Origin of the sequence: Nostoc sp. (assembly GCF_036917535.1) — a bacterium.
In the GTDB taxonomy this organism is placed as follows: Bacteria; Cyanobacteriota; Cyanobacteriia; order Cyanobacteriales; family Nostocaceae; genus Nostoc.
Window position 1 is genome coordinate 57,672 of the sequence record NZ_JBALDA010000050.1, and the last position, 108,183, is coordinate 165,854.

The following is a 108,183-nucleotide window of genomic DNA, read 5'->3' on the forward strand; positions in this document are numbered from 1 at the left end:
TGACGATTTCTAATTATGCTCAAAAGTCCTCTACGATATCCTGGTGGTAAGTCGAAAGGAATAAATCAAATAGTTGAATATTTGCCAGAAAGCTTTTCGGAATTTCGAGAACCTTTTGTGGGTGGTGGTTCTGTATTCATTTATTTAAGACAAAAATTTCCTGATATCAAAATTTGGATTAACGATTTAAACCGCGAACTATTCTTATTCTGGAAGTTTGCCCAATCTGATCTAGCTCAGTTAGTTAAAGAAGTTCGACATATTAAACTTAAATATGCAGATGGCAAATTACTCTTTGCAGAATTGACTAAGGTAGATATCAATAATTTATCTGATTTACAAAGAGCCGTTCGCTTTTTCGTTCTTAACAGAATTACTTTTTCTGGAACTGTAGAATCAGGTGGTTTTTCGCAAGAAGCTTTTTATAAGCGCTTTACTGATTCTTCAATAGAGCGATTAGAAAAGTTAGAAGATATTCTATCAAACAATGTCCAAATTACTAATTTGGATTACAGCCACTTATTAAAATCAGAAGGAAAAGATGTATTTTTATTTTTAGATCCACCATATTTTAGTGCTACGAAATCAAAACTATATGGTAAAGATGGTCACTTACACACTTCTTTTGAACATCAGAGATTTGCTGAAGTTTTACAACAATGTCATCATCGCTGGCTAATTACCTACGACAACTCAACGCAAATTATAGAAAACTTTCAATGGGCTAATATTTCAGAGTGGGAATTACAGTACGGTATGAATAACTATAAACAAAGTGATGCAGCTAAAGGAAAAGAGCTATTCATTACTAACTATGAAGTTCAACGGAATTTAGACAAAATCGCATCTTCTATTGTATCTTCCAAAACAATAGCAGGACGCTTATCATCCATCCGTTGAAGATAGGAATACAGGCGATGCCGGACATCTCTGGAACCATATACCATTGGCAGGCGTATAATCGTTCCGGGTAAGTTGGATGCCATTACTACCCGCTCCACCAGAATCTTTTCATAATCAATTGGCACAGCGATCAGTCTAGAGGGCATTTCCTGGTATGGATAAAGTTGTTGGCGCAGGGACGCATCTTCCGTAAGTGGTACAGGCACAACATCAGATTCCTTGCCCCAAAGTACATCGTATGCACGATACACATCCATACTGCTGATAACAACAACACGCTGGGTAATACCCTCAAATGTGTTCGTTAGAGTTAGTGCATCTTGTTCGTTATAGACAATCATATCTACCACAACTTGAGGCGAAAGTTGCCTAAACTTGCTTTTCATCTCCAAAAGATGGGAGCGATGCCTGCGGCGGTAAACTACGCCCAAAATTTCATGCACATCTGGTTGTAAGTTAATTGTAGTTTTTCCCCGATGAAATACGCTCACTTCATGACCCATAGCAATCAGTTGACGGACTACAGAAGGGCCAATAAAATTTGTACCACCAACAATGAGTATTTTCATTTTGGTTTCCATTACTGTTTGTCGATATTAGAGTGATTTGCACATTAAATAGATGCAGATGTTTTTAAGATGATACTGTCAATTAAACCGTAAGCTTTTGCTTCTTCAGCACTCATGAAAAAATCACGTTCAGAATCCAGTTGAATCTGCTCTAACGATTTTCCAGTATTGGCAGCGAGTATTGTGTTAATTAATTGGCGGAAATACAAAATTTCTTTGGCTGCAATTTCAATATCAGATGCTTTTCCTTGAGCGCCTCCTAATGGTTGATGAATCATAATTCGAGCATTTGGTAGAGCATATCTTTTACCCTTAGTTCCAGCAGCAAGCAAGAATGACCCCATTGAGGCAGCAACACCGATACATACAGTACATACTTCTGAACGAATTTGATTTATGGCATCGTAAATAGCCATTCCTGCTGTCACTGAACCTCCAGGACTGTTAATATACAATGTGATATCTTGCTCTGGATCTTCAGCATCAAGAAATAGCATTTGGGCAACAATGAGGTTAGCTGTCTCGTCTGTAACTTCATTTCGCAAAAAGATAATTCGCTCTGCAAGTAAGCGTGAGTAAATGTCTAATGCTAGCTCCCCTCTTTCTGACTGTTGAATAATCATTGGGATGCTGATTTGAGTCTGAGAATTCATGTTTTATATCTCCAAAAAAGAACAAATTTTAATTAAACAACTATGCTTTGAATAAACTGGTAGGCTAATTTTTTGATAGAATTATGGTTTTTATAACTCCTCAAATCTTCCCATTTCACCAAGACGAACTGTAATGATTTCAACGGACGTAATTGCTTTGTGGGGTCCATTCTGGGTATAAGCAGGCGTAAACCAAAATGTTCCTGCTTTGCATTCACGTCCAGCAGTTTCAATAGTTCCATTTAGAACATAAACATATTCATCACAAGGATGATAGTGAACTGGAATCACTGTGCCAGCAATCATTTTTAGTCTATGAATTGAACCTTTTGGCACTGGTTCAGCTAATGGCAATAATTTTGTACCTGGAACAGGCTGTAACTCAAACCATGTTTCAGCTTCTGTGTCAACAAAAGTCTGCTTATTCATATTGAATTTTCCAAAAGCTCAATTTAATTTAGCTTGGCTAATACTCGTCTGCTCTGAATTTAAATGTAGATATTGACGTGCAATATGTACATTTCCATTTTAATTTGTGCAGAGTGTAGTTAAGATTTGCGGTAGTTTTTCATGTAAACTGTAGTTCCATCCACCATTAAGAAAATAACTAAAAACGATACTATCTAATGCCTCATATCTACCAACTGGTATTGATGAAAATACAGTGCTGCGATTATTTGGTATTACTGTCTGCATCCCTGCCTTAGACTCATGGATAAATTTACCTTGCCACGGTTGAGAAAGTTCCATTGGTTCATTCAGCTTGATGGCTTTTTGAATCAAGCCTTTATGTTCAAGTAGAAGTTTCGTACCCCCAATTACGGGTTGGATTGTCCAGGTAACAACTGAAGGCTGGCACATCATACTGTCTTGCCAAGTGAATGCCAGTCGTCTTGGCTCATCGAGTTCAATTACTTGACAGTCTATTTCTCCCTCTAACCCTGGCAGTGTCGAATGCACAAATCGGAATTTGTGTCCCAAACGCGGCTCAAAGTCGTTTTCCATTAGCCATACTGCCAATGCCTCACGGTTAGTGAGTACCTGCCAAACCCGTTGGGGAGGATAGGGATAGAACACTTCCATATTCAAGTTTCGGAGCATCAATTTTCCTCCAAATAATTGCCAAGGGCATCGAGTTTTTCTTGCCAAAACTGCTCGTAATCAGCAATCCATTCAGATATCTGTTTCAATGGCTCCGGGTTTAGCCGATAGAAACGCTGTCGCCCTGCTTTCCGCATTTGTACTAAGCCTGCTTCACAAAGAATCTGTAAGTGCTGAGAAATCGCTGGCAAACTCATGGCAAATGGCTGGGCTAGTTCTTTGACTGGTTGCTCACCATTACGTAATAGATCCAGTAGCGCCCTGCGTGTGGGATCTGCGATCGCCACAAAAACATCCGCACTGGCAGCAGGTCTACTCATTCCTATTAACCATATACTTAAGCATTTGCTTAACTATTTATATAATACATAAGTAATTGCTTAAATGTCAACTCATAAGAACAGCAAAAAGTTGGGCTTTTAGTTTCCCAAGCTTGGCTGCTACTTTCTCATTTTTCGGTAGGATGGCTCCCATACCTACAAAAACCCTAGCTATGGCAACTTCTCCAAACCCTGCTCAAGAATCCTCTGTTAGCTGGTATATCCTGCTGCAACAATTAATAGATGGCCAATCTTTATCCCGTACTCAAGCTGCTGAATTGATGCAAGGTTGGCTCAGTGAAGCGGTTCCCCCAGAGTTATCAGGAGCTATATTAACAGCGCTAAACTTTAGAGGCATTTCTGCCGACGAGTTAACCGGCATGGCTGAAGTATTACAATCTCAATGTTCACCACTCAGCACTCACCCCGGGCTAAACGCCCCGCTACCGCTAACAGCAATCAGCACTGTAATAGATACCTGTGGCACTGGTGGAGATGGGTCATCAACCTTTAATATTTCTACAGCGGTTGCATTTGTTGCCGCTGCATCTGGTGTACCCGTTGCTAAACATGGCAATCGTTCCGCATCAAGTCTCACGGGAAGTGCAGATGTATTGGAAGCCTTGGGTGTAAACTTAAGTGCTTCTAATGAAAAGGTGCAAGCTGCACTACAAGAAGTCGGAATCACCTTCTTGTTTGCCGCTGGTTGGCATCCAGCACTCAAGGCGGTTGCGTCATTACGGCGGACTTTGAAAGTGCGAACAATTTTTAATTTGCTCGGGCCGTTAGTAAATCCCTTGCGTCCAACTGGGCAGGTAGTGGGCTTATTTACTCCTAAGCTTTTGGCAACTGTTGCCGAAGCTTTACAGAATTTGGGTAAGGAAAAGGCGATTGTACTGCACGGGCGAGAAAAACTTGATGAGGCGGGGCTGGGAGATGAAACTGACTTAGCGGTGTTATCAGATGGAGAAGTGCAGTTAACTACCATTAATCCCCTAAATTTGGATTTAACGCCTGCTTCCATAGGTATGCTTCGGGGTGGAGATGTCCAAGAGAATGCGGTGATTCTCAAGGCGGTACTTCAAGGTAAAGGAACTCAGGCACAACAGGACGCTGTAGCTTTGAATGCGTCGTTGGCACTGCAAGTAGCGGGTACGATCGCATTCCTCGATCACGCCCAAGGTATTAAAATCGCTAAGGATATCTTACAAAGCGGGGCAGCTTGGACGAAGTTGGAGCAGTTAGTTGAGTTTCTGGGGAATTGATTTGCAATCACAATTGCGGGCGAAATTCTATGACATTACGCTTAATGGTGACATCGTAGTTGCCAAAAAAGTCATGTCCTAGAAGTCCAGTTTCTAGTTCCCCACCTGCGATCGCTACTGGTATTTTTTTCACTATTACCCCACCAACTGCCATCGAATTAACATAGCCCACAGGAAATTCTACAGCTCTAGAACTTGCAGTGTTTGCCTTAGCTTTCCCGACTGTGACGATTCCCAAAGCATCAGCCATCCCTTGGGTGATGACAGTCCCACTCGCTCCCGTATCAACAATCATCTCAAATTGTTGCTGACCATTAAAGGTGACTTCCACAATCGGCGTACCACCAATTCGCCTTTTTATCGGGGCTGTAAATACTGCTTCATCGGGAATCACCACTGCTGATGATGGCAAACCTGGCTCTGGTGATAACGGTTTTGTTTCTCGTGGAGGTAAGGTGAACTTTGGTATAGTTTCTCTGTGGGGAACAACAACTACTACTTTCTGAGGTACTTTAACTGCAACAGGGCGAGGATTAGCTTGCTGTTGGGCATATTTAACTTGGCGGCGATATTCCGTAATTTTGGTTTGAGCGATCGCAAATTCTGGGCTTTGCCGCCGTACTCTTTGCATCAGCGCGATCGCCTCCTGGTACTGACTCGCCACCAATTTCCAATCATCTGGAGATTGAGCCGATTGGCTGATACTCCAAGCGCCAACAGCTTTGTCTCGTCCCATCTCAAAAAGACTTGGTTCACTTTCAAATGGATCTACTAGCGATGGTTGTGCTTCTGGGGTAGCTGCTGGTCTTACTGGTTCAACACTAGGCTTGACTGGTGCTAGATCCCCAATTGACGTAGGTTGCTCATCGCCACCAGTAGCGGTGTTCAGTTTGTCTTCACTACAGGCAACGCACAAAACCGCTAGAGTAGTTGATACAAAAATTAGGTTTGCACGGGATAAAAAAGACTGAAGCATAATTAATTTTAACTGCCCAAGCTTTGCCAAATCCACTCCCGCTACTTTAATTCCCTTTTAATTTTAATTAACTATCTTTAAAACTCCTAATTGCTCAACTTATGGGATAATAAACAATCGCAGTATTGGAGAATAGGGAATAGAGAATAAGAAAAAGTATGCCCACTGCCCACTGCCCAATGCCCACTGCCCAATCTACTATGCGCTTGACTGACTCAATACCAGCTTTACTTGTCCTAGCAGATGGAACCACTTATCGCGGTTGGTCTTTCGGTGCGGCGGAAACCGCGATCGGAGAAGTGGTGTTCAACACTGGCATGACAGGCTATCAAGAAGTCTTGACTGACCCTAGTTACCGCGGTCAGATAGTGATTTTTACTTATCCTGAATTGGGGAATACTGGCGTCAATCTGGAAGACGAAGAATCAGATGGCCCCCAAGTGCGGGGTGCGATCGCTCGGAATATTTGTCACCGTCCAAGTAACTGGCGATCAACACAATCTTTACCTGACTACCTCAAACAAAACCAAATACCAGGAATTTACGGCATTGATACCCGTGCCCTCACCCGCAAAATTCGGATGTTCGGAGCGATGAACGGTGGCATTTCTACAACTATTCTCGATGAAGTGGAATTGTTAGAACAGGTACAGGCAGCCCCCAACATGGCAGGATTGAATCTGGTTCGTGAAGTCACCACCTCAACGGCTTATGAATGGTCTGATCCCACAATTCCAGCTTGGGAATTCAACTCTGAAACTGCGGAAAATCTTGGGGCAGCCTTTACCGTTGTTGCCCTTGACTTTGGTGTAAAACGTAATATCTTACGTCGCTTAGTAAGTTATGGTTGCCGGGTAATTGTTGTACCCGCTGATACACCACCAGAGGAAATTCTCAAATACAATCCAGATGGTGTGTTTCTTTCTAATGGGCCTGGCGACCCTGCTGCTGTCACTGAAGGGATTGCAACTGCCAAAGCACTCCTGTTAAGTGAAAAACCCATCTTTGGTATTTGTATGGGACACCAAATTTTAGGTCATGCACTAGGGGCAGAAACCTATAAACTCAAATTTGGTCATCGTGGTTTGAATCAGCCTGCGGGTTTACAACAACGAGTAGAAATTACCAGCCAAAACCATAGTTTTGCTATTGACCCAGATTCTTTACCTACGGCAGTTGTGGAAATCAGCCACCTAAACTTAAACGATCGCACCGTTGCCGGGGTACGTCACAAATCTCTACCTGTGTTCTCCGTACAGTATCACCCAGAAGCCAGTCCTGGCCCCCACGATGCTGATTACTTGTTTGAACAGTTTGTTCAAGCCATGCAAACAGCACGTCAACCCCTTCCCTACGGGACGCTACGCGAACGGGGAATTCAAAATTAAAAATTCAAAATTCAAAATGAAAGATTTATTTTTGAACTATGCATTTTTAATTTGGAATTGGAACAAAAAGCAAGAGTCAAGTTGTCGCATCTGAGATTAAATAAAAATAGCAAAATGCAAATGGGGGATCGGAGACTAAGGACTGGGGAAAAGTTTTCCAATAATCATTACCCAGTAGCCAATCTCCAATCCCTTATTCCAGAAGATTGTAGACAATTTGCTCAAAAACCATCTATACTTGAGCGTTCACTTTAACTCATGAGGAGGGAATTATTGCTGAGCCACTGAATCTAACCGTTAGCCTGAGGGGCACTCGTGAAGTCCGGGATAACTGTCAGCTATTCCGCCTCACAGGTTTGTTAGATGCTTTTTCTGAGCCGACATTTCGCAAGACACTTGGCAGCAAGATAGAGGAGGGTCCTAAGCACATTATTTTGGATCTCTCACAAATTGACTTTGTTGATAGCTCTGGCTTGGGTGCTCTGGTGCAGCTAGCCAAGCAGGCTCAAACTGCCGATGGCACTTTGCAAATTGTCACGAATGCCCGCGTAACTCAAACGGTCAAGCTTGTTCGCCTAGAGAAGTTTCTCTCCCTGCAAAAATCAGTTGAAGACGCTCTAGAAAACGTCAAGTAGTCTTGATTGCTCGATCTGAGAGTTAAATTTAGCTATCCAGATTCAATAATCGGATAGCTTAATTTTTAAAACTTCTGGCAGAAAACCTCTCTCCTTGTGGGAGAGGCATAAAGCCAGTTAAGCTATTATATTTAAAGTTGAGTAATAACTAAAGATATAGACACCCAATTTTTGGGTATGCAATCGTTGGCTAGAATATTTGATAAATAATCAAGTCTAAGATATTTGATAAGAAATACAAAGCCATCAGATTTGTTTATATATAGACTTGACTCGATGCTGTATAGTTAAAAGTTGTAGTTTACTCCGTAAGCATGGCAATGCTACCAAGTAAAAGGGTGAATTTGATGCTACAATTTTACCCGTTCTTGGGCACAGATCACAAGAAGTAGGCGAAATTTGGTTTATAGATGTTGACATCAGGATGATTTAAAATGCCAACTCTCAATCAAAAAGATGAAATTAGGAAGTAATTTTGATAGTATTGGTTATGCTAAGTATACTATCATGGCATACTTCAGAAAAATCAGTCTTTGCGAAGAATGCTTGCCAAATGTAGCCCGTCAAGGAATGATTTATTTGTGAAGTCACAGGAGGAAGAGCTATTAGATGGACAAGATAAAACTCCCAAACAGAGTTTATCTTGGACTCAAGCACTTTTGGCAACCACAGAGCCATTCCAACAGATTTCCCTCTCACAAGTGCAACAAATTTCTCCTAGTGCTTTAGCATATTTGGGGGATGCAATTTATGAGTTGTATGTTAGAATGTTCTATCTGCTGCCATTACAGCGGTCAGGAATTTACCATCGTCTGGTAGTGCAGCAGGTAAGAGCAGAAACACAAGCGCTACATTTGCGATCGCTAATTCCTCATCTCAGGGATACCGAATTAGAAATTGTCCGACGGGGTAGAAACGCCGCAACAGGACGCCCTAAGCGACTTAATCCCGAAATTTATCAACAGGCAACTAGTCTAGAAACTTTAATAGGCTACTTATATATCACCGATTACCAACGTCTAACGGAACTGTTGCAAATACTTCATCTAGAAAAAGAGTGAAAACTCAATTTCGCAGTAGCTACAACACTAGATTAAATTCAAAAAATTGAGGTAATCGGAACGATCAACCATACGCTATATCCATAACTCAAATGCAGGATAAACCCAGAAAAGTCAAGACTTCTAGCGAACCAAATCGGGGACAACCCGTAAAAATTAAAGGTAAGCGTGTTATTAATAATCCAACTCGTAAACCGAGAAAAATAGATAGCAACCCCATCTCTGTTGCTAATCCGACTCGCAATCCCAAAAAAGTAGATGGCAACACTATCTCTGTTGTTAACTCGAATCGCAATCCCAGAAAAATAGATAGCGACCCCATTTCTGGGAACTCCCGACAACGAAATAGCAACTTCTCTAAGGCGTCTTCTGTATCTACACAAGCGATAGAAGAAGATAGCGATCTCATCTACGGTCGTCATCCAGTATTGAGTGCATTGCAAAATCAGCGCAATCTTAACCGTCTCTGGATTACTACCCGTCTGCGGTACGATCCTAGCTTTCACCATTTTCTCTTGCAAGCAAAGGAAAATGGCACAGTTATTGATGAGGTTGAACCCAAGCGTTTAGACCATCTGACTAATGGGGCTAATCACCAAGGTGTGGCAGCACAAATTGCTCCCTACGCTTACATCGAATTGCCCGATCTAATTGAGCAGTGCAAATCTGTAACCGATGCTGTAATTGTTGTGGCTGACGGAATTACCGATCCCCACAACTTAGGAGCAATTATCCGCACTGCCGAAGCAATAGGCGCTCAAGGATTGGTAATTCCTCAAAGAAGGGCATCTGGGATCACTTCCACTGTGATGAAAGTGGCAGCAGGGGCTTTAGAAAATTTTGCTGTAGCTAGAGTTGTCAACCTCAGCCGCTCCTTAGAAGAATTAAAGGAAGCTGGCTTTTGGATTTACGGTACTGCTGCAAGTGGTAGCGAACCTTTGCATACAGTCAATTTCACTGGCCCAATCGTTTTAGTAATCGGCTCAGAAGGTGAAGGTCTGAGTATGTTAACTCAACGCTCCTGTGATTTTTTAGTATCGATTCCTCTACAAGGTAGGACTCCCAGCCTGAATGCTTCTGTAGCAGCGGGTATGGCGCTTTATGAAATTTATCGCCAGCGATCGCTAAATACGCTGCACTTAGATAAATTACAAAAAATCTCTTTGAAAAAATATCAGTAACAGAGTATAAAGAAATGTAACAGATAATAAGGCAGCATATCGTTTAACACCCTACAGACGTTTATAAATCGGCGAAAACCATGAAAACCATTTGGCATAACCTCAAGGAAGTGTTAATTAACACATTCGACTACATCGGCTTGGCTTGGTGGGTAGAGATTGTGACGCAGAATCCTCGTTGCACGTATTACTTCGGGCCATTTCTAAATTCTTCTGATGCAACATCAGCCAGCAAAGGATACATAGAAGATTTAGAACTCGAAGGAGCGCAGGGAATTATTGTGAATGTCAAGCGTTGCAAACCTAATACCTTAACAATTGCTGACGACTTGGGGGAAAGATTTGACCGCAAAGTACAGCCTGCCTTTGGCGGTCAAATTTAAGTTAGGCCAGAGAATGAATAGGATGCGGGGATGTGGGGAGGTAAAGAGACACAGATAATTCTTTTACAGCGTTACTGAATCTTTTTCGCTCACCGCATCTTCCCTTTCCGTCTCTTCTTCGTCAATAGTCAAAATTTTTTTAACCATTTGAACTATTGACAATCTGTAATTAGTAATTAAACATCTGGTGTAAAAGATGTAGAGAGGCAAAATTGGACTTCGTCCCGCTGCACTAACGCGTCTTTACAAAGATTCTGAATAACGTATATTTAATTTTACCAGACGTCTATTAACCCAAGTTGCTAGTTATGCAAGAGTGCGCTCGCAGCCTCACTAGCTTTCATAATCTTGATCAACTTTAGGTGCAACCAGTTTTTGAATTTCTTGAAGACGCTGGTTTAGTTTTTCCAATTTTGGTAACATAAAATTTTATAAAAGATGAAGAAACATTGGTATTGGTACCGCCCAGCTCAAGTGGCTCATTTCTTGCCATCTTACTTCAGAAACAGTGGAGCCATCTTTAAAAACATAAGGGTTGCCTAATAATGGATACTTAGGCATACCGTTGATACCTACGACTTCACCTTGAATATCAAGTAATGGTCCGCCACTCATACCGCGTTTAACATTGTTGGTATAGCCAATTTGATAACCCCCAATCAAAGGTTGTTTGAGTAAGTCGGAAATTTTACCAGTAGTAAACTCGAATTTACCCGACTTAGACAAATTAATGTCAAAGGGAAACCCTGCGGCAAAAATCCTATTACCTACTTCTAATCTTGATGTTTGCTTTAGAACTGCCACTGGATAAACAATAGAAGGGCTATAGAATTGAATCAACCCTAAGTCATCGTTAGAGCCAATTGAAGGCAGTAAACTAGTTGAATAAATACTACCATCAGCAACCTGAATACGATGCTGTTTTCCTCGAGATAGGACGTGTTCATTAGTCAGTACTAGATAAACTTTTCCTTTGCGTTGGATAATAACTCCTGAACCCCAAGAGTCATTTGAAATCACTTTGACTGTAATGGACTTAGCGTACTGTTGTAACTGCTTTACAATTAACTCTTCATGTGTTTTTCTGGTGGAAGTTATTTGAGCGAAAACACTTGAATTAACTGCTTCTATGGCTAGCAAGCCAGCCATAGAAGCAAAAAGAATTAGTAAACGTAAATTCATGCCTGGCTATAATTCCTAATTAACTTGCCTGATTTTTAATTAAATACTTTTCTTGAAGAAGAATTCAGAAGTCAGAATCAAGACGCTCGGTCGCCCTTGGGAGAAGACTCGTTAACGCTGCGCTATCAATGGGGGATTCAGACCCGCCACTGTCTTGTTGACCACCAAATTTTCAATTTGGTGGGGGTCTTAAACCCGTCTATTTAGACGCTCACGGACTCGCTAAGGCTGCGCTATCCGCTTTTTCGGTCAGGATTCACATGCTTAATTCTGACAACTGAGGCCTTTATTCTGTTTCGATAAAAAGGATCAATTAGAGCAAAAAAACGAGCCATTACAGTTATCCTGAGATGCTGGTTTTTCTACCTGTATGGGTTGGCTCTGTCTAGTTTTGGAGACGTTGCTCAAATATTCATCTACATCAATGTAAACTGGCTTACCTCTAGTAAGCCTGATCTTCCGGACTCTAGTTGAAACATTAAAGAGTTCTACAAGAACTTTCTGAGGCTCGTCTTTAGGCTCAAAGGTGAGTAACAAACCATCTGATATACAATTACCACCTTGGCTTTGGGCAACGCACATCACGTTTTGATGATTCATTTTGCCAGTTGTAATGAACCTGAGATTACCTGCATCTGAATGTTTTTGGAATCTTGCTGTTACTTCTTGGCAGCGTCGTTCAGGCGTATAACCTGAATTACTAAAAACTTGAGATTGCCAGCCGATCAACTCAACAGTTTCTGTTGGAGTGCGTGCATAAGTAATAGGAATACCTTGTTTTATCTCACAAATATATTGTACCTTGCTTGGAGGTTTGGGTTTGGCTAGACTGACAATAGGTAGAGCGATTGTAGCAGCAAATGTTATCAAAAACGGTAAAAAAAAATTAGTTTTCATAGCATCAGAAAAAAAATCAAGTAAAGAAATAGATTTTATTTATGTTTGTTGCATTCAATTGTTCTGACAGTTAGAACCTTGACCAAAAATAGAGTTGGAAGATTGACAATTATCAATTGTTGCAGGTTTTGGAGTATGTGAAACTTGAGGTTTTAACTTTCTCTTTCTAATTACTGGTTGATAATTACTAGATGAGGTTTTTGAATTTGAATTATTTAGTTTGCGGATTACTGGGGTAACTCTAGGTGCTATTGGTTTACTTCTTACAACTGTAGTATTAGAAGAATAAGATGTTTTGGTATTGTTTGCTTCGAGCTTAGATTTTGCTTCTTGAATAATTGCTTCTTTTTTTTCTCGCCAATATTGAGTAGCAGCAATCTTGCTTGCTGAAGTGATGGCATCAGTAAATCTATTTTGAGTTAATGCACTTTGTGCAAGATTAAAAAGTTCTTTATTAAAATTAAATTCCTGTTGCCATTTAGCAATCAACTCTTGAGTTTTTTTAAAATTAGAGCTTTTTTGTGGAATCTCTCTAGCCGTAAGAATTGCATTATTCACATCTCCTAACTGCTCATACTTTTGGGTCGCTTGCGTGAGAAGTTTCTGAGACCATTCATTAATGAGATTTTGAGCATCTTCAAAAAAAGGTTGATTGACCGGAATTTTATCAGCCTGTTTAATTGCTTGAGGAAAGTTAGACTGTGCTGCCAGAGCCTTAGCTTGAAAAATTTGGCATTCATTTAAGTTACTTATAAGCTCAGTTTTTGCTCGTAAATACGGTGATGAATTATTACTAGCAAGACTAAGGTTAGCGCCTTTTTCTATACATTTTTCATATTCTTTTGATTGCTTTAAAGATTTAATCTCTTGCACGCTTGCTAAGAAATTTTGATTTTTATGCCAATCAAAAGCAAAAATACCAAATATACTGACAAAAGTAGCAATGCCTAATGTAACTCCTATTGGAGATTTAATCACAGCGATCGCTGCGCTAACGCTAAGGGCGAACGCTTTAGCAAAACCTGCCGATTGAGGACTGTTGGGAGAAACAGGTAGATTTAAAGTTGACGCTGTTGATAACTGAGGATTATTTTCTGCTGTGTTTAATGATTGTTGCCTAAACTGAGATAATGGTACAGTGGGAGGGCAACTGCCTGACTCTGTATGGGAGTATTGAGGGTAAAAGCCTGGCTGTGTTGTTGCGTATCCAAATTGAATCATTAAGGTTTCAAGTGCAGCCAGTACCTCTTTAGCAGACTCATAACGCTCTTGAAAGTGGTAGCATACCATCTTACTGACAATACCAGCTAACTCAGGGCTGACCTGAGCGTAGCTGTACCAGTCAACTTCACCTCTAGCATCCTCTCTTAATTGTTGATGGTTTAGTCCTGTTAATGCTTGGATAGCTATAATTCCGAGAGCGTAAATGTCACTGCTGAAACGAGGTTTACCTCTTAACTGCTCAGGTGGCATATAGCCTAAAGTGCCTACAACAACAGAGGTACTCATCTGGCTTTGTGCTGTAGCCAGTTGCATATTTATTTGCTTAACTACACCAAAATCAACCAGAACTAGTTTATTATCCTGTTGGCGGCGAATAATGTTATTAGGTTTAACATCCCGATGGATAACGCCATTGCCGTGAACAAAGTCTAGAATCTCTAAGATTTCTCGCAGTAGTTGGACTACTTGGCTTTCACTCCAATGATAACCAGGTAACAACTCTGTATTGAGCAAGTTGCCATCAATCAGTTCTTGAACTAAATAAAACTCTTGGTTTTCCTCAAAATAAGCTAGAAGCCGAGGAATATGGGGGTGATGACCAAGTTGTTCTAACGCTTCTGCTTCTTTTGCAAATAGATGTCTAGCTGCTTCTAAAAAGGCAGGGTCGCTATTAGCTGGCTTTAGATGCTTAACAACGCAAGTAGGATTACCTGGTCTGTGCATATCTTGAGCTACATAAGTTTGTCCAAATCCCCCCGCACTCAGGACTTTTAGTACTTGATAATGCCCGGCTAGTAGCTGACCTAACATAGGTTTAACTTATAAAGAAAATAGTATTAGCATCATTTGTAGCGATTATCATTTAAGTGAAATACACTTTGGCTTCAAGATAGAGGAAAAAAAGATTTGAATCATTAATTTTATTCTATGGAGTGTATTTTATTCGTGGCAGAACAGTTATAAATTATTAATCAGCTTCACCAATCAAAGTGAAGCCAGCCCAATCTGTAGGATCTGAGGATTGTTGCATTGTTTTGAGCATTGCTTGGCGTAGTGCTTGGGCTTTGTCAGCTTGACCCTGAAAATTGCGGTAAAACTCTAGCATCAGCGTTGTTGTAGTATCATCTGGTACTTCCCACAAGGAGACGATCGCACTAGCAGCCCCAGCAGAAAGCAAAGACCGAGATAACCCAATCACTCCATCTCCTGTAATTTCACCTCTACCTGTTTGACAAGCACTTAATACTACTAGTTCGGCATTAAGTTGCAAGTTTAGGATTTCGCTAGGGGTAAGAAAGCCGTTATCATTACCAGATGGAGCTAAGGCGATCGCACCAGGAACACCCAATTGCTTCACTTCATCGAGTAGACCGTGGGTCGCTAAATGAATCACCCTGGCTCTAGGCATCTCCTTAATGATATCTAGCTTAGTGGCGCGATCGCCAGTAATCGCTTTAGTCTGGAAAAGACTAGCAATTTTGTTGGCTTCTTCTTCTGAACCAGGTAGCGGTGACAACTCATGCGGCGGATCTCCCACTTTCATTTTGGGCATTGTGGGATTGCCTACGACTAAGATATCTTTTGCTAATCCTTGGCTGCGTTGTCTTTGCTGATTAGTCAGATCCAACACTTGGATAGCAGGGACAGAAACGATCGTGTGTTGTTCAATTAAGTACTTACCATCGTTGTCTTGCAAGGCTGTGAAAGGAACTAACAAAAGAAAATCTTGAGGAACAAAAACAATACGAGCATTAGGGTCTTTAGGTAGTTCGTCAGCAATTGGTTGGATCAGGAGTTTATGCAGTTGCTTTAAGCCTTTAGAAACTGCTGCCGGATTTGCAGAATTACTTGTTGCTGGATCAATGGCATCACGAGTGTTAGTTGCTATTTTTTGGAGCGAGGTCTTTTGCTGCCATAATGACTTGAGATTAACTCGTCGCAAGGCTACATCACCCGTAGGTTTAACCACCCAGATTAAGAGTTCTAATTCTGGGGCTTTTAGTTTGCCTTGGTGCAAGAAATCATCGGGAACAATCGAATATTCAACTAGTGTGGCTTTTTGCTGTTTGGCGATTTGTTTGATTTGAGCAATTGTTAGGGGCGCGATTTGAGAGGCTGAATTAGGTCTAAGTTTTGTCTCCATTAAATCTACAAAAGCCCGGGCGCGTCCTTGCTCAGAAGCTACTAATGAAGCTTCAGGTTTGTTCTGCGCTACTAGAATTTGTTGGAGTAAGTTGTATGTTGCAAGTTGTGTATCAAAAATTGATACTTTGCCTTGATCGTCTAATTCTTGTCTGAGTGAGTCTAAAACTTTGACTGCAAGGCGGAGTTTGTTTTCGGCCTCAACCAAATTGCCAGATACAAATAAAGTATGTCCGAAATTATTTAAAGCTAACGCCTCTGCTCGGCGATCGCTTATTTCTTGGGCAATTTTTAAGCTCTGCTGTTGGTATTCAATTGCTTTGGGATAGTCGCTTAAGCTTTCGTATGCCAGTCCCAGGCTGCTCAAAGCTGTCTGCTCGATACTGCGATTTTTGATTTCCCGCGCCAAGGTTAAACTTTGTTGGTAGGCTTCAAGTGCTTTACTATTGTTGTTTTGAGATTGGTAAGCAGATCCGAGATTGTTAAGCGTACTTGCTTCACTTTCTCGGTCTTTGGTTTCTCGTGCGATCGCTAAACTTTGCAGATATGACTCAACAGCCTGGGGATATTTGCCCAATTCAGCATAGACCATTCCTAAACTGCCTAAAGCAACACCTTCTCCGAGTCGGTCTTTGGTTTCTCGTGCAATAGTTAAACTCTGCTGCTGAGACTTAATCGCTTGATCATACTCACCTATTGCTAAATAAGCATTACCTAAGTTGCCTAAAAGCTGCCCTTCAGATTGGCGGTCTTTAAGTTCTTGAAAAATGGTCAAAGCTTGCTGTTGGTAATTAATAGCTTTGCTATATTCGCCTGTATTTCTATAAGCAAGCCCCAGATTTCCTAACGTCTGTGCCTCTCCTCGACGGTCTTTAAACTCTCGATAAACTATCAGTGCTTGTTGCCAAGATTGGATGGCGGGTACAAATTGATTAAGTTGATACTGTTTCAGTCCTTGTTGCAGAAATTCATCTGCTTTGGTTTTAGCAGTTACTTGAGATTGTGCGATCGCTTGTGAAGTCACAAATGGTACTGTTGCTAAAACAGGCATTAAGACGCTAGCGAAGATAGAAATGAGTTTAAGGATCAACTGATAGTTTATTTTTACCATGCTATTTATTATTAAAACATAGCTGTTTTAGCAATCCTATCTGATTTTTGAAAATTCGCTGTTTTCAGATCCCCGACTTCGTAAAAGTTGTTGGGGATCTAATTTTTCACGAATTATTTAGGACTGTTATATGATGCAGTAAATTCCCATCAAGATTGAAGACTTCATTCAAACTGTTTTCCTCTTCTTTGTCTCCAGCATTGAGATTTGAGCCTGTTAATTCTCCTTTTCCATCATTGCTAAGTGTTAACTTCGTAGCATGACCACTGTATTTGAGAAGAGCAACCAGCGATTTGTCTAAAGACAAGACACCAAAAGTTCGGATTTCTGATTGAGCTTCGTTTTTACTACTACCAGTGTTATTGATGACTGTAGTTATTGGGGTATCTGAAGTTACTGGTTTTCCTGGATCTACTGAAGTTACTGGTTTTCCTAGATCTACTGAAGTTACTGGTTTTCCTGGATCTACTGAAGTTACTGGTTTTCCTGGATCTACTGAAGTTACTGTAGTTACTTTGCCGAATGTCCTAGATGTAACAGCTACTACTACACTAGAATCGTTTCCTGTTTGTGTGGTAATAGCTCCAGCAGTACCACTAACGCCCTCTTTCAAGGAACCATTTTCTTTGCCAGTTCCCACTAAAAAAGTTTCACTTCCAACCTCAATATTGATCCGACTTCCTTTGCCGTCATTTGTACCTTCAATATACGGTGGTTGATTTTTAGTCTTAATAGTGAGTGTAAGCGTATTTTCATACTTTTCATTATTATACTTAGCATCATAATTAGCTGGAGTAACGGCAAATATACTGGCGAATATACTAGGGTAAAGGCCATCATTACGAGGTTTAAAATCGTTCACATCCCCAACACTCAACCCCTCTACGATAAGTCCACTACCCCCTCCAATTGCTCTGAAAAGTCCACCAGATGTGATCGAAATATCACCAGAAAAGACAATATTAGAGGAATCAAAAAAACGTCCCGAAGAAATGGTATCAACTTCTATGTTGCCTGCTACAGCAGATAAAACTACCTTTCCAAAAGTAGAAATACCGCCTGTTTTAATATTGCCCCTACTAGAAGTTAATTTAACATTAGAGTCACTCTGTATATCTTGTACTGTAATGTTCTCTGGAGCAAATAAAGTTACAGTACCAGACCTCGCTAGGTCATTATCAACGTCTTTTATGTTCCCTAATGTAATGTCTCTTCGAGAGTCGATAACCACAGCACCGCCATTTTCTGATGATATATCACCGGTATCATCTGAGATATTGCTAGTAGTTGTATTAAGGTCTCCATTTACCTGAATTACTCCGCCTGGTAATGAGTTATTGGCTTTGTACTGATTCGTTAGCAAAACTAAACCATTGGGATCAGTTATCTTGACGCTACCAATTTCTATATCTGCACTTGTTGCATTAGCGCTTGTTACAGGAGTATTAGGCTGGGGAAGAATATCTGGAATAGAATTAGGTGTAGAGCCTGGGCTTCCGAATGCAGTTGTTCCCGCTCGTATGTCTAAGGTTTGTTGTTTAGCACCATTAACTGATATAGTTGTCTTACCATCAGACAGAATCACATCCTCTGCAAGAGAGTTTGATACATCTTTATCATTAATAGTGATAGTACCTGGAATCTTTACGCTACCTCCAGCTAAGATATGCAACGAGGCTCCTGTGTAACTATTGAAGCTAACATCTCCAGCCGCTTTAATAATCGGATCGTAAGGACTAAACAAATTTCCTAGATTTCCATCTAACTGTTCAATCCGAAAGCTGCCACCTGTTGTGTAGTGGGCATCTCCCCCTACTGTGTTAGCAGAGCGCAAAACCATGTTCTTGCCAGAAAATAAACCGCTTGCAGGATGGTTCAAGGCAAAAATATCAACTCCCTGGTTGCCTTGGATTAACAAATCCCCTCCTGCCTGAGCAATGAAGGGTTTTTCTGAACCGTCACGCACTTGCACGGTGTCTTGCGCTAGCAGATTTAAATTCCCTGTCGTACTTAGTTGGCTCTTTACCAAGGTCAGATTATGATTGGCAGCCAGTGTTGCAGTTTGAGCAGTTACTTCTTTTGCTACTACATCTCCATTTTCTACAACTAGGCCAGAACCAGTAAGTGCAACTGTTCCATCATTGTTAACTGTAATTCCTGTAGCATTCCCCCCACTGCCACCAGTCAATAATTGCGGTAAAGACAAAACTGGTAATGTCCAGTTGTTTGGTTGATTACCATTTGTTATTGTTGGTTGTACATCAAGAGACAGCAGATTTCCCGCTTGACTAATCCGCACGACACTCTTACCTGGAACCGCCGCTACAGTAATTTGACCATCTGGTGCTGAGAGTTTGCCGGTACTCGCCACCGTACCACCCAACAACGTCAAGTTTTGTCCTTCCCCAACACTTAAGTTACCAGCGTTAATAATTGCCCCTGGCTTATCCATAGTGAAAGCAAAAGCACTAGGACTTCCTACCAATTCTGCATAGTTATTGTTACCAACTGCATTGAACCAATTAGAACCAAACCCAATGCCGTTAGCTGTTGTTACCGTCAGGGCAGCAGGCAAATTCAGGCTGGCGTTCGGCCCAAAAATAATCCCTGCCGGGTTCATTAAGAATAAGTTCGATTTTCCACCTGTAACCTGAATTAGACCATTAATTACAGAAGGATCACCACCATTCACTCGTGTGAGAATGTTAAGGATTTCCGGTCTAGAAATAAAGTTGGCAATCTGATCTTGGCTAAGACCAAACTTGGTCAAACTATGGAACAGATTTGCTCCATCTTTAGAAGTCTGTCCGCCAGTGATATTGAATTGCTTGCCATCAGGAGTCACAACGGTATTTGTGCCGTCTGCTGCTGGAGTTATTGATTGTGCCTGTACTTGTCCGACTCCAATAACTCCCAGCAGAGGAAGTGTTGTTAACCATATGCCAATTCTGTTCACTACAAATTTCCTTGATTTATATCTGGTTTTTATCAAATAGCTTTAGTAAATCTGTAAGAGTCTAGGTTTGCGGCAAAGCTCGATATACACTGAGACTTACTGTCATACTTTATTCCAAGTGTTACTTAGATTATTATCTCTATCTTTACACATTTTTTTAAAAATTACAGTTTTACTATAATTTCATCTATCATAAGATAGATATTTATTTTTTAAAGTCGAAAACTGTGTATTAATAAATTGATTGTATACGGATAAATTTTATCTTATGCTGTGCTGTAAAAAATACATATTTGCTATCTCGACATTAACAAGTTTTTGTATTATAAAAGACACATATACTTGCTGGCAAAAATCTATCTAACGACAAATGTGATAGGTAAAATAGTCTAAATTTAACTTTTATGTCAAGAATATGTAACATAATCTCCTCCGATAGCTTTCGGTAAGCACTGAGTTTGCATAACCAAAGTTATCAAATATAGTAATGTATTTACTGGATATAAGTAGTAACGAAATGTAACTCAACATAAATGAGTATGAAGTTTATCTTGTACAGGTGAGTAGGAAAGATTAAATTTAACAGAGAACATCTTATTAGAGTGTTAATTGTTACTTATACACAATATATAACTAAAATTTTTTTAGGAAAAACTATGAGCAAAAACTCTATGCGTTGGAGTGTGAAATATGTGTTGTCTTGGTGCAGGTTGACAATTTCAAGTGCAATTGTACTTGCTTGGTTATTACCAACTTACGCTGCTTCCAAGAGTTCAACTGCCATACCAAGTATTAAGCCAACCGCAGATACAGTAGAGAAAGTGGCTCAAAACCAGCCTGCGCCAACAGTAAATCCAAGACCTGATCCTAACCGCGATCGCTTTCCGCAACCCTTACCAGATCCAACACCACTACCCGAACAAAAAGAGCCAATTCTGACTCCCCCAACTCCACAAACGCAACCATCTCAACCAAATGTGCTTATTTTTGTTCGTAAAGTTGAAGTGGTTGGTAGCACTATCTTTACTGCAAAAGAAATCAATCCGATTGTGCAACCTTTAGAAGGACGCTCTGTCAATCTAGAAGAACTACAGAAGGCAGCCGATGCGATTACTAAACTGTACTTGAACAAAGGCTACATTACCTCAAGAGCAGTTTTAGTCAACCAGGTGATTACTGATGGAGTCGTTCAAATCCGAGTTATTGAAGGTCGTTTAGAGAAAATTCAGATTGAGGGAACCAGGCGGTTGAATCGTAACTATATAAGTAGCCGCGTGCGTTTAGGAATAGGAAAACCCCTGAATACAAATAAGTTAGAAGAACAACTAAGGCTACTCCGGATCGATCCTCTATTTAACAATATAGATGCTAGTTTAAGCGCTGGTTCTAAGTTAGGTGAAAGTATTCTCACCGTGAGGGTAGAAGAGGCAAAGTCCTTTGAAAGTATTTTTAGTGTAGATAACTACTCTCCACCCAGTATTGCTCCAGAAAGGGCTGGAGTCTTTCTACGCTACCGCAATTTAACCGGGATTGGAGATGAAATTACCGCCTCATACAACTTTGGCGTGAACTTTGATGATTTTGATCGGGCTGCGTCCAACATATATGATTTCACCTATCGTGTACCGCTCAATCCAATGAATGGGACTGTGCAATTTCGTGCTGCACCAAATAACAATAAGCTGGTCAATCCTGCTCCAACAGAACCTTTTGCTGATGTTAAAGGTAGTTTGGATTTTTATGAAATCAGTTATCGTCAACCGTTAGTGCGATCGCTAAAAGAAGAGTTTGCGCTTTCTACAGCAATTGCCTTTCAAGGGAACAGTGGATCTTTTACCTTTGATGGGATTGGCGTAAGTACTGAACCTAGTCGTACCCGTGTTCTTAAGTTTGGTCAAGATTATACTCGTCGTGACACTCAAGGAGCTTGGGCGATACAATCTCAATTTAGTTTTGGCTTAGATATCTTCGATGCTACAGTCAGTTCTGAACCAAATCAGGATGGAAGCTTTTTTAGTTGGTTAGGTCAGGTACAACGGGTTCAACAATTGGGCAATGACAATTTATTGATAGTGCAAGCCGATATACAGCTGACACCAGATGATCTACCGTCATTCTATGAATTTTTTATTGGTGGTGGTCAATCCCTTCGAGGCTACCGTCAAAATGCTCGTTCTGGAGATAATGGATATCGCTTATCAGTAGAAGGTCGAATTCCTATATTACGTAATGGAGAAAGAGTCCCTATTTTGCAACTTACCCCTTTTGTTGATTTAGGACAAGTCTGGAATAAAAGAGATAATATTGACCATCCATTTTTGGCTAGTGCAGGTTTAGGATTGTTATGGCAACCAATGCGAAACTTTAACATCCGAGTTGATTATGGCATTCCCTTTGTAGATATAGAAAACCCAAGCGGTAGTCTTCAGGACGATGGTTTATACTTCAGTCTCACTTACAGTCCTTAATTGTCTTTACAGCGCTTTTCAAGTAATTAAACTACACTACTCCCTACCCTCCTTCTCAGTTTTGGTCTAAATACCTAAAAATTGCTGTAATACGGCACTAGTTGCAACGATGTTTTTCGATGTGCGCGATCGCTTGAATCGACCGTTACCAAACACCTGGAATTTCATAAGCTGCAACTTAGGTTATTACGTTATAGATAGGGATTAGACCCACTTGTAACGGCACGACCCTTTGCGATCGCTTCCTCTAACTCTCAATTTAATTACGAATTGGTAATTATTGTTGACTACCAATTACCTGCGGATGTTCTTCCAACCAATGGTCAATGTCATTCAGCACCTGCTGGGGAACTTCCCACGGGAAAAGATGGGCAGTGTTGGGATAACACTGCCACTTACAATTTGGGAGATGTCGAGCAGTTTCTAAGCTGGAATCAACTGTGATGTGGCGGTCTTGTTCGCCAGCAAGTACTAAACTAGGACATTGTATTTGTTGCAAATCTAGAAGCCGATTGTATCCTGATTGAATTGCACTATACAGAGCGCGAGTAGCAGCAGGGGAGGTTTGCAAATAAGCTGGTACTGCTTCCTTGGCGATGTAATTGTAAGTGATAAATGTATGTTGTTGGATTAGGTAGCGGAAAAGCGATCGCTTACCAAAAGTTTCAATATTCCATTGCCAACTCGGTTTTATATAGTTCAATAGAGCAGCAATGCCAGTATATAAATTATCCTGCCAAGTGATAGGAGGATGACTGCCACGGGGTTTTGCGGCTGTCGCCACCAAAATCAGCCCAGTAATGCGCTCTGGCAAACGTAATGCCATCTCCATTGCTAGAATGCCCCCAAGTGACCAGCCCAATAGTAGGCACTTTTCAATCTGCAAACGGTCTAGCAGCGCTTCTAAATCAGTCAAATGGTCATTCATGTCAAAATTGCCGTTGTAGCGACTTTTGCCGTATCCGCGTAAATCGGGGGCAAAAGTTTGGTAGCGTTTTGATAAATGATTGGTAAAGACAGAAAGACTACGACCAGTACCAGGATGACCATGTAAACCTAAAATTGGAAATCCTTGACCTTGGATGTAAACATTGAGACGTGCAGCAGTTGTGGTGTGGCGATCGCTCATTATTTGTCGTTCTCCTGTCTACCGAACAATTGTTCTAAAATGTGTTGACTTTCAGTTCTCAAGCCTCAAAAGGAGCCAGCCACACCTATAAAATTTTAGAACCATTTACTGCTGTTGAGGTAACCAGTCCACCCGCTCAAGTTCACGGGCGAGACGAAAACTAATTTGTTTGCAGTTATCTGAAATTTTGCGTTCGCCGAAATAACAAATGTGTTCGCCGAAATAACAAATGTGTTCGCCGAAATAGCAAATGCGTTCGCCGAAATAGCAAATGCGTTCGCCGAAATAGCAAATGCGTTCGCCGAAATAGCAAATGCGTTCGCCGAAATAACAAATGTGTTCGCCGAAATAACAAATGTGTTCGCCGAAATAACAAATGCGATCACCGAAATAACAAATGCGTTGGTGTAGCCCGCCGCAGGCATCGCCTTTCACTAATTTCTCAATCAATAAACCTCATGCTCTGCGGAATATATGCTATAATTAATTGCCAGCATTTCCTACTACATTGATCGCCGCCTCCAAGGCGATCGCCACATGAGTCCAATGAGTCCCCCCCTGGCAATAAACGACATACGGCTCACGCATTGGCCCATCTGCTGATAATTCCAAAGTACTCCCTTCAATAAATGTCCCCCCAGCCATCACCACCTGGCTCTCATACCCCGGCATATCATCTGGAACAGGGTCTAAATAGGAACCGATCGGAGAATGCTGTTGTATGGCTTTACAGAAAGCAATTAGCTTTTCGGCTGAACCGAGTTTAATTGCTTGAATTACATCTCCACGGGGAGCCAGAGGAGCGGGATTCACTGGATAACCGAGTTTATCAAATACATAACCAGTAAGATAAGTCCCTTTGATCGCCTCTCCTACGATTTGCGGAGCCAAAAATAGTCCTTGGAACAGCAGGCGATTTTGGTCAAAAGTAGCACCACCATAACTACCGATACCAGGAGCAGTGAGGCGACAGGCGGCTGCTTCCACTAAGTCGGCACGACCGGCGACATAACCACCAGCGCTGACAATGGTGCCACCAGGATTTTTAATCAATGATCCTGCGATTAAATCAGCACCGACAGATGTAGGTTCCCTAGTTTCGATAAATTCACCGTAGCAGTTATCTACAAAGCAAACGGTGTTTGGGTTTTGCTGTTTGACTAAGTGGACGATTTTTTCAATATCAGTAATTGACAAACTAGGACGCCAAGAATAGCCACAAGAGCGCTGAATTAAGACTAAACGAGTGTTTTGGGCCACACTAGTACTTAAAGCTTGCCAATCTATAGTTCCTTGGGAGGTTAGCTCCAATTGACGGTAATTTATGCCAAACTCGATCAGGGAACCTTGACCTTGACCCCGTAAACCAATAACTTCTTCAAGCGTATCGTAGGGAGAACCGACCACTGCTAACATTTCATCTCCCGGACGGAGAACACCAAACAAAGCACAGGCGATCGCATGAGTTCCCGAAACGAACTGCACTCGCACCGCCGCCGCTTCGGCACCCATAACTTCGGCAAAAACTTTATCTAAAGTTTCTCTTCCTAAATCATCGTGACCATAACCACTTACACCAGCGAAGTGGTGTGCGCCTACACGGTAATTACGAAAGCCATCCAGTACTCGTTTTAGATTATGCTTGACCTGAGCGTCAATTCCAGAAAAAATTTCTAATAGTGCCTGTTCTGCTTGCCGCAGCTGTTCCAAGCTGTTCATCAGTTCCTCGTTCACAAAAAATTATAGATATGCGGATTTTAAAATCCCACAGACTAGGCTAGAAAAATCAAATTCAGGTTACTGCATGACAATTGCTACCTCAACAAAACCTCAAATTAACTGGGTCAATACCCTTTTTTTCATTGGACTGCACATCGGCGCTTTATTTGCCTTTGTTCCTGGTAACTTTAGCTGGACGGCAGTTGGTGTGGGTTTCTTGCTGTACTGGGTAACAGGTGGTTTAGGAGTTACTCTGGGATTTCACCGCCTTGTCACCCACCGCAGTTTTCAAACTCCCAAGTGGCTGGAGTATCTCCTGGTTTTCTTTGGGACACTCTCGTGTCAAGGAGGCCCAATTGAGTGGATCGGGACACATCGTATTCATCATTTAAACTCTGATACTGATGCTGATCCCCATGATTCTAATAAAGGCTTTTGGTGGAGCCACATGGATTGGCTGATTCACCACTGTCCCGCTCACGCTGATGTTCCTCGTTTCACCAAAGACATTGCCGAAGACCCAGTTTATCAGTTTTTAGAAAAATATTTCATTTTGATCCAGGTTGCTTTAGGTGTATTGCTTTTGCTTCTAGGTGGCTGGCCATTTGTTATTTGGGGAATTTTTGTTCGCATTGTCTGGGTTTACCACTGCACTTGGTTAGTGAACAGTGCCACTCACAAATTTGGCTATCAAAGCTATGATTCTGGCGATAAATCAACTAATTGCTGGTGGGTAGCCGTACTAGTTTTCGGTGAAGGCTGGCACAATAACCATCATGCTTTTCAATACTCAGCTCGTCACGGGCTGGAATGGTGGGAAATCGATTTAACCTGGATGACAGTTCAATTGCTGCAAGCAGTTGGTCTGGCAACTAATGTGAAGTTGGCCCAACGAAAGTTAGTTAAAAGTTAGGAGTACAGACGCGATTAATCGCGTTTGTACAGGAGTTAGGATGTGTAACATTTTTAATTGAACACTTCTAACTCCTACTTTTCAAAAAGCTATTTACGGGTGCGCTTGTGTCAGTTAGGTTGCTATAATCCGAAACGCTAATGTGAAGATTTTTTATAGCAAGTTGCTTTTTGGTGACTTGGCGGAGGAGTTTGTTGTTTTTCAGGTGTCCATGACTACATTAATAATTGACAGCCAGAAACTAAGTGACGAGCCTGGTAATTCCGACTTCCGGCTCAAAGATATTGTCAAAACCCTGCCACGGGAATGTTTTCAGCAGAACCGTCGCAAAGCTTGGACGCAAGTCCTGCTGAGTGTCTTGGCAGTCGCCTTGGGCTATTACAGCCTGATTATCACTCCTTGGTTTCTTTTGCCCCTAGCTTGGATTTTTACGGGCACCGCTTTAACAGGTTTTTTTGTAATAGGCCATGATTGTGGTCACAGGTCTTTTGCCAAACGTCGTTGGGTAAATGATTTGGTAGGGCATTTCTTCATGATGCCGTTAATTTACCCTTTTCACAGTTGGCGCATTAAGCATAATTATCACCATACTCATACCAACAAGCTGGATGAGGATAACGCTTGGCATCCAATCAGACCGGAAGTGTTTGAAAATTGGGATAAAACCCGACAATCTGCTTTTGAGTTGTTCATGCGTAAACGCTTCTGGTGGGTGGGTTCCATTGGACATTGGGCTGTGGTGCATTTTGATTGGCGGAACTTTAAAACGAAAGACCAATCCAGTATCAAGCTGTCTGTGGCTGTAGTAGTTGTGTTTGCAGCGATCGCTTTCCCGATTCTGATTGCCACAACTGGTATCTGGGGATTTGTCAAGTTTTGGCTAGTGCCCTGGATGATTTACCATTTTTGGATGAGTACTTTTACTATTGTTCACCATACTGCGGCAGATGTTCCTTTTGCGACAGCGAATAAGTGGAACGAAGCTCTAGCGCAGCTATCTGGAACTATTCATTGCGATTATCCGCGTTGGGTAGAAATCTTGTGCCACGATATCAATGTTCATGTTCCTCATCATATTTCCACTGCGATTCCTTCTTATAATTTGCGGCTAGCTTACAGCAGCATCAAAGAAAATTGGGAGCCTTATCTTCATGATGAATGTCAGTTTTCTTGGCCTTTAATGAAGCAGATTACAGACCAATGTCAATTGTATACAACTGATGTTGGCTATAAGACTTTCAACGAATATTATACAGAGCGATAAATAGCGCTGTGACTAGACTAACGCTCTTGAACCAACAAGAGCGTTTATTATGCTGTGTTTAAATAAAATCTGGCAATTTTTTAATGACTAAAATTGTTAAATAAATTGCCAGAAATTATCCTCTGTTGTGTTAGCGATCGCTCGTTTTGTGGGCATCCTAGAGATGAGATGATTTTGTCTCAAATAAACTTCCGATTTATATTCAACAAAAGAATCCAGTGCCATCAAATCTCATCACTTTCAACAATACTGCTGACTGCAAAGCCTCCAAGGATACAACTAAATTACCTTTCACTCTTCAAGATTTAAAAGCTGCAATTCCTGCTGAATGCTTTCAGCCCAATGTAACAAAATCACTTTTTTACTTTTTTCGTGACATCCTGATTATCGGTCTGCTTTATGCAGTAGCTAATTACCTGGATTCTTGGCTTTTCTTTCCGATTTTCTGGCTAATGCAAGGAACGATGTTTTGGGCTTTGTTTGTAGTCGGGCATGACTGCGGACACCAATCTTTTTCTAAGCAGAAATGGCTCAATGATTTGATTGGACATCTTTCTCATACACCAATACTTGTTCCTTATCATGGTTGGCGGATCAGCCACCGAACCCATCACAAAAATACTGGCAATATCGATAATGATGAAAGCTGGCATCCTGTGACAGAATCAGAATACAAAGAGATGCCTTTAGCCCAAAAGATAGTCCGATATTATATTTTTCTCTTGGCTTATCCTGTGTATCTGTTTAAGCGTTCTCCTAATAAGGAAGGCTCCCACTTTTTACCCAGTAGTTCACTTTTCAAACCATCGGAAAAATGGGATGTCATCACTAGTACTGTACTATTGATTGGCATGATAGGTTTGCTCGGTTTCCTCACCTACCAATGGGGTTGGATGTGGTTGCTGAAATATTATGCTGTGCCCTACCTTGTATTCATAATTTGGCTAGATTTGGTGACATTTTTGCACCACACTGAGACAGAACTTCCGTGGTATCGTGGAGAAGATTGGACTTTCCTGAAAGGTGCAATTTCTAGTATTGACCGTGATTATGGTTTGGTTAATCATATCCATCACAATATCGGTACTCATGTTGCTCACCATATATTCCTTAACATCCCTCACTACAATTTGCTAAAGGCAACTGAAGCGATAAAACCAGTCATGGGTGAGTATTTTCGCAAATCGGAAGAATCTATTTGGAAGTCATTATGGAATTCATGTGTCAACTGCCATTTTGTACCTGATACTGGTAGTAAGGTTTACTATACATCCACCAACAAGTTAGCTAAAGACTAGTACCGCAGGGCGAAATTCAAAATTCAAAATTCAAAATTCAAAATTAATACAGCGTAAGCATTTCATTGGTTTTGAATGGTGAGGCAGTCCGGTCTTGGGGGTTTCCCCCATGAGGAACTGCTGAACCTGAAGGGGTGGTTTATTTTACTGTACTAGAGCCAATTTCAAAGTCCCTCTCCCAAGCTTGGGAGAGGGATTTAGGGTGAGGGCTTTTGATTCATGCAAGAAGTCTAATGACTACAGCTGCCTTGCTTTTGATGTTTTTCACCATGATGGTTGCAGCCACCCTGCGGATTATGGTGATGACTAGGTTCTTTAGCGTGGGAGCAGTTTTGCAAATCTTGCTTCATTAGGTTTTCACTCATTTCCTGCAATGATTCGTCCACAGGCTTTAAGCCAATCCAAGCATCAATCTTTTCCACATCGAATCCTACCTCGCGGCGATCGCCTATTTCTAACAAAGGACGGCGAATTAACAGTGGCTCTCTCAACATCAACTGCAAAGCGGTTTCTGCATCAGTTTTTTCAGGAACCACCTCACCAGATTTTACCTTTGGCGAGGAAGGATTAAACCATTCGGCTACGGGGCGATCGCCAAAAAATGAACGCAATCGCTCAACCGTCCAAGGTTCTGTTAGCAGGTTGTATGCTATCACCTCATGACCAGCAGCTGTGAGTAAAACTTTTTGCTTAGTACCACCTTTACAGCCTGGTTTGCTATAGAAAATTACTCTTGCCATTTAACTATCTCCTAATTACTCAATTGTTTGTAGTTGGCGTTAAAGTGCCAACTACAAACTGATATGACGATTGCTAGTTAAAAATTCCTAGCCTTGTAGGTAACTGAGTCAAACTCAAATCTCTCATTCGGATCGGTTTCGCCATAAACATTAAAAGTCACAGTTGGTTCATCACCGACTGCTTCTACACAGTGAATTGCATCGGGAGTAAAGCTAATAATATCTCCTGGTAATAGAGTTAACTCTCCCGTCGGTTCAATTTTTTCCTGAAATTCTGGGCTATTAGTGCGTTGCCAAAAAGTATTTTTTTCCTGACCTTTTAACACCGCGACTATTCCCCATGTCCCATGATTATGAATGTTTGATCGGGTTCCCGGCGCAAATGTTACTGTTTGCACTGTCAACGGAAAACCCAATTCATCATATAGGAGTACAACAGAGCTTCCCGTTTTGGGTGAAGGCTCTAAATTTTGACTCTGCACCCAGTAGGAATTTACAATCAAGCGCCTTACGAGCATCCGAATTTCTGGCAGACAACTGACTTCATCATCCCCACTATTGAGAACATCTTCCACCTCAGTTAAAAAACGATAAAGGCGGTAATTTTCTCTCAATAAATCCCAGGGTCTTACAGATTTACAAGTTTGATGCTGACCATCCCCCGTTAGTAACCAATCCCTACCTTTCATAACTTTTAAATTGATAACGGAGAAGATTGGATAACAATGATCGGAGAGACATTAGGAATATTATTGTCTCCAGGAAGTTTAGTAGGTATGGTAATTGCAGGCAAGATAGAGTTACTATCAGTAGTTGCTCCTAAGAGAGAGTAGGAGGAATATGATGTAGTAGATAACCAATTGTTCATGATTGTTCACCAAAAGGGCATTGGGCATTGGGCATTGGGCATTGGGCATTGGGGAGCCAGCGCCGTGGTAAGGCAGTCCGCAGAAGAGGGGGTTCCCCCCAGGAGGAACTGCCGAAAGGGTTTCCCGACTTGAGGCGACTGGCGTCATTAATCAATAATTCTTCCCCTGCCTTTTCCCCACTTCCCACTCTTTCTTGTCGAGAAGTGCATTGATTAATTAATCATCTTCTTCTGCTGGACGTGTCAAAATATCCAGGAGAATTCCAGCTCCAAAATCATACTTATCGTCTATCTCTTTGACTTTGGTGCTGATTTCTTTTGCTTCCTCAATTTCTCCTAACTTTGCTAGTACTAATCCAGAAGCAGCATAAGCATTTAAGTACAATCGAATTTGTGGGTCTTCTTTGCGATTGACTAGTATCGGCTTAAGTTGCTCCCAGTCATCAGGAAATTTTTCTAGTTCTTTAATTTTATCTAATAATTTGATAGTTGTTTGTAGTGCAAGAGAATAATTGTTTTTATAATAGAAAAATCTATATGCTGCTACCAATACATCTGTATTTTCACCAGTTTTAGCTAAAGCTTGTTGAATATATTTTTCTGATTCTGATGTGTTTTCCCAGTTGTATGCAGCTAAAATTAATAGATTTTTGATATCCTCTGGAACCTGGAACCATGAGAATTTATTTGTATTAGCTTGCATATTGGTAATTGGGGATTGGGGGGATGAGGGGATCAGGGGACAAGGGGACAAGGGGGACAAAGAGGACAAAGGGGAATTATTGAACAAATCTCTCCCCGAAGTTCTGATGCCTACGGCGGGCTGCGCCAACGCCGGAAGCCGGCGCTCAGACTTCTCTCCTTGTCTCCCCCTTCTTCTTTGTCTACCTTGTCTCTTCTTCATGCCCTATGCCCTAAAACAAAGTAAGAATGTACACCAGGGTGAATAAAACAATCCAAATAATGTCTACGAAGTGCCAGTAAATTTCTGTCATTTCGATGAAAGTATGATTGGTTGCAGAATATTCACCGGAAAGACGCGATCGCCACAATGCACGTAATATCAATAACAGTCCCACAAAAACGTGCAAACCGTGGAACCCTGTCATGATATAAAAGCAGTTGGCGAAGACGTTAGAAGTCAGTCCGTATCCTAAAGTTGAGTACTCATAAACTTGACCACCTAAGAAAATTGCCCCCATGATTGCGGTAATTGCGTACCACAGTTGCATTCCCTTGACGTTATTCTTTTTAATCGCCGTATCACCGAAGTGAATCACGAAACTACTAGACACAAGAATAATCGTGTTAATCGTCGGCACGAGTAATTCTACTTCACTTCCTTCTGGAGGCCAAACGGCTGTACTGCTCCGAAAAAACAAATAGGTGGCAAAAAATCCCCCAAACATTAGGGATTCAGAAGCCAGAAACGTCAACAATCCCCAGACTCTTAAATCTGGATGTTCTTCGTGTCCTGCACTGTGATCTTCGCTTGTGGTTGTAGCTATAGTCATAGATTTTTTGACAATATTATCTGCTGCGTCTGTTGTGGAAGCTTGAATGAAGAATGAAGTCTGAAGCGGCAAAATTTTCATTCTTCATCCAAAATCCTTATTTAACCGAACTCTTCATTTGTTCAGGAATTATCAAAATTCCGAGTTTCGAGTTCTGAGCTCGGCCTTTCATGTTCTGAGCTCGGCCTTTCGAGTTCCGAACTCGGCCTTTCGAGTTCCAAGCTCGGCCTTTCGAGTTCCAAGCTCAAATGAATATAAGTTGCAGTCACCTTGAGAGCGATCGCATTACTCACTTTACTACCTAAGCACTAGCTTCTGGCGTTGCAGATGGCTCTATTTCAAGAGGGTTATCATGACCGTAGTCATAAGGGCCATGAGTAACAACCGGCAATACTTCCCAGTTTTCAATCGCAGGTGGTGAGCTAGTTGTCCATTCTAAGGTCAAACCTTGCCAAGGATTATCACCAGCCAAAGGCCCTTTCAGCCAACTGTAGATCATGTTGATGGTGAAAGGAATTACCGATATCGCCAAAACAAATGAACCATAGGTACAAATTTGATTGAGGTCGATAAATTGGGGGTCATACATTGCCACTCGTCGCGGCATTCCTTTTAAACCCAACTCGTGCATGGGTAAAAAGGTCAGATTAGTGCCGATGAAAGTGAGAGCAAAGTGAATGCGTCCCAAATTTTCATTCAGCATTCGTCCAGTCACTTTGGGGAACCAGTGATAAATACCGGCGTAAATGCCAAACACGGAACCGCCAAACAGAACGTAGTGGAAATGTCCTACAACATAATATGTGTCGTGGACGTGAACATCAAAGGGGGCTGTTCCCATTGTCACACCACTTAAGCCGCCCATGACAAACATGGATAACAAGCCAATGGCGAAAAGCATCGCAGTGGTGAAGCGGATTTTACCACCCCAGAGGGTAGCAACCCAGGCAAAAATCTTCACGCCAGTGGGAACTGCAACTATGAGAGTAGAGATGGTGAAGAACATCCGCATCCAACCAGGTGTGCCACTGGTAAACATGTGGTGTACCCAGACGAACAAACCGACAACGCAGATTGCCAAACTAGAATAAGCGATCGCTTTATAACCAAAGATTGGCTTGCGGGAGTGAACTGGAATTACCTCCGACATGATGCCGAAGATGGGCAGAATCATTAAATATACTGCTGGGTGAGAATAGAACCAGAATAAGTGTTGGTAAATAACAACGTTACCGCCTGCATCTGGTTTAAAGAAGGAGGTACCAAAGTTGAGGTCAAACAACAGTAGGACTAAACCCGCTGCTAATACAGGTGTGGAGACGAGTGCTAGAACGGAGGTGGCTAAAATTGCCCAGCAAAACAAAGGCAGTTGATCCCATCTCATGCTGGGAACCTTCATCATCACAATGGTGATCACAAAGTTCAGTGAACCCAAAATTGAAGAAGTTCCCACTAAGACAATCGCCAGTATCCACATACTTTGAGCAATTGGTGCTGTCACCAAGCTCAAGGGTGGATAAGCTGTCCAACCAGATTGCGAACCGCCAAAGATGAAACTACCTAATATGAGCGCACCTGCTGGTGGATTTAACCAAAAGGCGATCGCATTCAGCTTCGGGAAAGCCATATCCCTAGCACCGACCATCAACGGTACCAAATAGTTACCAAATCCCCCAATCGCGCTGGGGACAATCCACAGGAAGATCATGATCGTCCCGTGATTGGTCATGAAAGCGTTATACAGATTGGGGTCGAGGAAGTCTGCATCTGGTGTTGCTAATTCGACACGGAGAGCAACAGCCATCAAGCCGCCGATGAGATAGAACACAAACGCCGTCACGAGGTATTGGATACCAATAACCTTGTGGTCAACATTAAATGTAAAATAGTCTTGCCATTTCCACGCCTTTGGATGGGAGGTATGGCCAGCCACCATTTCTGGTTTATTTTCTTCTGGTGGAGTATTCCGTGGAAATTCTACCTGCGTCATATTTTTATCCTTTGTCATTTGTCTTTTGTCTTTTGTCTTTTATTTTTTGTCCTTTGTCATTTGTCAGTTACCAATGACTAATGACTAATGACCAATGACTAATGACTCTTGACTACTGACTCTAAAGTTGCTGCACTAATTCCCATATCATGGGTGTGGGGCGCGAGAAACTCTGATGTTGATAAGTCGCCTGGATTAACAGCAACAACTTGATTTAAGTTTTGCTGTTGAGCAATCTGGTTTTCTTTCCGCCAGCTATTATATTCTTCTGGTGTGTGGACAATTACCTGTGTCCGCATTGAACCGTGATAACCACCGCACAACTCAGCACAAACTACAGGATATGTACCTGGTTTGGTGGCAACAAATCGTAGTTCAGTAGGGAGACCAGGAAGTGCATCTTGTTTCAAGCGGAAGTTTGGCACCCAGAATGAGTGAATTACATCTTGTGCTGAAAGGTTGAGTTGGACATCAGCACCGACGGGAATGTGTAATTCTCCAGAGTTAATGCCACTATCAGGGTAGTTAAATAACCAGGCGTACTGCATCCCTTTGACATCAACAACTAAGTCGGCTGGTTTGTTTAGGGTTTTAGGAGACGCGCCGATACCAATTGTTGGGGCTATTGCTGGGGCAGTTGTTGCTTGGGAAGTATCGCTTAATGTAGCTGCAATAGCACTCCCCGGCATCTGAGCAACATGAGCTGCTGAATGAGGATGACCCGCAGGCTCAAAGCCGCCCATTCGGTTAAAAACATCTACACTGTAGATGCCCAAGCCGAGGACAATCACTGTCGGAATTGCTGTCCAAAAGATTTCTAAGGGAACGTTGCCTTCCACTCGTACGCCATCGCCATCGTCACCCCGACGGTGACGAAACTGAATCAAAAACATTACAATTGTTCCTTGCACCACCAAGAAGAGTGCGATCGCAATGGTAAACATGACGTTGAAAAAACCGTCTACCAAAGGCGCTTGTAACGATGCCTGTACGGGCATGAGAGTGTGGTTTTGACCAATCAAAATGCTAATTGCTGTAACTACTATCCCAGCAACCAGAGTCCATAGTGAAACAGGAACTTGTTGCATACATGCTACCTGCTTTGTAAACCGTTTTTTGAGGTGTTATTTTCTGGAAATTGGGCATTGGGCATTATTATCTATTCCCCATTCCCTATTTCCCATTTCCTTTTCACTTATTAACTTTCTAACGTGCAGCCATTAAAAATGGGGGAAACTTCCAGATTTTTTCCATATCTTTCCCCCACAAATGACAAATTATATTTCAACTCATACCACAAAGTTAGCCCCCTGCTTCAATCAAAGCTAGTTGTTTCAAAAGGGCACTGTTAGACCTAATATTGATTAGGCTATATTAGCAGCAAGTTTAAGTTTGTTAATAGCTAACATTTTGCGATTCCCGGATTTGTTTACTGCAAACTTTTTATTGGTTACAGTAAATATTTAGTATTCCCCTCTAGTTACCCTGCCTAGCGCATTTGCGCTTTATTCAAACAGTGCCTCCTGCAACGAACAACAATTTTGACTAACTCTAAAAACCTTAATTATTTAATGCAACATGGGTGTAGCAGTTCTTCGGACAGATCCGTGAACAAGCTTCACAACCAATACAGTTTTCTGGAGAAGTAACTGCCATTACTTTCCGTTCAATTTCTTCATCATCTTCATCTTCTACAAATTCACCTTCTTCATTCAGTGCTTTCAAACCAAGCACATTGTACCCGCAGACTTTAATACATCTGCCACAGCCGATACATTTCTCTTTGTCGATTTCTTGAGCGAATTTTGGTGTCCAAGCCTTACCGCCAAATGTCAAACCTGTTAGTTGTGCCATAAAGAAATCCTTGGCAATTTTGCCTATCAATCTGTTTGTGCATTAACCATCATCTTATCCTAATCTTTTATTGTTTTGTACTCAAAAATTACTTTCACCGCATCAAGTTCCGATGACTTTGAACACAATAATAAATTGTTTTTTTTTCAAGTTATAGATGAAAACTATTGCAAATAATTCTTATGAATATTTAGTATTCCTCGTTCCTATGCTCTACATGGAAATGCATTCACCAAGTCTCTGACTCAATATCTGACTGAAGGCAGCAGCCCACAATCGGCCATTTCCATACAGAGCATAAATAAAAAGTTGAGGATTTAAAACCTATACAGGTGAGTAAAGCCTGATGTATATGTGGTTTATAACTGCCGATTTAAGTATTATTTCCAGCAAATACAACTATATCTATAAGAGTAATGACATTCTTTTTCAAATATTTTTCGACTTAGGTAAACAAATTTATATAAACAGTATACATATATACCAGAATAAGTGTTCTACAGTTACATTTTGATATATGCAATATGTATTTGAGAAAGCAACAATTTTCAGTTTTATTTGATTTAAATATTTAGATAAATGGTGACAAAATGAATATTATTATTTTCTATGAATAAACAGAATTAATTTATGAAGGAACTGTAAACTTTATGGCAGAATATTATTATGTCTTAAATATTAAAATTACTAACAAATCAAATGAGGTCTAACTGTAAGAGGCTTAAAATTTTTCTAGAAATACTTTTTGTAAGGTTTTATGGTCAAAGCTAAAATGTTCATTAAGTACCTAATTAAATAAATGTTAAATTTTTTTAAAGCTCATTTAGAACAAACTAATCATTTTTTTTCATGAAATGTATAGTTAATAAGAAGTTTTATTAAGCTCAATTTTAAAGCCTTAAATAGCTTTTAATTGGATGCAAACTTAACAAGTAGATGTGGTAATTGAATGTGGTGAGAAAAGACTATTCTCACCATAAAGATAATGTGGTAGCAAGTCATGAATAAACAGGACTCATCCAGGGGAGACCTGAGCCAGACATCTCAACGATTAGAGTGGGAAAAGAGCCAAATGCCTTATACAATTCCTAACAACAGTTGCGTTGGATGTGACAACTGCCGCCCCCAATGTCCTACGGGTGCAATCAGAATAGAGGACAATGAATACTGGGTTGATCCTGGTCTTTGTAATAATTGTGAGGGCTATTATTCAGAACCGCAATGTGTAATAGCTTGTCCAACTAATTCTCCCATTCCTTGGCAGGCGAAAAAGGGAAGATGCAAAGTTGAACCAAGAGATGCTACCAGCTTAGACTTGTTTTCTAATGGCAAGAATAATCCATTTGCTTCAGCGATCGCAATTTGGGAAGCTTGTAATGTACTAGCGCAGCGCACATCCCTACATTGGGAAACCGATGAAGAAGGCTACATCAGTTACAGCCGACAAGTTAATCAAGGGCGAGGTGCGATCGCTTTTCATATCCAAGATCCCTTGAAAGTGAACGACAAGGCCACAGATATAGCAGCAATTGAGGGACTTGACATCAGAGCCGCTTGCATACATTTAATTTTTGCAGCTTATGCTACAGCTTTAGAGCAACCTTGGGAGCAAGAATTTGCGATCGATGAGCGACAAATTGAGAAATATTTGGGAATGGAGAAACGCAAAGACTTGAGCAAAGCTGCCAAGCTAGCTTTAATGAAAAATATCGTTCAGCAAGCTTGCTCCCTGATTATCTCTATTGACTGGCCTCAACAAGGTCGAATTAACGGATTCTCTGTTGTCGGTAGCCGCTTATGGCACTTGGTAGATATTCAACACCACTTTCAAGAAGACAATCTTGGATGCAAATATCTAATTGGGCTAACTTTTAAAGTAAAAGCAGGTGTCTGGGCACAATATTTCTTAAACAAACAAGCATGTAAAGAACGAACCGCATTCTATCAATACGGCAGTCTTCCCAAAACACTGCTAACCACAGTCATGAGCATTTGGCAGCAACATGAAGGCGCAGTTCGATTAATGCTGTGGTTGCTGTTTAAAACCAAAATGGGCAAGGAACAACGCATCACCATTCCTACCTTGCTGCGTATTGCTTACGGTGAGGAAAAAGTCGCCCTTGCATCCAGACAACGGGAAGAACGCAAACGTCTGTTGCGAACCTTTGAAAGCGATTTAGAAATTCTCAATCACTATGGAATGAAACCGCTTTTTGATCCAGTTACTTACCCACCAGAAATTCAACCTTTGTGGGCGAAGTTAGTTAATATTCCCGAAGATCCAGATGAAGCATTAGAATTTTGGACTAATGACGGTGGTGCTGAAACCCGCCTCACAGACACAGGTCCCCGTGGTAAATGGAATCTGCTAATGAATGCGCGGATTTTGGCTTTTGAACTCCCGCCAGAATGGGAACAGCAAATCTCAGAATCGGAAAAAAAGAAAACAAGAACTGCTAAAGCCAAAAGGAAGCCCAAAGCGACAAACGATTTGCTAGGCGAACAGATTTTGCAAGCGCGAAAAAATTTGAATCTTTCCCAAAGAGAATTGGCAAAACTCACAGGTAAAAGCCAAAGCTGGATTCGAGATATCGAAAATGGTCGTTTAAAAGCCAAATTAGAAGACCAAGTACTATTACGAAAAGTCTTAAATATAGCTTTATCTTGATTCTGAATTTGGAATTTAACAATTATCCACTTACTTCTATGTACTATAACTCATTACTTTATCAGAGGTAATCCATAAACTGCCGACAGCATATTTAGTAACTACCAACTTTCGTGTAGCATTGCATGAGCTCTTCAGTTGTTGAGTCTTGGTTTCATCTTTCACAAGTTTAGCCTGGTAAGTGTAGAGAGAACCAGAAGGTTGTTCAAGACTTAGTTCAGCTAAGATAGTATTATTGTCTAAACTTTGCTCTAAGATTTTGCCTGCAACTTTGTAATTAAACCAATCCCATCCTTGACAGAGAATTAACTCTCTTTCCAAAACCTGAAGTGTAGCAGGCAGAATTCCCCAGCCTCGATAGACTTTATGTAAGCATTGAATATCGCCAGTACGAGTCAAAATCGATCTAAATGAATCTCGATCGAGACGACCGTAATATCTTCCTTCTGGCAAGTCTATAACTGTTGGTGCAAACCGATGTCCACCAAAATGCGATGATTTCCAAATGCGTACATTATCTAAGCACAAATCAGCATTACTCGTTGTAATATGGAAGTAAAAAGGAGCGCCATATCTTGCACAACATTTATCATGGCTACCATGAGTACAAACTAAAATATCTCTAGTTGTACTAGTTTCTACATCCAAATTAGAACTGATACCCCATATCCATTTTTGGACAACTCCTGCTACTTGCTCAATATTTGCTAGCTTAAACTCTTGTTTTTGGTATCCATTACTTAGCCCCTCTTGTTTTTGATAAATTAAAAGCGTAGTGTGATTTACCTTGTGTGATACATTATTAGCAATTAAGAGGAATCTAATCGGTAGTTTAGCACGCTTCACTTCATCTACCAAAATCCTCAAATTATGAGGCACCCACTTAGAGTTAAAAACTTCTGATGTCCAAGGTAAAGGACACTCAACTAAAATATAAGTTTGATAATTAGTGGCACTACCAATAATATCTTCTCCTATTTGCAGTGAATCGTCAGAACAAAAAAAAGTATTCATCTGGCTGTACTCATTAACATGTTTTCTGGACAAAAGGTATTCCCAAATACAATTGTGTTCTTAGCTACAATATCCTTGATTAAAGGAGATAAAAAAGAACAATATTCATTTCTCAGTTCAAACTAAGTAGCTACTTTATAACATCATTATTGATTGAGGTCTTTCCGGTTAATAAATTCTCCACAATAAAGATAAATAGTGTCAAGAGATATTTTTCCGTATGAATGGCGTTAATTTTGTATCTAGTTTTATTGTTATTTGATATTTAATAAATTTTAATTTGCGGAAACTTAGTTTTTGTAAACTTGGTTTCTTTCGTAAAATCAAATATATTAAACCTGGTACATGACGTAAAGCGACTTGGAGAGTTACCAATGATTAACTTGCTTACAATATCGATGTAGCTGATACTACAATCCAGAATATTCTTAGCAGCAACCTAGTACCGCAAGGCGGAAGTCAAAAATCACGCATTCAAAAGTCAAAAGTTTTATGGAATAAGCTCTAAAGAGCTTTTCAATGGTCTGCTTATTTAGACCGTACTGTACTAGTTGTTTAAAGTTTTGCTGAAATTATCTACATAGTTAGTTACAGATCCTGTTTTTACATATAAAAATATAATTCTGTGATGCTCTTGTGAGAAATATATTCCTAAAGGTAGATGCGAAAACGTTTAATAAACAGCTATCGCTTTGGTAAGCCAATACTGTTTTAAAACTTCTTCCACACTATCTGCTTGCAATGTATCTATAAAATCATCCATATTGCAAATAATTCTCAATAGCTTGAGAAAAATAAAAAAGTCAAATTAGGGGTAAATGCTTTACTTCCCCGTACTCCATCTGCGATAAGTTAATAATTAAAAGTAGTGACTAAGTATTAGGAGCGTCACTGACATTAACATTAACAAATTTGCTATTTAGCGTTTTACCTACCTAATCTAACTTCCCGAAGATAGTGTTAGGGTTTGATGATAAGCATCTGCTTTGACTGTAACTGAAGTCAATAAGAAATGCAAGTATTTGAGAATCTTTATGAATTCTTTACAGTTTGTTACCTCTAAAACATTGATGAAATCAAGCTGAACAGGCATTTTATCTTAGAGATATCTTAATATAACAAACATTGATAGCTTCAATCTAATAAATAAAGTTTTACAATTGTGACGAATTGTTGCTAATAAAGGTGCACTTATTAATCCAAATATCTGTAGCTATGGCGATCGCATATTTCTACTTTCATGCAGAATTGAATCATTTTTTACCACGACATCACAAACAAGTGAGAATCTCTCATGTTTTTGAAGAGAAAGCCTCAATTAAGGACATGATTGAATCGTTGGGTGTCCCTCATCCAGAGGTGGCTTTTATAAATGTTAATGGCGAATATGTAAATTTTTCTTACATAGTTTCTGATGGAGACACTATCAATGTTTATCCAATTTCAGCTAGGAAGGTTATTATACCAACCGTTTCTGTTCTGCCGAAACCGCTCAGTATTATCCGCTTTGTTTTAGATATTCATTTGGGGAAGCTTGCGACATCTTTACGACTTTTAGGTTTTGATACTTTATACCGCAATGACTACGAGGACGAGAAATTAGCCCAAATATCTTATACTCAAGGGCGGATTCTCTTGACTCGTGATAAAGGTTTATTGATGCGTAGTTTGGTAATGTATGGGTATTATGTTAGAGATACTAACCCTGAACAACAAATCCTAGAAGTACTGCAACACTTCGACTTGTTTAAATTAATCTCACCATTTAAACGGTGTTTGCGTTGCAATGGATTATTAGAACCTGTAGATAAGCAATCCATTATTGAACAAGTGCCAGAAAATGTGCGATCGCAGATTGATGAATTCCAGCGTTGCCAAGACTGCGATCGCATTTATTGGAAAGGGTCACATTATGAACGATTACAACAGTTTATTGATGCAGTACTTAACTCACAAACAGATGAGTAATTTAATCATGGCAATTATTTAACCACCTGAAATATTGCTACTAACTATTTGACTACCCCCGATTCTGGGATCTTCATCTTCGGAATTCAAATCATCAGGAGTGGGATTTTGCTTACTCTGTCCACTAACTTCTTCTGATTCAATGGGATCTGCCTCTTGAGCTTTATCGACATCAAGGAAAATAGGAGGTTCTTTGGCATGAGAGAAATCAATGAGTGGCTTGGGTTGATTAGGAGTCATAATTTACTAAATTAGTATGGCATTTTCATTAATGTTGAATTTATTTTGCTTGCAAACATCTTTCTTGAGAAAGAAACCACGTATAGGTATAAAAAACTATGACATTAATTTTAGCTCTAGATTTTGGCGGAACTAAGCTAGCAGCAGCAACAGTAAATATCGGTTCAAAAAAGTGGTTGCGTTATGAACGTCGTCTCTCGCCAGTAGGTGCAGATGCTAAAACTGACTTAGAAATTATGCGATCGCTAATATACTCTCTGTTAGAAGATACAAAGCCTGCTGCGATCGGTGTCAGTTTTGGCGGCCCTGTAGATGCTTCCACGGGAAAGGTGCGACTATCTCATCACGTGGCTGGATGGGAAAATATTCCTCTCAAAGCTTTGTTGGAGGATGAGTTTGGCGTTCCTGTTGGTGTAGACAATGATGCTAATGTTGCTGCTTTAGGAGAACATCGTTTTGGTGCAGGACAGGGATACGATAGCCTGTTTTATATAACTGTCAGCACTGGCGTGGGTGGTGGTTGGATACTCAACGGCCAGCCTTGGCGCGGTGCTGGTGGGATGGCTGGGGAAATTGGACATATTGTTGTAGATCCTGCTGGGCCAGTTTGTTTGTGTGGGAAGCGTGGATGTGTGGAACGTTTGGCGTCGGGGCCTTATATGGCGCAAAATGTTAGGGAAATTTTGGAGAACGAACCCCAGAGGCGCAAAGGACTCAGAGATGGAGAGGTTTTGAGGGGTTTGGTGGGGAATAATTTAACGTTGCTGACAGGGCAGTTGGTAAGTGAAGCGGCGGCGGCTGGGGATGATTTAGCGAAGGAAGTTTTGCACAAGGCTGCTTGGGCAATGGGTGTGGGTATTGGCAATGTGGCAAATCTGATGAATCCGCAGCGCTTTGTGTTGGGGGGCGGTGTGACGAAGGCGGGGGAGGATTTTTGGCGGGTGGTGCGTCAAGTGGCGCGGGAGACGGCTTTACCAGAAGTTGATTTTGAAATTGTGCCGGCAGTGCTGGGGGATGATGCGCCTTTATGGGGGGCTGTGGCGATCGCTTCTATAACGAGCATCTCGAATTTGTAAATGTTAAAAGCAGCTTCTTTACGCCCTTGAAACATATTACAATTTTCTCACTGACCTGCAAATGACTGCTAGTTTTGACTTTGCTCTAATAAATTTCAGGTTTATCCTTGATGCATAAAAGATCAAATATTGATTGGATTATTCGGCGAAGCAAAATCATAGAGGTTATTGTTGGTTTTGCCAATGCAATGGATGAAAAGAATTGGCAGAAATTACGAGACTATTTAGCAAACGAAATCGAGATTGATTACTCAGACTTTAGAGGTGAACCACCTCAGCTAGTGACAGCAGAAGAATATGTAAAACAACGAGTTGATGGCTTGGCAGGATTAAGAACTTTGCATATCAGCACGAATCATGAGGTAACAATTGAAGGAAATCTAGCTTATTGCAAGTCAGCGTATTGCATTTATCGAGTTGATCCCACCCTTGAAGCAGGACAAGATCGGCTAGATACGGCAGGAAACTATCTTCATCAGTTGATTCGAGTTAATCAAGAGTGGCGAGTCAATGCAGTCAAGCAAACAGTGGTAGTAATGAGCGGCAATCCGCAAGTGCATGGTGCGCTCCGCAATAGCTCATCGTGGCATTGAATCAAGATAGCTGCGAAAACGGAAATTAAGCTTGAAAAATTTTGTCATGTCTTGATGAACCGAATCTCTAAATCCTTCCTGCCTCATCTCTTTCCCTCTAATTAACTGCTGGAGGCGATTGCTCTCCCTTGTCTCAACTTTTGACAAAAGCACGAACGCTGACATAAAAGCAGTAATCCCCTTCACTATCCATCCCGAAAGAAGCGTTGTTCTTCTGGTAAGTTAACAGTATTTTCTAACGTTTGAGTCATAATATTTTTAAGTAGGTTGGTGTGAATATTTATCGTTGGGATGAGGCAGGAGGAAAGAGGGTTTGAGTCTATTTAATTTTTATTAACATAGTTTGGTTTCTCCACATCGTTCTACTTACTCTCCTGGTTAGTAATTACAAAATTTATTTCATTTCTATCCTAAATCAAAACCAAATTATCTCGGTGAATCACAGTTTCCACACCCGGATAGCCTAAAATTGCGGAAATTTCCCGCGAATGACAACCGCGAATCTTTTGCAATTCATCGCTGTTATAATTCACAAGTCCTCTAGCAATTTCGTTACCATTGCTGCCACACAATTGCACAGCATCCTGTGTGCGAAATTCTCCTTCTACTAGCTTAATTCCAGCAGCTAATAACGATTTTCCCCCTAGAGAAATTGCCGCGATCGCACCTTCATCTAAATACAATTTACCCGCAGGTACAAGTCCGTAAGCTATCCAACGTTTACGCGCTGAAGTTGGTTCGGGTTGCGGTTCAAAATGCGTCCCAATAAGTTCTCCTTGAATAATTTTTTCGATATTCCAGGGAAATCGCCCTTGGGTAATTACGGTACGCACTCCCGCTGCGATCGCAATTCTCGCAGCCGAAATTTTTGTTACCATACCACCAGTACCCCACTGAGAACCTTGGGAACCTGTTTGTATTTGTAATTGAGTTAATTCCTTAATGCTACTCACTAAAGCGATCGGTCGCGCATCTGGCACGGAACGCGGATCGGCTGAGTACAGCCTATCGACATCGGTGAGCAAAAATAGCCAATCTGCTTCTACTAAGCTGGCAACCAATGCCGAAAGGGTGTCATTATCACCGAATTTTAGTTCGTCTATGACTACGGTATCATTTTCATTTACTATGGGGATCACTCCCAGTCCCAGTAATTCCTGAAAAGTGTTGTAGGCGTTGAGATAGCGGTTGCGTTGTACCAAATCACTGCGAGTCAATAATACTTGAGCGATCGCCTGTTGCAAAGTAGTAAATAAATCATCATATATCCGAATTAACCTGCCTTGTCCAACTGCTGCTACAGCCTGTTTGAGTGCGATCGCTTTCGGACGTTCAGTTAAACCCAACCGCGCACAACCCACGCCTACAGCGCCAGAAGAAACCAAAATCACCCGATGTCCTTGGCGTCTTAAATGGCAGAGTGTCTCTGCCAAAGTAGCGATAGTAGAAAGTGCTAATTGTCCCGTTTCTGGTTGAGTTAGGCTGGAAGTACCGATTTTGACAACAATTGTTAGTGGCATCTAAAAAGTGAGGAGTTAGGAGTGAGGAGTTAGAAGTTGAATTTAATTCATAACTCATAACTTCTAACTCCTAACTCAACTTGCAAAGCGCCAATCCCTCTATAGTGAAGGTTGACGCTTTACGGGTGTATATTTACTTAGTATGAGTTAGGGTCTTTTTTGGCTGACCCCATGTTATTAATACTTATGATCCCCGATTTTTTGGTTCCAGTAAGATTCCTTAATTATTTCTTTAGATTTACTTTCCTGACGATTTCTCAACTTTTGTGAATCTTCTTTTTCTTGGGGGTAATAGAGGCTCCCAAAATTTCAGATATCCAAACTTCAAAGTTGCGGACGGGATGAGAACGCAGAGCCGCATCGGCATGAACAATCGGTTCGACTAAAATGGTAAACATTCCCAGACGATTGCCTGCTAAAACATCGGTAAACAAGCGATCGCCTACCATTCCCACTTGATGCACTGGTAAATCCATTCCCCTAAGTGCTGCTCTAATTTTGCGCCGGGAAGGCTTGGCTGCACCTAAGTAGTAAGGTAAGTTGAGCGATCGCGCAATTCCACCAATTCGTGCTTCGCTGAGATTGTTACTTACCAAGCACAGTGCAGTACAGGTACGGATTTGCTCCACCCACTCTCGTAGTTCTGGGGAAGCTATCCCGACTGTAAAGGGTACTAAAGTTTCATCTACATCCAATACTAGCCCTTTAAGCCCGTATTTTTGGATAATATCTGGTGTTAGGTTCAACACTGAACCCTCTAAAATCAAGTCAGGCTGTAAAAAATTGTTCCAGACCATAATCAACAGTCAAATGTAGATAGCGAAGACAGGTGAGCATAACCCAATATAGTTTAGTTAGTCGAACTCCATTTTGGAATATCTTCCTGAACACTTTGAGATAAAATCCCTAAAATCTTATCTATTTCTTTGATGTAATAATTACTCAAATCAATAAATATATAGTTTTCTTCTAACTTCAAAAACTTCCAAATGTCCCCTGTTGTTACTGCGCCGTAAATTTTTCTGATTTCATCTACTTCTTGTCGATTAAACAATTGTGCTGCCAACATTGCTGCTGCACATTGACCTAATCCACCTTTAATATTTTCATTTTTGGCTTCAATAATAACCACTACAGGCACATTAATTGTTAGTTGCTCTTTAAAACGACTGATGATAGAGTCACAATAGCCATTCAGACCGTTTTCTGCATCTACATTAAAATCTGTTCCCGAAAATAAACTAATTGGATAATTAGCCCTGCGTCTTATATCCAACAATATCGGAGTGATAATCATTTCTGAGCCAACTTTTTCAATATTAATTACCAAAGCCAATTCTGTAGTTTCTTCTAAAGAATTTTTGAGTTTCTCACTTGCCTGTAAAGGTTCTATGTCGGCAAATAAATTAGTTTCTTCATCAATGCGGATGCTGAATGACTTTTTAAATTTACTTAATGTAAAATCGCTATAAGCCATTCTCAGCCACCTCATAGCGATTTTGGATTTTGGGATTTTTTAGATTGAAAGTTCTTACTAAAGTCTTTTTCCCAGAATCTTAAACAATACTAATTCTCCCTATTGAGTGTTAATGTTTCATTGCTTCTACATTTAATTGGACATGGTAAAAGGTTTAAGTAGATCGTGATTACAATGAAAAATTACCAATTAAGAAATTCAAAATGAAAATATTACATTTTGAATTTTTAATCTTATTCCACTTCATTAAAAAGATGTTCTTCTAACAGAGGCTGCACTTTACGCAACTCCTCTGGAGAAAGTAATTCAGGTTTACCTGTTTTTGTTATTCGTGCAAAAAACAACAGGGAATCTAGGGGTGTATAAATTGTATACTCCTGATCTTCATCATAGAAGCTAGCGAGTAGCTGTAATTGCTCAGGCTCTAAATCTGCCTCTTCGTCTTCGATTTCTAAGGTGAAGAGTTCTGATTCTTCCACTGGCGGTAAATCACCTGCAACTGTTAGAGCATAAGCTGTGTTCTTGAGTATCAAGTTCTGCTCAGATAGTACAGCTTGTGCATTAGCAAAAATTTGCTCAATGATGGTGTCATCTTCTACCAGAACTGCTTCTTCTTCCTCATCGTCCCCTTCCCAAGAAAAAATTTCTACAGGTGAGTCTACAGGAAGAAGCAAAACGTATTCTTGTCCATCTACCTCTAGGTAACGCTCTACATAACAGTCGAGCGATCGCCCTTTGTCATCGGTTAAAGTGATGGAATCCGCATGAGCGTTATCATTTTCTTCAGGAAATGGAGAGGAAAACATAGCCGAAATGTAGAAGTTTAATAAATAACCAGCAAGTTTGAAAATCGCTTAACTATAGTTAATGACATATTATGCCAAACAAATAGCTTTATACGTAGATACAACTGCTGGCTAATCGTTTTTAGAATATCATGTTAAAAGGTATCAATATTCAATAGCCGCAACTGAGCTGCGGGAGTTGGCACGCTTGATATCCAGCCATTGTTGCAAAATTAAAGCCGCTGCCTTGCGGTCAATTAAACCTTTATGGCGTGATGGGGAGCGGTTTTCAGCTATCAGCAGTTGCTCTGCTTGAAATGAAGTTAATCGCTCATCTATATATTCCACAGGCAAGTTTAGTGCTTTAGCAAGTCTTGTAGTAAATTTCTGAACTTGACGAGCCTGAAATCCTAGTGAGCCATCCATTGAATAAGGTAAGCCCATAACTAGAACTTGCACCTCACGTTCATTAACGATTTGTCGGATTTGCTTGACATCCTGCTCAAAAGATGTGCGCTCAATTGTGGTGATACCCGTGGCAATTAAACCCGTGCGATCGCACCCAGCCACACCAATCCGTTTGCGACCAAAATCTAGTCCCAATGCGGAAATAAACGGTTTTGGTTGCTCTTGGGATATCACACTACTTCTCCTGCTGTCCATCTGCTGATTCAGCAATCGGCGATGTTTCTATGCTAGGATTTTTTACCGAAAAGTTAATCGGTTCTGGCTTGCTTGGCAGAGGTTTATCTGACGATGGCAACTTTCCTGGTTGTATCCATGACATCCCACCTGGTATAGGTTTACGAGTCGGTTGTAAACCTTGCAGCATATCAGTCCACTGCATTCCTTCTAAGGAGACGAATTTCGACTCTCGTAGCTTGTGCCATACAGAGCGAGACATCACTAATGTATGTTCTATGCGTTTTGCTCCAATTCGCTCTAAATATTCTTCTCGTTCTGCCTGATAGTCTGAGGATGCTAGTTGTAACCCTTGCTGGGGAAAATCTTGGGCTATACGAGCCAGTTGAGATAATAATTCTGGATAAAGCCAAGTGTAAGCAGGATGAACTGTCAGCGTTGCAGCATGGGGAACTTCACCCTTGCGATCAAGTTGCACCTGAAAATAGCCGATCGCAGCTTTGCGTTGCGGTTCAAATACATAACCACTGACTACTTCTGTTTTGGTCAGCCATTGCTTGACTGCATCAGTTAAAGCACCGAACAAGCTGGTTTTAAAATCGCGGGTATTGCGATCAAAAACCTGACGCACCAGAGGTGGCATCGATGCCGTATCTAATTGATATAGCAACTGGGCATCAGCATTACTCACAGGCAAGAGGTTGGGCAAGTCTGGCTCTGCTTGCGCCAATTCAGCCAGTAATTCTGGACCTATTTCCCAGTATGTCATTTCTGCCAGACGCTGGAATCCATTTTGCCGATATAATGCCAGCGCCTCTATGTCATTGATGTTAACTTCTAGTAGCCAAGTGCGAGCTTCTAAAATCGACTCAAAGCAATGACGCAAAAGTTGCGAACCAATTCCTTGTTTATCGACACCACGTTCTAGTAACACTTGATCGATCCGCCAAGTGCTGCGTGTCCGGTTAAAGGGTGACACTTGAACCATCCCTAAAAGTATCCGTCCTTGCTCTGCGACATAAGCACAGAGGCGATACTGTAGCGGGTTAGGAAACCAACTTAAAAATTTGAGTAATCCATACCAGCGACGCAGCCTTTGCATCTGGCTGATGGCAAAACCTGCTCCCTTCGGAGTAAGGGCTGCGAATGACTCTTGAGTTATGCGCTCAATTCCGTCCAGATCCCGGTATTGGACTGGTCGGATAACAACGCTGAGGTTTCTGGGAAGTAATGAAGTCATTTTTATTCGAGCCGCCATGTAGCCTTAACTAACTGCTCTTCAAAAGAACGAACTGCTGCAATAATCTTAACTAGTTTCTGCTCTCTACTATTGTGCCAAAAGGGTGATTTTAGTAACTTAATACTTAAAAAGCAGAAAAAGCAGACTTTGTGAGAATACCATTGATATTGACCCAACAACATCTGCCCTTATTTTATTTGAATTTTGATGAAAATTTGTATATATTTATAACCCTTGCCGAGAAACTAGCTTTTCAAAGTGGGCTTGGGTTTGATGGAGTAATTGGTGGCGACTATCTACCAGTGTTTGCTTTAGCGTTGGAACAAGATTGCGAGCTTGCAGAGTCATGTGAAGTTGCAGATTGGCAACATATTCACTGAAATCTTGATTCAATTCATCTGCGTCGGCATGTGTTAATAAATTTGATTCCATTGCCACTGTGTTCTCCTGTGTTAATCCTGTGCTGTCTCTCTTCATGACCAAAAACTATCACGTTGTTTGGACTAACTTCTTGATTTGCAATGAAGTTTAACGCTTCTGAGGGATAGCGTGCCCCTTAAAATCTCAAACCAACGCCACCTTGTACAGAGATAGCTGTACCACTGCTATCTCGGTAGGCATCAAAAGCAATAATAGCATTGCCAAAAAGGACAGTATTGCTATTTGGAATCATATAATCAATGCCCGGTTGTAAGGCAAAACTAATTTTGTCACCTACAGGAGAAGAATCACCACCACCAGCTAAAACTAATCCCGCGCCCAGGTAGGCATCAGCCTGCCAGTTGAGGGGTAAATCGTAAGAAACCGTTGGTACAACAGCCGTATTACTACCAATTAATACTTGGGCACGCAGTGAAAGTGGTGCTTCCAAAAGCTTGTAGCGCCCTGCAATCACCCCCCCAAATTGGATACCATCGGTAAAACCAATAGTGGGGCCAATACCGATATAACTGCCATAAGCTACTTGAGCTTGTGCTGGTTTAGTACTCGCCAGACTCAAGACCAAACCAGCCCCCAAAACTGAAACCAAAGATGGAATATATTTCATAACCAACTCCTCACACCAATTTGTCATTTGTCATTTGTCATTGGGCATGGGGCATGAGGCATTGGGCATTGAAAAGAGACAGAGTAGACAAGGAAGAGGGGGAAGACCAGGAAGAGATTTATTTAATAATTCCCCCTTGTCTCCCTTGTCTTTTTGTCTCTTCATTTCCCTGATCCTCTCTGCTCCCTCCATTCTACGGGCAACGGGGATGAATGCCTCCTTGAGTACAAATGTACGCTAGTTGCTTGGCATCTAAATTTTTGGCTTGAGAAAAATCAACCCCTTGGATTACAGCAGATAATGAGCCTAAATCTGGGGTTTGGACAAATTGATCTGCTGGATCTTGTTTGCTAGGAGCAAGAATTGCCCCCTTAAAATCTGCTCCAGCGACATTTGCCCCTCGTAAATCTGCAAGGCTCAGGTCAGCATTTTGCAAGTTGACGTTTTCCATTTGGGCAGAACGTAAAACAGCACCAGTTAAACGAGTAGCACTAAGGTTAGCATTGCTAAGATTAGCACGATCCAAATAAGCTCCTGATAAATCTGCCCCTTGCCAATCAGTGTTAGTTAAGTTGGCAAAAGATAATTGCGTTCCTATAGCAGTGGCGCGACCTAAACGCGCTGCATACAGATTGGCTTCGTTCAATTTGGCATCGCCTAAATCTGCCCCAGTCAAGCTGGCTTTTTCCAAAACTGCATTTCGCAGATCGGCTCCTACTAGTTGGGTGCTGTTGAGTTTAGCATCATATAGACGCGCGTTGGATAAGTTGGCTCTGTTAAGAGTGGCGCGACTCAAATCGATTCGGTTCATCAAGACGCGACTGAGGTTAGCATCAGTGAGATTGGCTTGCTGCAACTGAGCTTGGCTTAAATCAGCCATTACATCGTCGTAGGTATCCCAGCGTCCATCCTCACCCACACTCCGAAAGCGGGTACCCTTAAAGCTGGCTTGGTTAAGATTTGCAGATTTAAACTTAACTCCTGATAAATCAAGATTGTCCAATACTAAGTTGAACAAGGAACTTCCTGAACTACCGCTTTGACCTAATTGGGTTCTACTAAGGTCAACACCCTCGATTTTTTTACCGCTGTAAACAGAGAGAATCTTGTTGATTGTCCGCTGGTTTCTTTGTAGCCGCCCTTGCCGTAATTCACGCTCTTTGGTTGCAGTGCTACCTACAGATTCCAGTTCACTGACCAAAAACTGATTCTTATTTTTGAGTTCCGGGATAGCTTGGGGACCGACAGTTGTCAAAGCTTGTTGAATCGTATCCAGAAGGCTGGGGTTAGTTTCACTAACCAAGAGATTCGCTAGAAATTTGATGGACTCTGAGTCATTAAGACCACCCATAGCCAGAATTGCACTTTGACGTTGCTCATTAGTCGCCCCAGAGTTGGGAGTCAATTGTTTGACGAGTTCGAGGAATTGTTGGCTATTGATTTGCTTGGTTGCTCGCTGGGATTGCTGAATTTGGATATAAACTTGAGTGCCAATTAAAGTTGCCAGCACAGCAGTCATACTCGTCAGCCCTACCCCAAACAAAGTCAGATTGGGATTTTGCTGTATCCGCCGCCACAAATTAGGCGACTGGCTGGTTTGATCTGTCGCTAATTCTTCACCCTCCTGCCATTCTTCTACTTCTTCATTACCGTCAGCAGACTGAGCTTGTCTGTTGCTAGCTAAAACTGCTGCATCAATGGTATAAGTACCCGCAAGTTGATCGTGTAGTGCGCGACGCCCCCGACGCGACGGTAAGCCTATCCCTTCACCCACAATCATTAATAAAGACAAAAATGTGAATAATCCTAAATTTGGAAAAGCAAAGCTGTATCGCCACAGCAGATAGGCGATGGAAATGGGTACAGTCCAACGCCCAACGCCTTCTCTAATCACAACTGCCCCCAATCCAGGTGGCTTCCCTTGCTCGTTGACAACCTGCACTTTTAACCAACGTTTCCCAATTGTGCTACCAGTCTTAGCTAGTAAATACAATTGCCACCACGAAAGAGTTACAGGCGCTAACAAGGCGATTGTCCACAAAATATTAGTCGGCCATGCTACGTTACGGATGCCATAGCTCACAGGTAGAGCTAGGGGTCTGGCGATCGCTCTTTCTGTGACTACCAGTACGGGATTAAGCGGCACTCGGTTGAGATCGCTTCTAGAATTGGCATAGACACCAATGCCAAAGGGAATCAACCCACTAGTAACCACTAGTGTGATTTCAGCCGCCCAAGCAGCAAAACGTCTACTTGCTAGCAGTAGCGAATTGGCTCTTTCCGATTTTTTTGACTGACCAGATTGATTACTAGTTCTCCTGACAATTGGTGACGTCATCGTATAGTTTCCTTTGATATTATTTTTACGCCGCGATCGGCACAATTAAAATAGACTAAGCTAATCAGCAAAAAGAAAAGCATATTGAAATAGAATTCAGGAGTTATGAGAGTCAGGAGCCGTTTGTATTCTGGCTCCTGATTCTCATAACTCCAGGCAGAGTGCAAAGTAAATGCATATCAACTTATTGCTTGCGTTGAAAGCTACCAGACACAAAAAATTTGTATCCAACATACACTAACACTGCCAAAAGCGCCAGACTGATTACAGATGCAACTAGTTTAAATACTGCTTGCAGTATCGCCAAGCCTACTAGTACCGTCACACCCGAAACTACCAGCTTTTTCACACCAGATAAGCTGTTGAACCAAATCTGAAATCGCTCTAGTTGCAAGTTGAAGCTGGCAAAAACAGACTGAGGCGTTTGTTTTTGTTCTCGTGAAACTACCCCAGGCGGGGAATTAATCTCTGCCTCTAGTTTATCGAGGCGACGCTGTAAGTCTTCTTCTGGTTGAGGATTCATCAATCTTTCCTACCTCATTAGCATACTTATTCAACAATAGACCAAGCAAATTCTATTTTTGATGGTTGTCTTAGTGATTTTAGCTAATGTCTGTGAGTGCAAGACCTTTCTGGACAGGGAAAAATTATGTTTTTTTTGTTGCCTTCCAGACATCAATTGTAGAGACGTTGCAATGCAACATCTCTACAGATATATACCTATTAAATCTTCACAAATAATCCTTAACGAACTGGTATTGCTTTATACGGCTGCTTTGGGAACTAAGACGGATTGCTGTCGTCTATATAGATCAGACTGTATAACAATATTGCTCTAAAAAAATCTGGAGCATTAATTAAAATGAAGACGCTTAGGCTACTTGCAATTATTCCCACAGCTTTGGCGATGAGTTTGGTTTTCACTGAGGCTAATTTGGCACAGACACCAACAATCCAAATTAATCGGAATTCCCAACCAGATCCGTTGATTTTGAACGGAAAGTCAGGGGGAACTGTTAAAAGTAATTGTGGCAATATTACCAGTGAACCTAATCAAGTTATCCAAGTTACAGAGTCACTACCTTATTTGCGATTAACAGTAGAAAGTAAAGGGAAGCCAACACTGCTGATCGACGGGCCTGGGGGACGATTTTGTGTCCTAGCAGATAGTTATTCTGGAGGTAAGTCAGAACTTTCTGGTTATTGGCAGGCAGGAAAATACTCGCTGTATGTAGGCGAACTATCCCTGCAACAGTATACTTACACCCTTTCAATCTCGCAAAAAAATAAATAGTTGTCATTAGTCATTAGCAAAGGACAAATGACTAATGACTATTCTTCCAGTGATTTGGCTGGAACTTCGACAGCAGTGACATCAATTGTGCCTTCTGGTGTGAAGCGCTGAAAATGACTATTTTGTACTAACAGTAACTCCTTACAGTTAGGACATTGCAACTGACTGTTATTTAAACCTGTAAATTCATATCCACAGACGGGACACCCATCGGCAACCAAGTTGCGTTGCAGCCACCAGCGAAAGCCAAAAAAAGCCACAATAGGTGCCAACAACAGCAACCCGAAAATAATTAACAATGAATTAACCAACCAACCCAAGCCCACTGATGCTAGCAACCAAATAACTGCCAGCAGGGTGAGCCAAGGGCGGAGATTTAAAAGATTCAATTGAAATGACTTAAAGCTCATTTTTTAAATATCGTTCTGCTCTCCTTCTAGGATAGCGATTTTAGTCATTAGTTTATGACTCAGTTTATGAGTCATTTGTTATTTGTTATTTGAACTCAAATGCGCTTTATTACTGAGGATAGCAGCATTTTTTGCAAGTGCTGTTGGAAGGCATTTATGCCAAACAAAGCGATCGCCTGTTCTCGCAGCCACTCTCCATCACATCGCTGGTCATCCCCTTGAAGCATTTCTATACAAGCTGCTGCTACAGCATCAGGACTGCGGTGTGGTACTCGCCATCCCAGTTTACCATCCTGCAAGGGGTCAGCAGAACCATCGTTGTCACCGGATAATACAGGTACTCCACAAGCCATTGCTTCTAGATAAACTATGCCAAAGCCTTCTTGCGAAGGCATAATATAGGCGTCAGCAAGGCGGTAATGTTCCATTAATTCTTCTGTGGCAACGAAACCAGCAAACACAACGCGATCGCTCACACCTAAATATGCAGCAAGTTGAGCTAATCGCGGTTGGTCATCGCCGCGACCAATTACCAAATATTTCACTTCTGGGAAAACCTGAGCGATTTGTGGTAATGCCCGAATCGTGACATCTACACCCTTGTAAATATCTCCTGACCATAACCGTGCTACTGTCATTAACACTTTCGCATCAGTTAAGCCATACTTCTGGACTAATTCTGCTTGTTTGGAACCAGGAGTAAATTTGTCCGCATCAATTGCACAAGGCAGCATCTGTACCATTTTTGGGTTTAGACTATTGGCAATACAAGCGCGATCGCGGCTGTAGCGACTAATTGTCCAAATTCTATCTGCTGATGTCAGGGCGCGACGTTCCTGATTTTTCAACGGTTCCCAGACTTCTTTGCCGTAAGTTAGCACAGTGTAAGGAATCCCCAAGGGCTGACAAAGTGTTTGGGTTAATACTACTAAGTTAATGTGACCGCAGAAAACCTGCTGCGGACGGCTCTGCAACAGACACTTCAGTAAAGCCGCTGCCATTTGCAATCTCCCCAAATAGGGAGACTGATTTTTAAAGTAATGAAATTTTAAGTTCTCGTCTTCAAACGGATTCAAGCTATCAGCACTATCTCGCAGTAAAAAAACTTCTGCCTTGTAGTCTTGGCTCAATCCCAGATAGGCGCGAAAAATATCTTTTATATACGATTGAATACCACCTTCGTGAGCAAAAATTTCTAAAAACACGAAGACATGGTTAGTTTTTTTGTTAATTTTATCACCTAAATTTAGGTTTTTTGTCACTGTAGTGATTTGCATCTTAGATTATTTACACTCGCGGTAAGGGTGCGAGCGCACCGCTTTGTAATCGCTCCAAATCTGTTTTTACCATTTTTTCTAAAAGTTCCTCAAAGCTTACTTGGGGTTCCCAGCCAAGGTTTCTTTTAGCTTTGCTGGGGTCAGCTACTAGTTGAAAATGCTCGTCTTGTCGCAACAAGCTAGTATTTAATACTACATAGTTTGTCCAATCCAATCCGACAGACTCAAAGGCTGTGGCAACTAAATCCCTAACACTATGCAGTTTACCAGTGCCAATCACATATTCTTCTGGCTGATCAATTTGCAACATTAGCCACATGGCCTCTACATAATCACCTGCAAAACCCCAATCACGTTTGGCATCGAGATTACCCATTTCTAAGGTGTCAGTTAAACCCAATTTAATTGATGCAGCCGCCAAAGAAACTTTGCGTGTGACAAACAAAGGTGCGCGTAGAGGAGACTCGTGATTATATAAAATTCCACTACAGGCAAATAGTCCATAACGCTGTCTGTGATGCACCATCGTCCAGTGGGCGTGCATTTTAGCCGCAGCATAAGGATTTTTAGGACGAAAAGCGGTTTCCTCATCTTGAGGCGAGAGGAATACATCGCCAAACATTTCTGAACTACTGGCTTGATAAAATCTGGTAGACAAACCAACTTTTCGTACTGCTTCCAAGAGCCTAGTAGCTGTACCAGTTATTAAATCCAGGGTTCCCAATGGGTCGTTCCAAGAGTCGGGTACAAAACTGGGAGCCGCCAAATTATAAATTTCTTGGGGACGCAGTTGTTCAACTGCGGTCAACAGCGCTGCATTGTCCCTCAAGTCAACCGTAAAAATTTCTACCTGATTTGCCAGTATTCCCAGTTTTGTCAAATTAGGTTGTCGATGTGGGGGTACTAATCCAACAACTCGATAACCACGGTTGAGGAGCAAATGACTGAGATAGTAGCCATCTTGACCAGTAATTCCTGTAATTAGGGCTGTCTTAGTCATATTTTGTCCCCTATTCTGTCTATCTCTTTAAGCACTAAATAGCACTTGTTGGAGAACAAACATTAAGACTCTCAACACTGCTGACAAATCTTAACAAGGGAGCTTGTGTAACTCGAATGCTATTTTTACTATATTCACTAATTCTTTTTATACAAAAATCTTATTTGAGATTTTACAAAAAAATCATAATGAATAAGCAATTTCACGTAAAAAACATATTACTCCTATTCAAATAATATTGAAAAAGGAGTATACTTTTATCAATCAAATAACTATGTATTTCAGCCAAAACTGCTCTATTTTAAAGTGAGTGGCTCAATTTTGAGCAAAATTTTTGTTAGCTTGGTGACGACTATATAAGAAGTTTTATTTGGTTGACTCCTAAGTACCATCGAGTTAGCAAGAGAGCGTTGTAGAGAAGACAAGCCCTCGTTTTTTGTTGGTATTACTTCCCTACGCTCCACTCCACTCACAAGCCAAAATTGACATCAGAAGTATTCTTACCTTCCTTTATCCTTGACTATTTCACTGTTACTTTTGTGCTTCTACAGAGTATTTGACAATGAGCAAGCAATTTCTACCATCCGCACCACGTTCGTATACAACCCGGTCAGCCAACCGCCGGAGGAGAAACCATCCATATCCACCGACTTGCAGAGTACCTGGGGCTGGCTCTGCGATCGCATCAGGATTGAAAGGTTTTCCGTAATCCCAAATTCTAATCTCTAGTCGGTCAATCCACAGATAAACGTTAATCTCAATGGTTGTTTCCGGGGGTAAAGCATGATGAGCGTGACGAACAGCGTTGGTAAAACCTTCTGCTAATGCTAAATTGAGGCGATCGAGTTGGGTTTTTGACCAGCCAAGTTGAGACAAGTGTTGCAGACAAAATTGCTCAAACCATTCTTGCACCTGGTTTAAGAGCCTGAGTTCGCTCTTAACAGTCAGATGGTCTTGCTGCACTATACTAAGCATTAACTGTGAGTTGAATATAAGTAAACCCAAGTTGCTAGTTATTAAATTCTGCGCTGTTCGCAAAATTTCTCTCGCATCAAAAAATCTAAATTGACATATTCTGTGTACCAAAATACAAAACATGAATGATTTTGGCAGTTTGAGGGTTGTAACTAGCAACTTACGTTAAGTAAGAAATGTTTGTATTTGTTGACTTTTGATGATTTGAGATTTTGGAATAGATTTTCCATCCAAAACTTCAGATCCCAGATGCAGTCTGAAACTATATGAAGAAGAATTCAGAATGCAATCAGTGGGGGATTCACATCTCCCACTGTATTATTGACCACTAATAAAAGCATATTTAGTGGGGGGACTTAAACCCTTTTATTCAGATGCTCTTGCTAGCTTGCTTAAAAGTAGGCTACGCGAACTAGTTTTGCGTAGCGCTATTAGCTAATTTGATTCTGAATTTTGGCTTCTGGCTCTCTTGTTAAAATTGACGCCTGTTGATTGTTTTCAAAAGCACATCTGCATCTGCTCTTGAAACTCACAGGCGTCAAAGCACTTTCTAGTGACTAATTTAGAATAGTCCCAAGGTCAAAGATTTATCCAATGGCAAAGCAGCACCAATACCTAGCCACAGGGTGACAAGAGTCCCAACGAGGAATACTGTGGTTGCAACTGGACGGCGGAAGGGGTTTTGGAACTTATTCACGTTCTCAATAAAGGGAACGAGGATTAGACCTACTGGTACGGAACCCATTGCTAACACTCCTAAAAGTTTATTAGGAAGCGATCGCAAAATTTGGAAGACTGGATACAAGTACCACTCTGGCAAAATTTCCAATGGTGTGGCGAAAGGATTTGCTGGTTCGCCGGTCATTGCGGGGTCTAGCACAGCTAGAGCTACAATCGCAGCGAAGGAACCCATGATCACAATTGGAAAGACGTAAAGTAAGTCATTAGGCCAAGCTGGTTCACCATAGTAGTTGTGACCCATGCCTTTAGCGAGTTTGGCTCTTAACTGAGGATCGCTCAGGTCAGGTTTTTTTTGTGTTGACATTTTGAAATGTGTTCTCCTGCTTAAGTTAAATTAAAGCATTTATGAAAGCTATCAGCTACTAGGCAACCAACAGGCAAGAAACAGCGTTTTTATATCTACAGTCATCTGCCTGAAGGTTTTCTACAGCTTTCGGCTTCAGATACAAGTATTTGTTTTTTGGAACTTATGTGCAATTAACTTCTTGTGTTTCATAAGTTTAAAACAAACAACTCGATCTGAAAACTAACAAATGTTGCCTTTCGCTAATAGCAAAGATTACAAAGGCCCGGAAATGCCTTGCTTGCGGATCATCAAGAAGTGAAACAGCATGAAGACTGCAATTAACCAAGGCAGTACAAATGTGTGTGCGCTGTAGTAACGAGTTAATGTTGCTTGACCAACACTCGAACCACCGCGCAGCAGGTCGGAAATCAGAACGCCAACTACAGGAATTGCTTCTGGTACGCCGCTAACGATTTTCACAGCCCAGTAGCCAACTTGGTCCCAAGGTAGGGAATAGCCGGTGACTCCAAAGGAAACAGTGATCACAGCCAGGATGACACCACTTATCCAGGTCAATTCGCGGGGCTTTTTGAAACCACCTGTTAGGTAAATCCGGAAGACGTGCAAAATCATCATCAGCACCATCATACTGGCAGACCAGCGATGGATAGAGCGAATTAGCCAGCCGAAGTTGACTTCATTCATGATGTACTGTACTGAGGAGAAAGCTTCAGCAACTGTTGGCCTGTAATAGAACGTCATGGCAAATCCAGTAGCAAACTGGATGAGAAAACAAACCAGGGTAATTCCACCTAGGCAGTAAAAGATATTGACGTGGGGAGGGACGTACTTGCTAGTGACATCTTCAGCGAGCGCCTGAATTTCTAGGCGTTCCTCAAACCAGTCGTAAACGTTGGCCATACAATCTCAAGTCCCTAAGAATCGGTTGCGGTTGATAAATCCCGAAGTTCTGAATCGGCAGAAGCCATCGCTCAGACTTCTCTCCCAACTAGTAATTTTGGGATTTTAGTAAAGGGGAGTTTTTAGGAAAGCTTTTCAGCTTTTGGCGTGCTAAGAGACTTCAGAAACTTTACACTCTGTAAAGATGGAATATATTGCGATCTCTTTACGCCCCTATACACAAAATGGTGGACACAAAGTGATTTTATCCTTTGGTGAGTGGATACGATGCATCAGTTGACTGAACAACTTGATGAGAAAAATGCACCACTTCTATAAAAAAAGTAACATAATCGAGAGATAGATTTCATCAACAACAGAGGAAGTGGGCATTATCTAGACAATTTGGGTTGAGGTGGAATTGATAATGGGGTTCATGAACAAACAAGTCTTTCGGGTTGGATTTTCACTGTTAATGGCGTTTTGCTTGGCGTTGGGTACGTTTACTCAGTCGGCGGTGGCTTTGACAGGGGAACAAAAGCTGGTTTCGGAAGTTTGGCGAATTGTTAATCGCACTTATCTAGATGAGACCTTTAATCATCAAAACTGGGCGACTGTCAGGCAAAAGGTTCTAGAGAAGCCACTTGCAGACTCAAATGCCACTTATGAGGCAATTGGGAAGATGCTCAAGAGCCTCGACGATCCTTTTACCCGCTTTTTGGATCCAGAACAGTACCGCAGCTTGCAGGTCAATACTTCTGGGGAACTGACTGGGGTGGGATTGCAAATTGCCCTGAATCCTGAGAATGGGAAGTTGGAAGTAGTGGCTCCTATCGCCGGTTCACCGGCAGAGAAAGCGGGGATTCGACCACGTGATCGCATTCTCAAAATTGAAGGTGTTTCCATAGAAAATCTCACCCTTGATGAAGCTGCAACCAGAATGCGCGGGCCGAGTGGCAGCCTTGTGACTCTCTTGATCGAACGAGACGGAGAGGCAGAAACGGAAGTTAGACTGACACGCGATCGCATTGCGCTTAACCCTGTAGTTTCAGATTTGCGTGTTTCTGCTGAGGGTACACCCATTGGCTACCTACGTCTTACACAATTTAATGCCAACGCTTCAACGGAATTGGCACACGCTATTTCTAGTCTAGAAAAAAAAGGTGCTGCTGCCTACATTCTAGATTTACGAAATAATCCTGGGGGATTATTACAATCAGGAATTGAAATTGCCCGTCTGTGGTTAGACTCCGGCACGATCGTTTACACTGTTAACCGACAAGGTATTCAGGGTAGTTTTGAAGCCTTTGGACCGGCCCTGACGAACGATCCTCTGGTGATTTTGGTGAATCAAGGAACTGCCAGTGCTAGCGAAATTCTCGCTGGCGCGCTCCAAGATAATGATCGCGCCCAGTTGGTAGGCGAAACGACCTTTGGGAAGGGCTTAATTCAATCTTTGTTTGAATTATCAGATGGTTCGGGCTTGGCAGTCACAATTGCTAAGTATGAAACTCCTGAACACCGTGATATTAACAAACTAGGTATTAAGCCGGATAAAGTTATTTCCCAACCAACCATCAACCGCGAACAGATTGGCACCGAAGCGGATCTGCAATATCAAGCAGCAGTCGAACTTTTGCTGAAAAAATCGGTGGTGGCAGGGAAAGCTTGAAGAAAGGGACAAGGAGACAAATCAGGTAGGAATTCAGACATCATCTGATACATAGCTAACAAATAAGATTTACAGCAGTTTTCTTTTACATGAAGTACAAAGCTACAGGTTTGGAGGCAGGAGGAAGGAAGTAGAAACTCTTTGTGTTTGCTTTTGAGTCCTGCATTTTGTACCTCATCTACTTGAAAACTGCTGTATGTCACTCAAGTCTTAGCACCTCAATTGTGGAAAGGGGCTATTGTAGTCATGGATAACCTGAAAGTTCATTACGCCGAACGTGTAAGGGTTGCAATTGAGTCCGTCGGTACAAAAGTCAAGTTTTTGCCCCCTACTCTTCAGATTTATCTCCTATAGAGTTATGTTGGTCGAAACTGAAGCAATTTCTCCGTTCCTGTGAAGCACGCACACTGAAATCACGATGGCCTTGCAATGGCTGTTGCTGTAAATTACATTACCGAAGATGATGCCTACGAGAAGGTTCAATCACTGTGGTCTATTTACCTGAAAATTGCTGTAAACGAGAGGTGCGCGGGATAATACCCGCCATCGACTCAACCAGTCGCTTTTACTTCATTTATGATAGGACTTACGCACACTCTACGATTCTTGGCGTTCTTCTCTACGAGACGCTGCGCGTTCGCGTAGCGTTCCGAAGGAAAGGCGGTCTTGGCGGTTCGATAAATTAAGCTTTTTGGCGATTTTTGCGTAAGTCCTATATGAATCACCTGCTGTATTTTAAATTTTGAATCCTGGAATTGATTATGACTAATCCTACAGAATTACTGCGATCGCGCTACGGTGAAATTCCCTTCAACCCCAAAATTGAATGGAATAATTCGCTAACAGCACTATTATCTCACCGCTCAATCCGGTCTTATCTATCCGATCCTCTACCACCGGGAACTCTGGAATTGCTAATTGCAGCCGCCCAATCTGCATCTACTTCCTCAAATTTGCAAACCTGGAGTGTGGTAGCAGTCGAAGATCAACAGCGCAAAGAGGAGTTATCCAAGCTAGCGGGAAACCAAGCACATATTAAGCAAGTACCTTTATTCTTAGTTTGGTTAGCAGATTTGGCGCGTCTAAGTCACGTTGCTGACAGTCGCGGCATATCTCATGATGCACTGGAATATTTAGAAATGTTTGTGATGGCAACAATAGATGCAACATTGGCGGCACAAAACGCCGCAGTTGCAGCCGAGTCACTCGGTTTGGGAACAGTATATATTGGCGGAATCAGGAACCGCCCGCAAGAGGTAGCACAGATATTGAATTTGCCCTCCTCTGTGTATGCTGTATTTGGGCTATGTGTGGGTTATCCAAATCCGGAAGTAGAAGCGGCGATTAAGCCAAGGTTGCCCCAGTCAGCGATCCTGCACCGTGAAACCTATAAATTGGCAGAACAAGAAGAAGCGATCGCTCATTATAACGACATCATCAAAGAATTCTATACTGAACAAAAGATGAATATTGCTGGCGATTGGTCAGAACACTCAGCCCAGCGCATCGCAACTGTTGAGGCTTTGAGAGGACGCGATCGCTTGCGTGAAGCTCTCAATCACCTCGGCTTTAAGTTACTGTAAATTAAGAAGAATCAAGTTAGCCGATTGGCCAGAGCGATCGCCAATATGTACCCTAACAATTTATCGTGTTGTTGCATCAATTGCAAACCAAATCCATTGTTTATTGGATTTCGACCCCACGTATGACCACATCTCATCAATTTGTTTTTTCACGCAATCAAATGGAGTATCATTCCCTAAGTAATCTAGCTAAGTAATCTAGCGCAGATGATGTGAAGTATTTGTTTGATTTGTAAAAAAGGTTGCACCACTTGCTACAAATCAAACAAATAAGTCAAATCCTCTTTCCTTTTCCCTCCAGCAAGACTGCCTGATTTACTGCAAGCGTCTTTAAGTTTCTCGAATCCAAAATGCCAATCCTCCCCCACGACCGCGAGCTGCAATGAAATCTTCTGTCACTAAAAAGAAGCCAAAGAAAGGTAGTTTAGCTATAGGTTGGTTGTAGAAATCTTCTGTTTGAACTTTACCAGCACGGATTGCTCTGTTGTAAATAACACGACCAAACAAACTGATAATCATTTGGTTAAAGTCAAAGGCCAATAAATTTTTCTTACCGAAATATTGCACTGGGCCTGTAAGCTTCAGTGAAACTGGGTTAAACTCAACCTGATTAGTAATTTCGCCTCTGTCTGAATCCTGTTCCAAAGTGGCATTAAAGGAAACATGGACTGCTATAAACTTGGGTACATAGAAACCGTTGCCTAATACAATTCCCCCGCTACCTTTGTTTTTCTTAGTGCCAGTGACAAAGCAAAGTTGCCATTTACCGAGAAGAAACTCAAGCGGATAAGTCAACCGTTGCTGCTTGGCAGTTTTTTCTGCTTGTAGCAACGCCTTTACTAATATTTCAGCATTAGGGCATATGCGTTGTGGTTGTCGATACGTAACCGCAGCTTGGGATAGCACGGTAACAAAGTCAAATGTCGGTGTAGGTGTTAAATTACCCCTCATGAAGCCACTCTGGATTTAACTATTTCTTTAATTTTCTGATAGATTGTAGCGTTCATCTACAAGAAGACATATCTTTCATCCGTAGTATCCGCTAGAAGTATGTCGCTCGATTGAAGTTACTAGTGGTAATACTAATTCTGCGTCTAACTCACATTAGGTTAATGGCAACAAAAAAAATCTCTTTCTCCCCCTAGCTCTCTGATTCCATATTCCCTACCTTCACCAAGGATTACCAACCATTGTAAATCCAGCCCAATAATAAGGATGCATAAGTGATTCATCAGCACTGTCAGCAGGTAAAGGCAAATTCCCAACTCCTCCTAAACCTTGCACTTGTCCATCCTTTACATAAATTTGCCCTTTGACCATAGCTACCTGAGCCTGTCTGAGAGCTTCTGCCTTAATCGGAGCTGTCTTTAAGTTGTCATAAAATTTTGTCATCAACGCTGCTGTGCCAGCATCATTAACCGACCAAAGACTAGCAACACTAGTTTTCACACCTGCCAGCACTGCTAAACCCGCAAATCCCAGTTCGGATTCATCATCCCCTAAAGCTGTTCTACAAGCACTCAGCACAAGCATTTCAACTTCAGGTTCATTCAAGCGCAACTGTCGTAATTGATTCAAGCGTAACTTGTCTTCCCACAGTTGAATATAGGAATTACTTAAAGCACCAGTAGCAAAATCAGCATGGGTTGCCATGTGAATAATTCCAAAAGGTTGTTGGCGGCGGATGGTTTTGAGATTTTTTAAGGTGGCTTGCTTATCTAACAATAATTTGCCCTGCCACAGTTTAGATACTAGTGTTGATAACTCAAGAGGGACTGCTGGTAAAGGCTCTTGTCCCTGAGTACTCTGAGAAACCCCCAGCGCTAAAATTTGAGATTTTTTTATGTCTTTATAGAGAGTATTGGTCAAACTAAGACTAGGCATCAAGCCAATACTGTATTTTTCTACTAAAAACCCCTTACCATCGTGAAGTGCTGCCATTGGAGTTGAACGTAACCCAATGTCTGGTAAAAAAACCAAATTGTTAATTCCTCTGGCCTGTAAATCTGCCTCTAGTGGTGCAATAATCCAGCGATAAAGTTGTTGAGATGAACGCAAATAACCGGTGCGACGACGGTTTTGGGGACTAACGATTTGGTCACGAAATTCTTGAGCTACTTGGAGAACTTTGGTTCTGGTTGTTTCTGGGATGCGCTTACGGATAGGATCGCCTTTTCCGGTCACTACTACTACTTCTAGTTGGTCGCTATCCTTTTCTCCTATGGTGTTTAACTGTTTCGTAAATTTTTGAGCTTTACCTAAATTTCCCTCTGGTAGAATTTCCACAGGGACAAAACTGATGTAAATAAATGCAGGTTTCACACCAGTAGCTTCTTCAATTTTGCGAGCAATTTCTTTGGCATCATCTAGGGTTTTAATTCTAGGGGTGGATATGCCTAAATGGTCGGCAAAATCATCTGTGAAATTGCCTTCGGGAGTGGGATCGGTATTCAGAACGGGGTTATCAATCTTAGGATTATTGGGGCCAGGATCAATTGGTTTACTTGTTGGATTGGGCTGGAATGTGCGAGGGGGAGGATCTGGCCTGTCAATTGGTGGCGTGTCGTTTGGTGGCGTGTCGTTTGGTGGCGTGTCGTTTGGCCTAACGTTGATTCCTATCTGTACGGGTGCAGAAGAGGAAACGCCGTCATTTGCACTAATTACAAAGGCATTTAGTGAGCCATTAGTATCTGCCGGAGGTGTGTACACCAAAGTATCGCCGTTAAATAAGGTAGTAAAATCAGGGATGACAGAATTGCCATTGACAGTCAGATTTCCTGTATTCACCACATTAACTTTGATGGAGGTGATGTCATTATTAGCATCAAGAACCAGTGGAGTCAAACTGGAGAATGTTAAGGTCACTGGTTGATTGGTCTGGGTATTGGGTAGCAATGAGTTTGCTGTTAATGTCGGCGGGGTGTTGACAGATGTAATGGTGATGCCGATTGGAGTACCGCTAGCATCTCCACCATTTGGCAAGACTGGAAAGCTATTTAAAGGGATTATTGAATTGTCGCCTGTATTAATTGACCCTGCCGTGCCATTGACTCTTGCATCACCGACGATAAAATCTACATTGTTTGGGCCACCATCATGGCGAATTCTGACAGTACCTCCTACTGAAGGTTGAACGTTAGTACCTCCTTCGCCAGTAAAAAATCCACCAGTAGCAATTGCTTCACCTGTTCCGATTCCTTGAATCAGTCCGTTGGTTAGGACTTGCACATTGCCACCTTGAACTGTGTTTCCCTCAACAAAATCGTCTGCTATGGACTGGGTGTTGATGTTGGTAAAACGAATATTGCTACCAAATGTATTGGTAGTCTGTAAAGTAACGTTGCCACCTGTAACATTTCCAGTACCATCGACTCCAAGGGCGATCGCTGAGGCGTTAATGGCATCATTAACGATGATATTATCTCTGGCAGTTAAGGTGACTGCGCCAGCCGTACCGATAAAATCGCCACCTCCTTCCTTGACTACAGACGAGTTAATCGCTCCTGTGGTGATACTGCCGCCTGTAGTTGTTGCAGCTACATCGCCACCCTTACCTGAGTTATTAGCATCATTTGAAGAGGAATTAATAGTACCTGTAAAGATGTTGTCTGCGGCAGTCAAACTTACTGTTCCCGCATCTGTAACAATAATGCCACCATATCCAAATCCAGAAAACCCTCCATTATTGCTAGTGTCTAGGTTATTTAGGGTAATTCCACCATTTGTGCTTTGGACTGTAATATTACCTGCCGAGTCGCCCTGACTGCTGGTAATAATGTTACCTACAGTAATGTCGCCAGTTGCAAACAACGTTACGTTGCCACTATTCCCAATAGTTCTATTTGTATTGAGATTTCCCAGCAATAAACTGGCTCCGGAAATGTTTATTGCTCCTCCAGTTGTCTGGATTGTGTTGGTAGGGTCAACAAAGTTTACAGAACCGTTTTGTGAGGTCAGGTTAAAACTACCACCGCCCAAGTTTAATGTCGCTACACCAGCAGCGCTAGTTACTCCAGGTGTAGCTCCGGTGATGTCATTGATGGTAATATTGCCTGTGGTCTGTAAGTTTATTATATTTGCATCCGATGCTGCGATCGCACCCCATGAAACTGTGTTAGCCCCAATATCTGCATCGTTAAAGGCAATATTGTCTGCTGTGGCATCAAATGTCCCTGTCCCACCATCGATAATGGTCAATGTGCTGGGGTCTAGCAATAAAGTGCCAAAGTTGCCATTAGGGGCTGAAGTATCTACCAAACCGTTGAAGGTCAAGAAATTTTTGCCTGATACTTCTACAAAACCACCATTGCCAGCATTTGCTCCTCCACGAGCCGAAACTTTACCAAAATATTGGGTTGAATCTTTACCCCAAACAATCACGTGTCCGCCGTTTCCATTCAAATTGCTATCGGCATTAATAACAGATTTTGAGTCTACATAAGTCCGATCTGCATTGGGTAAAGTCCCTTTACCTTGATAATCTCCACCAATTAGTACAGTACCGCCGCCATTGGTTCCAGAGGCGTTAATATTGGCATCAATCACCGCGACTCGTTTACCCAAAGCAGTAATCGTACCGCCTGTTTGACTTGATGCATCCACTGTCCCAGAAACAATCGTTGTACCTGAAGTTGTGGGAATTGTGACATTGGAGTTTGTCAATTTTACAGTTCCATCAGGATTGGTAGTTAACCCTGTGTTACCAACTGTGAGCAATTCTGGTAAAGAGGCGATGGGAATTGTCCAGTTATTGGGTTGGTTGCTACTAGAGGCGAGGGGCTGAATTTCTAGACTCAGCAGATTTCCTGGCTGACTGAGACGCACCCAATTTTGTCCTGGTACTGATGTAACGGTAATCTGACCTCCCGGTGCCGAAAGTTGCCCGGTGTTGATTACAGTACCGCCTAATAAATTCAAATTTTGCCCACTATTTACTATCAAATTTCCAGCATTTGCGATCGCTCCTGGCTGGTTTGTACTAAAGGCAAATCCGTTGGGGTTTCCAACTAAAGTATTGTAGTCATTCACACCAATGGCATTAAACCAACTGCTGCCAAAGCCAATGCCATTAGCTGTTGTCACCGTAAAAGCACCAGGTACATTTAAACTAGCGTTTGTTCCAAAAATAAATCCGGCTGGATTCATCAAGAAAAGGTTAGCATTGCCACCTGTCACCTGAATTAAGCCATTGATAACTGAGGCGTTACCGCCTGTAACTCGACCAAGGATATTTTGCAGCGCCGGACTGGCTTGAAAGTTGGCAATTTGTTCTGGTGAAATCCCAAATTGTTGAAAGCTGTGAAAGAGGTTTGCACCATCTTTAGAAGTTGTGCCGCCAGTGATATCAAGTCGATTGCCGTTTGGTGTAACAATTGTGTTTGTCCCATCGGTAGCAGGAACTATTTGTTGTGCTTGGGCTAATCTGGGACTTACCAGCGAGGTAATAACTAGGACTGAAGCGGCGATGTTGTGTAGTAGAGATTTTTTGCGCCGCAATATAAAGCGACCTGTGGGCAATTCTACATCGATTTGTAACTTATCTGCTAATCCGCGTCGCCAAAGTGCTTGAGCGATCGCCCGCTTAGACCAGAGGATTTGTTCTGTTCTTTTGGTAATAGAGATGCTTTGAGAATGAATTCGGTAGAGGTAGAGTGGCTTTGGAACGCGGCGTACTTGAGCTACCTCTGAAAGTCGCAGACATAGGTCATAATCTTGAGCACAGCGGAACGATTTGTTAACACCTCCCACCCGGTCGTAAACCGACCGCCGAATTAGGCGGAAATGAAACGTCATGAAGTTTACTAAAAGACCTTCTTGGGAGTAAGGAATGCCACAGCGATGACCGTAACCGATAACTTTGCTGTCTTGATCAATATTTAAGTAATCGGTGTAAACAAATCCTGTTTCTGGATGGCAGTTAAGAACTGTAGCGGTTTGGACTAGGGCGGTAGGGGCTAGGATATCATCACTGTCTACCAAACCGATGTAAGTGCCAGTAGTTAGGTTGATTGCTGCTGTAAGTGCCGCCGTATATCCTTGATGGTGTGCTTGGACTACCCGCACTCGTCCATCTTGTTGAGCATAGTTGTTTGCGATCGCCACCGAGCCATCTGTAGAGCCATCATCCCAAATTAGTAGCTCAAAGTCTTGCCATGTCTGCGCTAAGACACTAGCGATCGCTTCTTCAAGGTAAGACTCCCGATTGTAATTGACGATGACAATGGAAATCAGTGGTGACATCGAAGTATTCCCTAGTTTTTTACCTGTTACTACAATATAATGCTAAGGACTATTACTTAGAAAAAATCGCTGTTAATTATAGTTTTAGTTACAAATCTTCTGAAATCTGAATGTCAAAAATATGATATTGAAATATTCATATAGCAAATAGCATAGTCAAAAATCAAAATCAGCCCAATCCTTAAATAAGACACTCTACTGAGAATAAATGAGAAAAGAAACAGAAACTGGTATTGAGCTTAGAGCAACGACTCAGCAAAGAAGCGTCTATTTCTCTCATCAGTTAGACACTTGGCGGAGTTTGGCAACTACTAAATGCATTAAGCACAGTTTCAGTTTTCGGTGCGGCTTGCTAATTCTGCCTGCGGTCTGGATAGTAACTGCAAATGGACTTAGAGCTACAGCAAATATTTTTACACCGGATTCGGTTCCAAATTGCAGTTACTCAAAAGCAACTAACTCACCACCAGAAATACCACAACGCATTCGGGTTCGCAAAATCCAGGTTGTATGTAGCACAGTTTTTAATGAAAGTGATTTTAATCCAGTAGTGAAACCGTTTGAAGAACGGGACTTAACTTTAGAAGAAATTAGACAAGCCGCAGATGCCGTTACTCAGCTTTACCTAAATAAAGGCTATATAAATTCCAGAGCGATTCCAGACACTCAACAATCTATTACCGCAGATGGTGTTGTGGTAATTCGGGTATTAGAAGGACGTTTGACAGAGATTAACATCGAAGGGACGCGACGATTAAAATCTTATATTCGTAGTCGCATTCAACTAGGTGCTGGTATTCCTCTCAATACTGGTAAGCTCGAAGAACAACTGAAATTATTGCGACTCGATCCCTTATTCAAAAATGTGGAAGCGCGTTTGCGTCCAACGGGTAATGTTGGTCAAAGTATTCTCGTTGTTAGAGTTGAAGAAGCAAATCCTTTAACTGGTAGCTTGGGTGTAGATAATTATTCGCCTCCAAGTATTGGTGCCGAAAGATTGGGTGTTGAACTGCGCGATCGCAATTTAATCGGTATGGGAGATGAGTTAGCAGGCTCCTATTACCATACACTTTCTGGTGGTTCTGATGTGTTTGATTTTAGCTACCAGGTTCCCGTAAACGCCATGAATGGCAAAGTGCAAATTCGAGCAGCATTTTATCGCAACGAAATCACTGAGCCACCCTTTGATGCCTTTGGTATTAAGGCAAACCAGGATCTTTATGAAATCAATTATCGTCAACCATTGATCCGATCGCCCAAAGAAGAATTTGCCCTATCTTTAGGATTTACCTATCAAGATGGTCAAACTTTCCTCTTCGATAACCTTGCAACCCCCTTTGGCATTGGGCCTGATGTTAATGGCGTTAGCCGCACCAGTATAATTAAATTTGGTCAAGATTATATCAGGCGCGAACCGCAAGGAGCCTGGTTTTTGCGATCGCAATTTAATTTTGGCGTTGATATATTAGATGCAACGATCAACAATGACCCCATACCCGATGGTCGCTTTTTCAGTTGGCTAGGTCAAGTCCAGCGCGTGCAGCAATTGAGCAACAATCATTTGTTGCTCATCCAAGCAGACTTGCAGCTTACACCAGATAGCCTTTTACCTTCCCAACAATTTGTGATTGGGGGTGGACAATCTGTAAGGGGATATCGCCAAAATATCCGTTCTGGGGATAATGGATTTCGGGTAGCGATCGAAGATCGGTTTACAGTGCAGCGCAATGAATCTGGATTATCGACAATTCAACTTGCGCCATTTCTAGACATGGGAGCCGTCTGGAATCAGTCTGATAATCCCAATCCGCTACCCAATCAAACTTTTTTAGTGGGCGCAGGCTTAGGATTATTATGGAATCAAGCAATGGGAATTGATAATCTCTTTTTGCGCCTCGATTATGGATTTCCATTTATCGATCTGAGCGATCGTGGTAATAACGCTCAAGATGATGGCTTTTACTTTAGCCTTCGCTATCAACCCTAGATAAAGACTATGGTAATCATAACTAATTCTGCGGGCATGATCTTATTTGAGCCGCATTTGAGCAAATCGAGTTTAATCAGCAAAATGTTAAGCTGTTACGCAAAGAAAATTGCACATTAACTAGTGAGGGTTGTCCTTTGTCAAAAGTCCTCTCTTACAAAGTTCTGATCGGAGGAAACCTCCGCTCAGACTTTGCGCTTTGTCCTTAGAAACACTTCTGGACTAATGACTAATGAAAGTCTATACGGAGTTTGTGCAATATATAGGCGCATTAGCTTATTTCACTTACTTCTTTTGGTGTTTTCCGCAAAAAATATGCCATTCGACTTACTCATTTTGGTAGATGACGCGATGATTTCAGTATTTTCCACAGTTAATTACCTATCCTTCTGACTTATCCTAATATTGAACTAAAAAATTAACTTCTTTCTTCAGGAACTTCAGGAATTTGAATTTTATCCTGTGTATATACACAAACAGAGAAATTATAGTTTATAAATTTAAGAAAGAATTACAAGAGAAAACTTATGACACAACCTAACTCGCAAGACAAAAACAGCTTTCTTTACCCTCGTAGTCGGTATTATGGTAAATTTCAGCCAGAGAACTTGGTGTTTAATGCCAATCTCCAAGAATTTTCTCAAAAAATTAGTTACATCACTTGCTTAGAAACAGGAGGTAAATTGTCTCAGGAAGAGGCTTACCAGCAAATTAAGTCACTTTGGAAAGAGTTGAAACATAGCAAAAAACAATTGTCTATTGGCGGAAATAGAGAAATTTAAACTAATGGAAAGGAGGTATTGGGAATTTTTATTAAATCTATTGCAAAAATACTATTGCAAAAATACTTGAATTCCCAAAGACTCAAATCTCTGACTAATAGCAAAAGTTCGTTGAAACAGACTAAAACTACTGTTATTAGCCAGTTTCAAACGAATTAAGCTATTAGCCCAGAAATTGATTTTCGGGCGTTTTTTTGGCTTTTGTAAGAAGTCTTCTTTTTCGTCATGTTAATTCTAATAGTTACAGGTAATATCAAGTCCGAGTGATTACTTAATAATAAAATCTATCAATGTAGTAGCGTGGCAAGACTAAAATGTTGCAATAAATTTTCTTGTAGTGTGGGCATCTTGCCCGCACTGGACGGGCGAGACGCCCATCCCACAAGAGTTTTCTAATGCACTATTTTAAGCTTGCCACGCCACTAGCAAAGTCCAAAAATAGCCATTTGATGCGATAAAAGAGAAACTCGTTTCGCTAAATTGCTCCCAATACTCAATTGCAGAAATTGAGTCTGGAATGCCGATACAGACTTCATAGATACCTTCAATAGTGGTTTGTTCTTTTTGAGTCATAATCAGTGCTAAGTGCTGAGTTAGGAGTTAGAAGTTTTTATGCAGAGACATGGAAACAAGAGAGAATAAAGTGTTTACAAAAGTAAGTATCTCTTAAAAAATCCGAAAAGCAACAACTTTATTTTGTAGCTTATGATATACCGACAAAAGTAAGATATCAGAAATCTAATATAGAGTCCTTCTGATTGCACGTAATCAAGAATCGCCAGAAAGTTTTTTAACAGGAGTTAAGCGATGACGCAGCGACTGACTCAAGAGCAATTATCACAAATAGTTACAGAAGTAGAAGGTTTGCAATTGCGTCGGGAAGCGGAACTAGACCAACAGCAGATTAGAGAAATTTTACAGGAGTTGAATTTACCGCCAGAGTTACTAAATGAAGCGCTGATTCAGTTAAATCGCCGCCAAGCACTGGAGGTACAACAACGCCGGAATCGATGGATTACCTCTGGAGTGGTGGCAGTTGTAGTGGTTGCGATTATATCTACAATATTTTTCATACAGCAACAAAATTCTACACTTTCGCGTGTTTCTGCTCAAAAAGACCGCATCACCTTAATACAAGATAATGGCGGCGACTTAAAGACAATTTCTCGCCAAACCAATCCAGAAGTGTTGTATCATGTCACCCTAAAGGATGCACCTTTGGGTAAAAAGCTGGCTCTCTCTTGTAATTGGATTGACCCAAGCGGTCAAATTGTCAAGCAAAACAACTATCAAACCCGTGAGATTAATACGTCTGTCTGGGATACCCAGTGTCGCTATACTATTAACCCGACTGTAACTGTTGGCAGTTGGCAAGTGCAGATGTTGTTAGAAGGTCGGCAGATTAGCGATGCAACCTTTGAAGTTAAATAGTTCAGATGGGTATCCCGCATCACTTTCTTGGCTATTGGGGTTACGGCGCTCAACAGGATTTGGAAGCACTGTTAACTAGTGTTGTAGGTAGAAGGGGAAAGGCTTTGAAGTTTTCTGCACAGGAAAATTATCCTCTTCCCATCTGGAATGTTGTTTACATAGGACTTGATGGCACTTCTCCACGGCAACAAAATAAAATTGCTGCCATCTTTGCATCAGGATTATTTACTTCACCTGATGCTTGGGTAAATCTCCAGGAAAACAACTGCCTAATTTTGGGAAGAGAACCTTTCGGAAAGATGCCTTTGTATTGGACTGTGCAAGGACAAATAATTTGGTTTGCATCCCAACTGCAATTACTTTTACCAATTTTGCAACAGTCAGAAGTTAGCATTCCTGGGTTATATGGCTATAGCTGTTTTTCTTACGTTCCCACACCCTTAACTCCTATTAATGGAGTGTTTACAGTGACGGCAGGAACTGAATTAGTTTGGCAGAGTGATTGTCAATCAGGTAAGCTGCAAACGCCTGAATCTAAAAAAATCCACTCATGGCGGGAAGCGTCAGAACAGTTAACAGATGAAGCTACAGCAATTACTGAATTGCAAACTCTCCTTAAAGACTCTATTGAGAGACAGATTGCCGATTTAAAGGATGAGCCTGTCGGGGTGTTTCTCTCTGGCGGACTGGATTCTTCAGTGGTAGCGGCGCTGCTGGTACAAGCAGGGGTGAAAGTCCGCGCCTACACTTTAGATTTTGGTGACGCAGGGATTCCAGAATATCCATACTCTGAACAAGTCGCCCAGTTTCTCAAAATTCCGCTAATTAAAGTTGCAGTAACCCCAAGTTTGATCGAAAATGCCTTAATTCCGACTGTGCAAGCATTGGATTTGCCCTTTGGAGATGGCGTGTGTGTGCCATTGTATCTCCTGTCTGAGAGAGCGAGTCAGGAAACTCAGGTAATTTTTAATGGCGAAGGTGGAGATCAATTGTTTGCTGGTTGGACGAACAAACCTTTAATTGCCGCAGGTGTTTATCAAGCAGAAAATCCCGCCGGACAGGAAACTTTTATCCAACAATATCTCCGCACCTTTCACCGTCTTGGAGGATACGAATCTCAAGTTTATCAGCCAGAGGTTTATGCACAGATCCAAAATTTGCATCCTGAAGATTGGTTGTTAACAGCTCTCGATTGCAATGAGTGTCCATCTTTGCTGCATCGCCTCCGCCGTGCTAATTTGATGCTCAAAGGAGCGCAGAATATCCATCCCCGTGCGACTGCATTGGGGTTTGCTCATGGGTTGTGGGTGCGATCGCCTTTTTGTGATTTACCTCTAGCTGAGTGGACATTTTGCCTATCTGGAGAACTCTGCTTACAGGGTGCTTGTGAAAAATATATCCTCAAACGAGCTGTAGAAAATTGGCTTCCACCCGAAATTGTCTGGCGACAAAAACGTGGTATGGGGGTTCCTTTGACTTCTTGGTGTTTAAATGATTTTTGGCATCAACTTGGCATTTGGCTTAATCCAGAAGTACTTCGTGCCAACAATCACTTTTATCCTCACATTGCGGCACAAATAGTTGAAGGCAATCTAGGAGCGGCTATTCAAGGTCGTCGAATTGGTGAAACACTCTGGTTACTAATTATATGGCAACTTTGGCGATCGCACGTTTTAAATGAAAAACTAAGTAAACAGTCTTGGGATCATCCCTTTTGGTTACATCGTTGGCTATGGAGAAATTATAAGCGATGGCAAGGTTAGATAAAAAAGAGTTAGGAGTACAGACGCGATTAATCGCGTCTGTACAGCAGTTAGGAGTTAGGAGTGAGCAATTAATCTCCTTATCTCCCCCATTCACCAAAGAACTTGCTCAGGAGTTACTGAATAATTACGGTTCTCCGCTTTATGTTTATAATGGCGATCGCTTGCGCGAAACTATTGAGCGGATTAGCAAAGCAGTCAGTTATCCCCGCACGCAATTTCGTTTTGCCAGTGTTACCAATGGCAACATTGCGCTGTTAAAAATTTTTCGCTTCTTTGGGTGGGGACTTCACGCCAATACGCCAGGAGATATTTATTTAGGATTGCAAGCTGGTTTTGATCCTAGTGAGATTGTTTATAGCGGCAGTAATTTGAATCAGGCTGAGATGCTACAAGTCCTGAATTGGGGAGTTACAACTCTCAATTTCGATAGCCTCGCTCAATTGCAGTTGTGCTGCAAAGTTAGACGCACAGAGAAAAATATTCGGCTAGGTTTACGTCTCAATTTGCCAGAAATTACTGGAGATAGCCGCATTGGTGTACGTCCAGAGGAATTTAGTGATGCGATTGCTTTAACTGCTGAAGTGGGATTAAAGCTGAGTGGTTTACATTTCTATCGAGGAACAGGAACTAATGCCACAGCCGCTTTTACCCAAGCGATTGATACAGTAATCGCCACAGCACAACAGTTACCTGATTGGGAATATTTAGATTTTGGTGGTGGCTTTGGCTACCCTTATCACCACAACAAAGCAGCCTTTGACTGGGAAATATTTGGGGCTGAGTTAACCAAGAGAATTACTCGTTTAGGACGGGAAATTGATTTGGTGATTGAACCGGGACGAAGTGCGATCGCCGGATGTGCAACTTTGCTGGCTCAAGTTGTTTCGGTAAAATGGCAAGGAGAAAAACAGATTGTTGGAGTTGATACCACCGTTGCCAATCTTTCAGTACCCTCAGTACACGGTGGCTACCGAGAAATCATCACTTGGAAGCAAGCAGACAAATCCCCAATTTCCCACTCCTGTACAGACGCGATTAATCACGTCTCCCTATTCACAACTGATATTTGTGGTAACACTACCTATTCACGAGATTATCTGGGGAAAAATTGCCAACTTCCAGCCCTAGAAATCGGTGATATCGTTGCCATTTTAGATGTAGGTGCTTATGGTTATGCTATGTCGTCTCACTTTTTACACCGTCCCAAACCAGCGGAAGTATTACTAGAAAATGGCACACATCGCTTAATTCGTCAGCGGGAAGACTACAGTGTTTTACTAACAAATCAGGTGCTTAATAGTTACCCTTTTTTTAAGGTGGTTAGGGGAGATCAAGCCTGATCTGAACCGTATTGAACAATTAATCACTAATATCAAATAACCATTATGAAGTGTATCAACTGCGGAGCTGACAATAAGTTAAAAGACCGAACAGCTAATCAAGGTCGGTGTATACAATGTAATCATTCCTTTGCTTTTGAACCGACCAGTATGAGTAATATTAAGATTACCGATCCTTTTTTTGCAAAGGCGATCGCTGATATTTCTGCAAATAATACTTTATTTTTTACACCCAAACAACTGCTTTATTTTCTAGATAGTCGTCTCAGGTCAAAGTCATTTTCAAGATTTAGCTGGTTATTTTTATTTGTATTTTTTAATATATTTACATTTGCTTTCATAATTGGCCCATTGATAGTAAACTTTGTATTTATTTTGATATTTTTTAATCGCAGTAGATCAAGTAAGTTCAACAATACAATTCGCAAAGCAAATGCTAAAAATTTACAAATCATAGGATTAATTATTCTTGTAACAGGAATTTTACTAAGTCTTGCCTCAAAATCATTGAGCCTCTTTGTCATTGTTGTGATTATAGGAATGCTGCCCATATATTTAGGAACTCGACAACTAAGTCGAATTAGATTCTTAACACAAGAATTTTTACTTTCACAATCTCAGGTTAAAGATTGGTTAGATCGCTGGCAGCAAATTAATGGTTCAATTGTCAAAATTCTTCCTTCACCAAAACAGGAAAATACACCAGCCACGGTTAATCCTGATGTGACTGCTTACAGTTTTGATAGATTAGTCGTTTGTGACAGTGCTAGTATTACTCAACTATTAATCGCTAATAATTTTCACTTTGAAAACAACTGTGCAATTCTCAGCATTACTGGATATCCCCAAAGCATTTTTGACACTACAATGCAAATGCTGCGACGCAATCCCGATTTGAAAGTTTATGCAATACATGATTGCAATCCACAAGGAATTGGTTTAGTTCATAATTTGAGAACCAATGCAACTTGGTTTCTTAATAGCGAGATTATGATTATTGATATTGGACTAACGCCACGTCAAATTATCGCTACGAAGCGCGGAATGTTCATTCAATCCTCTCCAGAGTCGGCGCAAGCAGCTAAACAATTACCTGAAGAAATACGTCAAAGTTTATCTGCTGAAGAATTAACATGGTTAGAATCTGGAAAGTTTGTGGAATTAGAATCTTTCACTCCCCAAAGAATAATTAAAGTTCTGCAAAAGGGTATTGCTAGCAGTCAAAATTTAGAAAGTGATGACAGTAGCTTGCTTTTAGTAGGCGATACAGGAAATGATATGTACGTTGTGCAAAGTTTTGGTTAGTATTATCATTTCAATTATGGAGGCAATTCATGACAGAAGAACACTCATGATACAAGCCCCTCTCTTACAAAGTTGAGGCAGTCTGTTGGCGGGGTTCCCCCGCTTAAAGGAACTGCCGTCTGATGCCTGCGGCAACCCCTTCGGGGAACGGAGGAAACCTCTGCTCAACGCCAGTTCGCACAAGTCGGGGAACCCGCCCAAGCGACTGGCTCGACTTTGCGCTAAATTTATTTATGGATATTAATTTTGAATTTTGAATTTTGAATTTTGAATTTTGAATTTTGAATTACCCAAAGGGGTTAACTTGCCTATACATAGCTAAAGTTGAGTCTCATATAAGGTTTGTTTAATTGATTTACAGATTAGATTTATTTAATTTGTTGGTTTAACCAAGCTTCTAAATCAGAAATAGCTGAGAAGTCTAACAAAGCCTCTGCTAACGCCTCCAATTGTTCAATAGATAATCCTTGGACTCGCTCAATAGTAGATGAATCAATCTGACCAAAACGGCGATTTAATTGACGTATAATTAAACGTTGTTCGCCTTGTTGTACAGCTTGCTCTCGGTCTTGTTGATAGAGTGGTTTTAATCGCATAATTAACTCCCGATCGTCTTCTTCTGAATTTTGATTAACTTGCAAGTTTTGTCGCAAGTTATAAAGTAATTCTAGCGTTGCTCTGCGAAATGGATGATTTGATGATAGTGCTTCTAATTCATCTATTGCTTGTTTTTGTACTGTTCCTCGACCGAGAATTCTTAACCACAGAGTTTCTTGCGTACGCGGTAACTGGTGAATCGCAACGATCGCAGTCCGTAAATACTCTGCGATAAAATGTACTTCAGGTAGCCAGTCTACCTTTTGAGTAGCACCGAATCCTGACAGCAGTGCTGTAGATGCTGTTGGGGTGAGTATCCATAATTTGGGAAGTTCTAATTCTGGAATGGAAGTTTTATTGCGATTTGCTTGACGTTGTAATCCACCCCTTACTTCTAATAATTTTAACAGACAATCACAGATTTCTTCTTTTGATGCAGCGTTACGGAAGGGTTCAAAAATGGCTGCTGTAGCGGCAAATCTTCCTAATAATCCTAGTGTTTCTAAATTCGTGCTTTGTTTTGTTAAAGGAAAAAATAAGACATCGATTTCTCGAACTTCTCCCGCCACACGGCTAGAACCTTGGACTTCTCCATAAGGTTTTAGTAATTCTTCCAAATAATCTTTTGCAAATTGGTCATGGATAAATCTAGTCATTCAATTAATAAAGATTTAGGCAATAATGAAGCATGGTACTTATATTACCGTCAACTGAAAAGTAAGAATATCTTTAATATGCATACATAATTTTTAATTTATCTCAAACCTCTTTCCATAAGCATTTGAGGTTCGACATTCTCAACATTAGCGATCGCTTCTAACTGAGAAATCCCAGCGATCGCATCAACAATATTACCTGATTGAGCGCGTAACCAAGCGGTATGAGGCGCATAAGAAAGGCTTTGTGCAACTTTGTAACCCGCTTGATTAATTGCCTCGTGCTGCGACTCCACATCAACGCCTTCAGCAAAGCGGATAAAAACCAGTCCAGTTGGTACTGCTACAGAACCATTAGATTCTAGTGTATAAACCGGACTCAATATACCCTGTTCTGATTGATTGGGTTCGCCTGAAAAAACTGCGATCGCACCGTCGTTAAGTCGTAAAATTGCTTTTGTTGCCACAGTGCTGGGTTGATTGTAATGTACTGCATAGTACCCAGGTTTACGAATGTAGGACACAGCAGTGCGTAGGCGTAGCCCGTCATAGATATCGCTGCCAACACGAATTTGTTCAGGATATTCAGAAAAGTAGTCTTTTTGAAATCTCACTTCACTAACCAGGGGTAGAGAGTACACCTGTAGAAAATACTCAACCGGAAAATAAAACATATTTCTCAAGTTCTAATGATGTTATAGCGTTTTTCAGTGGCATGAAATACATTCTTTTCATCGTGATTCATAGTTATACGCCCTTACTGATCGTGAAGATTCTTAAAACAACCTGATTTTGAATCCCCTCTTTTCTGGAAAGACTAATCAAAGGTTTGTATGAACTTAAATAGATTAAATTCTGTATCGTAATACACACATAACACATGAAATCGGAAGCATCCATAAAATAAACGTAAGCCTACAATGCGTGCAGCAAGCTTTAAAAATAATGCATAATACGGTTTTCCAATCCCCCTTATGAGTGCTAAATGGGGAATCCTAACTTCTTTACTCAAGACTGGGAACTGTTATGCCCAATGCCCAATGACGCCAGTTGCTTCAAGTCGGCAAAGCCGCCCAACGCACTGGCTCCCCCATGCCCAATTCTCAATTTTCAAAATATTTAGGAGATTAAACAATGGTTCAAGTTCGCTATGGTGGACAGAACGGCCAACAGTATGAATTTGCGATCAGTAACGAACACGTTGTAGTGCGTACCGAAAGCCGTAGCACTATTGTTGGTGCTAGATCCTTTGAAGTCGCACCTGTATCACCCATAGCTCGTAGCATCCTCAATCAATTTGAGTTAAAAACACGGTTTCGGCAAGCGGGTGTAGAAATTTTGCAAGCAAAAGTTTCGAATCAGGGTGTTGCTTTGCGCGATCGCGCTCGTGAAATTCTCAACAATGAGTCTGAAGTTCAATTTGCTGGACGTGTCTTAATCGATCCAGTATCCCAACAACCTGTAGTTTATACTGAAAACCTTTTTATTAAATTTGATAGCGAAGAAGAGTCAAGGGTCTGCCAAGAGGTTTTAAGACGTTACAACTTAACAATTAAACGCCAACTTGAATACGCACGAAATGCTTATTTTGTCAGTGCGCCTACAAATACTGGTATAGCAGTCTTTGACATCGCCGAAAGACTTCTAAATGAGGAATCAGTTGAACTGTGCCATCCTGAATTAGCGCGTGAGTCACGCCAACGTCAAGTTTTCCCGCAGCAGTGGCACTTAAAGCAAACAACAATTAATGGTAAAGTAATTAATGCCCATGCCAACGTTGAAGCAGCTTGGAAGTTGAGTAATGGCACTGGAACAATTATTGCAATTATCGACGACGGTGTGGATCTCGATCATGAAGAGTTCCGTTCCTCTAGCAAGATTGTTGCCCCGCGTGATGTCACACGTAAAACGAACAATCCCAGACCGGGCAATGATAATAACCACGGTACATCTTGTGCAGGAGTAGCTTGTGCAAACGGTAACTTTGGGGCATCTGGTGTAGCACCGGGTGCAAAACTCATTCCGATTCGTTTAGCTTCAGCGTTGGGGTCGCAGGATGAAGCAGATGCTTTTATTTGGGCGGCTCAAAATGGTGCTGATGTTATTTCTTGCAGCTGGGGTCCAGCAGACGGTACTTGGTTTGAGCCAGACGATCCCGCACACAAGCAAAAAGTACCTTTGCCTGATTCCACGCGACTTGCTATAGATTTTGCAATCAATAAAGGACGCAACGGCAAGGGCTGTGTAATTTTATTTGCAGCTGGCAATGGTAACGAAAGCGTCGATAATGACGGCTATGCCAGCTACCAAAAGGTAATTGCAGTGGCAGCTTGTAACGACTACGGTACGAGAAGCGCTTACAGTGACTTTGGTCAAGCGGTTTGGTGTGCCTTTCCCAGCAACAATGGTGACAGTTCTCAAACCACTGGAATTTGGACAACCGATCGCTCTGGTGTACTTGGTTATAATTCAGGTAATCGAAATTTGGGTGAGGCTTTAGGCAACTATACAAACGAATTTGGCGGAACTTCTAGTTCCTGTCTAGGTGCAGCAGGTGTAGCCGCCTTAATTCTTGCTAGAAACCCAAGTCTGCGTTGGGATGAAGTGCGAGACATTATAAAACGCTCCTGCGATCGCATCGATCCAGCTGGAGGTAAATATGATGCCAATGGTCGCAGCCCCTTCTACGGTTACGGTCGAATCAATGCTCTGAAAGCTGTAGAATTGGCCAAGCCCGCGCAAACATCGCCCGTTAGTGTTTTCCAGGCAGTGCAAGATATCCCAATTAACGATTTGCAAACATCAACATTGTCGCTGGCGATCGCTAATACCACCCTCTTGAAATCCATCAAAGTTAATGTAGATATCGAGCATACTTATATTGGGGATCTTGTCGTTACTCTGCTTCCCCCAGTGCAAACAGGTATACTTCCCATAGTTCTGCATGATCGCCAGGGCGGAGCTACAGATAATATTAAAACAACTTATGATGAGGTAAACACCCCTAAACTTGCTGCCTTTAAAGGTAAAAGTCCCCAAGGAACCTGGACTCTGGAAGTTGCAGATAAAGCTGAGACAGACACAGGAAAGATTCGGAGCTTGACCATTGAAATTCAGTAGAGCGAAAAGTTTTGCGATCGCTAAAATGGAGACTCACGTTAAGTAATATTTCTCTAATTGGAGTTTAATTCAGTTCAAATACTTACTGTACTTGCATTACAAGCTTTTTTTATTCAAATAATGATTCTGTAGCCTTTTAGTTACAAAACTTTACTCTTGATAATTTTCAGTTACTTCTCTTCAGAATTTTTGATTAATTTATATTGCTTTTAGGACGATGGTGTAAGCGCCTAAAGGCCTTCAGTCGAATGGACGGCGCTGTTCTCGGCTCGATCGACGTCGCAATCAAGAAGGCCTCAACTGCCGCCCTCTTTCAAACCTCCAGCGAGGCCATCTGGGACTATTGCAAGCCGGACGCACCAGCCCATGCGCTCGAACACACTAATGGCGGACTCGCCCCCTTCGCTGGCGGTCTCCCCTTGAAAGGGGTCAATGGCGAGATGCTGGGCGCGATCGGCGTGTCCGGCGGCGCCGTGGCTCAGGATCTCGAGATTGCTGAAGCTGGCGTATCTGCAATCAATACCTAAGACGGCCACTGTCCATCATCAAAAAGAAAGGAACACCCATGTCCAAGACCATTCTGATTACTGGCGCCGGTTCTGGCTTCGGCGAAGCTGCTGGCATTGGCCTTGCCCAGAAGGGACACGACGTCATCGCAACGGCGCAGATTTCCCCACAGGTCGCCGCGCTGCGGCGCAAGGCGGCTGAACTTGGATTGAGCAATCTCCGTGTCGAGAAACTTGACCTGTTCGACTCGTATGATGTTGCTCGTGCACACACCTGGGAGGTCGATGTGCTTTGGAACAACGCTGGACTCGGCGAGAGCGGACCGGTTTGTGAGATCCCGCTCGATCTCGTTCGGCACAATTACGAGGTCAATGTCTTCCTGCCGCTCGCGCTCACCCAAGGCTTTGTCAAGAAGTGAGTCGTGAGTAAGAAGCCAGCCAAGATCGTCTTCACCTCCTCAATGGGGGGGTTGTTCACGCCGGCTAATTGGGGCGTCTATGTCTCGACCAAACATGCGCTGGAATCGATCGCCGAAGCGATGCAGCAGGAGTTAGCCGCCTACGGAATCAAAGTCCAAACGATCAACCCTGGTGCCTACTACACTGGCTACAACGAAACTATGGCCGACACCGCGTTCCGCTGGCTGGATGACGCTAAGAACTTCACCAAGCGTGCAGACCTGCGCAAGGCCTTCGACAACTTCCTGGAGGCGCCCGATGGACATCTGGACGCCCAGGAGATGATCGACTGCATGATCGAGATCGTGCCGGCCGACACGGGTAAGTTCCGCAATGTCGTGCCGAAGGACACCGAGGAGATGCTGAAGGCTCACCAACTTGCCGCCTGGGAAAACCAAATCTAGCCCACATACTCCGCTAACATTCTCCTGGTCTTGGCTGGTGGAATTTAGGAACTAGGAAGGCAAACGAACCAACGAGCAAAATTCTTTAGAGGGTGATAAGGAGGATGACAGACGACATCTACATAACCTCAGTTCGAGTTAAGGAGGTTTATTCAACGTTAACTCGCTGAAACGACGCAAGCACGTTGACAGATCCCAAAATTAAGCAACGGCGTAATGAGGGTTTCAGCTTATCCCGAACTCAGGTTACATAATGTTCAAAATCAGCTGCCCGCTCAAGGTCAAAAAATTGCCCGTCCTGCTCAGCGGGAGGCCCTCGCGACAATCTCATTCTGTACTCTGATGAACAGAAATTCTCTCATACCGAAAACAATCGCGGCGCTCGTTATCTTCCTAACTCTGATCTCTGGAGGTGCTGTCATGGCCCAGTCAAAAGATAAAATCGAAGCGCGCAACAAGGCGATCGTCCAGGCTAGCTTTGCAGCCTGGACAGCAGGCACCGGAAGCCCGTTCGACCTTTTGGCGGACGACGCGACCTGGACAATTGTCGGCAACTCGGTCGTCTCCAAAACCTATCCTACCCGCGATGCCTTCATGCATGAGGTCATCCAACCGTTCAATGCCCGCATGCGTATCGGTCTCAAACCGACGATCCGCAACATCTACGCTGACGGCAACACGGTCATCATTTTTTTTGACGCCAGCGGCACGGCTCGTGACGGCAAGCCGTACGTCAACACCTATGCCTGGTTCTTCGATATGCGTGACGGGGAGGTAGTCAAAGCATCTGCCTTCTTCGACAGCGTTGAGTTCAACGAGTTCTGGCAGCGTGTCTTTCCAAAGACGCCTGGAAACTCGGAATAAGAATCGTGAATCGTAATATCTCGCCAATCGAGAAGAATCTCATGAACAATTGAGCATCGTTCAACGCCATCAAAACTGAGCGGTGTCGATTTCATGAAGAGTGGAACTACCGGATTGTGCCGCGAGAAATTGCTTAGTTGATCAAGTTATTTTTGTAAGGATCTTTAGCGTTCACCAATTACAGAGAAGGAAGATGGAGACATCATCAACGATGCGATCGCTCTTTGGTTAGAGGGCGTTTGTCGCCCCGTTAGAGTGCGGTAGGCTCTCTTACAATAATTATTCCTATATTGGCTTCAGCAGTAGGCACTTTATCGATTCGCCACCAACCCAAAGCCCCTTGTTGGCATCCATAAGCTTGAGCATAGCGGAAGCGAATGTAGTAAATTCCAGGTACATTAGGTGCTGTTAACGTGAATGTACTTGAGCCTGAACCTTGGGTAGAACCATTGTAGATACAGGCTTGAGCGTTATATTGACCTCCAATACCCACAATAATTTGATTAATAGATCCCCCTTGACCATTATTGTAAGTGTAATTAGTAGATCCATTAATCTTTTCTTCAGGATTAACAATTACAACATTACTATTGCCGTTAAGTGTGAAATTAGTCAGTTTCACTGGACCATAAGTTGCAGTATTAGGTAGTAAAGATTGTGCCATTGCAGCCTTATCGAGTAGCAGGCTGTTGAGGGGAAGACCCATGCCGAGAAATGCAATAGTAGTAACAAGCGTATTAAAAAATTTAGCTCGTTGTGTAGACATAATTTTCTCCTTGTGATTTGCGTTAGTTGTTGAGACTTGAAAATTAAGGCATAAATATGAGGAGCTTGAATAATTTGCAAAAATCAACTTAAATAGCTTATTTAAATTAGTTTTTTGAGTGTTTTATTTTACTTAGATAGGCACAACTAAACTAAGTAAACTTCTGTAAAGTACCAGAAACACTTTAAATATAAGCTTTTAAGCGATTTATATTTCTTAATCAAGTTCGACTTTTTACATCCATTTACTTGCTTGACACATTTTTTTATCACTCTTCCCAAGTCAAGTAAACTACTTTACCCAATCTTCAATATATGAATTTTTGTAATATCTAATACCTTTTAATATATGTATAAATATTTATAAACGAAAATTTATCCTTTGCAGAGATGTATTTTGTTTGTTTATTTGAAATTCGATATCTTGTGAAATTTTGTTTTGTTTTTGGCAAAAATGCAATTTCTTCTTTTATCAAAAATAATTTTGTGATATTTATTTCTACTCAAAAAGACATAAGTTAATTTTATATATAATCTAGTAACATCTATAATCAAGCAACAAGAAGCTTAATACAAGCTTTATATAATGCTGTTAGCTATGTTAAATCTGTTCATGACTTACATGAACACGTTTTAAGCATCATTATCCTAACTCGACCCAGTAACGAGAATGTACTTTGATGATGTTCAAAGAGATTTTAAAGGAGTTTTAGCTTAAGTTGACACCAATGAGCAACGCTATGCCCCTACAACACATGGTCTTTTTACGTGAAAATAGCTGTAAGGATAGTTGTAGACTGGATAGAGCGATCGCTTTACCCAACTTTTTGCGTAAATTTCGTGGCGAATTGAGAGTTGAAATTTAAACGCATAAGCGCTTTAAGTTCCCGCAGGATAGGAACGCAAAGATTCAATCATCACACTACCCATAGTTGAGTAAAACGTTCAGCCGTCCATCCAACTGTTAATTACTTGTCGTATTTTTTCACACATTGGGTATTCACCTACTCCACTCAACCTAACTCAAGCTTTAGATCCGGTGAGTGCAACAAATAGCTGGTTACGAAAGCTTATACTGCTGGGATAAAATTTGACTTCTCAAAACTTTTTAAACACCCTCTAAGCAGTAACTAATGCCTTTAATTCCTCAGTTTTTAATCTTGGTCCATAGGATGTAACAATCTTAGAAGCTGCGGCAGATGCTAATTTTCCGGCTTGTTCATAGCTCATACCTTGAGTAATTCCATAGAGGAAAGCTCCTGCATACATATCTCCTGCTCCCACTGTATCTATAGCGTTCACTTGAGGTGCAGCGATTTCGATTAATTTCTGACCGTCAAATACTACTGAACCTTTGGGGCCACGAGTAATGGCAAATTTCTTACTCAGGGTTTTTAGGTTATCTACAGCTACTTGAAAATCTTGTGTATCTGCTAGTTCTAACGCTTCACTTTCATTAGCAAAAATAAAATCTAAACCAGGTCCAATGATGTCTAATAAACCACCTTTAAAAAATTTCACCATATTGTAATCAGATAGGGACATGGTAGTTTTTACTCCCACTTTCTCAGCTATTTCTCTAGCCTTTATAGCTGCTTCTTTTCCTGTAGGAGAAGTCACTAAATATCCTTCGATATATACATATTCTGAATCAGCAAGCGCTGATGATACTAATTCTTGTGTAGAAAATTCTTCAGTAATTCCCAGAAATGTATTCATGGTGCGATCTGCATCGGGAGTTACTAACACCAAACATTTACCTGTAATTCCTGATTGGCGATCGCCATTTTTTAAGTTGGTATCTACCTGAGAGTTGAGTAAATCTTCTATGTAAAAGTTTCCAAATTCATCATTAGCAACTTTACAGGAATAAAAAGCTTTTCCTCCTAGTTGACTAATTGCCACTATTGTGTTTGCTGCTGAACCTCCACAACTCTTATGGCAATGAAGATTTTTGAGATTTTCCAAAATATGATTTTGACTCTCTTCATCTATGAGTGTCATTACACCTTTATCAATCTTTAACTGTTGTAGTAACTCTGGAGAGACTTCGTATTCTATATCTACTAAAGCATTACCTACACCATAAACATCATATTTCTTGCCCATTGTTTATCTCCTAAAATAATTTCTGTCTGACTTGAACAGAATTGATAATAACAGATAAAAGTTGCTTGGTCATAATTTCGTTGACTCTAAAAGCGAATGGCACGCTTGTTAACGGCAAATCTATTATCTATAAGGCTTTCGGGTGTGCAATGTTGGATTAGTAAGGAAGAAATTTATTTGTATCCTTACTCATATTTACTTTTCTTGATTTTTCCTTACACCCCATACCCTATCCCCAACACTCAGCCCAGACGAATTTTCAGCTTTACAAGCGTGCCATTCGGGTCTGAATCCCCTTCTTAATAAAACCTTCTGCCCTCACCCGGATTTCTCACCACATTTCTTCTTCGCCTTATAAAACTTAGGTTTTGGCGTTTCACACTATACACAAATTATTACCATCAGAAACATTATAGTAAGGCTTCTAAAAAATCAAATCACCAGTAAATCATCTGGAATTTTATGTGCGTTAGAACATTCGTCCTAACGCACCCAACAAAACTATTTAAACCGCAATTTTGAAAATCGCTACAAGTATTCAACTAGACTCGACATAACAATCTGTTAGCTTTGAGTCACAGCCTCTTTCGCTAAGAACTTCTCTAATTCTGTCAGCGCATCAGCATCAACCTTAGTTTGCATTGGACAGAACTTAGGCCCACACATCGAACAAAACTCAGCAGTTTTATAGATATCTGCTGGCAGAGTTTCATCGTGATATTCCTTAGCTCTTTCTGGATCGAGTGATAATTCAAACTGACGGTTCCAATCGAAGTTGTAACGCGCCTGAGAAAGTTCATCATCTCTATCCCTTGCACCAGGGCGATGTCTAGCAATATCAGCCGCATGAGCCGCTATTTTATAGGCAATCAACCCATTTCTGACATCTTCGGCATTTGGTAGACCCAAATGTTCTTTAGGCGTTACATAGCACAGCATTGCAGTACCGTACCATCCAGCCATTGCGGCTCCAATCGCTGAAGTGATGTGGTCATAACCAGGAGCAATGTCTGTCACCAATGGCCCCAATACATAAAAAGGTGCTTCCGAACACTCTTCCATCTGCTTGCGGACATTGAACTCAATTTGATCCATTGGCACGTGTCCAGGTCCTTCCACCATCACCTGTACGTCATCTTTCCAGGCTTTGCGAGTTAGCTGTCCGAGAATTTTCAATTCAGCTAATTGTGCTTCATCTGAGGCATCATGGGTGCAGCCGGGACGCAGGGAATCTCCTAAACTGAAGCAGACATCGTACTTTTTGAAAATCTCAATAATATCTTGGAAGTGGGTATAAAGCGGATTTTGTTTGTGGTGATGTAGCATCCACCGCGCTAAAATGCCGCCGCCGCGAGAAACAATACCAGTGATGCGGCTTCTTACCAAAGGTAAATGCTCAATCAAAATCCCAGCATGGATAGTTTGATAGTCTACTCCTTGCTGGGCGTGCTTTTCGATGATATGGAGAAAATCATCAGCAGTCAGATTCTCGACTCTGCCGTGGACGCTTTCTAAAGCTTGGTAAATCGGTACTGTACCAATGGGAACAGGTGAAGCTTTAATGATTGCGGTACGAATTTCATCCAAATTACCGCCACCTGTGGACAAATCCATCACGGTATCAGCACCATACTTCACTGACAGATTCAGCTTATCAACTTCTTCCTGAAGATTAGAAGAGTTGGGAGAAGCGCCGATATTAGCATTTACCTTACATTTAGAGGCGATGCCAATAGCCATCGGCTCTAGATTAGTGTGATTAATATTAGCGGGGATAATCATTCGTCCCCGCGCTACTTCCTCACGAATGAGATCGGCCGGGAGATTTTCCCGTTGGGCGACGTAGTGCATTTCTTCGGTGATAACACCTTGGCGGGCGTAGTGCATTTGGGATACATTAACCTGTCCACGTCGTTTGGCAACCCATTCAGTCCGCATATTGTCATTCCTCAATAAACAGCTTCCCTCCGCTGGTATTACCCAGACTCAGGTGTTAAGGGTGTGATCTCAGCCTCGTTATATAGGCACCCCTAGCATGGATGTAGTGTAGCACCTTGGTTATATCTAGGAGCAAAGATGTTAACAATTTATGAGGTAACACAATTTGGGTGGGATTTGAAATTGCTAAAGGTTTATGCACGAATTTCATTCGCACAAGCACGACCCTGTTCAACATCGGTAATATTAGCAAAAGTTGTTTCTGCAATGTTGTAGAGAGCTTCTGCTGTAAAAAAGGCTTGATGTCCGGTAATGAGTACATTGGGGAACGTTGTTAGACGCTGGAAGATATCATCTTGAATAATTTGCCCAGACAAATCCTCAAAGAACAATTCCGATTCTTGTTCGTAAACATCTACAGCCAAATAACCAATTTTACCAGACTTCAATCCCTCAATCACTGCTTGGGTATCAATCAGCGCTCCTCGGCTAGTATTAATTAGCATCACACCTGGCTTAATCTTTTCTATAGCCTCAGTATTAATTAAGTGATGTGTTTCTAGAGTCAGGGGGCAATGCAGGGAGATAATATCGGAGTTGGCAAATAGCTCAGGTAGTTCTACATACTTTCCACCTAGCGCTTCCAATTCGGGATTGCGATAAACGTCATAGGCTAGTATATGACAGCCAAACCCCTTCATAATCTGTCCTAAAATCAGACCAATTTTGCCAGTGCCGATAATTCCCACTGTGCGCTGATGCAAATTAAATCCTAACAGTCCATCTAAAGAAAAATTGCTTTCTCGGACACGGTTATAGGCACGATGAATTTTACGATTTAGGCTCAAAATCAATCCTACGGCGTGTTCTGCCACCCCATAAGGTGAATAGGCGGGAACACGGACAACGGTAATTCCTAAGTCTACTGCGGCTTGTAAGTCTACGTTGTTAAACCCCGCACAACGAAGGACAACTAGACGAGTTCCCCCTGAAGCGAGAATCTCTAAAGTTGAGGCATCAACTTGATCGTGCACAAATACACAAATCGCTGGAAATCCGGCAGCAAGGATAGCCGTATCCCGATTTAAACGGGGTTCAAAAAACACTAATTCGTGTTGGATAGGAGAATTTGCAGCTGACAAAAACTGCCGATCGTAGGCTTTTGTACTGAAAACTGCTACTTTCATGCAAAACCTCAGACTTTATGTATGCTGCACGGTGTTCGAGTAGATAATACCTTGACGTTTAGAAAAGCGATGTCTACAACGAGCGTAGCTGCGGCATTTTAAACTTTTTTTAATCGATACTCTGCTAATGCCAGTTAAATAAATGATCGCACTCCAGCACCTCAATCAAAAGCTATTAACGACCAGGTATGATGGGGCGATCACCTTTTTCAAACCTGACTGATGATTGTTGTAAAACAGCTTTTTTATAGCTTCGTGACAGCCGATTGCTTTCATTGCTTGCGCTTCTTGCTGTAAAGTTAATCCACTATCGAACTCTTGTACCCAATGCCCAATATCTAATGACTAGTGACCAATGACAAATGACTAATCATTACCGATATATTATTTTTTACAAACCCTATGGTGTCCTCAGTCAGTTTACAAAAAATGCCCTAACACATAGCACTCTAAAAGATTATATTGATGTGTTTAAAGCTAAGATGCTTGTTGAGCAAGCTTTTACCATGTTGAGCCAGTAAACAGCCCTGATCGCAATTTTTAGGTAATGAAACCATAGTGCATGGTAGCATAACTGTGCTGCTCTACGGGGGATTGAAACAAAATCCCCCAATACTTTAGAGTGAATAATAAACTCAATTCCCGCGATCGCAATGACTGATAAAGAACTCAAACATCTAATTGAGAGTAATGCAAAAACAGTCCAAGCTATGTTAGATGAAATGGCGGAAGCACGTCAGGAACGCCAAGAACTCCGAGAAGGAATGCTCCAAATCCAGAATGCAGTAGCACAATTAACCAATATACAAGAGAGAATAACCAATTTACTAATTTCTCTTGATGGCGATCGCCCCACAATTCTTAAAAAACTCTCAGCACTGGAAACTAAACTCGATCGGCTATTACAGCAAAATCCAACAGATGAGTTAGGGTAAATACTCATAATAACGCCTATACGTGTTGAAACAACATTTATTTTCCTTAAACAGTCGATAATGTAGATAAATGTCAAAAATCCTCAGGCAGGACAGAAGCATCTATGCGTGTAATTTTGATGACTGGTAAAGGCGGTGTAGGCAAAACTTCCGTCGCTGCTGCAACTGGACTCCGTTGTGCAGAACTCGGCTATCAGACATTGGTTTTAAGTACAGATCCCGCCCACTCCTTAGCAGACAGTTTTGACATGGAAATGGGACATACACCCCGAAAAATTCGCCCAAATCTGTGGGGTGCAGAACTAGATGCGCTGCAAGAACTGGAGGGAAACTGGGGTGCTGTGAAACGTTATATTACCCAAGTTTTACAGGCAAGAGGTTTAGAGGGCGTACAGGCGGAAGAATTGGCAATTTTACCAGGCATGGATGAGATTTTTGGCTTGGTAAGGATGAAGCGTCATTACGATGAAGGTGAGTTTGATGTCTTAATTATCGACTCAGCCCCCACTGGCACAGCACTCCGCTTGTTGAGTTTACCTGAAGTCGGTGGCTGGTATATGCGCCGTTTTTACAAACCATTTCAAAACATCTCGGTGGCACTTCGACCTTTAGTTGAACCTTTGTTTAGACCAATTGCTGGTTTTTCGCTACCTGATAAAGAGGTAATGGATGCACCTTATGAGTTTTATGAACAAATTGAAGCTCTTGAAAAAGTATTAACAGATAATACTCAAACCTCAGTGCGTCTGGTAACTAATCCCGAAAAAATGGTGATTAAAGAGTCACTCCGCGCCCATGCTTATCTGAGTTTGTATAATGTTGCAACAGATTTAGTAGTGGCTAATCGGATTATTCCCAATGAAGTCCAAGATCCATTTTTCCAACGTTGGAAGGAAAATCAGGAGCAATATCGCCGACAAATTCATGATGATTTTCACCCTTTGCCTGTGAAAGAAATTCCCCTCTTTCCTGAGGAAATGTGTGGATTGGCTTCCTTAGAACGCTTGAAAGAAACTCTTTATAAAGATGAAGATCCGACTCAGGTTTATTACAAAGAAACAACTCTTAAAGTAGTGCAAGAGGAAAACCAATACAGCTTAGAACTTTACTTACCTGGTATTCCTAAAGACCAAGTTCAACTCAGTAAAACCGGAGACGAATTAAACATTACTATTGGCAACCATCGTCGTAACTTAGTTTTGCCACAAGCCTTAGCAGCACTACAACCAGGCGGAGCAAAGATGGAAGATGACTATCTAAAAATCCGTTTTGCTGACAACACGACAGTTTGATTTGATTGAACTTTCCTCTGCCAACAAAAAGTTAAAACTAAAAGGCAAGAATTTTCTCTTGTAGCTAGTACAGACGCAACTTTTTTAGCGTCTATTTTTATAATTTTTTGGTAAATTTTGATAAAAGTAAAAAAATAATTTTATTATGATTTGACCGTAGTTTTACTGAAGACAAATTGATGAAATAAATCTCAAAATGTCTTTATATTTAATTATGCCAGTTTTCAAATTATTAATTTATTTTGTTATAAACAATGACATCCAATCCTGAACAAGATTTGCCCTTATGTCGCTATGAAGAAAGTTTACTACGCCGTATTACAAACCGTATCCGACGAAGCTTAGAGTTAGAAGAAATTATCAAAGTGACAACGACAGAGGTGCAATCGCTATTAAAAACCGATCGAGTGATGATTTACAAATTTCATCCCGATGGTAGTGGTCAAGTGATTGCTGAATCAATTGATAACAATTGTTTGCCATCGCTACTGGGGCTAAATTTTCCCTACGATGACATTCCATCCTATGCCCGTGAACTATTTATCAAATCACGGGTGCGTTCTGTTGTGAATGTTAATACTAAAGAGATTGGTCAAGTTCACCTGCGTGATTTGGATAATGGAGAAACTATCTCAGAGGAGATCCGTTACCGCCCTGTAGATCCCTGTCATATTGAATATTTGACGGCAATGGGGGTAAATTCCTCTGTAGTAGCGCCTATTCTCTATCAAGATCAACTTTGGGGGCTGCTGGTGTCTCATAATTCTAAAGCGCGTTTGATTTCAGAATATGAGCTAGAAGCAATACAAATGATAGTCGAGCAGCTGTCAATGGCGATCACTCAAAGTACCCTTCTTGCTCAAGTTCGCAAAACAGCTGAACGAGAAGCGATCGTGAATCGAATTGCTAGCTTACTACATTCATTGCCGACAATTGTATTACAGCCAGCCTTAGAAGAGGCAGTTGCTGCCTTTAATGGAGTTGGTGGCAGACTTTGCATTAGAAATGAAGCTCTTGATTTCCACAATGGCAACGTGACCAGCTTAATAGAATGCTTAATACCAGGAAATACTTGTATCAAGCTTTATATCTGTGGAGAGCAACCAGTGATGCCAGAACAAACTATATATCCACTCATAGAGCAGTATAGTGTCTGGCAAGAACACTACAAGTCTAGTAAATACGATGTTTGGGCAATTTCAGATATATATCAAATTTCTGACTTGCGAAGTTTGCAAGTTGCTTTTCAACCAACTAAAATTCGCAGCATATTGATGATCCCGCTCCAGTATCGCCAGCAGTTGTTAGGTTATTTAAGTATTTTCCGCAACGAAATAGATACAGAAACTCTCTGGGCGGGGCAGTATGACAGCGATCAAAGGCAGCTTTACCCCCGTTTATCGTTTGAGGTTTGGCGCGAATCTAAAAAAGCACAAGCTCAAAAATGGACGATTGAAGAGATTGAACTGGCTAGAAACCTCAGTAAACACTTTGCTTCTGCAATTCAGCAGTATGAATTGTACCAACAAGTACAAGTCTTCAATGAAAACTTAGAAAAACAAGTTAAAAGACGCACCGCTGAGTTACAACGGACAGCTGAACAACAACAGGCTGTGTTTAAAGTTATTGCCGAAATTCGGGAATCTCTGGACACAAATACGATTTTTCAAACCACTACTAAAGAAGTTTGTCAATTAATCAAAGCTGATCGCGTTTCTGTTTATCGTTTCGATTCTAATTGGGGTGGTGAATTTGTTGGAGATTTCGAGGCTGCTAGCCCATATTGGTCGAATCAGTCCGAACTAGGTATTAATACAATTTGGAATGACACTTACTTACAAGACACACAAGGAGGACGTTATCGCCACAATGAAACATTTGCAGTCGATGACATCTACAATATGAGGTTTGCTCAGTGTCATATCGACAATCTAGAGCAGTTTCAAATTCATGCTTTTGTGCTTGCGCCGATTTTTGTTGGGCAAAAACTTTGGGGTTTGCTGGCAACTTATCAACACACTGGCCCTCGGCAATGGAAAACTTCTGAAGTTAACTTTCTTAGTCAGATTGCTGCCCAAATGGGTGTAGCACTCCAGCAAGCTGATTTACTCACTCAGACACAACAACAGACATTAGATTTGCAACAAGCAACAGAACAACAACGGGTATTGTTTGAAGTTGTGGCGAAAGTTAGAGAATCTCTCGATCTAGATGCGATTTTTCAGACAACCACTCAAGAAATTTGTAAATCGTTACAAGCGGATCGAGTTGCAGTCTATCGTTTCCAGGCTGATTGGAGTGGTGAATATATCGCCGAGTTTGTGGGTGATAACTGGTTAAAACTAGTAAGTTCTGATATCAATACAGTTTGGCAAGATAGCTATTTACAGGAAACCCAAGGTGGGCGATATCGTCACAATGAAACCTTTGTAGTCGATGATATCTATAAAGTTGGCCACTCTCAATGCCATGTTACAGCTTTAGAGCAAATTCAAGCAAGAGCTTATACGATCGCACCTATATTTATTGGGCAACAGCTATGGGGCTTATTAGCAGCTTACCAGAATTCTGCACCCCGCCATTGGGAAGCCTCGGAAATTAAGTTTATTACTCAGATTGCCAATCAGCTTGGGGTTGCACTCCAACAAGCCCAATTACATAATCAAACCAAAGAGCAGACCCAAAAGCTGGCTCAAGCTTTGCATGATTTAAAGCAAACTCAAACCCAACTGATCCAAACTGAGAAAATGTCCTCATTAGGTCAACTGGTAGCTGGTGTGGCTCACGAAATTAATAATCCGGTGAACTTCATTTATGGCAACATCAATCATGTCAATGATTACACCCAAGATTTACTCAGTATCCTAGACCTCTATTTCCAAAATACCCCCAACCCTAGCCCTGAAATTAGCGATCGCGCCTTCGAGATCGACTTAGAATTTATCATAGAAGATTTGCCCAAAACTCTATCTTCCATGAAAATTGGGGTTGATCGCATCCGGCAGATTGTCTTGGGTTTACGGAACTTCTCTCGCCTTGACGAGGCAGAAAAAAAACCAGTTGATATTCATGAAGGCATTGATAGCACCTTGCTAATTTTGCAGCATCGCTTGAAAGCAAAACCAGAAAGTCCGGCAATTAAAGTAGTCAAAGAATATAGTAACCTTCCTTTAGTAGACTGCTATGCCGGACCGCTAAATCAGGTATTTATGAATGTTTTAAGCAATGCGATCGATGCTTTAGAAGATTACACGGAATCTCAATCAAAACCTCATAGCAATCAAATTACTATCCGTACTGCTTTTGGAGAACTTGAAGGCAATATCAAGAGTGTAGTCATTCGGATTGCAGACAATGGGCCAGGAATACCCGAAGCTCTCACAGCAAGAATATGCGATCCCTTTTTCACAACTAAGCCAGTGGGAAAAGGCACTGGTTTGGGGTTGTCAATTAGTTACCAGATTGTCGTAGATAAACATGGTGGTATGTTTAGATGTGATTCTCAGCCTGGGTTGGGTACAGAATTTTGGATTGAAATTCCGATTAAACAAATTAGTCATTAGTCATTGGTCATTGGCAAAGACTTTTACCTTAACTGAAGCGTATTACCGATCTCCAATTTTTTGAAGAAGTTGGGGATCTAAATCAGGGTTAAATAACATTTTATTTTACAGTAACAGGACTTACGCAACTGGCACAGTGCGATCGCCATCTGAGATGCGGTAAGGGACTTCCAGAGAATAAAATTTTTCAGGTGTGTCTGAATAAAATTTCCAGTTATGTGTATCACCGTTTTTATCCCAGTGACCATGTATTACAAACCAGGAATTGTCTGAATTTAGTCCCCATTTCCAATCTCTATTACCACCGTTGTTAAAATAACATGCTGGGTAAGCATATGGAGGTTCATCGGCAAATGCACTAGCTACTGAGATAGGTGCTAATAAGTACAAAATCGGAAGCAAACTTAGAAATACTAACTTTGCTGACAATTTAGAGAAAATTTTCAGTTTTTGAAGTAATTTAGATTGTAAGTTGACGTTTTGGTTGTCCATAGGTCTTCTAAGTTTGTAAAGGATGATTTTGCACTGAAAGGTTTTAACGCACGTTATGCATAATCCAGTCTTTTTGTACAGTGCTTAAGTGCTAGTTTACTGAGTTGAGGCTTTTATTCTTTCCTTCAGGTTATGACATTTGAGGGTGCGGAATGTGAGCTTCAATCGCAGTGAACTACCTTTTATATTAGTTTTTCTCTTAGTTTTTGAAACTCATAAAACTCATCTTAGAACTCATAGAAAAAGTCATCTTAAAACTCATAGAAAAACTCATGAAAAATAACATCACTAAGTATTGGCGTTTAGACTAAAAAAGCTACATTCAGAAAAAAAAAGGGGTGTGATTGAATACACGCCCCATTGGTAGAAACTGAAAGTTTAACGCATGAACCAACAAGGCTCCGCAAGAGTTTTTAAACCTTTGTGGTTATCCTGGGTAGGCGAAGAAATGCCACCATTATCTGAAGTCTGGCAACTTTATCTCCGACGTTTTGCAATTGACCACTGGTATCGTTTTTTAAAGCAACGTCTTCATTGGACTCTCCCAAAATTGAGTACACCAAAGCAATGTGAGCGTTGGAGCGATCTGATGCCAATGATGACTTGGGAATTGTGGTTAGGGACTTCCAGAAAATAAATTATCCAATTTACTCAGATAATATTTTTCTTTCTCCCCCTGCTCCCTGCCCCCCTGCCTCCACAGCGATAGGATGTTTTTTTAGTTGGAAGTCCCTTAGTCCACACAACTTTCGCAGAGGAAAAATCAGGGCATTCATTGAAGAAGACACGGGGACGCTCCGCGTCCCCGTGTCTTCTTCGATAATTCGATAAATTGTATAGTTTATTAAACAGTGTAGAGGTGCAAAAGCACATCTACCTCTCGAATAGCTTCAAAATGCCATTCGTTTAAGAATCAGCATGATTCACATTAGACTCAGGACAGATAAATACGTATGCAAAATTGCCTCTACTTAGTTCAGCTGGGTATTGTTGAGTTTAATTAAACTCATTCCCCTACTAGTTGTGTATTTTGAACCATAACAGTAAGTTAAGGTTTATTACCTTAATTAAATAACTAACGGCTCAATGCCATCCACGAACGAAGAAAATTTGTCGGCGGCAAATTCTTTTTGTGTAACTAGCAGCAATTAAAGAAATATATGCCTGGACACGACATCATTGTTATTGGAACTTCAGCGGGTGGACTTAAAGCACTGAGTACCATTGTTAGTGCTTTGCCTGCCGACATTGATGCTGTTTTGTTGATTGTTCAACACTTAGCAGCAGACAAGCCGAGTCTTCTGCCCCAGATTCTTGAAAGCGTAGGCTCTTTTTCCACATTCCATCCAAAGGATGGTGAGAAAATTCAAAAAGGACACATTTACATTGCTCCGCCAGATCATCATTTGTTAGTCAGCCAAGAACATCTACGAGTGGTGCGTGGGCCTCACGAGAACGGATTTCGACCCGCAATTGATGCGTTATTTCGTTCAGCCGCGATTACTTATGGCCTCAGGGTTGTGGGTGTAATTCTCACAGGCTACCTGGATGATGGCACAGTAGGTTTACAAGCGGTTAAAAAGCGGGGCGGAGTTGCCATAGTGCAAGACCCACAGGAGGCACAATACCCCAGTATGGCAAAGAGTGCATTACAGTTTGTCAAGGTCGATTACTGCCTAGCACTAGCAGTAATCTCAAACTTGCTAGTTTGTTTAACTAAGGAACCAGTAGCAGAAAAAAAAGTTTATCCAATACCGAAAGAAATGCAGATCGAGTCAAACATTGCTCTACAGCAAATGAATACCAAAGAGTTTTTAGAGAATGTAGAAGAGATTGGAACTCGCACGACTTATACTTGTCCTCAATGTAATGGTAATATTTGGCAAATTAAGGACTCGAAGCCGCTGCGATTTTGCTGCCATACCGGGCATTCTTTTACTGCCGATGTCTTATTGAGTCAACAAACTGAGAATATTGAAAATGCCTTGTGGTCGGCTGTTCGAGCTTTAGAAGAAAAGGTAACATTTTCGCGTCAAATGGCTGAACAAATGAAAAGTTATAATTTGCAGAAAGCAAGCATAAAATATGAAGATTATGCGCGTAATTTAGACAAAGAGGTGTCAATTCTTCGCGGATTAATCCTCAACGGCTTTGCTATGAACCGAAACATTGTAGAGTCAACTCAAGAACAGCAAGAGTAAGAGAAGACTTGCTTGTGTTGCGATCGCACCTCCTTTGATATCAGTCGTCATTAGTGCTAGTGCTGACGATACACGAACAACCAGTGAACAGGTATAGCAGGAGGCAGGAGGCAGGAGGTAAAACATTACTATTCCTAACATCCACGCTTTCAAGATGTCCTAACCTTTAATTCGCTTGCTGTAAATCCCAAACAAAACGCGATGGCGCTCAAGCGCCCGGCTGATTGCGAACGCGATTTGTTAACGTGAGTCTCCAACGAAGGCGCACCTACGGGAAGGGCAAAAGAAATAAGTCAAATCCTCTTCCCTCCTGCCTCCTGCCTTCTGCCTCCAAACCCGTAACTTTGTACTTCATGCAAATGAAAACTGCTGTATCATGTCCGGTTAATTAGTTATAATTCTCTTTCTCTATGCAGAAAGCCCAAAAACCCATCCCCTCTGCCTCTTTGCGGTCTTAATGATAAGTCTTTAACCGAACATGATATCACCTCTAACTTCTAAGTTGCACAGGCATAGCTAAATAGGTCATTTTCAAAGCACCCAATGGTGTAAAAATTACTGGAGTTAGGCTTTGATTTAAATGCATTTGAATTTCGGTAGATGGTAACTCTTTTAAGCCTTCCATCAAATATTTAATGTTAAAAGCAATTTCAATATTTTCACCAGAAATTTGTGCTGGCATCGACTCTCTACCACTGCCCACATCTTGAGCTTCACAAGATAAGGTAATTTCTTGAGCTTCGCTATCAATACTGAGCTTAACAATATTATTTTTTTGATCGGCTAACACAGCAATCCGCTCCAAAGTGCTGACAAATTGTCGCCGTTCAATTGTTACTTGTCGCTCAAATTGGCGCGGAATTAATTGTCGATAAGCAGGATATTGCCCTTCTAATGTGCGACTAGTCAAGCGTTGATTTTGCCATGCAAATACAACTTGACCTTGATCGAAATATAAAGCTACAGGTTCATCTGATGAGGCGCTATGAGCCAACATTCTTTGGAGTTCCCGTAATGCTCTAGCTGGTACTGTCACTTCTAGTTGACTAGTTTTGCCTAGAGGACGCTCGTTGCTAGTTTCTACTACTGCTAGGCGATGTCCATCGGTAGCTGCAAATTCTAGAGTATCTTGTTTAACTGTTAAATGTACTCCTGTGAGTACTTGCTTGGTTTCATCAGCACTGGTGGCAAACAATGAACCGCGTAATCCTTCAATTAATGCGGTGGTGGTGAGATGGATTACTTCTGTATTTTCAATTACAGGGAGTTCGGGAAATTCTTCTGGCCCCATTGCTCGGACTTGGTAATGTCCACTTTTGGGTGTGAGTGTGACTATTAAACCTTCTCCACCAGATGTTGCACCTGTGAGGGCTGATTCATCATCGAGAGTGATTTCGCCTTCTGGAAGACGAGAGGTGATGTCTACAAGTAATTTAGCAGGAAGTGCGATCGCACCACTTTCCCATACCTCTGCGTTAAAGCTGGTGCGGATTCCCAAGCTGAGATCGAAGGCTGTTAAGCTTACTTGGTTAGTTTCAGCATCCGCTTGCAACAGCACATTGGCAAGTACTGGATGAGTTGGTCGTGAGGGTACTGCACGACTAACAAGTGAGAGGTTTGTACTGAGATCGCTTTGGGAGCAAACTAATTTCATAAGTCAGATTCAGCTGGTGAAAGATATCCTAACACCCTTATTGTTCAGTATGCGATCGCTGTTTTTTGGTTAGCGCGTAAGCGTAATCCAGAAGAATTTGGTGTGCAAACATAATTTCTTAAGAGACTTTCCCTATTTAGAACGGGTTAATCGCTACCTAATTTCTTGATAAAATTCCCATATTCAGCAGACTGCAAACCTGTTTGTAAAACCTTCAATACACCCTGCATATTACCTGTTAATAACTCCGTCGCCGTTAACCACAACCCTGGAAATACCCGACTTCGCAAAATGTCTTCATTGTCAGGTACCAATTCCAAATATTCACCCTGTTCAAGAGAAAACCAAGTCAATTTTTGGTCTAAAACTTGCCAAACAATATATTCTTTGACACCGTTGCGACGATAAGCCTGTTTTTTGCCATGAAGATCAATAGCCGCACTACTAGCAGCAATTTCCACAACTAACTCTGGCGCACCTTCAATATAATCATCTTCACTCAGCCGCGTTTGACCACCTGCTTCCGGTTCAATCAACAGAACAGCATCGGATTGAGGTTCGTTATCTAAGTCTAAGCGGACGGTAGGTTCAACTCCCAACGCTACACCAGAAGTCACAGCTTCGTAAGAACCAAGCCATGTCAAAATCCAACCATGCGGTTGACCGTGACTTCGGAAACGCAGAGCAGCAGGCATAATATAGACAATCCCTTCGGTTAATTCAGCTTTTTTCAGATTAGAGGTGGCATTATAGCGACGCTCAAATTCGTAGCGCGTAAGTTTGTCGCCATTTTCCAAAGGAGGAATTGTCCAAAGCTGGGAGGGTGTCTTCACCATAATTGTTGTGAAAATAAGCTTGTGTACATCCTAACGAATTAGGTAAAAACGCAATTGACTAGGGAATGAGAGTTAATAATTCAAAATTCAAACATTTTAGACATTTTCAGACGGGGATTTAAACCCTGACTGTAGCAAGATCCCGCAGGGTAACTGACTGGAGGTGAAATGGCTTTGACTTTGCGCTACGTGTTTTGGTTGGGGTCTTAAACCCCTTGATTTACGATAAATAAACAAATTTACCGGAACATTAAGATTTTTTTACAAAATTACCAGCAATATTGTTTAAATAGATAGCTGCATCTCAAGCAGTAAATAGGTTTCAGTCATATCGCCTCCCTTAAGACCCGCAACAAACCTTATTTTTTTGCGGCCAGCAGGTTTGAGAAAATCAGAAACGATTTAATAATCAAGCACTTATAAGTAGATGGGCTGAATTCAAAGATAATACCTCTCTCCAAACCTCTCCCCTTCCCTGCTAAGGGCACGCTGGGCGATGCCTACGGCGGTAAACTACGCACCGAAGGGGTTGGTGGTAAGCTCTATCTTATATTTTTTACGCCCATTTATTTAGTTATTTGAGTTTAAAAGGGAGACACAAACATGAAATTGGCTTACTGGATGTATGCTGGCCCAGCCCACATCGGCACTCTGCGAATCGCTAGTTCTTTTAAAAATGTTCATGCGATTATGCACGCCCCACTTGGCGATGACTACTTCAACGTCATGCGCTCCATGCTATCGCGGGAGAGGGATTTTACTCCGGTGACAACCAGTGTCGTCGATCGCAACGTTTTGGCCCGTGGCTCCCAAGAGAAGGTGGTTGATAACATCACCCGCAAGGATGCCGAGGAACACCCAGATTTGATTGTGTTAACTCCCACCTGCACCTCCAGCATTTTACAAGAGGATCTGCATAACTTTGTCGAACGGGCGCAGTTGGAAGCAAAAGGAGATGTCATGCTGGCGGATGTGAACCACTACCGCTATAACGAACTGCAAGCCGCCGATCGCACTTTGGATCAAATTGTCCAATATTACATCGAAAAAGCCCGGAAGCGGGGCGAATTGGCAGAGGGCAAAACTGCAAAGCCCTCAGTTAACATTATCGGTACTACCACCCTCGGTTTCCACAATAATCACGACTGCACCGAACTCAAGCGGCTGATGGCTGACTTGGGAATTGAGGTAAATACTTTAATTCCTGAAGGTGCTTCGGTGAATGACTTGAAAAAGATGTCCCAAGCCTGGTTTAACTTAGTGCCTTACCGCGAACTCGGTTTGACCACAGCCCGTTACCTGGAAGAACAATTTGGCACTCCTTATATAGACATTACTCCAATGGGTGTAGTGGAAACTGCCCGTTGTATTCGCAAGATTCAGCAGGTAATTAACGCTCAAGGCGCAGAAGTTGACTATGAAGACTTCATCAATGAACAAACCCTATATGTATCTCAGGCTGCTTGGTTCTCGCGTTCGATTGACTGTCAAAACTTGACTGGCAAAAAAGCTGTGGTCTTTGGTGACAACACCCACGCTGCCGCCATTACCAAGATTCTGGCGCGAGAAATGGGGATTCATGTTGTTTGGGCTGGAACCTACTGTAAATATGATGCAGACTGGTTCCGCGAACAGGTTAGCGAGTATTGCGATGAAGTGCTAATCTCTGAAGATCATGGTGCAATTGGGGATGCAATCGCTCGTGTCGAACCCTCTGCCATTTTCGGCACGCAAATGGAACGCCACGTTGGTAAGCGCTTGGATATTCCTTGCGGCGTAATTGCTGCACCAATCCACGTCCAAAACTTCCCCATTGGTTACAAACCATTTATGGGTTACGAAGGCACGAATCAGATTACAGATTTGATCTACAATTCCTTCACTTTGGGAATGGAAGATCACCTATTAGAAATCTTTGGTGGTCATGATACCAAAGAAGTTATTACTAGAGGAATTTCTGCTGATTCTGACCTCAACTGGACAAAAGATGGTCAAGCAGAATTGAATAAGATTCCTGGATTTGTTCGCGGCAAAGTGAAGCGTAATACTGAAAAATTTGCGCGCGATCGCGGTTTCAAAGAAATCAACGCTGAGGTTCTGTATGCCGCGAAAGAAGCTGTCGGAGCTTAATGATAATTTAGTTATCAGCTATAAAACTGATAGCTAGAATTCCAGAGAAGAGTGTTTCTTTGAAAGAACACTCTTCTGCTGATTATGAAAAAAATTTGACTGTACAAACTAATTTATTAAAAATGAGGTATTTGGCAGCAATCAATTATCTAGCAGCCCTAACAAAAATAGACTATATACCAGATTAATTACGACTCTAAAAATAGTTCAGTTTATCGGTTATTTCATTGTAGTCGTTTATTCTCTTGTCATATTTTCAGCTTTCAGTTTTCCGGGGTTGGGATTTAATATATACGTAAAAGCAAAACATTTAGGTGATAATTTAACAGTGCTACCCTGTATATTTTTCACCTAAATGCTTTTGTCCAACATTTTTTACTTACACTTACCTCTAATTGTAGTAGCTGCTACTTCTACTAACAAATATTTCCTATTATTGCATTTCGTCGTATTCTGGGGCTTCAACTCGTCTTGCTTCCATCCGGGAAGCAGGCAGAAACTCAGCACGACGGACTGGAACTAAGGGCGGCGTATTTCCTTGGTAGGGATGAATAACTTGTACAGTACGGGCTGGACGCTGCCGTGGTGAGAACAAAGCCAATACTCCAGCGACAACAACACCACCACCAATAGTGAGAGTTGCGCCTCCCACAGCCCAAAGCACGGGTGAAGACCACCAAGTATTTTGTGGCTGGAATGTTGTTGCTGCTGTTTTTTGTTGGTTATTCTGCTGGGCTAATTGCCACTGCTGCTGAGTATTAAAATTTTGGACTTGGCCTTGGAGTTGTTGATTTTGCAACTTTAGCTGTTCATTGTCGTTTTTTAAACGCTCCAGTTGCATCTGCGTGTTCAACTTCTCCATCTCTAGGCGCTGGTCAGTATTAGTACCAGTCGGTGGCTGAACCTGATTAGGATACATTGGTTGCCCATAAGGCCCGTAAGGATACATTTGTGGCTGCATTCCTTGGGGTGCGACTACACCTGGGATTTGCGGAGCAACAGCGAAGTTAGGTTGTAGAGGGGTATTTGTTCCTTTGAGCAATACGAGAGCCGCCAGCCCAGCTACGGCAACCCCGCCGATAAATGCCATACTCTCACTCATCGCCTTTGCTCCTCAATTGCGACGTAACTATAATCATTTTTGATTGACTCACTCTCACACTCATAAATTATGCCTACTTGATTTCAGATAATACTCAAACTATAAGCGACTGTATCAGCTAGTTTTTTTACATGATCGTATCTGATGTTAATATTCAAGACCATAATGGTCAAATTGTCTACCAAGTAAGGCTATAAAAACTACACTGTTATACTTTTTTAATCTACTTTCCCCGTCTAATCAAGAGGAGTATTTGTGCTGGTATTGGTCGTCTTGATGGCTGCCTTGAGACTTTGGCAAAATTGGGCGATCGCCGATAGTCCCTGCTCTGGTGTTCCTTGGGCTAACCGTTTGACAACAGCGCTACCCACGATCGCACCATCTGCGCCCCACTCCTTTACTTGACGGGCTTGTGCAGCTTCGGAGATGCCAAAGCCGACGGCTATGGGTTTATCAGTAACACTACGAATTTGTTTGAGTAAATCGGACACGCGGATTTCCAGTTGCGATCGCACTCCTGTAACCCCAGTAACGCTGACTAAATAAATAAATCCTTGGGAAGAACGAGCGATTGCTTCGATCCGTTGGGCAGAACTGGTGGGAGCTACCAATAAGATTACGTCAATTTCCATCTCACTAGCTGTTTGGAGCAATCCTGTTGCTTCCTCTAAGGGCAAATCAGGTATTACCAATCCTGCAACACCAGCAGCAGCAATTTGCCCAAGAAATTTTTCAATTCCCCGGTGCAAAATTGAGTTGTAATAGATCAACAGAATAATCGGCGATCGCAATTTGGGAGTAATCCCTTGCAGCATTTCTAACACCTGTTCTAACTTCGTACCTCTTTGCAAGGCGCGGGTAGCAGCAGCTTGAATGACTGGCCCATCAGCTAGAGGATCGGAATAGGGTATACCCACTTCTATAATGTCGGCTCCACTACGATCTAGAACGCGCAAGGCTTTTGCTGTTGTTTCTAAATCTGGATCGCCAGCCGTAATAAACGGAATCAGAGCGCACTCACCATTGTGCCCAAGGGTTTCAAAGCAATCAGAAATTGCAGTCATTTGTCATTTGTCATTTGTCATTTGTCATTTATCATTTATCATTGGCCATTAGTCATTGGTCACAAATGACCAACGATAACTGACCAATGATAACTTTACACCTGAGATTGCTCCTCTTGTTCTATTTCGGCTTGAATTCGTGCTAATTCTTCGGGGGTAAGCTCGTCTAGCCGCTTTTGCAGAAAGTCTTGCTCATACTGTTCCCGCTGTTGGTGGTAGGTCATTTTTTGTCCCACCGCACGGAAAAAATAGGTGGCTAGCCAGCCAAGTAACCCACTGACTAGTAAGACTTGGCTCCATATACCAGCTTTCTGATTATCCAAACCAACTAGCTGCAATCCCAAGTATGCCAAGCCGCCAGCAATAAAAACACCCAAGCCAATTCCAATAGCGTCAATACGTCGCATGAGAGTTATGACCTACCAATCTTGTTAAACTTGAATTTGTCGCCGTTGGGGTCGAAAATTTGCAAACGGCGATAGAACCAACAAACCTGGAAAGAAGAAAAACACCAAAAAGTACATAAAGACACGCTCAATGGAGCCACATACATACCAACGTTGCTTCAGGTACAGCAAGATAGCAACGGGGATTACTAGAAGGTAAGCTCCAGCTAAAATCAGATACAGCAGGGCGACAATCATAACTTTATTTGTCTAAGCATCTGTTTTCCATCATAGGCTGAAGAGACAGACTCAGAGAAGTATAGTCATAATGCTTTCAACATAACTGCGCCAGAATTCCTCAAAACCGTTAACAAGCAGGCAAAAGCGCAGCTTTGGCGGACTGGAGTATTTTTACCAAACTCAGTGCTGAGTGCTGTTAGCGGTAGCAGGGCGTTTAGCCCGTGCTGAGCGGAGCCGGAGACTCCGAAGCTCCGGCCTGAGTATTTTTTATTACTTAAGTACTTTGGCACTATGGTAAATGCCCTGCCCCTCGCTGTGCGAGAAGTCAAAAGTAAAAAGTCAAAAATTAAAAGTAAAAATTCTTAATTTTTGACTTTTGCCTTTTGACTTTTGATTTCCCCGCAGGGGCGGTCTTTCAACTATAAGCCGAGGAACTCGGAACTCAGCACTTTTCATTGTGGGCGATTCAACGGATTTCATTACAAAAGCTAATATCATGCTATTATGTGAATCCACTAGCAAATAAATGCTCTAGTCAGAGAAAATTGAAAACTCATCCAGATTAATTACGAGAAAATTAAGAAGACTTCCAACTCTCTAAAGCGATCGCCCAATCTGAAAAAAAGATTTTCAATCTAGTTGGACAAAAGACACAATTGATGGTGGAATAGATAAGGAGGTATTGCTACTTCTAAAAAATAACTAGTTAGACTAGTTACCAAACACCTCTGGGGGTGTGGCGGAATGGTAGACGCTACGGACTTAAATTGATTGAGCCTTGAAGGAGAAATCCTTCAAGTGGAAGCTCTCAAACTCAGGGAAACCTAAATCTGGTGACAGACATGGCAATCCTGAGCCAAGCCGAAAAAGTCCTGAGTCATGAGTGTTGAGTGCTGAGTCAATTTAAAACTTATAACTCATAACTCCTAACTCATCAACTGTTCGGAAGGTGCAGAGACCCGACGGGAGCTACCCTAACGTTAAGTCGAGGGTAAAGGTAGAGTCCAATTCTCAAAATCTGATCTGGCTATCAGTCATCAGGTAGCGGTGAAAACTGCGGGAGAATGAAAATCCGTTGACCGTAAAAGGTCGTGTGGGTTCAAGTCCCTCCACCCCCACTAAAAATTTAAAATACCGAAAAGCTTCGTGTGTGTACAGTGACTAATTATTTGTCGTCAGTGACTAATTGTTGTCATTGAGCCAGATTATCTGTCATCGTGACAAATTAGATGTCGCTAGTTTGGCGATGACAAATTCATGTCGCTGATAATGCACTCTGTAATTATTATACAAAGCAACTAAAACGAGGGGGTGAAGGGACTTGCTTTCAACCCGCCCCTAACTTTAATAATTACTGAAACTTAACACTAATCCTGTTTGAAAGATTTTTAAATCCTCCCATTGCTGAGAGGACGGTTACAACGGATACTTCGGGATCAACCAACATTGGGGATATCTTTCAACCCTCCCATTGCTGAGAGGACGGTTGCAACAGCTACGGCTATTTCACCACAGACTATTTATTATTTTATTGTCAAGGTTCAGATATTTGTCAACTTCGCCTAGCTAGGCGGAGATGGTAAGCAGAAAAGGCTAATTCTTTTGCTTTTTCATTGGGACTGCCGCGAATAGGTTGTTTTCCCCCTTCAATCATTATTCCTGCCTGAGCAGCTTTGCATTGAATGCTTTGAATTAATCTGCCGTAGCTCCAGGAATGGACGTTAACTCGATACTGTTTAGCATATTTTTGCTGAACTTCTAAGGAGCCTGGACATTTTGCTTCGGCTATGGCTTGAATTTCACTTTGGACAATCTCTCGCATATCCCCTAGCTTAGGCAAAACGATACTGCCAGCTTTATAGGTTTGTGCGATCGCAATAATTTCTATAGCCAATAATCTGTCTACATACTGCCCTAACTCAGATGTACCAAATTGATTGGGAGAGAAGCTTTTTTGTGCTTTGTGACGTTCGTGGGATGATGATTGCTGTTGTCGTCTTTGCCGATTCAGAAGTTCGTAATTGTCGCCAAGTAACTGGCGGATACTTCGGTAAGCTAGAACTTTACCTGCGATCGCATCTACTACAGCAACACTTGCAGGTTTTTCCAGCCCCAGGCTAACACCTACTAAAATGTGTGATTATTTTTGTTTTTACTCCCTTTTGGTCTTCCACGTCCACGTTTCTCTTTTGGTTTTATTTCTGCTCTTGGCGATACACTACTTTTTTCTACATCGCTCTTTATCACCTGTTCTATTTGAATCGGAAATGAGTGTCTTTGTTCGACACTGACTAACGATAACGTAAAGAAAGATAGTCCTGATATTGGTTTATTTATTAGGCTGGAAAATAATCTATCCAACCCATAAGTCTGTTTCCCTG

At 41.6% G+C, this 108,183-nt stretch carries 91 protein-coding genes, 7 pseudogenes and 1 riboswitch (1 of these 99 cut by a window edge); of the genes and pseudogenes, 39 read left to right on the plus strand and 59 right to left on the minus strand.

Features of this window, described 5'->3' with window-relative positions; all coding sequences use genetic code 11:
* Both V7K56_RS16355 and V7K56_RS16360 read left to right on the plus strand, forming a co-directional pair.
* Window positions 1-3, plus strand: the 3' portion of a protein-coding gene (locus V7K56_RS16355; RefSeq protein ID WP_334911932.1) for a type II toxin-antitoxin system VapC family toxin. Its footprint begins 402 nt before the window's first position; the window shows 3 of its 405 coding nt (coding positions 403-405); the start codon falls outside the window, past its left edge; the stop codon is at window positions 1-3.
* Between the two features lie 12 nt (window positions 4-15).
* Entirely contained in the window at window positions 16-900 is an 885-nt protein-coding gene (locus V7K56_RS16360; protein ID WP_334911933.1) for a DNA adenine methylase, read from the plus strand.
* Here V7K56_RS16360 and V7K56_RS16365 read toward each other — a convergent pair.
* From V7K56_RS16365 to V7K56_RS16385, 5 genes are all read right to left on the minus strand, one after another.
* Window positions 822-1,472, minus strand: coding sequence for an NAD-dependent epimerase/dehydratase family protein (locus V7K56_RS16365; RefSeq protein ID WP_334911934.1), 651 nt, complete (start codon window positions 1,470-1,472; stop codon window positions 822-824). The genes V7K56_RS16360 and V7K56_RS16365 overlap by 79 nt on opposite strands.
* 44 nt (window positions 1,473-1,516) lie before the next feature.
* Window positions 1,517-2,125, minus strand: coding sequence for an ATP-dependent Clp endopeptidase proteolytic subunit ClpP (gene clpP / locus V7K56_RS16370; RefSeq protein WP_334911935.1), 609 nt, complete (start codon window positions 2,123-2,125; stop codon window positions 1,517-1,519).
* A 90-nt stretch (window positions 2,126-2,215) separates the two neighbouring features.
* Window positions 2,216-2,554, minus strand: a complete 339-nt coding sequence (locus V7K56_RS16375; RefSeq protein ID WP_334911936.1) for a cupin domain-containing protein — start codon at window positions 2,552-2,554, stop codon at window positions 2,216-2,218.
* Window positions 2,555-2,653: 99 nt separating this feature from the next.
* A complete protein-coding gene (locus tag V7K56_RS16380; RefSeq protein ID WP_334911937.1) occupies window positions 2,654-3,226 on the minus strand; it encodes an SRPBCC family protein in 573 nt (190 codons plus the stop codon).
* A complete protein-coding gene (locus tag V7K56_RS16385; RefSeq protein WP_334911938.1) occupies window positions 3,226-3,546 on the minus strand; it encodes an ArsR/SmtB family transcription factor in 321 nt (106 codons plus the stop codon). Before V7K56_RS16385 ends, V7K56_RS16380 begins: the two co-directional genes overlap by 1 nt.
* A 173-nt stretch (window positions 3,547-3,719) precedes the next feature.
* Between V7K56_RS16385 and trpD the strand changes: the two genes are divergently transcribed.
* Entirely contained in the window at window positions 3,720-4,811 is a 1,092-nt protein-coding gene (trpD, locus tag V7K56_RS16390; RefSeq protein ID WP_334911939.1) for an anthranilate phosphoribosyltransferase, read from the plus strand.
* On the opposite strand, the pseudogene V7K56_RS16395 reads toward trpD, so the two are convergent.
* Window positions 4,741-5,787, minus strand: a pseudogene (locus V7K56_RS16395) (retropepsin-like aspartic protease family protein). The gene trpD and the pseudogene V7K56_RS16395 sit on opposite strands and share 71 nt — an antisense overlap.
* A 200-nt stretch (window positions 5,788-5,987) precedes the next feature.
* Between V7K56_RS16395 and carA the strand changes: the two are divergent.
* From carA to V7K56_RS16420, 5 genes are all read left to right on the plus strand, one after another.
* Window positions 5,988-7,175, plus strand: a complete 1,188-nt coding sequence (gene carA / locus V7K56_RS16400) for a glutamine-hydrolyzing carbamoyl-phosphate synthase small subunit (protein ID WP_334912010.1) — start codon at window positions 5,988-5,990, stop codon at window positions 7,173-7,175.
* Between the two features lie 269 nt (window positions 7,176-7,444).
* Complete coding sequence (locus V7K56_RS16405; RefSeq protein WP_334912011.1) at window positions 7,445-7,810, plus strand: STAS domain-containing protein; 366 nt, start codon at window positions 7,445-7,447, stop codon at window positions 7,808-7,810.
* Between the two features lie 581 nt (window positions 7,811-8,391).
* Window positions 8,392-8,871, plus strand: a complete 480-nt coding sequence (locus tag V7K56_RS16410; protein ID WP_334911941.1) for a Mini-ribonuclease 3 — start codon at window positions 8,392-8,394, stop codon at window positions 8,869-8,871.
* Window positions 8,872-8,963: 92 nt separating this feature from the next.
* Window positions 8,964-10,052, plus strand: coding sequence for a 23S rRNA (guanosine(2251)-2'-O)-methyltransferase RlmB (gene rlmB, locus V7K56_RS16415; protein ID WP_334911942.1), 1,089 nt, complete (start codon window positions 8,964-8,966; stop codon window positions 10,050-10,052).
* A gap of 80 nt (window positions 10,053-10,132) precedes the next feature.
* On the plus strand, window positions 10,133-10,435 hold the full coding sequence (locus V7K56_RS16420; RefSeq protein WP_334911943.1) for a DUF1816 domain-containing protein: 303 nt from the start codon (window positions 10,133-10,135) through the stop codon (window positions 10,433-10,435).
* Window positions 10,436-10,864: 429 nt separating this feature from the next.
* Here the strand turns inward: V7K56_RS16420 and V7K56_RS16425 are convergent, their stop codons facing one another.
* From V7K56_RS16425 to V7K56_RS16445, 5 genes are all read right to left on the minus strand, one after another.
* Window positions 10,865-11,617: a S1 family peptidase gene (locus tag V7K56_RS16425; protein ID WP_334911944.1), complete on the minus strand. Its 753-nt coding sequence runs from the start codon at window positions 11,615-11,617 to the stop codon at window positions 10,865-10,867.
* Window positions 11,618-11,926: 309 nt separating this feature from the next.
* On the minus strand, window positions 11,927-12,514 hold the full coding sequence (locus V7K56_RS16430; RefSeq protein ID WP_334911945.1) for a COP23 domain-containing protein: 588 nt from the start codon (window positions 12,512-12,514) through the stop codon (window positions 11,927-11,929).
* 54 nt (window positions 12,515-12,568) lie between these two features.
* Window positions 12,569-14,548, minus strand: coding sequence for a serine/threonine-protein kinase (locus tag V7K56_RS16435; RefSeq protein WP_334911946.1), 1,980 nt, complete (start codon window positions 14,546-14,548; stop codon window positions 12,569-12,571).
* A 157-nt stretch (window positions 14,549-14,705) separates the two neighbouring features.
* On the minus strand, window positions 14,706-16,991 hold the full coding sequence (locus V7K56_RS16440; RefSeq protein ID WP_334911947.1) for a CHAT domain-containing protein: 2,286 nt from the start codon (window positions 16,989-16,991) through the stop codon (window positions 14,706-14,708).
* 106 nt (window positions 16,992-17,097) lie between these two features.
* Window positions 17,098-19,947 carry a filamentous hemagglutinin N-terminal domain-containing protein gene (locus V7K56_RS16445; protein ID WP_334911948.1) on the minus strand — a complete coding sequence of 950 codons (2,850 nt, stop codon included), beginning with the start codon at window positions 19,945-19,947 and terminating at the stop codon, window positions 17,098-17,100.
* 656 nt (window positions 19,948-20,603) lie between these two features.
* On the opposite strand from V7K56_RS16445, the gene V7K56_RS16450 reads away from it, so the two are divergent.
* Entirely contained in the window at window positions 20,604-22,415 is a 1,812-nt protein-coding gene (locus V7K56_RS16450; RefSeq protein ID WP_334911949.1) for a ShlB/FhaC/HecB family hemolysin secretion/activation protein, read from the plus strand.
* Window positions 22,416-22,692: 277 nt separating this feature from the next.
* Here the strand turns inward: V7K56_RS16450 and V7K56_RS16455 are convergent, their stop codons facing one another.
* Window positions 22,693-23,544 (minus strand): alpha/beta fold hydrolase, encoded by an 852-nt coding sequence (locus V7K56_RS16455; RefSeq protein ID WP_334911950.1) that lies wholly within the window; start codon window positions 23,542-23,544, stop codon window positions 22,693-22,695.
* 68 nt (window positions 23,545-23,612) lie between these two features.
* Here V7K56_RS16455 and V7K56_RS16460 point away from each other — a divergent pair.
* Together V7K56_RS16460 and V7K56_RS16465 are read left to right on the plus strand one after the other, a co-directional pair.
* Window positions 23,613-23,708, plus strand: a pseudogene (locus V7K56_RS16460) (cupin domain-containing protein); the annotation flags it as partial.
* Window positions 23,709-23,754: 46 nt separating this feature from the next.
* On the plus strand, window positions 23,755-23,955 hold the full coding sequence (locus tag V7K56_RS16465) for a hypothetical protein (RefSeq protein ID WP_334911951.1): 201 nt from the start codon (window positions 23,755-23,757) through the stop codon (window positions 23,953-23,955).
* Between the two features lie 72 nt (window positions 23,956-24,027).
* Here V7K56_RS16465 and V7K56_RS16470 read toward each other — a convergent pair whose 3' ends face one another.
* Entirely contained in the window at window positions 24,028-25,263 is a 1,236-nt protein-coding gene (locus tag V7K56_RS16470; RefSeq protein ID WP_334911952.1) for a methionine gamma-lyase family protein, read from the minus strand.
* 85 nt (window positions 25,264-25,348) lie between these two features.
* Between V7K56_RS16470 and V7K56_RS16475 the strand changes: the two genes are divergently transcribed.
* Both V7K56_RS16475 and V7K56_RS16480 read left to right on the plus strand, forming a co-directional pair.
* Window positions 25,349-26,176: an acyl-CoA desaturase gene (locus tag V7K56_RS16475; RefSeq protein ID WP_334911953.1), complete on the plus strand. Its 828-nt coding sequence runs from the start codon at window positions 25,349-25,351 to the stop codon at window positions 26,174-26,176.
* A gap of 211 nt (window positions 26,177-26,387) precedes the next feature.
* Entirely contained in the window at window positions 26,388-27,440 is a 1,053-nt protein-coding gene (locus tag V7K56_RS16480; RefSeq protein WP_334911954.1) for a fatty acid desaturase, read from the plus strand.
* Window positions 27,441-27,536: 96 nt separating this feature from the next.
* On the opposite strand, the gene V7K56_RS16485 is transcribed toward V7K56_RS16480, so the two are convergent.
* Window positions 27,537-27,665, minus strand: coding sequence for a hypothetical protein (locus V7K56_RS16485; RefSeq protein ID WP_334911955.1), 129 nt, complete (start codon window positions 27,663-27,665; stop codon window positions 27,537-27,539).
* On the opposite strand from V7K56_RS16485, the gene V7K56_RS16490 reads away from it, so the two are divergent.
* Window positions 27,659-28,738 (plus strand): fatty acid desaturase, encoded by a 1,080-nt coding sequence (locus V7K56_RS16490; protein ID WP_334911956.1) that lies wholly within the window; start codon window positions 27,659-27,661, stop codon window positions 28,736-28,738. The two genes, V7K56_RS16485 and V7K56_RS16490, sit on opposite strands and share 7 nt — an antisense overlap.
* 230 nt (window positions 28,739-28,968) lie before the next feature.
* Here the strand turns inward: V7K56_RS16490 and V7K56_RS16495 are convergent, their stop codons facing one another.
* The 8 genes from V7K56_RS16495 to fdxB all read right to left on the minus strand — a co-directional run bounded on the left by V7K56_RS16495 (window position 28,969) and on the right by fdxB (window position 35,704).
* The gene (locus V7K56_RS16495; RefSeq protein WP_334911957.1) at window positions 28,969-29,478 is read right to left on the minus strand and encodes an ArsC/Spx/MgsR family protein; all 510 of its coding nucleotides are present in this window, start codon (window positions 29,476-29,478) and stop codon (window positions 28,969-28,971) included.
* 77 nt (window positions 29,479-29,555) lie between these two features.
* A complete protein-coding gene (locus V7K56_RS16500; RefSeq protein WP_334911958.1) occupies window positions 29,556-30,167 on the minus strand; it encodes a cupin in 612 nt (203 codons plus the stop codon).
* A 175-nt stretch (window positions 30,168-30,342) separates the two neighbouring features.
* Window positions 30,343-30,534, minus strand: a complete 192-nt coding sequence (locus V7K56_RS16505; RefSeq protein ID WP_334911959.1) for a hypothetical protein — start codon at window positions 30,532-30,534, stop codon at window positions 30,343-30,345.
* A 29-nt stretch (window positions 30,535-30,563) separates the two neighbouring features.
* Entirely contained in the window at window positions 30,564-31,049 is a 486-nt protein-coding gene (locus tag V7K56_RS16510) for a hypothetical protein (RefSeq protein WP_334911960.1), read from the minus strand.
* 211 nt (window positions 31,050-31,260) lie between these two features.
* Window positions 31,261-31,860: a cytochrome c oxidase subunit 3 gene (locus V7K56_RS16515; RefSeq protein WP_334912012.1), complete on the minus strand. Its 600-nt coding sequence runs from the start codon at window positions 31,858-31,860 to the stop codon at window positions 31,261-31,263.
* A 301-nt stretch (window positions 31,861-32,161) separates the two neighbouring features.
* Entirely contained in the window at window positions 32,162-33,850 is a 1,689-nt protein-coding gene (gene ctaD / locus V7K56_RS16520; protein WP_334912013.1) for a cytochrome c oxidase subunit I, read from the minus strand.
* 98 nt (window positions 33,851-33,948) lie between these two features.
* On the minus strand, window positions 33,949-34,938 hold the full coding sequence (locus tag V7K56_RS16525; RefSeq protein ID WP_334911961.1) for a cytochrome c oxidase subunit II: 990 nt from the start codon (window positions 34,936-34,938) through the stop codon (window positions 33,949-33,951).
* A gap of 472 nt (window positions 34,939-35,410) precedes the next feature.
* Window positions 35,411-35,704, minus strand: coding sequence for a ferredoxin III, nif-specific (fdxB, locus tag V7K56_RS16530; RefSeq protein ID WP_334911962.1), 294 nt, complete (start codon window positions 35,702-35,704; stop codon window positions 35,411-35,413).
* A gap of 1,072 nt (window positions 35,705-36,776) precedes the next feature.
* On the opposite strand from fdxB, the gene V7K56_RS16535 reads away from it, so the two are divergent.
* Window positions 36,777-38,372 (plus strand): helix-turn-helix domain-containing protein, encoded by a 1,596-nt coding sequence (locus tag V7K56_RS16535; protein WP_334911963.1) that lies wholly within the window; start codon window positions 36,777-36,779, stop codon window positions 38,370-38,372.
* Window positions 38,373-38,408: 36 nt separating this feature from the next.
* Here V7K56_RS16535 and V7K56_RS16540 read toward each other — a convergent pair whose 3' ends face one another.
* Window positions 38,409-39,386 (minus strand): sucrase ferredoxin, encoded by a 978-nt coding sequence (locus V7K56_RS16540; protein WP_334911964.1) that lies wholly within the window; start codon window positions 39,384-39,386, stop codon window positions 38,409-38,411.
* A gap of 1,215 nt (window positions 39,387-40,601) precedes the next feature.
* Between V7K56_RS16540 and V7K56_RS16545 the strand changes: the two genes are divergently transcribed.
* Window positions 40,602-41,354 carry a Mut7-C RNAse domain-containing protein gene (locus V7K56_RS16545; RefSeq protein WP_334912014.1) on the plus strand — a complete coding sequence of 251 codons (753 nt, stop codon included), beginning with the start codon at window positions 40,602-40,604 and terminating at the stop codon, window positions 41,352-41,354.
* An 18-nt stretch (window positions 41,355-41,372) separates the two neighbouring features.
* On the opposite strand, the gene V7K56_RS16550 is transcribed toward V7K56_RS16545, so the two are convergent.
* Window positions 41,373-41,594, minus strand: coding sequence for a hypothetical protein (locus tag V7K56_RS16550; protein WP_334911965.1), 222 nt, complete (start codon window positions 41,592-41,594; stop codon window positions 41,373-41,375).
* Window positions 41,595-41,692: 98 nt separating this feature from the next.
* On the opposite strand from V7K56_RS16550, the gene V7K56_RS16555 reads away from it, so the two are divergent.
* Together V7K56_RS16555 and V7K56_RS16560 are read left to right on the plus strand one after the other, a co-directional pair.
* Complete coding sequence (locus V7K56_RS16555; protein ID WP_334911966.1) at window positions 41,693-42,670, plus strand: ROK family protein; 978 nt, start codon at window positions 41,693-41,695, stop codon at window positions 42,668-42,670.
* A gap of 110 nt (window positions 42,671-42,780) precedes the next feature.
* Window positions 42,781-43,263, plus strand: coding sequence for a nuclear transport factor 2 family protein (locus V7K56_RS16560; RefSeq protein WP_334911967.1), 483 nt, complete (start codon window positions 42,781-42,783; stop codon window positions 43,261-43,263).
* 410 nt (window positions 43,264-43,673) lie between these two features.
* On the opposite strand, the gene proB is transcribed toward V7K56_RS16560, so the two are convergent.
* The 10 genes from proB to V7K56_RS16610 all read right to left on the minus strand — a co-directional run bounded on the left by proB (window position 43,674) and on the right by V7K56_RS16610 (window position 52,836).
* Entirely contained in the window at window positions 43,674-44,783 is a 1,110-nt protein-coding gene (gene proB / locus V7K56_RS16565; RefSeq protein WP_334911968.1) for a glutamate 5-kinase, read from the minus strand.
* Between the two features lie 257 nt (window positions 44,784-45,040).
* Complete coding sequence (locus V7K56_RS16570) at window positions 45,041-45,580, minus strand: YqeG family HAD IIIA-type phosphatase (protein ID WP_104907767.1); 540 nt, start codon at window positions 45,578-45,580, stop codon at window positions 45,041-45,043.
* 53 nt (window positions 45,581-45,633) lie between these two features.
* Entirely contained in the window at window positions 45,634-46,260 is a 627-nt protein-coding gene (locus V7K56_RS16575; protein ID WP_334911969.1) for a hypothetical protein, read from the minus strand.
* A gap of 233 nt (window positions 46,261-46,493) precedes the next feature.
* Window positions 46,494-47,066: a DUF3727 domain-containing protein gene (locus V7K56_RS16580; RefSeq protein ID WP_334911970.1), complete on the minus strand. Its 573-nt coding sequence runs from the start codon at window positions 47,064-47,066 to the stop codon at window positions 46,494-46,496.
* Window positions 47,067-47,210: 144 nt separating this feature from the next.
* Window positions 47,211-47,687, minus strand: a complete 477-nt coding sequence (gene ruvX / locus V7K56_RS16585; RefSeq protein ID WP_442940066.1) for a Holliday junction resolvase RuvX — start codon at window positions 47,685-47,687, stop codon at window positions 47,211-47,213.
* Window position 47,688: 1 nt separating this feature from the next.
* Window positions 47,689-48,945 carry a GNAT family N-acetyltransferase gene (locus tag V7K56_RS16590; protein ID WP_334911972.1) on the minus strand — a complete coding sequence of 419 codons (1,257 nt, stop codon included), beginning with the start codon at window positions 48,943-48,945 and terminating at the stop codon, window positions 47,689-47,691.
* Window positions 48,946-49,152: 207 nt separating this feature from the next.
* Window positions 49,153-49,359, minus strand: a complete 207-nt coding sequence (locus V7K56_RS16595) for a hypothetical protein (protein ID WP_334912015.1) — start codon at window positions 49,357-49,359, stop codon at window positions 49,153-49,155.
* 124 nt (window positions 49,360-49,483) lie between these two features.
* A complete protein-coding gene (locus V7K56_RS16600; RefSeq protein ID WP_334911973.1) occupies window positions 49,484-49,975 on the minus strand; it encodes a hypothetical protein in 492 nt (163 codons plus the stop codon).
* Between the two features lie 193 nt (window positions 49,976-50,168).
* Complete coding sequence (locus V7K56_RS16605; RefSeq protein WP_334911974.1) at window positions 50,169-52,313, minus strand: pentapeptide repeat-containing protein; 2,145 nt, start codon at window positions 52,311-52,313, stop codon at window positions 50,169-50,171.
* Between the two features lie 184 nt (window positions 52,314-52,497).
* Window positions 52,498-52,836: a hypothetical protein gene (locus tag V7K56_RS16610; protein ID WP_334911975.1), complete on the minus strand. Its 339-nt coding sequence runs from the start codon at window positions 52,834-52,836 to the stop codon at window positions 52,498-52,500.
* A 339-nt stretch (window positions 52,837-53,175) separates the two neighbouring features.
* On the opposite strand from V7K56_RS16610, the gene V7K56_RS16615 reads away from it, so the two are divergent.
* The gene (locus tag V7K56_RS16615) at window positions 53,176-53,607 is read left to right on the plus strand and encodes a hypothetical protein (RefSeq protein ID WP_334911976.1); all 432 of its coding nucleotides are present in this window, start codon (window positions 53,176-53,178) and stop codon (window positions 53,605-53,607) included.
* A 38-nt stretch (window positions 53,608-53,645) separates the two neighbouring features.
* On the opposite strand, the gene V7K56_RS16620 is transcribed toward V7K56_RS16615, so the two are convergent.
* The 6 genes from V7K56_RS16620 to petB all read right to left on the minus strand — a co-directional run bounded on the left by V7K56_RS16620 (window position 53,646) and on the right by petB (window position 59,217).
* Window positions 53,646-54,017, minus strand: a complete 372-nt coding sequence (locus V7K56_RS16620) for a hypothetical protein (RefSeq protein ID WP_334911977.1) — start codon at window positions 54,015-54,017, stop codon at window positions 53,646-53,648.
* Window positions 54,018-54,112: 95 nt separating this feature from the next.
* Complete coding sequence (locus V7K56_RS16625; protein ID WP_334911978.1) at window positions 54,113-55,294, minus strand: glycosyltransferase; 1,182 nt, start codon at window positions 55,292-55,294, stop codon at window positions 54,113-54,115.
* 10 nt (window positions 55,295-55,304) lie between these two features.
* Window positions 55,305-56,294, minus strand: a complete 990-nt coding sequence (locus tag V7K56_RS16630; protein WP_334911979.1) for a GDP-mannose 4,6-dehydratase — start codon at window positions 56,292-56,294, stop codon at window positions 55,305-55,307.
* Window positions 56,295-56,825: 531 nt separating this feature from the next.
* Window positions 56,826-57,269 carry an ATP-binding protein gene (locus V7K56_RS16635; protein ID WP_292744744.1) on the minus strand — a complete coding sequence of 148 codons (444 nt, stop codon included), beginning with the start codon at window positions 57,267-57,269 and terminating at the stop codon, window positions 56,826-56,828.
* Window positions 57,270-57,831: 562 nt separating this feature from the next.
* Complete coding sequence (petD, locus tag V7K56_RS16640; protein WP_094352635.1) at window positions 57,832-58,314, minus strand: cytochrome b6-f complex subunit IV; 483 nt, start codon at window positions 58,312-58,314, stop codon at window positions 57,832-57,834.
* Window positions 58,315-58,569: 255 nt separating this feature from the next.
* A complete protein-coding gene (gene petB / locus V7K56_RS16645) occupies window positions 58,570-59,217 on the minus strand; it encodes a cytochrome b6 (protein WP_334811263.1) in 648 nt (215 codons plus the stop codon).
* A 406-nt stretch (window positions 59,218-59,623) separates the two neighbouring features.
* On the opposite strand from petB, the gene ctpA reads away from it, so the two are divergent.
* The 3 genes from ctpA (at window position 59,624) to V7K56_RS16655 (ending at window position 62,451) form a co-directional block, all read left to right on the plus strand.
* On the plus strand, window positions 59,624-60,868 hold the full coding sequence (ctpA, locus tag V7K56_RS16650; RefSeq protein WP_334911980.1) for a carboxyl-terminal processing protease CtpA: 1,245 nt from the start codon (window positions 59,624-59,626) through the stop codon (window positions 60,866-60,868).
* Window positions 60,869-61,060: 192 nt separating this feature from the next.
* Window positions 61,061-61,222: a transposase gene (locus V7K56_RS37105; protein ID WP_442940071.1), complete on the plus strand. Its 162-nt coding sequence runs from the start codon at window positions 61,061-61,063 to the stop codon at window positions 61,220-61,222.
* A gap of 407 nt (window positions 61,223-61,629) precedes the next feature.
* Window positions 61,630-62,451: an NADPH-dependent oxidoreductase gene (locus V7K56_RS16655; protein ID WP_334911981.1), complete on the plus strand. Its 822-nt coding sequence runs from the start codon at window positions 61,630-61,632 to the stop codon at window positions 62,449-62,451.
* A gap of 60 nt (window positions 62,452-62,511) precedes the next feature.
* Here V7K56_RS16655 and V7K56_RS16660 read toward each other — a convergent pair whose 3' ends face one another.
* The 3 genes from V7K56_RS16660 to V7K56_RS16670 all read right to left on the minus strand — a co-directional run bounded on the left by V7K56_RS16660 (window position 62,512) and on the right by V7K56_RS16670 (window position 68,691).
* On the minus strand, window positions 62,512-62,604 hold the full coding sequence (locus V7K56_RS16660) for an IS1 family transposase (protein WP_334911982.1): 93 nt from the start codon (window positions 62,602-62,604) through the stop codon (window positions 62,512-62,514).
* A 177-nt stretch (window positions 62,605-62,781) separates the two neighbouring features.
* Complete coding sequence (locus tag V7K56_RS16665) at window positions 62,782-63,402, minus strand: hypothetical protein (protein WP_334911983.1); 621 nt, start codon at window positions 63,400-63,402, stop codon at window positions 62,782-62,784.
* Window positions 63,403-63,621: 219 nt separating this feature from the next.
* Window positions 63,622-68,691, minus strand: coding sequence for a CHAT domain-containing protein (locus V7K56_RS16670; RefSeq protein ID WP_334911984.1), 5,070 nt, complete (start codon window positions 68,689-68,691; stop codon window positions 63,622-63,624).
* Between the two features lie 208 nt (window positions 68,692-68,899).
* On the opposite strand from V7K56_RS16670, the gene V7K56_RS16675 reads away from it, so the two are divergent.
* Together V7K56_RS16675 and V7K56_RS16680 are read left to right on the plus strand one after the other, a co-directional pair.
* Complete coding sequence (locus V7K56_RS16675) at window positions 68,900-70,678, plus strand: ShlB/FhaC/HecB family hemolysin secretion/activation protein (protein ID WP_334911985.1); 1,779 nt, start codon at window positions 68,900-68,902, stop codon at window positions 70,676-70,678.
* Between the two features lie 527 nt (window positions 70,679-71,205).
* Window positions 71,206-71,460 (plus strand): DUF7219 family protein, encoded by a 255-nt coding sequence (locus tag V7K56_RS16680; RefSeq protein WP_322637376.1) that lies wholly within the window; start codon window positions 71,206-71,208, stop codon window positions 71,458-71,460.
* Window positions 71,461-71,865: 405 nt separating this feature from the next.
* Here the strand turns inward: V7K56_RS16680 and V7K56_RS16685 are convergent, their stop codons facing one another.
* The gene (locus tag V7K56_RS16685) at window positions 71,866-72,033 is read right to left on the minus strand and encodes a hypothetical protein (protein WP_334912016.1); all 168 of its coding nucleotides are present in this window, start codon (window positions 72,031-72,033) and stop codon (window positions 71,866-71,868) included.
* A 234-nt stretch (window positions 72,034-72,267) separates the two neighbouring features.
* On the opposite strand from V7K56_RS16685, the gene V7K56_RS16690 reads away from it, so the two are divergent.
* The 4 genes from V7K56_RS16690 to V7K56_RS16705 all read left to right on the plus strand — a co-directional run bounded on the left by V7K56_RS16690 (window position 72,268) and on the right by V7K56_RS16705 (window position 77,302).
* The gene (locus tag V7K56_RS16690) at window positions 72,268-72,891 is read left to right on the plus strand and encodes a DUF3859 domain-containing protein (RefSeq protein WP_334911986.1); all 624 of its coding nucleotides are present in this window, start codon (window positions 72,268-72,270) and stop codon (window positions 72,889-72,891) included.
* A gap of 5 nt (window positions 72,892-72,896) precedes the next feature.
* Window positions 72,897-74,654 (plus strand): asparagine synthetase B family protein, encoded by a 1,758-nt coding sequence (locus V7K56_RS16695; protein ID WP_334911987.1) that lies wholly within the window; start codon window positions 72,897-72,899, stop codon window positions 74,652-74,654.
* A complete protein-coding gene (locus V7K56_RS16700; RefSeq protein ID WP_334911988.1) occupies window positions 74,642-75,997 on the plus strand; it encodes a diaminopimelate decarboxylase family protein in 1,356 nt (451 codons plus the stop codon). The genes V7K56_RS16695 and V7K56_RS16700 overlap by 13 nt, the downstream gene beginning before the upstream one ends.
* 150 nt (window positions 75,998-76,147) lie before the next feature.
* On the plus strand, window positions 76,148-77,302 hold the full coding sequence (locus tag V7K56_RS16705; RefSeq protein ID WP_334911989.1) for a hypothetical protein: 1,155 nt from the start codon (window positions 76,148-76,150) through the stop codon (window positions 77,300-77,302).
* A gap of 368 nt (window positions 77,303-77,670) precedes the next feature.
* On the opposite strand, the gene V7K56_RS16710 is transcribed toward V7K56_RS16705, so the two are convergent.
* Window positions 77,671-78,555, minus strand: coding sequence for a DUF4351 domain-containing protein (locus tag V7K56_RS16710; RefSeq protein WP_334911990.1), 885 nt, complete (start codon window positions 78,553-78,555; stop codon window positions 77,671-77,673).
* Window positions 78,556-78,653: 98 nt separating this feature from the next.
* The gene (locus V7K56_RS16715) at window positions 78,654-79,229 is read right to left on the minus strand and encodes a hypothetical protein (RefSeq protein ID WP_334911991.1); all 576 of its coding nucleotides are present in this window, start codon (window positions 79,227-79,229) and stop codon (window positions 78,654-78,656) included.
* A 460-nt stretch (window positions 79,230-79,689) separates the two neighbouring features.
* On the opposite strand from V7K56_RS16715, the gene V7K56_RS16720 reads away from it, so the two are divergent.
* From V7K56_RS16720 to V7K56_RS16735, 4 genes and pseudogenes are all read left to right on the plus strand, one after another.
* Window positions 79,690-81,675: a S8 family serine peptidase gene (locus tag V7K56_RS16720; protein WP_334911992.1), complete on the plus strand. Its 1,986-nt coding sequence runs from the start codon at window positions 79,690-79,692 to the stop codon at window positions 81,673-81,675.
* Window positions 81,676-81,878: 203 nt separating this feature from the next.
* Entirely contained in the window at window positions 81,879-82,202 is a 324-nt protein-coding gene (locus V7K56_RS16725; protein ID WP_334911993.1) for a GlcG/HbpS family heme-binding protein, read from the plus strand.
* A 38-nt stretch (window positions 82,203-82,240) separates the two neighbouring features.
* Window positions 82,241-83,044: pseudogene (locus tag V7K56_RS16730) on the plus strand (SDR family oxidoreductase).
* Window positions 83,045-83,260: 216 nt separating this feature from the next.
* On the plus strand, window positions 83,261-83,908 hold the full coding sequence (locus V7K56_RS16735; protein WP_334911994.1) for a nuclear transport factor 2 family protein: 648 nt from the start codon (window positions 83,261-83,263) through the stop codon (window positions 83,906-83,908).
* A 250-nt stretch (window positions 83,909-84,158) separates the two neighbouring features.
* On the opposite strand, the gene V7K56_RS16740 is transcribed toward V7K56_RS16735, so the two are convergent.
* The 4 genes from V7K56_RS16740 to V7K56_RS16755 all read right to left on the minus strand — a co-directional run bounded on the left by V7K56_RS16740 (window position 84,159) and on the right by V7K56_RS16755 (window position 89,907).
* Window positions 84,159-84,674, minus strand: coding sequence for a hypothetical protein (locus V7K56_RS16740; protein WP_334911995.1), 516 nt, complete (start codon window positions 84,672-84,674; stop codon window positions 84,159-84,161).
* Between the two features lie 1,118 nt (window positions 84,675-85,792).
* Complete coding sequence (locus tag V7K56_RS16745; RefSeq protein WP_334911996.1) at window positions 85,793-86,782, minus strand: adenosine kinase; 990 nt, start codon at window positions 86,780-86,782, stop codon at window positions 85,793-85,795.
* Between the two features lie 564 nt (window positions 86,783-87,346).
* Window positions 87,347-88,720 (minus strand): phosphomethylpyrimidine synthase, encoded by a 1,374-nt coding sequence (thiC, locus tag V7K56_RS16750; protein ID WP_334911997.1) that lies wholly within the window; start codon window positions 88,718-88,720, stop codon window positions 87,347-87,349.
* Window positions 88,721-88,727: 7 nt separating this feature from the next.
* A riboswitch (TPP riboswitch) is annotated at window positions 88,728-88,824 on the minus strand.
* A gap of 90 nt (window positions 88,825-88,914) precedes the next feature.
* Window positions 88,915-89,907, minus strand: a complete 993-nt coding sequence (locus V7K56_RS16755) for a 2-hydroxyacid dehydrogenase (RefSeq protein WP_334911998.1) — start codon at window positions 89,905-89,907, stop codon at window positions 88,915-88,917.
* A gap of 362 nt (window positions 89,908-90,269) precedes the next feature.
* On the opposite strand from V7K56_RS16755, the pseudogene V7K56_RS16760 reads away from it, so the two are divergent.
* The 4 genes and pseudogenes from V7K56_RS16760 to V7K56_RS16775 all read left to right on the plus strand — a co-directional run.
* Window positions 90,270-90,377 (plus strand): annotated as a pseudogene (locus V7K56_RS16760) (pseudouridine synthase); the annotation flags it as partial.
* 183 nt (window positions 90,378-90,560) lie between these two features.
* On the plus strand, window positions 90,561-90,842 hold the full coding sequence (locus V7K56_RS16765) for a hypothetical protein (protein WP_334911999.1): 282 nt from the start codon (window positions 90,561-90,563) through the stop codon (window positions 90,840-90,842).
* Between the two features lie 104 nt (window positions 90,843-90,946).
* Window positions 90,947-92,134: a TRC40/GET3/ArsA family transport-energizing ATPase gene (locus tag V7K56_RS16770; protein WP_334912000.1), complete on the plus strand. Its 1,188-nt coding sequence runs from the start codon at window positions 90,947-90,949 to the stop codon at window positions 92,132-92,134.
* A 254-nt stretch (window positions 92,135-92,388) separates the two neighbouring features.
* The gene (locus V7K56_RS16775) at window positions 92,389-95,697 is read left to right on the plus strand and encodes a GAF domain-containing protein (protein WP_334912001.1); all 3,309 of its coding nucleotides are present in this window, start codon (window positions 92,389-92,391) and stop codon (window positions 95,695-95,697) included.
* A 120-nt stretch (window positions 95,698-95,817) separates the two neighbouring features.
* On the opposite strand, the gene V7K56_RS16780 is transcribed toward V7K56_RS16775, so the two are convergent.
* Entirely contained in the window at window positions 95,818-96,189 is a 372-nt protein-coding gene (locus tag V7K56_RS16780; protein WP_334912002.1) for a hypothetical protein, read from the minus strand.
* Between the two features lie 394 nt (window positions 96,190-96,583).
* Here V7K56_RS16780 and V7K56_RS16785 point away from each other — a divergent pair.
* Both V7K56_RS16785 and V7K56_RS16790 read left to right on the plus strand, forming a co-directional pair.
* Window positions 96,584-96,808 (plus strand): annotated as a pseudogene (locus tag V7K56_RS16785) (NF041680 family putative transposase); the annotation flags it as partial.
* Between the two features lie 541 nt (window positions 96,809-97,349).
* Entirely contained in the window at window positions 97,350-98,390 is a 1,041-nt protein-coding gene (locus V7K56_RS16790) for a chemotaxis protein CheB (RefSeq protein WP_334912003.1), read from the plus strand.
* 490 nt (window positions 98,391-98,880) lie between these two features.
* Here V7K56_RS16790 and dnaN read toward each other — a convergent pair whose 3' ends face one another.
* Window positions 98,881-100,044: a DNA polymerase III subunit beta gene (gene dnaN / locus V7K56_RS16795; RefSeq protein WP_334912004.1), complete on the minus strand. Its 1,164-nt coding sequence runs from the start codon at window positions 100,042-100,044 to the stop codon at window positions 98,881-98,883.
* Window positions 100,045-100,190: 146 nt separating this feature from the next.
* The gene (locus V7K56_RS16800) at window positions 100,191-100,880 is read right to left on the minus strand and encodes a Uma2 family endonuclease (RefSeq protein WP_334912005.1); all 690 of its coding nucleotides are present in this window, start codon (window positions 100,878-100,880) and stop codon (window positions 100,191-100,193) included.
* A gap of 603 nt (window positions 100,881-101,483) precedes the next feature.
* On the opposite strand from V7K56_RS16800, the gene bchB reads away from it, so the two are divergent.
* Window positions 101,484-103,010, plus strand: a complete 1,527-nt coding sequence (bchB, locus tag V7K56_RS16805) for a ferredoxin:protochlorophyllide reductase (ATP-dependent) subunit B (protein WP_334689641.1) — start codon at window positions 101,484-101,486, stop codon at window positions 103,008-103,010.
* 433 nt (window positions 103,011-103,443) lie between these two features.
* Here bchB and V7K56_RS16810 read toward each other — a convergent pair whose 3' ends face one another.
* The 6 genes and pseudogenes from V7K56_RS16810 to V7K56_RS16835 form a co-directional block, all read right to left on the minus strand.
* Window positions 103,444-104,112 (minus strand): heterocyst differentiation related protein, encoded by a 669-nt coding sequence (locus tag V7K56_RS16810; protein ID WP_334912006.1) that lies wholly within the window; start codon window positions 104,110-104,112, stop codon window positions 103,444-103,446.
* 236 nt (window positions 104,113-104,348) lie between these two features.
* The gene (gene trpA, locus V7K56_RS16815) at window positions 104,349-105,176 is read right to left on the minus strand and encodes a tryptophan synthase subunit alpha (RefSeq protein WP_334912007.1); all 828 of its coding nucleotides are present in this window, start codon (window positions 105,174-105,176) and stop codon (window positions 104,349-104,351) included.
* A gap of 95 nt (window positions 105,177-105,271) precedes the next feature.
* Entirely contained in the window at window positions 105,272-105,583 is a 312-nt protein-coding gene (locus V7K56_RS16820) for a DUF3007 family protein (RefSeq protein ID WP_334912008.1), read from the minus strand.
* A 24-nt stretch (window positions 105,584-105,607) separates the two neighbouring features.
* Complete coding sequence (ndhL, locus tag V7K56_RS16825) at window positions 105,608-105,820, minus strand: NAD(P)H-quinone oxidoreductase subunit L (protein ID WP_334912009.1); 213 nt, start codon at window positions 105,818-105,820, stop codon at window positions 105,608-105,610.
* A 1,534-nt stretch (window positions 105,821-107,354) separates the two neighbouring features.
* Window positions 107,355-107,942 (minus strand): annotated as a pseudogene (gene cas12k / locus V7K56_RS16830) (type V CRISPR-associated protein Cas12k); the annotation flags it as partial.
* A 2-nt stretch (window positions 107,943-107,944) separates the two neighbouring features.
* Window positions 107,945-108,183, minus strand: a pseudogene (locus V7K56_RS16835) (transposase); the annotation flags it as partial.

Bases quoted from the DNA above. Each gene is read 5' to 3' on its own strand.
- V7K56_RS16360 (WP_334911933.1), top strand. From the start codon at position 16: ATGCTCAAAAGTCCTCTACGATATCCTGGTGGTAAGTCGAAAGGAATA.
- V7K56_RS16365 (WP_334911934.1), bottom strand. From the start codon at position 1,472: ATGAAAATACTCATTGTTGGTGGTACAAATTTTATTGGCCCTTCTGTA.
- clpP (WP_334911935.1), bottom strand. From the start codon at position 2,125: ATGAATTCTCAGACTCAAATCAGCATCCCAATGATTATTCAACAGTCA.
- V7K56_RS16375 (WP_334911936.1), bottom strand. From the start codon at position 2,554: ATGAATAAGCAGACTTTTGTTGACACAGAAGCTGAAACATGGTTTGAG.
- V7K56_RS16380 (WP_334911937.1), bottom strand. From the start codon at position 3,226: ATGCTCCGAAACTTGAATATGGAAGTGTTCTATCCCTATCCTCCCCAA.
- V7K56_RS16385 (WP_334911938.1), bottom strand. From the start codon at position 3,546: ATGAGTAGACCTGCTGCCAGTGCGGATGTTTTTGTGGCGATCGCAGAT.
- trpD (WP_334911939.1), top strand. From the start codon at position 3,720: ATGGCAACTTCTCCAAACCCTGCTCAAGAATCCTCTGTTAGCTGGTAT.
- carA (WP_334912010.1), top strand. From the start codon at position 5,988: ATGCGCTTGACTGACTCAATACCAGCTTTACTTGTCCTAGCAGATGGA.
- rlmB (WP_334911942.1), top strand. From the start codon at position 8,964: ATGCAGGATAAACCCAGAAAAGTCAAGACTTCTAGCGAACCAAATCGG.
- V7K56_RS16420 (WP_334911943.1), top strand. From the start codon at position 10,133: ATGAAAACCATTTGGCATAACCTCAAGGAAGTGTTAATTAACACATTC.
- V7K56_RS16425 (WP_334911944.1), bottom strand. From the start codon at position 11,617: ATGAATTTACGTTTACTAATTCTTTTTGCTTCTATGGCTGGCTTGCTA.
- V7K56_RS16430 (WP_334911945.1), bottom strand. From the start codon at position 12,514: ATGAAAACTAATTTTTTTTTACCGTTTTTGATAACATTTGCTGCTACA.
- V7K56_RS16435 (WP_334911946.1), bottom strand. From the start codon at position 14,548: ATGTTAGGTCAGCTACTAGCCGGGCATTATCAAGTACTAAAAGTCCTG.
- V7K56_RS16440 (WP_334911947.1), bottom strand. From the start codon at position 16,991: ATGGTAAAAATAAACTATCAGTTGATCCTTAAACTCATTTCTATCTTC.
- V7K56_RS16450 (WP_334911949.1), top strand. From the start codon at position 20,604: ATGAGCAAAAACTCTATGCGTTGGAGTGTGAAATATGTGTTGTCTTGG.
- V7K56_RS16455 (WP_334911950.1), bottom strand. From the start codon at position 23,544: ATGAGCGATCGCCACACCACAACTGCTGCACGTCTCAATGTTTACATC.
- V7K56_RS16470 (WP_334911952.1), bottom strand. From the start codon at position 25,263: ATGAACAGCTTGGAACAGCTGCGGCAAGCAGAACAGGCACTATTAGAA.
- V7K56_RS16475 (WP_334911953.1), top strand. From the start codon at position 25,349: ATGACAATTGCTACCTCAACAAAACCTCAAATTAACTGGGTCAATACC.
- V7K56_RS16480 (WP_334911954.1), top strand. From the start codon at position 26,388: ATGACTACATTAATAATTGACAGCCAGAAACTAAGTGACGAGCCTGGT.
- V7K56_RS16485 (WP_334911955.1), bottom strand. From the start codon at position 27,665: ATGGCACTGGATTCTTTTGTTGAATATAAATCGGAAGTTTATTTGAGA.
- V7K56_RS16495 (WP_334911957.1), bottom strand. From the start codon at position 29,478: ATGGCAAGAGTAATTTTCTATAGCAAACCAGGCTGTAAAGGTGGTACT.
- V7K56_RS16500 (WP_334911958.1), bottom strand. From the start codon at position 30,167: ATGAAAGGTAGGGATTGGTTACTAACGGGGGATGGTCAGCATCAAACT.
- V7K56_RS16510 (WP_334911960.1), bottom strand. From the start codon at position 31,049: ATGCAAGCTAATACAAATAAATTCTCATGGTTCCAGGTTCCAGAGGAT.
- V7K56_RS16515 (WP_334912012.1), bottom strand. From the start codon at position 31,860: ATGACTATAGCTACAACCACAAGCGAAGATCACAGTGCAGGACACGAA.
- ctaD (WP_334912013.1), bottom strand. From the start codon at position 33,850: ATGACGCAGGTAGAATTTCCACGGAATACTCCACCAGAAGAAAATAAA.
- V7K56_RS16525 (WP_334911961.1), bottom strand. From the start codon at position 34,938: ATGCAACAAGTTCCTGTTTCACTATGGACTCTGGTTGCTGGGATAGTA.
- fdxB (WP_334911962.1), bottom strand. From the start codon at position 35,704: ATGGCACAACTAACAGGTTTGACATTTGGCGGTAAGGCTTGGACACCA.
- V7K56_RS16535 (WP_334911963.1), top strand. From the start codon at position 36,777: ATGCCTTATACAATTCCTAACAACAGTTGCGTTGGATGTGACAACTGC.
- V7K56_RS16540 (WP_334911964.1), bottom strand. From the start codon at position 39,386: ATGAATACTTTTTTTTGTTCTGACGATTCACTGCAAATAGGAGAAGAT.
- V7K56_RS16545 (WP_334912014.1), top strand. From the start codon at position 40,602: ATGGCGATCGCATATTTCTACTTTCATGCAGAATTGAATCATTTTTTA.
- V7K56_RS16550 (WP_334911965.1), bottom strand. From the start codon at position 41,594: ATGACTCCTAATCAACCCAAGCCACTCATTGATTTCTCTCATGCCAAA.
- V7K56_RS16555 (WP_334911966.1), top strand. From the start codon at position 41,693: ATGACATTAATTTTAGCTCTAGATTTTGGCGGAACTAAGCTAGCAGCA.
- V7K56_RS16560 (WP_334911967.1), top strand. From the start codon at position 42,781: ATGCATAAAAGATCAAATATTGATTGGATTATTCGGCGAAGCAAAATC.
- proB (WP_334911968.1), bottom strand. From the start codon at position 44,783: ATGCCACTAACAATTGTTGTCAAAATCGGTACTTCCAGCCTAACTCAA.
- V7K56_RS16570 (WP_104907767.1), bottom strand. From the start codon at position 45,580: ATGGTCTGGAACAATTTTTTACAGCCTGACTTGATTTTAGAGGGTTCA.
- V7K56_RS16575 (WP_334911969.1), bottom strand. From the start codon at position 46,260: ATGGCTTATAGCGATTTTACATTAAGTAAATTTAAAAAGTCATTCAGC.
- V7K56_RS16580 (WP_334911970.1), bottom strand. From the start codon at position 47,066: ATGTTTTCCTCTCCATTTCCTGAAGAAAATGATAACGCTCATGCGGAT.
- V7K56_RS16590 (WP_334911972.1), bottom strand. From the start codon at position 48,945: ATGGCGGCTCGAATAAAAATGACTTCATTACTTCCCAGAAACCTCAGC.
- V7K56_RS16595 (WP_334912015.1), bottom strand. From the start codon at position 49,359: ATGGAATCAAATTTATTAACACATGCCGACGCAGATGAATTGAATCAA.
- V7K56_RS16600 (WP_334911973.1), bottom strand. From the start codon at position 49,975: ATGAAATATATTCCATCTTTGGTTTCAGTTTTGGGGGCTGGTTTGGTC.
- V7K56_RS16605 (WP_334911974.1), bottom strand. From the start codon at position 52,313: ATGACGTCACCAATTGTCAGGAGAACTAGTAATCAATCTGGTCAGTCA.
- V7K56_RS16610 (WP_334911975.1), bottom strand. From the start codon at position 52,836: ATGAATCCTCAACCAGAAGAAGACTTACAGCGTCGCCTCGATAAACTA.
- V7K56_RS16615 (WP_334911976.1), top strand. From the start codon at position 53,176: ATGAAGACGCTTAGGCTACTTGCAATTATTCCCACAGCTTTGGCGATG.
- V7K56_RS16620 (WP_334911977.1), bottom strand. From the start codon at position 54,017: ATGAGCTTTAAGTCATTTCAATTGAATCTTTTAAATCTCCGCCCTTGG.
- V7K56_RS16625 (WP_334911978.1), bottom strand. From the start codon at position 55,294: ATGCAAATCACTACAGTGACAAAAAACCTAAATTTAGGTGATAAAATT.
- V7K56_RS16630 (WP_334911979.1), bottom strand. From the start codon at position 56,294: ATGACTAAGACAGCCCTAATTACAGGAATTACTGGTCAAGATGGCTAC.
- V7K56_RS16635 (WP_292744744.1), bottom strand. From the start codon at position 57,269: ATGCTTAGTATAGTGCAGCAAGACCATCTGACTGTTAAGAGCGAACTC.
- petD (WP_094352635.1), bottom strand. From the start codon at position 58,314: ATGTCAACACAAAAAAAACCTGACCTGAGCGATCCTCAGTTAAGAGCC.
- petB (WP_334811263.1), bottom strand. From the start codon at position 59,217: ATGGCCAACGTTTACGACTGGTTTGAGGAACGCCTAGAAATTCAGGCG.
- ctpA (WP_334911980.1), top strand. From the start codon at position 59,624: ATGGGGTTCATGAACAAACAAGTCTTTCGGGTTGGATTTTCACTGTTA.
- V7K56_RS16655 (WP_334911981.1), top strand. From the start codon at position 61,630: ATGACTAATCCTACAGAATTACTGCGATCGCGCTACGGTGAAATTCCC.
- V7K56_RS16665 (WP_334911983.1), bottom strand. From the start codon at position 63,402: ATGAGGGGTAATTTAACACCTACACCGACATTTGACTTTGTTACCGTG.
- V7K56_RS16670 (WP_334911984.1), bottom strand. From the start codon at position 68,691: ATGTCACCACTGATTTCCATTGTCATCGTCAATTACAATCGGGAGTCT.
- V7K56_RS16675 (WP_334911985.1), top strand. From the start codon at position 68,900: ATGAGAAAAGAAACAGAAACTGGTATTGAGCTTAGAGCAACGACTCAG.
- V7K56_RS16680 (WP_322637376.1), top strand. From the start codon at position 71,206: ATGACACAACCTAACTCGCAAGACAAAAACAGCTTTCTTTACCCTCGT.
- V7K56_RS16685 (WP_334912016.1), bottom strand. From the start codon at position 72,033: ATGACTCAAAAAGAACAAACCACTATTGAAGGTATCTATGAAGTCTGT.
- V7K56_RS16690 (WP_334911986.1), top strand. From the start codon at position 72,268: ATGACGCAGCGACTGACTCAAGAGCAATTATCACAAATAGTTACAGAA.
- V7K56_RS16695 (WP_334911987.1), top strand. From the start codon at position 72,897: ATGGGTATCCCGCATCACTTTCTTGGCTATTGGGGTTACGGCGCTCAA.
- V7K56_RS16700 (WP_334911988.1), top strand. From the start codon at position 74,642: ATGGCAAGGTTAGATAAAAAAGAGTTAGGAGTACAGACGCGATTAATC.
- V7K56_RS16705 (WP_334911989.1), top strand. From the start codon at position 76,148: ATGAGTAATATTAAGATTACCGATCCTTTTTTTGCAAAGGCGATCGCT.
- V7K56_RS16710 (WP_334911990.1), bottom strand. From the start codon at position 78,555: ATGACTAGATTTATCCATGACCAATTTGCAAAAGATTATTTGGAAGAA.
- V7K56_RS16715 (WP_334911991.1), bottom strand. From the start codon at position 79,229: ATGTTTTATTTTCCGGTTGAGTATTTTCTACAGGTGTACTCTCTACCC.
- V7K56_RS16720 (WP_334911992.1), top strand. From the start codon at position 79,690: ATGGTTCAAGTTCGCTATGGTGGACAGAACGGCCAACAGTATGAATTT.
- V7K56_RS16735 (WP_334911994.1), top strand. From the start codon at position 83,261: ATGAGGGTTTCAGCTTATCCCGAACTCAGGTTACATAATGTTCAAAAT.
- V7K56_RS16740 (WP_334911995.1), bottom strand. From the start codon at position 84,674: ATGTCTACACAACGAGCTAAATTTTTTAATACGCTTGTTACTACTATT.
- V7K56_RS16745 (WP_334911996.1), bottom strand. From the start codon at position 86,782: ATGGGCAAGAAATATGATGTTTATGGTGTAGGTAATGCTTTAGTAGAT.
- thiC (WP_334911997.1), bottom strand. From the start codon at position 88,720: ATGCGGACTGAATGGGTTGCCAAACGACGTGGACAGGTTAATGTATCC.
- V7K56_RS16755 (WP_334911998.1), bottom strand. From the start codon at position 89,907: ATGAAAGTAGCAGTTTTCAGTACAAAAGCCTACGATCGGCAGTTTTTG.
- V7K56_RS16765 (WP_334911999.1), top strand. From the start codon at position 90,561: ATGACTGATAAAGAACTCAAACATCTAATTGAGAGTAATGCAAAAACA.
- V7K56_RS16770 (WP_334912000.1), top strand. From the start codon at position 90,947: ATGCGTGTAATTTTGATGACTGGTAAAGGCGGTGTAGGCAAAACTTCC.
- V7K56_RS16775 (WP_334912001.1), top strand. From the start codon at position 92,389: ATGACATCCAATCCTGAACAAGATTTGCCCTTATGTCGCTATGAAGAA.
- V7K56_RS16780 (WP_334912002.1), bottom strand. From the start codon at position 96,189: ATGGACAACCAAAACGTCAACTTACAATCTAAATTACTTCAAAAACTG.
- V7K56_RS16790 (WP_334912003.1), top strand. From the start codon at position 97,350: ATGCCTGGACACGACATCATTGTTATTGGAACTTCAGCGGGTGGACTT.
- dnaN (WP_334912004.1), bottom strand. From the start codon at position 100,044: ATGAAATTAGTTTGCTCCCAAAGCGATCTCAGTACAAACCTCTCACTT.
- V7K56_RS16800 (WP_334912005.1), bottom strand. From the start codon at position 100,880: ATGGTGAAGACACCCTCCCAGCTTTGGACAATTCCTCCTTTGGAAAAT.
- bchB (WP_334689641.1), top strand. From the start codon at position 101,484: ATGAAATTGGCTTACTGGATGTATGCTGGCCCAGCCCACATCGGCACT.
- V7K56_RS16810 (WP_334912006.1), bottom strand. From the start codon at position 104,112: ATGAGTGAGAGTATGGCATTTATCGGCGGGGTTGCCGTAGCTGGGCTG.
- trpA (WP_334912007.1), bottom strand. From the start codon at position 105,176: ATGACTGCAATTTCTGATTGCTTTGAAACCCTTGGGCACAATGGTGAG.
- V7K56_RS16820 (WP_334912008.1), bottom strand. From the start codon at position 105,583: ATGCGACGTATTGACGCTATTGGAATTGGCTTGGGTGTTTTTATTGCT.
- ndhL (WP_334912009.1), bottom strand. From the start codon at position 105,820: ATGATTGTCGCCCTGCTGTATCTGATTTTAGCTGGAGCTTACCTTCTA.